84 protein-coding genes (2 of these 84 cut by a window edge) are annotated in these 115343 nt (G+C 64.6%); 37 read left to right on the top strand and 47 right to left on the bottom strand.

Annotation, left to right across the window (positions count from 1 at the left end; genetic code table 11):
- From AD664_RS06560 to AD664_RS06530, 7 genes are all read right to left on the bottom strand, one after another.
- Positions 1-765, bottom strand: partial view of an exonuclease SbcCD subunit D C-terminal domain-containing protein gene (locus AD664_RS06560; protein ID WP_053145301.1) — the 5' portion only. 480 nt of this gene lie to the left of the window's left edge; the window shows 765 of its 1245 coding nt (coding positions 1-765); the start codon lies at positions 763-765; its stop codon lies beyond the left edge, outside the window.
- Between the two features lie 232 nt (positions 766-997).
- Positions 998-2635 carry a BatD family protein gene (locus AD664_RS06555; RefSeq protein ID WP_053145299.1) on the bottom strand — a complete coding sequence of 546 codons (1638 nt, stop codon included), beginning with the start codon at positions 2633-2635 and terminating at the stop codon, positions 998-1000.
- Positions 2632-4365 carry a tetratricopeptide repeat protein gene (locus tag AD664_RS06550; protein ID WP_053145297.1) on the bottom strand — a complete coding sequence of 578 codons (1734 nt, stop codon included), beginning with the start codon at positions 4363-4365 and terminating at the stop codon, positions 2632-2634. The genes AD664_RS06555 and AD664_RS06550 overlap by 4 nt, the downstream gene beginning before the upstream one ends.
- Complete coding sequence (locus AD664_RS06545) at positions 4362-5441, bottom strand: VWA domain-containing protein (RefSeq protein ID WP_047738786.1); 1080 nt, start codon at positions 5439-5441, stop codon at positions 4362-4364. The genes AD664_RS06550 and AD664_RS06545 overlap by 4 nt, the downstream gene beginning before the upstream one ends.
- Positions 5434-5928 carry a DUF4381 domain-containing protein gene (locus tag AD664_RS06540; protein WP_042732322.1) on the bottom strand — a complete coding sequence of 165 codons (495 nt, stop codon included), beginning with the start codon at positions 5926-5928 and terminating at the stop codon, positions 5434-5436. Before AD664_RS06540 ends, AD664_RS06545 begins: the two co-directional genes overlap by 8 nt.
- The gene (locus tag AD664_RS06535; RefSeq protein ID WP_042732321.1) at positions 5925-6869 is read right to left on the bottom strand and encodes a DUF58 domain-containing protein; all 945 of its coding nucleotides are present in this window, start codon (positions 6867-6869) and stop codon (positions 5925-5927) included. Before AD664_RS06535 ends, AD664_RS06540 begins: the two co-directional genes overlap by 4 nt.
- A 9-nt stretch (positions 6870-6878) precedes the next feature.
- Entirely contained in the window at positions 6879-7838 is a 960-nt protein-coding gene (locus AD664_RS06530; protein ID WP_042732320.1) for a MoxR family ATPase, read from the bottom strand.
- A gap of 602 nt (positions 7839-8440) precedes the next feature.
- On the opposite strand from AD664_RS06530, the gene AD664_RS06525 reads away from it, so the two are divergent.
- Positions 8441-8809, top strand: coding sequence for a DUF6124 family protein (locus AD664_RS06525; RefSeq protein WP_053145294.1), 369 nt, complete (start codon positions 8441-8443; stop codon positions 8807-8809).
- 1007 nt (positions 8810-9816) lie between these two features.
- On the opposite strand, the gene AD664_RS06520 is transcribed toward AD664_RS06525, so the two are convergent.
- The 8 genes from AD664_RS06520 to AD664_RS06485 all read right to left on the bottom strand — a co-directional run bounded on the left by AD664_RS06520 (position 9817) and on the right by AD664_RS06485 (position 17002).
- Positions 9817-10392: a hypothetical protein gene (locus AD664_RS06520; protein ID WP_053145292.1), complete on the bottom strand. Its 576-nt coding sequence runs from the start codon at positions 10390-10392 to the stop codon at positions 9817-9819.
- A 93-nt stretch (positions 10393-10485) separates the two neighbouring features.
- Complete coding sequence (locus AD664_RS06515) at positions 10486-10797, bottom strand: hypothetical protein (protein WP_053145291.1); 312 nt, start codon at positions 10795-10797, stop codon at positions 10486-10488.
- Between the two features lie 210 nt (positions 10798-11007).
- The gene (locus AD664_RS06510; protein WP_053145288.1) at positions 11008-11985 is read right to left on the bottom strand and encodes an NAD(P)-dependent oxidoreductase; all 978 of its coding nucleotides are present in this window, start codon (positions 11983-11985) and stop codon (positions 11008-11010) included.
- A 14-nt stretch (positions 11986-11999) separates the two neighbouring features.
- Entirely contained in the window at positions 12000-13298 is a 1299-nt protein-coding gene (locus tag AD664_RS06505) for an MFS transporter (protein ID WP_053145286.1), read from the bottom strand.
- Positions 13299-13390: 92 nt separating this feature from the next.
- The gene (locus tag AD664_RS06500) at positions 13391-14371 is read right to left on the bottom strand and encodes a sugar kinase (RefSeq protein ID WP_042732489.1); all 981 of its coding nucleotides are present in this window, start codon (positions 14369-14371) and stop codon (positions 13391-13393) included.
- Positions 14364-15146 (bottom strand): sugar phosphate isomerase/epimerase, encoded by a 783-nt coding sequence (locus AD664_RS06495; protein WP_053145283.1) that lies wholly within the window; start codon positions 15144-15146, stop codon positions 14364-14366. The genes AD664_RS06500 and AD664_RS06495 overlap by 8 nt, the downstream gene beginning before the upstream one ends.
- Before the next feature lie 147 nt (positions 15147-15293).
- Positions 15294-16319 (bottom strand): LacI family DNA-binding transcriptional regulator, encoded by a 1026-nt coding sequence (locus AD664_RS06490; RefSeq protein WP_157061545.1) that lies wholly within the window; start codon positions 16317-16319, stop codon positions 15294-15296.
- Between the two features lie 329 nt (positions 16320-16648).
- A complete protein-coding gene (locus AD664_RS06485; RefSeq protein WP_053145281.1) occupies positions 16649-17002 on the bottom strand; it encodes a hypothetical protein in 354 nt (117 codons plus the stop codon).
- Positions 17003-17467: 465 nt separating this feature from the next.
- Between AD664_RS06485 and AD664_RS06480 the strand changes: the two genes are divergently transcribed.
- Entirely contained in the window at positions 17468-22336 is a 4869-nt protein-coding gene (locus tag AD664_RS06480; RefSeq protein ID WP_053145279.1) for an NAD-glutamate dehydrogenase, read from the top strand.
- A 191-nt stretch (positions 22337-22527) separates the two neighbouring features.
- Here AD664_RS06480 and AD664_RS06475 read toward each other — a convergent pair whose 3' ends face one another.
- From AD664_RS06475 to AD664_RS06465, 3 genes are all read right to left on the bottom strand, one after another.
- The gene (locus AD664_RS06475; protein ID WP_053145277.1) at positions 22528-22932 is read right to left on the bottom strand and encodes a cupin domain-containing protein; all 405 of its coding nucleotides are present in this window, start codon (positions 22930-22932) and stop codon (positions 22528-22530) included.
- A 250-nt stretch (positions 22933-23182) separates the two neighbouring features.
- Positions 23183-23476 carry an antibiotic biosynthesis monooxygenase family protein gene (locus AD664_RS06470; RefSeq protein ID WP_047737828.1) on the bottom strand — a complete coding sequence of 98 codons (294 nt, stop codon included), beginning with the start codon at positions 23474-23476 and terminating at the stop codon, positions 23183-23185.
- 123 nt (positions 23477-23599) lie between these two features.
- Positions 23600-25033, bottom strand: a complete 1434-nt coding sequence (locus AD664_RS06465; RefSeq protein ID WP_053145275.1) for a PLP-dependent aminotransferase family protein — start codon at positions 25031-25033, stop codon at positions 23600-23602.
- A 203-nt stretch (positions 25034-25236) separates the two neighbouring features.
- On the opposite strand from AD664_RS06465, the gene AD664_RS06460 reads away from it, so the two are divergent.
- Positions 25237-25677 carry a carboxymuconolactone decarboxylase family protein gene (locus AD664_RS06460; RefSeq protein WP_053145273.1) on the top strand — a complete coding sequence of 147 codons (441 nt, stop codon included), beginning with the start codon at positions 25237-25239 and terminating at the stop codon, positions 25675-25677.
- Between the two features lie 50 nt (positions 25678-25727).
- On the opposite strand, the gene AD664_RS06455 is transcribed toward AD664_RS06460, so the two are convergent.
- Entirely contained in the window at positions 25728-26069 is a 342-nt protein-coding gene (locus AD664_RS06455; RefSeq protein WP_042732044.1) for a hypothetical protein, read from the bottom strand.
- A 206-nt stretch (positions 26070-26275) separates the two neighbouring features.
- On the opposite strand from AD664_RS06455, the gene AD664_RS06450 reads away from it, so the two are divergent.
- Genes AD664_RS06450 through AD664_RS06440 form a run of 3 tightly spaced genes read left to right on the top strand, consistent with a single transcriptional unit; the run spans position 26276 to position 28429 of the window.
- Positions 26276-26908 carry a secretin and TonB N-terminal domain-containing protein gene (locus AD664_RS06450; protein WP_053145553.1) on the top strand — a complete coding sequence of 211 codons (633 nt, stop codon included), beginning with the start codon at positions 26276-26278 and terminating at the stop codon, positions 26906-26908.
- Positions 26905-27450, top strand: coding sequence for a sigma-70 family RNA polymerase sigma factor (locus AD664_RS06445; protein WP_042732043.1), 546 nt, complete (start codon positions 26905-26907; stop codon positions 27448-27450). The genes AD664_RS06450 and AD664_RS06445 overlap by 4 nt, the downstream gene beginning before the upstream one ends.
- A gap of 37 nt (positions 27451-27487) precedes the next feature.
- Positions 27488-28429: a FecR domain-containing protein gene (locus AD664_RS06440; RefSeq protein ID WP_053145551.1), complete on the top strand. Its 942-nt coding sequence runs from the start codon at positions 27488-27490 to the stop codon at positions 28427-28429.
- 237 nt (positions 28430-28666) lie between these two features.
- Here AD664_RS06440 and AD664_RS06435 read toward each other — a convergent pair whose 3' ends face one another.
- Both AD664_RS06435 and gspH read right to left on the bottom strand, forming a co-directional pair.
- Positions 28667-29278 carry a type II secretion system protein J gene (locus AD664_RS06435; protein ID WP_053145271.1) on the bottom strand — a complete coding sequence of 204 codons (612 nt, stop codon included), beginning with the start codon at positions 29276-29278 and terminating at the stop codon, positions 28667-28669.
- Positions 29275-29727, bottom strand: a complete 453-nt coding sequence (gspH, locus tag AD664_RS06430; RefSeq protein ID WP_053145269.1) for a type II secretion system minor pseudopilin GspH — start codon at positions 29725-29727, stop codon at positions 29275-29277. The genes AD664_RS06435 and gspH overlap by 4 nt, the downstream gene beginning before the upstream one ends.
- Before the next feature lie 116 nt (positions 29728-29843).
- Between gspH and AD664_RS06425 the strand changes: the two genes are divergently transcribed.
- Positions 29844-30278, top strand: coding sequence for a type II secretion system protein N (locus tag AD664_RS06425; RefSeq protein WP_053145267.1), 435 nt, complete (start codon positions 29844-29846; stop codon positions 30276-30278).
- Positions 30279-30387: 109 nt separating this feature from the next.
- Here the strand turns inward: AD664_RS06425 and gspI are convergent, their stop codons facing one another.
- Positions 30388-30762, bottom strand: a complete 375-nt coding sequence (gene gspI / locus AD664_RS06420; protein WP_053145264.1) for a type II secretion system minor pseudopilin GspI — start codon at positions 30760-30762, stop codon at positions 30388-30390.
- 147 nt (positions 30763-30909) lie between these two features.
- Here gspI and gspG point away from each other — a divergent pair, with 147 nt between their 5' ends.
- The 9 genes from gspG to AD664_RS06375 all read left to right on the top strand — a co-directional run bounded on the left by gspG (position 30910) and on the right by AD664_RS06375 (position 53735).
- Positions 30910-31359 carry a type II secretion system major pseudopilin GspG gene (gspG, locus tag AD664_RS06415; protein WP_042732916.1) on the top strand — a complete coding sequence of 150 codons (450 nt, stop codon included), beginning with the start codon at positions 30910-30912 and terminating at the stop codon, positions 31357-31359.
- Between the two features lie 8 nt (positions 31360-31367).
- Positions 31368-32354: a type II secretion system minor pseudopilin GspK gene (gspK, locus tag AD664_RS06410; protein ID WP_053145262.1), complete on the top strand. Its 987-nt coding sequence runs from the start codon at positions 31368-31370 to the stop codon at positions 32352-32354.
- Entirely contained in the window at positions 32351-33523 is a 1173-nt protein-coding gene (gspL, locus tag AD664_RS06405; protein WP_053145259.1) for a type II secretion system protein GspL, read from the top strand. The genes gspK and gspL overlap by 4 nt, the downstream gene beginning before the upstream one ends.
- Positions 33516-34082, top strand: coding sequence for a type II secretion system protein GspM (gene gspM, locus AD664_RS06400; protein WP_053145257.1), 567 nt, complete (start codon positions 33516-33518; stop codon positions 34080-34082). The genes gspL and gspM overlap by 8 nt, the downstream gene beginning before the upstream one ends.
- Positions 34079-36445 carry a type II secretion system secretin GspD gene (gene gspD, locus AD664_RS06395; RefSeq protein ID WP_053145255.1) on the top strand — a complete coding sequence of 789 codons (2367 nt, stop codon included), beginning with the start codon at positions 34079-34081 and terminating at the stop codon, positions 36443-36445. Before gspM ends, gspD begins: the two co-directional genes overlap by 4 nt.
- Before the next feature lie 169 nt (positions 36446-36614).
- The gene (gene gspE, locus AD664_RS06390) at positions 36615-38033 is read left to right on the top strand and encodes a type II secretion system ATPase GspE (protein ID WP_053145253.1); all 1419 of its coding nucleotides are present in this window, start codon (positions 36615-36617) and stop codon (positions 38031-38033) included.
- Positions 38033-39244 (top strand): type II secretion system inner membrane protein GspF, encoded by a 1212-nt coding sequence (gene gspF / locus AD664_RS06385; protein WP_053145251.1) that lies wholly within the window; start codon positions 38033-38035, stop codon positions 39242-39244. Before gspE ends, gspF begins: the two co-directional genes overlap by 1 nt.
- Positions 39245-39763: 519 nt before the next feature.
- On the top strand, positions 39764-40936 hold the full coding sequence (locus AD664_RS06380; RefSeq protein ID WP_053145249.1) for a substrate-binding domain-containing protein: 1173 nt from the start codon (positions 39764-39766) through the stop codon (positions 40934-40936).
- A gap of 211 nt (positions 40937-41147) precedes the next feature.
- The gene (locus AD664_RS06375) at positions 41148-53735 is read left to right on the top strand and encodes a filamentous hemagglutinin family protein (RefSeq protein WP_053145247.1); all 12588 of its coding nucleotides are present in this window, start codon (positions 41148-41150) and stop codon (positions 53733-53735) included.
- 268 nt (positions 53736-54003) lie between these two features.
- Here the strand turns inward: AD664_RS06375 and AD664_RS06370 are convergent, their stop codons facing one another.
- From AD664_RS06370 to AD664_RS06355, 4 genes are all read right to left on the bottom strand, one after another.
- Positions 54004-56574, bottom strand: coding sequence for an EAL domain-containing protein (locus tag AD664_RS06370; RefSeq protein ID WP_053145245.1), 2571 nt, complete (start codon positions 56572-56574; stop codon positions 54004-54006).
- A 141-nt stretch (positions 56575-56715) separates the two neighbouring features.
- Complete coding sequence (locus AD664_RS06365; protein ID WP_053145243.1) at positions 56716-58509, bottom strand: thiamine pyrophosphate-requiring protein; 1794 nt, start codon at positions 58507-58509, stop codon at positions 56716-56718.
- 220 nt (positions 58510-58729) lie between these two features.
- Positions 58730-60052: a HAMP domain-containing sensor histidine kinase gene (locus tag AD664_RS06360; RefSeq protein WP_053145241.1), complete on the bottom strand. Its 1323-nt coding sequence runs from the start codon at positions 60050-60052 to the stop codon at positions 58730-58732.
- On the bottom strand, positions 60049-60789 hold the full coding sequence (locus AD664_RS06355) for a response regulator (protein ID WP_047737859.1): 741 nt from the start codon (positions 60787-60789) through the stop codon (positions 60049-60051). The genes AD664_RS06360 and AD664_RS06355 overlap by 4 nt, the downstream gene beginning before the upstream one ends.
- A 228-nt stretch (positions 60790-61017) precedes the next feature.
- Here AD664_RS06355 and AD664_RS06350 point away from each other — a divergent pair, with 228 nt between their 5' ends.
- The 3 genes from AD664_RS06350 (at position 61018) to AD664_RS06340 (ending at position 63120) form a co-directional block, all read left to right on the top strand.
- Positions 61018-61281, top strand: coding sequence for a DUF2790 domain-containing protein (locus AD664_RS06350; RefSeq protein WP_053145239.1), 264 nt, complete (start codon positions 61018-61020; stop codon positions 61279-61281).
- A 154-nt stretch (positions 61282-61435) separates the two neighbouring features.
- The gene (locus AD664_RS06345; RefSeq protein WP_053145237.1) at positions 61436-62674 is read left to right on the top strand and encodes a cytochrome c biogenesis protein DipZ; all 1239 of its coding nucleotides are present in this window, start codon (positions 61436-61438) and stop codon (positions 62672-62674) included.
- 113 nt (positions 62675-62787) lie between these two features.
- Positions 62788-63120, top strand: coding sequence for a hypothetical protein (locus tag AD664_RS06340; RefSeq protein WP_371260950.1), 333 nt, complete (start codon positions 62788-62790; stop codon positions 63118-63120).
- A 16-nt stretch (positions 63121-63136) separates the two neighbouring features.
- Here AD664_RS06340 and AD664_RS06335 read toward each other — a convergent pair whose 3' ends face one another.
- The gene (locus AD664_RS06335; RefSeq protein ID WP_053145236.1) at positions 63137-65017 is read right to left on the bottom strand and encodes a sigma-54-dependent Fis family transcriptional regulator; all 1881 of its coding nucleotides are present in this window, start codon (positions 65015-65017) and stop codon (positions 63137-63139) included.
- 342 nt (positions 65018-65359) lie between these two features.
- On the opposite strand from AD664_RS06335, the gene AD664_RS06330 reads away from it, so the two are divergent.
- From AD664_RS06330 to AD664_RS06310, 5 genes are all read left to right on the top strand, one after another.
- Complete coding sequence (locus AD664_RS06330) at positions 65360-66433, top strand: ATP-NAD kinase family protein (RefSeq protein ID WP_053145233.1); 1074 nt, start codon at positions 65360-65362, stop codon at positions 66431-66433.
- Positions 66434-66435: 2 nt separating this feature from the next.
- Positions 66436-67413, top strand: coding sequence for a thiamine pyrophosphate-dependent dehydrogenase E1 component subunit alpha (locus AD664_RS06325; RefSeq protein ID WP_053145231.1), 978 nt, complete (start codon positions 66436-66438; stop codon positions 67411-67413).
- Between the two features lie 35 nt (positions 67414-67448).
- Positions 67449-68465: an alpha-ketoacid dehydrogenase subunit beta gene (locus AD664_RS06320; protein WP_042732553.1), complete on the top strand. Its 1017-nt coding sequence runs from the start codon at positions 67449-67451 to the stop codon at positions 68463-68465.
- On the top strand, positions 68465-69577 hold the full coding sequence (locus AD664_RS06315) for an acetoin dehydrogenase dihydrolipoyllysine-residue acetyltransferase subunit (RefSeq protein ID WP_053145229.1): 1113 nt from the start codon (positions 68465-68467) through the stop codon (positions 69575-69577). The genes AD664_RS06320 and AD664_RS06315 overlap by 1 nt, the downstream gene beginning before the upstream one ends.
- Before the next feature lie 83 nt (positions 69578-69660).
- The gene (locus AD664_RS06310; RefSeq protein ID WP_256207081.1) at positions 69661-70725 is read left to right on the top strand and encodes a 2,3-butanediol dehydrogenase; all 1065 of its coding nucleotides are present in this window, start codon (positions 69661-69663) and stop codon (positions 70723-70725) included.
- A gap of 207 nt (positions 70726-70932) precedes the next feature.
- On the opposite strand, the gene AD664_RS06305 is transcribed toward AD664_RS06310, so the two are convergent.
- The 13 genes from AD664_RS06305 to AD664_RS06245 form a co-directional block, all read right to left on the bottom strand.
- Positions 70933-71850: a dihydrodipicolinate synthase family protein gene (locus AD664_RS06305; protein ID WP_047737879.1), complete on the bottom strand. Its 918-nt coding sequence runs from the start codon at positions 71848-71850 to the stop codon at positions 70933-70935.
- Positions 71851-72041: 191 nt separating this feature from the next.
- Positions 72042-73070: a proline racemase family protein gene (locus tag AD664_RS06300; RefSeq protein ID WP_053145226.1), complete on the bottom strand. Its 1029-nt coding sequence runs from the start codon at positions 73068-73070 to the stop codon at positions 72042-72044.
- Between the two features lie 116 nt (positions 73071-73186).
- Positions 73187-73909 carry an amino acid ABC transporter ATP-binding protein gene (locus tag AD664_RS06295; RefSeq protein WP_047737885.1) on the bottom strand — a complete coding sequence of 241 codons (723 nt, stop codon included), beginning with the start codon at positions 73907-73909 and terminating at the stop codon, positions 73187-73189.
- Positions 73902-74552: an amino acid ABC transporter permease gene (locus AD664_RS06290; RefSeq protein ID WP_053145225.1), complete on the bottom strand. Its 651-nt coding sequence runs from the start codon at positions 74550-74552 to the stop codon at positions 73902-73904. The genes AD664_RS06295 and AD664_RS06290 overlap by 8 nt, the downstream gene beginning before the upstream one ends.
- 9 nt (positions 74553-74561) lie before the next feature.
- Positions 74562-75227: an amino acid ABC transporter permease gene (locus AD664_RS06285; protein ID WP_053145223.1), complete on the bottom strand. Its 666-nt coding sequence runs from the start codon at positions 75225-75227 to the stop codon at positions 74562-74564.
- On the bottom strand, positions 75220-76998 hold the full coding sequence (locus AD664_RS06280) for an aconitase X (RefSeq protein WP_053145221.1): 1779 nt from the start codon (positions 76996-76998) through the stop codon (positions 75220-75222). The genes AD664_RS06285 and AD664_RS06280 overlap by 8 nt, the downstream gene beginning before the upstream one ends.
- Before the next feature lie 10 nt (positions 76999-77008).
- Entirely contained in the window at positions 77009-77827 is an 819-nt protein-coding gene (locus tag AD664_RS06275; RefSeq protein WP_047737892.1) for a transporter substrate-binding domain-containing protein, read from the bottom strand.
- A gap of 234 nt (positions 77828-78061) precedes the next feature.
- On the bottom strand, positions 78062-78811 hold the full coding sequence (locus AD664_RS06270) for an AraC family transcriptional regulator (RefSeq protein ID WP_053145219.1): 750 nt from the start codon (positions 78809-78811) through the stop codon (positions 78062-78064).
- Between the two features lie 214 nt (positions 78812-79025).
- A complete protein-coding gene (locus AD664_RS06265; RefSeq protein WP_053145217.1) occupies positions 79026-80282 on the bottom strand; it encodes an FAD/NAD(P)-binding oxidoreductase in 1257 nt (418 codons plus the stop codon).
- Positions 80279-80515 (bottom strand): 2Fe-2S iron-sulfur cluster-binding protein, encoded by a 237-nt coding sequence (locus AD664_RS06260; RefSeq protein WP_053145216.1) that lies wholly within the window; start codon positions 80513-80515, stop codon positions 80279-80281. The genes AD664_RS06265 and AD664_RS06260 overlap by 4 nt, the downstream gene beginning before the upstream one ends.
- Before the next feature lie 46 nt (positions 80516-80561).
- Entirely contained in the window at positions 80562-81677 is a 1116-nt protein-coding gene (locus AD664_RS06255; RefSeq protein ID WP_053145214.1) for an FAD-binding oxidoreductase, read from the bottom strand.
- Positions 81674-82606, bottom strand: a complete 933-nt coding sequence (locus tag AD664_RS06250; RefSeq protein WP_053145211.1) for a 4-hydroxyproline epimerase — start codon at positions 82604-82606, stop codon at positions 81674-81676. Before AD664_RS06250 ends, AD664_RS06255 begins: the two co-directional genes overlap by 4 nt.
- A gap of 655 nt (positions 82607-83261) precedes the next feature.
- A complete protein-coding gene (locus AD664_RS06245; protein ID WP_053145209.1) occupies positions 83262-88874 on the bottom strand; it encodes a putative Ig domain-containing protein in 5613 nt (1870 codons plus the stop codon).
- 417 nt (positions 88875-89291) lie between these two features.
- Between AD664_RS06245 and AD664_RS06240 the strand changes: the two genes are divergently transcribed.
- From AD664_RS06240 to hemN, 3 genes are all read left to right on the top strand, one after another.
- Complete coding sequence (locus AD664_RS06240) at positions 89292-89735, top strand: CopD family copper resistance protein (protein ID WP_053145207.1); 444 nt, start codon at positions 89292-89294, stop codon at positions 89733-89735.
- A 95-nt stretch (positions 89736-89830) separates the two neighbouring features.
- Positions 89831-91204 (top strand): coproporphyrinogen III oxidase, encoded by a 1374-nt coding sequence (locus AD664_RS06235; RefSeq protein WP_053145205.1) that lies wholly within the window; start codon positions 89831-89833, stop codon positions 91202-91204.
- Entirely contained in the window at positions 91201-92589 is a 1389-nt protein-coding gene (gene hemN / locus AD664_RS06230; protein ID WP_053145203.1) for an oxygen-independent coproporphyrinogen III oxidase, read from the top strand. The genes AD664_RS06235 and hemN overlap by 4 nt, the downstream gene beginning before the upstream one ends.
- A gap of 473 nt (positions 92590-93062) precedes the next feature.
- On the opposite strand, the gene AD664_RS06225 is transcribed toward hemN, so the two are convergent.
- On the bottom strand, positions 93063-95729 hold the full coding sequence (locus AD664_RS06225; RefSeq protein WP_053145201.1) for an excinuclease ABC subunit UvrA: 2667 nt from the start codon (positions 95727-95729) through the stop codon (positions 93063-93065).
- 206 nt (positions 95730-95935) lie between these two features.
- Here AD664_RS06225 and AD664_RS06220 point away from each other — a divergent pair, with 206 nt between their 5' ends.
- The 9 genes from AD664_RS06220 to nahK all read left to right on the top strand — a co-directional run bounded on the left by AD664_RS06220 (position 95936) and on the right by nahK (position 109293).
- Positions 95936-97399, top strand: coding sequence for a hypothetical protein (locus AD664_RS06220; protein WP_053145199.1), 1464 nt, complete (start codon positions 95936-95938; stop codon positions 97397-97399).
- A 177-nt stretch (positions 97400-97576) separates the two neighbouring features.
- Positions 97577-99727, top strand: a complete 2151-nt coding sequence (nosR, locus tag AD664_RS06215; RefSeq protein ID WP_053145550.1) for a transcriptional regulator NosR — start codon at positions 97577-97579, stop codon at positions 99725-99727.
- 54 nt (positions 99728-99781) lie between these two features.
- On the top strand, positions 99782-101710 hold the full coding sequence (gene nosZ / locus AD664_RS06210; RefSeq protein WP_053145197.1) for a TAT-dependent nitrous-oxide reductase: 1929 nt from the start codon (positions 99782-99784) through the stop codon (positions 101708-101710).
- Between the two features lie 26 nt (positions 101711-101736).
- On the top strand, positions 101737-103056 hold the full coding sequence (locus AD664_RS06205; RefSeq protein WP_053145196.1) for a nitrous oxide reductase family maturation protein NosD: 1320 nt from the start codon (positions 101737-101739) through the stop codon (positions 103054-103056).
- The gene (locus AD664_RS06200; protein ID WP_053145194.1) at positions 103053-103970 is read left to right on the top strand and encodes an ABC transporter ATP-binding protein; all 918 of its coding nucleotides are present in this window, start codon (positions 103053-103055) and stop codon (positions 103968-103970) included. Before AD664_RS06205 ends, AD664_RS06200 begins: the two co-directional genes overlap by 4 nt.
- Positions 103967-104797 (top strand): ABC transporter permease, encoded by an 831-nt coding sequence (locus AD664_RS06195; RefSeq protein WP_053145192.1) that lies wholly within the window; start codon positions 103967-103969, stop codon positions 104795-104797. The genes AD664_RS06200 and AD664_RS06195 overlap by 4 nt, the downstream gene beginning before the upstream one ends.
- A 30-nt stretch (positions 104798-104827) precedes the next feature.
- The gene (locus AD664_RS06190; RefSeq protein ID WP_053145190.1) at positions 104828-105355 is read left to right on the top strand and encodes a nitrous oxide reductase accessory protein NosL; all 528 of its coding nucleotides are present in this window, start codon (positions 104828-104830) and stop codon (positions 105353-105355) included.
- A gap of 208 nt (positions 105356-105563) precedes the next feature.
- Positions 105564-106721: a nitric oxide-sensing protein NosP gene (nosP, locus tag AD664_RS06185; RefSeq protein WP_042730214.1), complete on the top strand. Its 1158-nt coding sequence runs from the start codon at positions 105564-105566 to the stop codon at positions 106719-106721.
- Positions 106651-109293 (top strand): hybrid sensor histidine kinase/response regulator NahK/ErcS', encoded by a 2643-nt coding sequence (gene nahK, locus AD664_RS06180; protein WP_083454147.1) that lies wholly within the window; start codon positions 106651-106653, stop codon positions 109291-109293. Before nosP ends, nahK begins: the two co-directional genes overlap by 71 nt.
- Positions 109294-109485: 192 nt before the next feature.
- Here the strand turns inward: nahK and AD664_RS06175 are convergent, their stop codons facing one another.
- The 6 genes from AD664_RS06175 to AD664_RS06150 form a co-directional block, all read right to left on the bottom strand.
- Entirely contained in the window at positions 109486-110151 is a 666-nt protein-coding gene (locus tag AD664_RS06175; RefSeq protein WP_053145460.1) for a response regulator transcription factor, read from the bottom strand.
- 53 nt (positions 110152-110204) lie between these two features.
- Entirely contained in the window at positions 110205-110738 is a 534-nt protein-coding gene (locus AD664_RS06170) for a PQQ-dependent catabolism-associated CXXCW motif protein (protein ID WP_053145187.1), read from the bottom strand.
- Between the two features lie 245 nt (positions 110739-110983).
- Positions 110984-111775, bottom strand: a complete 792-nt coding sequence (locus AD664_RS06165; RefSeq protein ID WP_053145185.1) for an ABC transporter permease — start codon at positions 111773-111775, stop codon at positions 110984-110986.
- On the bottom strand, positions 111772-112503 hold the full coding sequence (locus AD664_RS06160) for an ABC transporter ATP-binding protein (RefSeq protein WP_053145183.1): 732 nt from the start codon (positions 112501-112503) through the stop codon (positions 111772-111774). The genes AD664_RS06165 and AD664_RS06160 overlap by 4 nt, the downstream gene beginning before the upstream one ends.
- Entirely contained in the window at positions 112500-113489 is a 990-nt protein-coding gene (locus AD664_RS06155) for a YVTN family beta-propeller repeat protein (protein WP_042729328.1), read from the bottom strand. The genes AD664_RS06160 and AD664_RS06155 overlap by 4 nt, the downstream gene beginning before the upstream one ends.
- A 27-nt stretch (positions 113490-113516) precedes the next feature.
- Positions 113517-114701, bottom strand: coding sequence for an ABC transporter substrate-binding protein (locus AD664_RS06150; protein WP_053145181.1), 1185 nt, complete (start codon positions 114699-114701; stop codon positions 113517-113519).
- Between the two features lie 410 nt (positions 114702-115111).
- Between AD664_RS06150 and AD664_RS06145 the strand changes: the two genes are divergently transcribed.
- On the top strand, positions 115112-115343 hold the 5' end (the start) of the coding sequence (locus AD664_RS06145; protein ID WP_053145179.1) for a sensor histidine kinase. It continues 1025 nt past the right edge of the window; the window shows 232 of its 1257 coding nt (coding positions 1-232); the start codon lies at positions 115112-115114; the stop codon falls past the right edge of the window.

Genomic DNA, 115343 nt, shown 5'->3' with positions numbered 1-115343 from the left:
GATCTCGGAGAATGACAGCGGGATCGGCGAACCGCTGTAGCGAATGCGTTCTTCACCGTTGACCTTCTGCGGCTTGTGCAGGTGGCCAAGGGCGACGTAGCTGATGCTCGGGCCGAACAGGCTGGCGGGCAGTGCTTCGGCATTGCCGATGATCAGGCTGCGCTCGGAGTCCTCGGACACCGAGCCGCCGGCCATGTGCGCATGGCTGACGGCGATCAGCGCCTGGCCTTTCTTGCGTTTGTCGTTGGCGGCGGCGATCAGCCACTCATGAACCTGGCCGATGCCTCGCAGATAATCGTCGCCCAAGTGCGCGCCGGTGACTTCGGCGGGGCGCAGGAAGGGCAGTGCCAGGCACCACGCCTTGACCTTGCCCTTGGCGTCGGGCAGCGGCAGGAGCAGGCGTTCGACGTCCAACTGGCCGTCGTCCAGCCACAGCACCCGGCCCAGGGCATGGGTGCGCAGGCGCCGCATCAAGGGCGCGGGCAGTTCGATCCGCGAGCCGGAATCGTGGTTGCCGGCGATCATCACGATGGTCAGGTTGGGGTTTTGTTCGTGGGCGCTGACGATGAAGTCGTACAGGCGCTCCTGGGCTTTGACCGGCGGGTTGACGGTGTCGAAGATGTCGCCGGCGACCAGCAGGGCATCGGGCTTCTCAGCGGCCAGTTGGCGCAGCAGCCATTCAAGAAAGCACGCGTGCTCGAAATCGCGCTCCTGGCCGTGCAGGTTTTGCCCCAGGTGCCAGTCGGAGGTGTGAAACAGACGCAAGGCAAACTCCAGAAAAACAGGTGATGGCCGCGGGTGAAGAGGGCGGCTGGAAAAGTGCAGAGTTTACTGGGAAAAGGCACAGAGGACCCGCCGAACTTCTGTGGCGAGGGAGCTTGCTCCCGCCGGGCTGCGCAGCGGCCCTGGCTTTATTGGCGATTGCTGCGCAATCGAGCGGGAGCAAGCTCCCTCGCCACGGGATGCGTACTGGCGTGAGTGATGGGTGCCAGCCAGATCATTTCGGATAGAGCGGTGGCAAGCCGCTGTCGCCCAGCAGGTCCTGGGCGCGTTCCGCGGTGGGGATGGTGCGGATGGCGCGCCACAGGTCTTCGCCTTGCCAGTGTTGGCCGGTTTCGCTGTAGAGGGCGCCGTTGAGGCCGTCGAGGGCGTCGGACAGCGGTACGAAGCGCGCGGCCATGTCCGCCAGGGTTTCCGGCTGCTGGCGGGCCCAGGCATCCAGGGCCTGGCGGGTGGCATGGGGGTCGTTGGCCAGGCAGGTGCGCTTGAGGTCGTCCAGCAGCGTGCGCGGGCTGGGTCCGGCCTGGGCCGAGCGCAGCACCGCCGGCTGCGAGCGTGCCCGCCACCACAGGCCGAAGCCTAGCAGGGTCGTGCAAGCCAGGATGAAAGTCCCCAGTTGCCAGTACCACAGCGTTTCGCTGTCGACGGTGGTCACCACTTGTGGGGTTCCCGGCGGGGTATCGACCATCAGGCTCGGGTTGTTCGCCACTTGCAGGGTGCGCGCCGGGAGGCTGGTGCGATCCAGGTGGTCTTCAAGGGTGTTCCACCAGACCACTTCCACCGGCGGCAACTCGATGGTACCGCTGCGGTTGGGCACCAGGGCCTCGCGATCCTCGCGGCTGCCCACCAGGCCACGCTCGCTGCTGCGGCTGCTGAGCACCGGTTGGTCGGGGTAGCGTCGCAGGCCGTTGATCTCGGTGGCCGGCAGCGGTGGCAGTTGGGCACTGGCCAGGCCTTCGGCTTCGAGGGTCAGGCTGCGGGTGAGGGAGTCGCCGACCTGGCTGTGGGTCGGCTCCGGGCTCCAGCTCTCGCTCAACGACAGGCTGCGAGCCGGCAACCAGGGCACATCGGCCGGGTAGCTGGCCGGCTTGGGGTTGACGGTCAGCACCAGTTGCTCGGAGCTGACGCGCATCAACTGGCCGGGTTTCGGGCCCGCCGGCGCGGCGCCCTGGGCCACCGGTTCCACCAGGGTGGCGCTGAAGGTCTGGGCCGGAATCGTCAGTTCGCCACTGCGTTGCGGGTAGATGCCGTAGCGCAGCTCAATGACACCGTGGCGCACGTCGTTGATGACTTTTTCATAGGTGCGCGACTCGCCCAGTTGTTCGGTGCGGGCGTCGGGAATGTGCAGCGGCGTCAGGCTGCTGTCGTCGTACAGCGACACCGAATGGTAGATGCGCAAGGTCAGGATCGCCTGGGCCTGCACATACACCTTGTTCTGGTCGAGGCTGGCCTCGATGAACACCGGGGCAAGGGTGCCGGACGCGTTGCGGGTCTCGCTTTCGATCACTTGCAGGGTGATGGGCTGGCTGGTCACTTCGCCCAGTTGCAACGGGGGAATGATCACGGTGCCGCTTTCACGCGGCAGCAGGGTCACGATCCAGCGGGTGGTGGCGCGGTTCTCTCCGTCGAGGGTGGTCAACTGGTTGACCTGCCGGGTGCCGCGCACCTCGAACAGTGCCTGGAGCGGGGCCAGGTCGGGCTTGCCGAACAACGTGGCGTCGTTGGATTCCAGGGTCAGTTCCACCGTTTCGCCGGAGTTCAGCCGACTGCGGTCCACGCTGGCCGTCAGCTGTGCGGCCTGGGTTGGGCACACCCAGAACAGCAGGACGAGAAGGTAGGCGGTGAAGCGGGTCATGGGGTTTTTCCCTGGGCCTGATGGCTTTGTTGTTCGTACCAGAATTTACGCCTGAGCAGTTCGCCTGGATTGTCCGGGATCTGGCGCAGCCATTGCTCCAGCGCCTGGCGCTGTTCTTCTTCATTGCGCTGTCCGGCGGCGGGGCGCAACGGCGGTGTGGTGGTCTGCTCGTCGGGCAGTTCGCTGCCGGGTACGTCCTGGGCGCCGGAGGGCGGTGCTTGGTGCGCCTGGGGTTGCTCCTGCGGCGTCGCCGTTTCAGCCGAGGGCTGGCCCGGTTCCGAGGACTGGGCGGGAGACGTCGCATCCGGCGCTTGTTCGGCAGGCCCCGGTTCTTCGCTCGGCGTCGGTTTCGGGGTTGGCTCCGGCGCCGCCTGCTCGTTCAACAGGCTCTGTACCAGCGCCTTGTTGGTCTGCGCGGGGCGCAGGTCCGGTTGCAATTCCAGCGCCTGCTCGTAGGCATCCAACGCGGCTTCCAGCTCGCCGCTTTTGGCCAGGGCATTACCCCGATTGTAGTGGGCGCGGGCGTCGGTGCCTTCAGCGAAGCGCCGGGCGGCTTCACTGTAGTTGCCCGCTTCGTAGAGGGCGACGCCTTGCCATTGGCTGTCCTCGAAATGCGCGGCGGCCTCGGCCGGGCGTTTCTGCTTGAGCAAATGCTGGCCCTGTTGGTCGGGACGCAGCCACAAGTCCTCGAATTCGAAGGCCTGGCCGGTCTGCGGCAACACCAGCAGCAACGGCAGGCAGAACAGCCAGCCGCGCCGGCCTGCGCAGGCCGCCAGCAGCAACAGCGGCAAGAGTAGCCAGTAGCCCTGGTCGGCCCAGGCGTCCAGGCGCAGCATCTGGCCGTCCTCGCGCAAATGACGCGGGCCGTCCAGCAGGCCTAGGCCGCGCAGGTCGCTGTCGTCCAGGCGCGCCGGACGATAACGCCCGTCCAGTTCATTGGCGAAGGACTTGAGCCCCGGGCTGTCCAGGCGTGGCACCAGGATCGCGCCCTGGGCATCCTTGAGGTAGCTGCCATCCTCCTGGGCCACCGGCGCGCCTTCCCGGGTGCCGACGCCCAGCATCAGCCATTGCGTGGGCGAACCGTCCAGGACCTGGTGGATACCCTGGCGCTCCTGCTCGTTCAGCGACGAGGCGATCAGCAGGATCCGGCCGTGGCCGAGTTCGGCCTGGTTCAGCAGGGCCATCGCCTTGATCACTGCCAGGTCGGCGCGATGGCCGCCCTGGGGCATGATCGAGGGTTTGAGGGCCTCGAGCAGGTTGGCGCTGGTGGACAGGTCATCGGACAGCGGCACCAGCGTGTGGGCGCTGCCGGCGTACACGATGATCGCGGTCTGGGCGTCGCTGCGGTTGTGCAGCAGGTCCAGCACCTTGCGCCGGGCCTGCTCCAGGCGCGTGGGCGGCACGTCGGTGGCGAGCATTTCCGGCGTCAGTTCCAGCACTACCACCAGCGGGTCGGCAGGCTTCTGACTGGTCTGTTCGACCCGTGCCCAGCTTGGACCCAGCAACGCCAGTACCGTCAACAGCCAACCCAGGCCGAGGGCAATCCACGGCAGTCGGCTTTCGCGACCCTTGCCACCGCTGAGCAGCACCGAATGAAACGCGGCCGGCAGGATCATCTGCCAGCGGCCCACCCGACGCTGGCGGTGCCACAGTTGCCAGAGCAACCAGCCCAATAGCGGCAGCAGCAGGATGAAGACGGGGCGCAACCAGTGCGGCCAGAGCGCAGTCATCGACGCCTCCGCAAGCGCAGGCGCTTGAGCCGCTGGCGCCACTCGGCATGAGGGGTCGATTGGAACAGCGGCTGGTTGAACAGGCGTTGCAAGGGGTTGTCCGGCCAGCGCTCGCGGGCCACCAGCAGCATGCTCAACAGCAGTGCCACGGCCAGGGGCCAGTGATAGAGCGCCTGGGCCGGGCGGGCCTGGGTCGGTTGCTGGGTCACCGGTTCGAGCTGGTCGAGGGTGGTCTTGATCGCCAGCAACTGTTCACCATCCTGGGCGCGGAAATAACGCCCGCCGGTGGCCTGGGCAATTTCCCGCAGCGTCGCCTCATCGAGGTCCAGGCTCGGGTTGACGCCGAGAAACCCCGCCGTGCCGCTTTGCTCCGGGTCGGCGCCGATACCGATCGGGTAGATCTTCACTCCTTCGTCGGCCGCCAGCCGGGCGGCCGTCAGCGGGTCGATTTCCCCACCGTTGTTGGCGCCGTCGGTGACCAGGATCAGCACGCGGCTGTGGGCCGGACGCTGGCGCAGGCGCTTGAGGGCCAGGCCGATGGCATCGCCAATGGCGGTGTTCTTGCCGGCGATGCCGATGCGCGCTTCGTCGAGCCAGCGGCGCACGGTGCGCCGGTCGAAGGTCAGGGGCGCTTGCAGATAGGCCTGGCTGCCGAACAGGATCAGGCCGACGCGGTCACCTTCGCGGCTTTCGAGAAAATCCCCGAGCATGTGCTGGACCAGCGCGAGACGGCTGACCTCTTCGTCTTTCCACTGCATGTCAGGGAAGTCCATGGAGCCGGAAACGTCCACGGCCACCAGCAGGTCGCGGCCGCTGGCCGCGATGGGCAGCGGCTCGCCGAGCCATTGCGGGCGGGCAGCGGCGATCAGCAACAGCAGCCAGAGCAGGATGAAAGGCGCTTGCTGGCGCCAGCTCGGCAGTTGCGTGCGGGCGCGACGCCCGACAAGGCCTTCGAGTTCCCCCAGGAAACTGACCTTGAGCGCCGGCTCGCCGCTGTCGGCCGCGGGCAGCAGCAGGCGCATCAGCCACGGCAGCGGCAACAGCGCGAAGATCCACGGCCAGGCGAACTCAAACATGTTTGCGAATCCAGATGTCGACTGCCTGGGTCAGGCCGGCAATGGCTTTGTCGTCCAGCTTGCATTCGGGTTTGTAGGCCCCTTCGACCAGGACCATCCAACGGGTCAGCCCGGCGGCCGGGCAGCGGTTATCCAGGAAGGCCAGCCATTGGCGGCCGTTCAGGGTGTGGCTCTGGCTGTAGGGGTAGTGGTTGCGACACAGGCGCTTGAGCAAGCCGTTGAGCTGCTGCAACCAGGCACCGGCCGGTGCGCCATCGTAGGGCTTGGGCAATAGCGCCAGTTCGGCCAGCGCGGCCAGGCGCACCGGGTCCAAGGGTTGCTCGGTGCGACTGATGGCGCGCTTGGCGGGTAGGAAACGGCGCAACTGCCACAGCCCAAGGCCCAACAGTGGCAGCAATATCAGCAGCAACCACCAGCCTGGCGCGGGTGGCCAGAAACCAATGGGGGGCGGCGCCATCAGTGGCTGCAACTGGTCCAGGCTGTTCATCGGCTGATCCCGGCCCGCTTGGGGTTCAGGTACTCGCGCAATTGCTCGACCATGTCGCCCTGGGTGCTCAGGGGCATCATCAGGATCCGCAGTTTCTGCGCCAGTAACTCCCAGCGCTCCTGGCGCGCCTCGGCCTGGGCGCGATAGGCCTGGCGCAGTTCGACATTCAGGGTGTCGAGCTCCAGTTGCGCACCGCGCTGGGCGAAGCGCAGCAAACCAGCGGCGGGCAGGGCGTGGTCCAGCGGGTCCGAGAGCGGCAGCAGCAACAGGTCGCAATGACGCGACAGCAGGCTCAGTTGCTGCTCGGCGCTGTCGGACAGCGCGCGTTCGTCGCAGATCACGATCGCCAGGCTGCCCGGGCGCAGCACTTCCCGGGCCCGACGCAGGGCAATGCCGAATGAATCGCGGTCCGGCTCGCCCTCGGGGTGCAACGACTGGTTGACCCGCACCAGGCGGTTGAGCAATTGCAACAGGCTTTGTTTACTGCGCCGAGGTTTGACCTCGTAGTGGGTGTTATTGCCGAACACCAGGCCGCCGACGCGGTCGTTGTGGCCCAGCGCGGCCCAGCCGATCAGGCTGGCGGCCTGGGCCGCGAGCACCGACTTGAACAGCAGGCCCGACCCAAAGAACAGGCGGTGGCTCTGCTCGATCATGATGAAGATCGGCCGCTCGCGCTCTTCGTGGAACAACTTGGTATGAGGCTCCTGGGTGCGGGCGGTGACGCGCCAGTCGATGGTGCGCACATCGTCGCCGGCCTGGTAGACCCGCACTTGGTCGAAATCCACGCCGCGTCCGCGCAGCTTGGAGTGGTGCAGGCCGATCAACGGGCTGCGTTGGCCCGGGGTCGAGAACAACTGCACTTCGCGCACGCGATGACGCATCTCGATCAGCTCCGAAAGGCTGACGCGGATGCCCGGTGCGGGCGCCAATGGGTTAGTCATGACGCCTGCTCAAGCGACAGCGACGACGTCGAGAATCCGCTGCACGACCCGGTCCTGGTCGATACCGGCGGCCTCGGCCTCGAACGACAGGATGATGCGATGGCGCAGCACGTCGAACAGCACGGCCTGGATGTCCTCGGGGCTGACAAAGTCGCGGCCGGCCAGCCAGGCGTGGGCGCGGGCGCAGCGATCCAGGGCGATGGAACCCCGTGGGCTGGCACCGTAGGCGATCCACTCGGCCATCTCCGGGTCGAACTTGGCCGGGTTGCGGGTGGCCATGATCAGTTGCACCAGGTATTCCTCCACGGCGTCGGCCATGTACAGGCCGAGAATTTCCTTGCGCGCCGAGAAAATCGCCTGCTGGCTCACCCGCCGCTCGGGCTTGGCCTCACCATTGAGCGCCTCGCCCCGGGCCTGTTGCAGGATCCGGCGTTCCACCGTCGCATCCGGGAAACCGATCTTGACGTGCATCAGGAACCGGTCGAGTTGGGCCTCGGGCAACGGATAGGTGCCTTCCTGCTCGATGGGGTTCTGCGTGGCCATCACCAGGAACAGGGGTGACAGTTCATACGTACTGCGCCCAACGCTCACCTGGCGCTCGGCCATGGCTTCCAGCAAGGCGGACTGGACCTTGGCCGGGGCACGGTTGATCTCGTCCGCCAGCACCAGGTTGTGGAAGATCGGCCCTTGCTGGAAGACGAAACTGCCGGTTTCCGGGCGATAAATTTCCGTGCCGGTGATGTCGGCGGGCAGCAGGTCGGGGGTGAACTGGATGCGATGGAACTGCGCTTCGATCCCTTCGGCCAGCTCCTTGATCGCCTTGGTCTTCGCCAGCCCTGGCGCGCCTTCCACCAGCATGTGGCCGTCGGCAAGCAGGGCGATGAGCAGGCGCTCGATGAGTTTTTCCTGGCCGAGAATCTGCGTTGAAAGAAAGGTTCGCAGCGCCAAAAGCGCTTCACGATGTTCCATCGGTGACTGTTCCTGGAAAGGGTGGCCCCTGGCGTTCGGATAACGTCGGGGCTGGGGGCGTTACTTTAATGCATGGCGGGGGGTGGCGACTAACAGGATTTTGATCGGGTGTGCACAATTGTGATCGGTTTGGGAACATTGTGGGGTGGGCTCGCTTGCGCTGAATACCGCCCGGACAAGCGCACTGACCCCGTGACGAGGGAGCTTGCTCCCGCTTGACCGGGCTGGCGCTCCGGTGCGAAGCACTCACAAAGTGAATGGGTGTTTATCTGGATGTAGGAGTGTTCTGTATTGGGCTACGTTGTCTTGCGCCGTTGCCTACGACTGCGCCAGAATCCGCCGGCTTGTGCGTCTGGGAGGCCGGTTCTATCGTTTTCGGGTCGCTGATGAATCAGCGATCGGGTTTGGTAGCCCGGCTCTCTACATGACGCAAGCGTCACTTTTTACAGGTGCATCTCGGCATTTGTATTGATGGTGGCCATGCGTAGGGCGCTCTTGAGCGCGCCGGAGTTCATGTGGGCCGGTCTACCAACCTTCGTATGGCCGCCACCCTCGTTTGGTAGCGAGGTGGTGGTTCCTCCAGCCCCACATGAGGTTCCATTATGTTCAAAGCTACCCCCAATCCACCGGACACCGATCCGACCTTCCCGCGCTCGAAAACCAAGTCCCAGAAACACGACAAAGTCACCGACCGCGTGCTAGACCATTACTTGAACCCGAAACCGGACAAACCCGAAGCGGGTCCTGCTCCCGACCAACTCTTCACCGTCAACCAGGACATCGACACCGAAAGCCTGCTCGCCAACCTCAGCGAAACCCTGGCCTCGGCCAACGTCATGGTCAATGACCTGGCCTTCGACCTGGAGGGTTCACGCCGGCATTTCCTCCTGGGCATCCAACAACTGATCGAACTGGGCAGCCTGTTGGCCAATCGCGCACTGGACAACATCGAAACCCGTCAGCCGACGTAAGTTGTAACAGCCCCAGGGCCCGGGACACCGCGGAACCTGTGGGAGCGGGCTTGCCCGCGAAGGCAATGAATCAGTTGATATTGATGTTGGCTGACACACCGCTTTCGCGAGCAAGCCCGCTCCCACATGGGACCTGCGGCATCTTCGGAATCCGAGGCTCACCCTGAAACCTGTGGGAGCGGGCTTGCTCGCGAAGGCGATGGATCAGTTGATATTGATGTTGACTGACACACCGCTTTCGCGAGCAAGCTCGCTCCCACATGGGACCTGCGGCATCTTCGGAATCCGAGGCTCACCCTGAAACCTGTGGGAGCGGGCTTGCCCGCGAAGGCGATGGATCAGTTGATATTGCTGTTGGCTGACACACCGCTTTCGCGAGCAAGCTCGCTCCCACATGGGACCTGTGGCACCTTCGGAATCCGAGGTTCACCCTGGAACCTGTGGGAGCGGGCTTGCCCGCGAAGGCGATGGATCAGTTGATATTGATGTTGACTGACACACCGCTTTCGCGAGCAAGCTCGCTCCCACATGGGACCTGCGGCATCTTCGGAATCCGAGGCTCACCCTGAAACCTGTGGGAGCGGGCTTGCCCGCGAAGGCAATGGATCAGTTGATATTGATGTTGACTGACACACCGCTTTCGCGAGCAAGCTCGCTCCCACATGGGGCCTGTGGCATCTTCGGAATCCCGAGGTTCACCCTGAAACCTGTGGTGGTAAGCCTGCTCACGATGACGGCAGCAGCTCCAGCACCCTATAGCGCTAGTTCTGCATCCGAATCGCCTCCACCAACAACCTGACCGCCGGCCTGTCGACCAACTCCCGCCACGGACCATCGTCCACGATTGCTCCTTCATGCATCACGATCACCTGGTCAAAGCGATGCAGATGGTCGACATAATGGGTCACGACCTCCCCAAGTTGCAGCCGTTGTAGGCTGTGTACGAAATAGTTTGAAATGCAGTATTGTCCACTTGGATGATCCCGTTTCTTAAAACGTTATAGGCATTATTTTGGAGGACGACTCTGCGATCTCTTATCTCTCCAGTTTTCAAGTAATAGGGCAGGCAAATAGATAAAGCAACGATGCGCTATTAGAGGTGTTATGTAAAAAATAATGAGCATGGAGGATGAGAACAGTGAAAAGCTGAGGGCGTATGACCCATAGAAGCTGTATTTTTGGCTGTTGTTGGCTAGGTTGGTGGAGGTCAGATAGAACATGAATAAAATAAGCAATATATAAAGCACTGCAAGGGGAGGGATGAGCGCGTATTTTAATAGTGAATAATTTTCGTACTGTTTAGGGTCGATCCTCATTGTTTGATAAGTCTTGTAGAAGGCCAGTATGGCAAATACGGGGCCAATGCATGCAAGGTAGTTTGCGGTTACTTTTGAGCTGAAAGGGAATCGAGATGACCAAAAACCAACTTGCCCAAAGAGGTGGTTATCTATGAAGGCGGCAATGGCCAACTCTGTAGGGGTGATTGGGTAGGAAGGTAGCAGGAAATTAATGAAGAAGATAGGGGTTGCGGCGAGGACAAACAACCAATACGGAGGTTGTATCTCTTGTGGTCGTTTCTTCATGATGCTCCTGATTTGATCGGCAGTTTATGGCATTGATGTAATCAAGATAGTACCGAATTCAATATGGCTAAATTCGGCACCAAGGAACTCCCGTTACTGGGGTTGGTGATCCCGAAATTCATTTAGGATTGCGTTGTTGATAATATCAACCTGGTTGGCATCGAGAATGGACGAGATGGTGGCTGTTAATAGAGCTACCGCTACTATTCCAAGGGCGGATGCTGCAACTGCGGGATAAAATAGTGCTAGTACAGCAGCGAGTAACGCACCTGCTCCTGCCCATCCCAGCAACAGCGGTGAAGCGAGCACGATCAGTTTGAGCGTTATCAGGGTGAAGAGCGTCGACACCAGCAGAGTGGTATGTGTTTTATAGGCACTCCTGATCATGACCCGTATGGCATGCATGCACTCGCTCCCGGCTGCCTTGTCTGTTTCATTGCGAAGCCACCACCTGGCGTGTTTTCGTCGGTGATCAATGAATAGCAGCAGGGAGGTTGGAAGGGCTATGGCGCCGCTTCCGATGTTGGCGTAGGCCGGGTCCGGGTTCTCGGTAGGAACAGCATCACTGCCATCCCAAGCCCGCTCGTACTGACCGTGATGCTGGTGGCAAACCTCTCAGCCTCCCCACGCCTCCGGATTCACCAGATTCACCGGTCGATCACCCGCCAATGCCGCCAGCAGATTCTCCACCGCACAACGCGCCATTGCTTCGCGTGTCTCATTGGTGGCCGAGCCCATGTGCGGGGTGGCGACCACGTTGTCCATCTGCAACAACGGCGAATCCGCACTCAAGGGCTCGCGCTCGAACACATCCAGCCCCGCAGCGCGGATCTGGCCGTTGCGCAGGGCGTCGATCAGTGCCGCTTCGTCCACGACTTTGCCCCGGGAGATGTTGATGAAGATGGATTCGGGGCGCATTTGCGCAAAGGCGTGTTCACCGATCAGCCCTTGGGTCTCTGCGGTCAGCGGGAGGGTCAGGCAGATGAAATCGGCTTGGTGCAGCAGGGTTTCCAACGAGCAGTAGCGGGCGTTGAAACGCTGCTCGACGGCGGGCTTGGGCGAGTGGCTGTGGTAGATCACCGGCATGCCGAAGCCGAAGTGGCCGCGCTGGGCCAAGGCTTCGCCGATGCGGCCCATGCCGATGATGCCCAGGGTCTTGCCGTGGACGTCGCTGCCGAAGTGCTCAGGGCCGATGCTTTTTTGCCATTGGCCGGCGCGAATCAGGTTGACCAGTTCCACCACGCGGCGGGCCGTTGCCAGGATCAGCGCAAAGCCGGTGTCGGCGGTGGTCTCGGTCAGCACGTCGGGGGTGTTGCTCAGCAGAATCCGGCGTTCGGTCAGGTAGTCGATGTCGTAGTTGTCGACCCCTACCGAGACGCTGGCGATGGCTTGCAGGTTCGGCGCCAGGTCCAGCAGCGCTGCATCCAGCTTCAGGCTCGCGCCCAACAGGCCATGGGCGCCGGGCAGGGCATCGCGCAGTTGCGCCAGGCCCTGGGCGTCGAGGCGGTCGATGAGGGTGACGTCGGCCTGCGCTTGCAAACGGGCCATCAATTGCGCCGACAGCGCCTTGTACAACACCACGTGCTTTTTCATGAGCGGATCTCGATTCAGGAATGGGCGGGCGCCGGGTGTGGCGCCACGGAGTTGGGGGTGGCGCGGTCGCTGGCACCGGGCTTGAGGGCCAGGGTCAGCACCACCGACAGCAGCAATGCGCCGCTCATCAGCAGGAAGGACATGCCCGGCGAGCCGGTGGAGCCGTTGAGGTAGCCCACCAGGTACGAGCCGCCGAAGGAGCCCAGCGCGCCCATGCTGTTGATCAGCGCCATGGCGCCGCCGGCGACGTTGGCCGGTAGGATTTCCGGAACGATGGCAAAGAACGGCCCGTAGGGTGCGTACATGCAGGCGCCGGCGATCACCAGCAGGCTGTAGGACCACCAGAAATGTTCAGGTCCCAATAGGTACGAGGCGTAGAACGCGATGGACGCCACCAGCAGCGGCGGCCAGACGAAACGCTTGCGCTTCTGGGCCTTGTCCGAGCCCCAGGACACTACGAGCATGGCGACGACGGCCGCCAGGTACGGCAGCGACGACAGCCAGCCGGCCTCGACCATGCTCATTTGCAGGCCGGCCTTGAGGATCGACGGCAACCACAGCACGAACCCGTAGACCCCGATGCTCCAGCAGAAAAACTGCAACGCCAGGATGATCACCTTGGGTGAGCGGAAGGCCTCGGCGTAGTTCTTCACTGCCTTGATCCCGACCTGTTCGGCCGCCAGTGCGCTTTCCAGGTCCTGCTTTTGCTGGGGGCTGAGCCACTTGGCCTGGGACGGACGATCATCCGCCAGGCGCCACCAGACGAAGGCCCAGAGCACCGCCGGCAGGCCTTCGATGATGAACATCCAGCGCCAGTCGAATTGCTGCACCAGGTAGCCCGACACCACCGACATCCACAGCATGGTCACCGGGTTGCCGAGGATCAGGAAGGTATTGGCGCGCGAGCGCTCGGCGCGGGTGAACCAGTGGCACAGGTACACCAGCATGGCCGGCATCACGGCGGCTTCGACCACGCCCAGCATGAAGCGGATCACGATCAGCCAGTAGGCGTTGGAGACCACGCCGGTCAACGTCGCCAGCGACCCCCAGAGGATCAGGCTGACGAAGATCAGCTTCTTCACGCTGTGTTTCTGGGCGTAGATCGCTCCGGGCACCTGGAAGAAAAAGTAGCCGAGGAAAAACAGCGCGCCGAGCAGGGATGACAGCCCCGGAGTCATCATCAGGTCCTTGGCCATGCCCGAGGCCGCCGCGAAGCCATAATTGGCTCGATCCAGGTAGGCCAGGCTGTAGGTGATGAACACGATGGGCATGATGTACCACCAGCGGCGGGTGGCGAGGTTGAGCGTTTGCATGTCGTGACTCCTGAGCTTGTTGTTTTTGTTGCAGCAGGTGTGTTTGGGGTGTACTTGCGGCCTCTATCGCGAGCAAGCTCGCTCCTACAGGTCTAGCGGCAACCCCTGTGGGAGCGAGCTTGCTCGCGATGGGCGTCGTCAAATTCAGTCAGTAACTCATCGCGGGTCGGCAAGCCTTCCATGTCCCCCCGACTCTGTACCGCGCGGCTGCCAATCCAGTTGGCGCGCTGTACCGCCTCGGTGATCCCCCGGCTTTCCAGCAGGGCACTGATCAGGCCGACGGCGAACCCGTCCCCGGCGCCGACCGTGTCCACCACCCGGGCCACCGGCACGCCGGCGACGAAGCCCTGGTCCAGCCGCGTGCGGTAGTAGGCACCTTGGGCACCGAGCTTGATCACCACGGCTTCGGCGCCCAGGTCCAGGTAGAAGGCGGCGATGTCGGCCGGGTCGTCGAAGCCGGTCAGCAAGCGGCCTTCGCCGAGGCCCGGCAAGACCCAGTGGGCGAGGGCGGCGAGGCGGTTGACCTCGCGGATCATCAACGACTCGCTGGCCCACAGGCTGGGCCGCAGATTGGGGTCGAAGGACAGGCTGCGACCGGCCTCGCGCATGCGGTTCATCAATTCAAGGGACATCTCGCGGGCCGTGGCCGACAGCGCCGGCACAATCCCGGTGGCATGCAAGTGCCGGGCACCCAGCAGGGTGGGGGCGATGGCCTCGGGCGACAGGTGGCTGGCCGCCGAGCCACGACGGAAATACTCCACCTGCGGGTCGCTGCCATCGTCGGTGCGGGATTTGAACTGGAACCCGGTCGGGTGCGCAGGATCGACCGTCACATGGCGACAATCCAGGCCTTCACGCTCCAGCGTCTGCACGACGAAACGTCCCAGGGAATCGGCGCCGACCCGGCTCAGCCACGCCACGTTGAAGCCCAGCCGCGCCAGGCCGATGGCAACGTTGCTGTCGGCCCCGGCGATGCGCTTGCTGAAATGGTTGACGCAGGCCAGGTCGCCGCAGTGGTCGGCCACCAGCATTGCCATGGTTTCGCCGAACGACAAGACATCGAACTCAGGCATGGGCAGGCTCCCGACGAGGTTGTCCGAGACCGGCCAGGGCGGCCACGTGTTCAGTGGTCAATTGCAGCAGGTCATCGCCTTGCAGCGGGTATTCGGCGGCGCGCATCACGCCGGCCGGCATCTGCTTGAACAGTTGTTCCCATAGGTGCAGATCCGCCAGCACCGGTGGCACCGCAATCAGTTTGCCGTCGTCGCGCCGGGCCACCGCCTTGCAATGCACATACCGCACGTGGCGTCCGAGCTCGCGGGCCGCCAGCGTCGCGGACTGGTCCTGCCATTGCCAGTTGCCGATGTCGAAGGTCATGCCGACTGGCAATCCCAGTTGTTCGAGGGCGGCGAAAAACCGTTGGAAGGGCTCGATCCGCCCGCCTTGCAACGTCTGGTCGTTTTCTACCAACAATTGCACCGCACTGGTGGCGAGCACCTGCGCCAGGGCGGTCAGATCATGGGTGTCAGTGAAATGCCCAAGCGAGACCTTCAACCACGTCGAACCGAACGCCTCGGCCCGCAGCAGGGTCGGCGCCAGGTCAGGATTGGGTTGGGTGCGGTCAGCGAGCCACAACTCGAGGGGCGAGGAGAAAATACTCTGCAGGCCTTGGGCCCGGGCGTCGGCAGCCAGCTCGGCGGGTTGTTCGTGGGTCAGCAGTTCCTCGCGCCATTCGATGCGCGAGGCGCCGGCGGCGGCCAGTAGCGTGGTGAAACGACCTTGGCCTTGCTGGCGCACCAGGTCGGCGCCGTAGCTGGACAGGCTGATGGAAACGGGTGGCTTGTTCATTGTTCTACACCTCTGAAACCGGTTTCAGTTTTGATCAAAAAAAAGGTTCTGCGTGAGGGCCTCATCGTGAGCAAGCTCGCTCCCACAAGGAATCGTCGATATGGCACCGGTCCCCTGTGGGAGCGAGCTTGCTCGCGAAAGGCACTTTCACCGAACCACCCCCCGCGTCGACCCGCGCTCGATCAGCTGCGCTGCAAAATCCAGGGTTTGTATCGGCCCGTTGTCGCCGCGCAAGCGCTTGAGCAGGCACTCGAAGGCACGAGCGCCAATTTCGGCGGTTGGCTGGGCCAATGCGGTGATGCCGCTGCCCACCAGCGGGTACCAGTCGAGGTCATCGAGGGCGATCAGGCCCACGTCGTCGAACAGGTGGCAATCCAATTCCCGCAGCACCTGGGTGGCGGCCAGGGCGGCGATGCCGTTGGCGCAGAACAGCGCCTTGGGACCCGGGCCAGGCTGGGCCAGGAAGGCCTGGATCCGGGCCTTCAATTGATCGCAGATTTCCACCACGACGCCGGCCTGGGCAGGGCGTTGCTCGATACCCCACTTGAAACTGTCGACCCGCTCGATGCGCGAGCTGGTGCCGTCGAACGGCTCGGTCACCATCAGCAGGTCGCGATAGCCGCGTTGTTCGAGATGGTCGAGCGCCATCGTCACTGCCGCCGGGTTGTCCAGGCCCACCAGGTCGCTTTCGAGCCGATCGACTTTGCGATCCACCAGCACCAGGGGCATTTCGCGGCGCAGTTCAAGCAACTCGTCACGGTGATGGCCCAGGGTGTTCACGATCAGCCCTTCGATGTTGTAGGCACGCAACAGGGCCAGGTGCTGACGTTCCTGTTCGTCATCGCGGTCGGTGTTGCACACCACCAGGCTGTAGCCGTGGCGACGGCAGGCGGTTTCCACGCCGTGCATCACGGCAATTGAATAGGGATTGCGGATATCGGCCACCAGCATGCCGATCAGGCGCGTGCGGCCACGCTTGAGGCCGCGGGCCATCTGGTTGGGGCGATAGCCCAGCTCGTCGATCGCCTGCTCGATGCGCCGGGCAATGGCCTCGGAGAGCAGGGCGCGGTCCTCGCCGATAAAGCGCGAGACGCTGGCCTTGGAAACCCCGGCGCGTTCGGCGACGTCAAGCATGGTCACGCGGCTGCGCTGGGCGGCGGAAAAGGAAGTCACGGTTGTAAACCTGCCTGTTGGAGTTATTAGCGGCTCTGAAACCGGTTTCAGGAAACCTCAGAACCCGATGGGTCGTCAAGGGCATTGTGCGAGAGGGGCGACCGGCGGTGTGGGCGTGATCCGGATTCGGGCTTGCCGAAAATTGTTGGAGGTGTCGTGTCGATCCCTGTGGGAGCGGGCTTGCTCGCGAAAGCGGTGGGTCAGTGAAGAAGGTGGTGGCTGACCTGGCGTCTTCGCGAGCGAGCTCGCTCCCACAATGGTTGGAGGCGTTGTGTCGATCCCCTGTGGGAGCGAGCTTGCTCGCGAAGGCGGCCTTACAAACGCTGAAATCAAACCAGCCTGATGTACGTCCCCACATCCCTGAGAATGTTCTGCAACGTCAGCTCCACCTCGGCCAGGTCCGCTTCATCGGTGTCATGGGTGATCTCCAGCACATCATCCCCATTCAACGCATCGGCATCCGCCGCGGCAATTTCAATCAGCAAGCGGGTCGGGCTGAGGGTGACCTTGACGCCGTCCAGCGTCGAGGGTTCGCCATCCAGGGCGATCTCCAGGCTGTCTTCGTCGGGGTAGCGGGTCATCAGGAACATGTCGCCTTGAGTGCTGTGGCAGCAGAGCATGGCCATGTTGTCTTCTTCGTCGTCGCACGGGTTGGCGATCAGAAGGGCGGTGGTCATTTGCATGGTGATGGCTCCTGGCTCAATGAGCCCTGCGGGTGCAAAAGGAGGAGTTTGCCAGCCTCGATGATTTTCTGCAGGGTTACTGTCAACCGGCGCACAACCTGCATGGGATTTCATGCCTCGGGGTGCCGTTTGGTCCTCGGGCTGCTAGGGTTGTTCAGGACGTCTGTGCCAGACAGCTAGCCGATGACCGAATATGTCGCAGCGCTGCAAGCAGGCACCTGATCGCACTCGTTAAGCTGCGCAACGGATGTGCACCTGCAAAGGCCGCCCCCAGGGTGTTTTTTGCAGGTGTTCATTACATGGAAATTACATGGAAAAGGAATGTGACCTGCGGGTCCCGTCCAGCTTCACCCACCTGTCATCCTGTTTCCTCTGCCCGAGAATCAGGAACGGGATGGCCGACGGCCCCGAAAGGGGCTGCACGCGACGCTTCCATCAATAACAAGCCCAAGCGGAGTACCACAGATGGCGTTCTTCACCGCAGCCAGCAAAGCCGACTTCCAGCATCAACTGCAAGCGGCACTGGCGCAGCACATCAGTGAACAGGCACTGCCACAAGTGGCGCTGTTCGCTGAACAATTCTTCGGCATCATTTCCCTCGATGAACTCACCCAACGCCGGTTGTCCGACCTCGCCGGCTGCACCCTGTCTGCCTGGCGCCTGCTTGAGCGCTTCGACCACGCGCAACCGCAGGTGCGTGTCTACAACCCCGACTACGAACGCCACGGCTGGCAGTCGACGCACACAGCAGTGGAGGTGCTGCACCACGACCTGCCATTCCTGGTGGATTCGGTGCGCACCGAACTGAACCGTCGCGGCTACAGCATCCATACCCTGCAAACCACCGTCCTGAGCGTGCGTCGCGGCAGCAAGGGCGAGTTGCTGGAAATCCTGCCCAAGGGCACCCAGGGCGACGGCATCCTGCAAGAGTCGTTGATGTACCTGGAAATCGACCGCTGCGCCAACGCCACCGAACTCAGTGTCCTGACCAAGGAACTCGAGCAAGTGCTGGGCGAAGTGCGCGTGGCGGTGGCCGATTTCGAGCCGATGAAGGCCAAGGTCCAGGAAATCCTGGCGGGCCTGGACGACAGCGCCCACGTCATCGATGCCGACGAAAAGAGCGAGATCAAGAGCTTCCTGGAATGGCTGGTGGGCAACCACTTCACGTTCCTCGGCTATGAAGAGTTCGTGGTGCGTGAAGACGCCGATGGCGGCCACATCGAGTACAACCCCGAGTCCTTCCTGGGCCTGACCAAGCTGCTGCGCGCCGGCCTCACCGCCGATGACCTGCGCATCGAAGACTACGCCGTCAATTACCTGCGCGAACCAACCCTGCTGTCGTTCGCCAAGGCCGCGCACCCGAGCCGCGTGCACCGTCCGGCGTACCCGGACTACGTGTCGATCCGTGAAATCGACGCCAACGGCAAGGTCATCAAGGAATGCCGCTTCATGGGCCTGTACACCTCCTCGGTGTACGGCGAAAGTGTCCGGGTTATCCCGTACATCCGGCGCAAGGTCGAGGAAATCGAGCGTCGCTCGGGCTTCCAGGCCAAGGCGCACCTGGGCAAGGAACTGGCCCAGGTGGTCGAAGTGCTGCCCCGTGACGACCTGTTCCAGACCCCGGTCGACGAATTGTTCAGCACCGTGATGTCCATCGTGCAGATCCAGGAACGCAACAAGATCCGCGTGTTCCTGCGCAAAGACCCGTATGGGCGTTTCTGCTACTGCCTGGCCTACGTGCCTCGCGACATCTATTCCACCGAAGTGCGGCAGAAGATCCAGCAGGTGCTGATGGACCGCCTGAAGGCCACGGACTGCGAGTTCTGGACGTTCTTCTCCGAGTCCGTGCTGGCGCGCGTGCAACTGATCCTGCGGGTGGACCCGAAGAACCGGATCGACATCGACCCGCTGCTGCTGGAAAAAGAAGTGGTCCAGGCCTGCCGCAGCTGGAAGGACGACTACGCCAGCCTGGTGATCGAGAGCTTCGGCGAAGCCCAGGGCACCAATGTACTGGCCGACTTCCCCAAAGGCTTCCCGGCCGGCTACCGCGAGCGCTTCGCCGCGCACTCGGCCGTGGTCGACATGCAACACCTGCTGAGCCTGAATGAAAAGAACCCGCTGGTGATGAGCTTCTACCAGCCGCTGGGCCAGGTTTCCGGCCAGCGTGAGCTGCACTGCAAGCTGTATCACGCCGACACGCCGCTGGCGTTGTCCGACGTCCTGCCGATCTTGGAAAACCTCGGCCTGCGGGTGCTGGGTGAGTTCCCGTACCGCCTGCGCCACACCAATGGCCGCGAGTTCTGGATCCATGATTTCGCGTTCACCGCCGCCGAAGGCCTGGACCTGGACATCCAGCAGCTCAACGACACACTGCAGGATGCGTTCGTGCACATCGTGCGCGGTGATGCCGAGAACGACGCGTTCAACCGCCTGGTGCTGACCGCCGGCCTGCCATGGCGCGACGTGGCGCTGCTGCGTGCCTATGCCCGCTACCTGAAGCAGATCCGCCTGGGCTTCGATTTGGGCTACATCGCCAGCACCCTGAACAACCACACCGACATCGCCCGCGAGTTGACCCGGTTGTTCAAGACCCGCTTCTACCTGGCGCGCAAACTCAGCGCCGAGGACCTGGAAGACAAGCAGCTGCGCCTGGAACAGGCGATCCTCACGGCGCTGGACGACGTCCAGGTGCTCAACGAAGACCGCATCCTGCGTCGCTACCTGGACCTGATCAAGGCCACCCTGCGGACCAACTTCTACCAGACCGACGCCAACGGCCAGAACAAGTCCTACTTCAGCTTCAAGTTCAACCCGCACCTGATCCCCGAGCTGCCCAAGCCGGTGCCTAAGTTCGAGATCTTCGTCTACTCGCCGCGGGTCGAAGGCGTGCACCTGCGCTTCGGCAACGTTGCCCGTGGCGGTCTGCGCTGGTCCGACCGTGAAGAAGACTACCGCACCGAAGTGCTCGGCCTGGTGAAGGCCCAGCAAGTGAAGAACTCGGTGATCGTGCCGGTCGGCGCCAAGGGCGGGTTCCTGCCGCGTCGCCTGCCGCTGGGTGGCAGCCGCGACGAGATCGCGGCCGAGGGCATCGCCTGCTATCGCATTTTCATCTCGGGCCTGCTGGACATCACCGACAACCTCAAGGACGGCGCCCTGGTGCCGCCGGCCAACGTCGTGCGCCATGACGACGATGACCCGTACCTGGTGGTGGCGGCCGACAAGGGCACCGCGACCTTCTCCGACATCGCCAACGGCATCGCCATCGACTACGGCTTCTGGCTGGGCGACGCCTTTGCTTCCGGTGGTTCGGCCGGTTACGACCACAAGAAGATGGGCATCACCGCCAAGGGCGCGTGGGTTGGCGTGCAGCGCCACTTCCGCGAGCGCGGCATCAATGTCCAGCAAGACAGCATCACCGTGGTGGGCGTCGGCGACATGGCCGGCGACGTGTTCGGCAACGGCTTGCTGATGTCCGACAAGCTGCAACTGGTGGCCGCGTTCAACCACCTGCACATCTTCATCGACCCGAATCCGGAGCCGGCCAGCAGCTTCGCCGAGCGCAAGCGCCTGTTCGACCTGCCGCGCTCGGCCTGGACCGACTACGACACCAGCATCATGTCCGAAGGCGGCGGTATCTTCTCGCGCAGCGCGAAGAGCATCGCCATCTCGCCACAGATGAAAGAGCGCTTCGACATCAGCGCCGACAAGCTGACCCCGACCGAACTGCTGAACGCCTTGCTCAAGGCACCGGTGGACCTGTTGTGGAACGGCGGTATCGGCACCTACGTCAAGGCCAGCACCGAAAGCCACGCCGATGTCGGCGACAAGGCCAACGATGCGTTGCGCGTGAACGGCAACGAGCTGCGCTGCAAGGTCGTGGGCGAGGGCGGTAACCTGGGCATGACCCAACTGGGTCGCGTCGAGTTCGGCCTGCATGGCGGCGCCACCAACACCGACTTCATCGACAACGCCGGTGGAGTGGACTGCTCCGACCACGAAGTGAACATCAAGATCCTGCTCAACGAAGTGGTGCAGGCTGGCGACATGACCGACAAGCAACGCAACCAGTTGCTGGCGAGCATGACCGACGAAGTCGGCGGCCTGGTGTTGGGCAACAACTACAAGCAGACCCAGGCGCTGTCCCTGGCGGCCCGCCGTGCATTCGTGCGGATCGCCGAATACAAGCGCCTGATGAACGACCTGGAAGCGCGGGGCAAGCTGGACCGTGCCATCGAGTTCCTGCCCACCGAAGAGCAACTGGCCGAGCGCGTTGCGGCAGGCCATGGCCTGACCCGTGCCGAACTGTCGGTGCTGATCTCCTACAGCAAGATCGACCTCAAGGAAGCGCTGCTCAACTCCCTGGTCCCGGATGACGACTACCTGACCCGTGACATGGAAACCGCATTCCCGCCGACGCTGGTGAGCAAGTTCTCCGAGGCCATGCGCCGCCATCGCCTGAAGCGCGAGATCGTCAGCACCCAGATCGCCAACGACCTGGTCAACCACATGGGCATCACCTTCGTTCAACGGCTCAAGGAGTCCACGGGCATGAGCCCGGCGAACGTGGCGGGCGCCTACGTGATCGTGCGCGACATCTTCCACCTCCCGCACTGGTTCCGTCAGATCGAGGCCCTGGATCACCAGGTTTCCGCCGACGTGCAACTGGAGCTGATGGATGAGCTGATGCGCCTGGGCCGCCGCGCCACTCGCTGGTTCCTGCGCAGCCGCCGCAACGAGCAGAACGCCGCCCGCGACGTCGCTCACTTCGGTCCGCACCTGGCGGCGCTGGGCCTCAAGCTCGACGAACTGCTGGAAGGTCCGACCCGCGAAGGTTGGCAGACCCGCTACCAGGCCTACGTGGCCGCCGGTGTGCCGGAGTTGCTGGCGCGCATGGTTGCAGGCACCACCCACCTGTACACCTTGCTGCCGATCATCGAGGCGTCGGACGTCACCGGCCAGAACGCCGCGGACGTGGCCAAGGCCTACTTCGCCGTGGGCAGTGCCCTGGACGTCACCTGGTACCTGCAACAGATCAGCGCATTGCCGGTGGAAAACAACTGGCAGGCCCTGGCCCGCGAAGCGTTCCGCGATGATGTCGACTGGCAGCAACGGGCGATCACCATCTCGGTCCTGCAAGAGGGCGACGGTAGCCAGGACGTGGAAACCCGTCTGGCCTCGTGGCTGGAGCAGCATCAGGACATGGTCGAGCGCTGGCGCGCCATGCTGGTGGACATCCGTGCCGCCAGCGGCACCGACTACGCCATGTACGCAGTCGCCAACCGCGAACTGCTGGACCTGGCGCTGGCAGGTCAGACGGTCGTGACGGCCAACTGATCCGGCGTTGAAATGAAAAAGCCCGCATCGAGAGATGCGGGTTTTTTTTCGCCCCCGTTCAGACCGGAATCCACCAAACAGCACTGTGGGAGCGGGCTTGCCCGCGAAGACGGTGGGTCAGTCAACCTCTTCATCCACTGACCCACCGCCTTCGCGAGCAAGCCCGCTCCCACGGATTTGTGGTGTGCCTGTCAGTTCTTCAGGGGAATCAACACCGCTTCTTTCTCGCCCAACACCATGAACACCAGCAGTTTCGCCGGTTCGGTGGTGCTGGCATTCTTCGACACCAGGTGCTCGGAGCCTGCGGCTTCATACCAGAACTCGCCCGCCTTGTAAGTGATCGCCGGCTCACCCTTGACCTGGGAGGTGATGGCGCCTTCGAGTACATAGGCCATCGCGGTGCCCTCATGTTTGTGGGCGATGGAGGATTGGCCCGGGGCGTAGTCCACGGTCAGCATCATGGCTTTTTTGCCGGGCAGGTTTTTCAGCGCTTTTTCCTGCAACACATCGACCTTTTCCGAAGGGGCCGCGTCATGGGCGAACACTGAGGTAATGGGCAGCAAGCTGAGGGCGGCGATCAGGTAGAGGGCTTTCATGGCGGTAGGACCTTTTGGTTGAGTGGTTTTCGATGAACCCACCCTAAGCCCCATGTCCTGGCAAACAAACGTCCAATCTTTCGGAAGGTGGGTAGACCAATCGAGATCTACCCATACGCAATTGGCGAGCCCCGAACCTGTGGCGAGGGAGCTTGCTCCCGCTTGAGTGCGAAGCGCTCATAAAAGGGGCTGCTGCGCAACCCAGCGGGAGCAAGCTCCCTCGCCACGGGTTTGTGTGCACGACGCGGCATCAGACGATCGGAAAGCTGTTGAAGTCCACGCTGCGGGCCAGGCGGTTGTCGATCAGGCTGATGAAGCCCTGTACCTCGGGACAGTTGAAGTGGGCCTGCATGGCCGCTTCCGACTGCCAGCGGCCGCTGACGCTCCAACGGTCGCCGTCTTCCGGGCAACGGTCGACCAGGTAGGCATCGCAGCCCGGCAGTGCCCGCAGGGTTTCGACGATCTGCTGCAACTGCCGGCCCAGTTCCTCCGAACGCCCGGCGGCGGCCTGCACTTCTACGGTATTGATCACGTGGCGAGACATTGTTCGGGCTCCTGAATCAAGTCGGACGGATGTTACTCAACCCTTGATGACACCCGTGCAGGATAAGCCCGTCGGGTCCATGCTCAAACAGCCAATGGGCCGATAAATCCCCAGTCCAATGGCTCAGGCGACTTGCTGCAAGATGTCGCGCAGACGGTCCAGGGCGATGTCGATGTCCAGGGTCTCGATGGCGCCAAAGCCAAAGAACAGGCCCGGTCGTACCGGCGTTTCATTGAAGAAGCCTTCGAGGCTGTACAGCCCGATCTCGGCTTTTTTCGCCAGTTCGATCACCAGCGCCAGGTCGATCGGCACCTTGCACAACACCGCCATGTGGAAGCCGGCCGTGGTGGGCACGGCGTCGAACCACGGCGACAGATCCCCGGCCATGCGCGCCAGCAGGCGCTCGCGTCGACCGGCGTACAGCGTGTGGCAGCGGCGGATGTGCTTGAGCAGGCAACCCTCGGCGATGAACTTGGCCAGTGCCCATTGCGGCAGGGTGGAGGTGTGCTGGTCGGTGAGGCGCTTGGCCAGGATCACCGCGTCGAGGATCGCCGGCGGCAGGATGGCGTAGCCAAGGCGAAGTTCGGGCAGCAACGTCTTGGAGAACGTGCCGACGTACGCCACGATCCCGCGTTCGTCCATGCTCTGCAGTGAATCGGCGGGCCGGCCTTCGTAGCGGAACTCGCTGTCGTAATCGTCTTCGATGATGATTGCCCCCAGTTCGTAGGCCCGGGCCAGCAAGGCTTCGCGGCGGGCCTGGCTCATGGGCATCCCCAGGGGAAACTGATGGGACGGCGTGACATAGATCAGCCGTGTGCCGTCAGGAATCAGGTCCACGCGCATGCCTTGCTCGTCGACCGGCACCCCGGTCACCGTCGCGCCCTGGGAACCGAACAGCAAGCGTGCCGGCGGATAGCCCGGATCTTCCATGGCCACCAGGCTGCCGGGGCGGGTCAACACCCGCGAGATCAGGTCCAGGGCCTGCTGCGCGCCGTTGCACACCACCACGTCATCGTCCTGGCAATTGACCCCACGGGAAAACGCGATGTGCCGGGCAATGGCGTTGCGCAGCGCCGGCAGGCCTTCGGGCTGGCTATAGAAACCCTTGGCGCTGGCGATCTGGCGCAGCGCGTGGGCGGTGCAGCGGCGCCAGTCGTCCAGGGGGAACTGGCCCTTGCCGGTGGCGCCGCCGATGAAGTCGTAGCGCAGAGCGCCTTCCAGGGTCGGATGGCGCATCAGGTCCGGCATGGTGCGCCAGGCCTCGACCACCTCGGCGCCGGCCAGCTCGCGGTGGCTTTGCTTGCGCACGATCCGGGCCGGTCGCGCATTGACGTAGGTGCCCTTGCCGATGATGCCGGTGAGGAAGTTTTCGTAGGTCAGCTGCGCGTAGGTGTCGGAAACGGTCTTGCGGGAAATGCCCAGCTGCTCGGCCAGCAGGCGGCTGGGCGGCAACTGCGTGCCGGCGGCCAGGCGACCGCCCTCGATGGCGCTGCGCAGTTGTTGATACAGCTGGCCCGCCAGGTCCTTGCGGCCGTTGATGACAACATGAAGTTCCATACCCGCAGGCTCCTGGGCGATTGCTGGCGGCCAGCGTCAAAGGCGCAAGATTACCCGCATTGTGCCGCTGCTTTGAAGTTGCGTGGAGAAAATCCCGCCGATTGGCCTGCTGCGTGCTGGTCCCGGATTTTTCGACGAATTGGACCTGTCGCCGAACGCCCCCAGGGCCTACCGTGAAGGCTTCAATCGCCACGGAGCCCGCCATGAGCCCGCGTCTGGATTACTACAGTGCCTCCCCGGGGGCAATGAAAGCCATGATCGGCCTGGAAGCCATGACCAGTCGCCTGAGTATCGAGCCGGCGCTGCTGCATCTGGTCAAGATCCGCGCCTCGCAACTCAACGGCTGCGCCTTCTGCACCGACATGCATTCGGTGGAGGCGCGCCGCCTGGGCGAAACCGAGCGGCGTCTGTATGCCGTAGCGGTGTGGCGTGACAGCGGTTTCTTCACTCCCCGCGAACATGCCGCCCTGGCTTGGACCGAAGCGGTCACGCTGCTGGTCCGAAGCCAGGTGCCGGACGACGTCTACGCCCTGGCCCGCGACTGCTTCAGCGAGGAAGAGTTGGTAGACCTGACCCTGGCGATCAGCACCATCAGCAGCTGGAACCGCCTGGCGGTGAGTTTTCGCCAGCGTCCGGGCGGTTGATGACCTGCCAACTCATGTCCGGATGCCATCCTGTAGCGAGGGCAGCATCGTCACTTGGGCAGCGGTGAGTTGTTCGGCGCAGCGGGGGGGCGCTGCGGTTTCACCGAGTTGCCAAACGCATTGCCCATACGCACCCCGGTGGCGGCCGGGGTGACCAGGCCGAGGCTGTTCGGCGCGCGTTCGTTGACGGGTACGTCCAGCGCTTCCCGGGCCCGTTGCGCGGTAGCCGCCGCTTGCGGGTCATTGCCCATCTGCCGGCTCAGGCAGTTGTAGTCCGGGGTCTTGTAGCCGCCGACCGTCACCTCGATACACGCCGGCGCCTCTTCCGCCTGGGCCCAGGGCAGGGCCAGCAGCAGACCGAGGCCCGCTGTCATGCGCATCCACTGTTTCATCACCGACCTCCTGGCCCGTCCCAGGGGGACGGTGCGTTGTCAGGGCATCAGTCTAGTGCGCTGCGGGGGATTTGTATCAGATGTCATACGACATTCATAAACACCCCTCAGGATGACGGTTTTCAACGGATACGTCAGTCGTGCAGCAGGGCAGAGCCGGGGGCGGGGGCAGACGTGGTTTGACCTGGGCGCCCTTGGGCTGGCTGGTGGTGTCGTGGTGCCTGTTGATCGGGCCTGTCCAGGCGGCGAGCCTGGTGGACCTGGACATCGCGCCCCAGGCGTTGACCACGGCGCTGGAGCAATTCAGCCGCGCGACGGGCATGGCGGTGCTGGTGGACCATCAGTTGTCGAGCCAACGCCAGACGCTGGGCGTCCAGGGGCGGTTCACACCCGCCGACGGGCTGAGGGTGCTGCTCAGCGGGACCGGGCTGACCGCGCATTACGCCCGGGCGGACGCGTTCACGTTGCAGTCGGTGCAGGTCCGCGACGTGGCGCTGCCTGCCGGTGTCACGCCGGGCCTGAGCGACAGTAACTACGCCGCCGCGATCCAGACGGTGATCCAACGCAACCTGTGTCGCTCGCCGTTGACCCAACCGGGCAGCTTTCGGGCGGTGTTGCAGATCTGGATCGGCCGTGACGGGGTGGTCCAGCACAGTCGCCTGGTCAGCTCCACGGGTGATCTGCTGCGGGACAAGGCGTTGGTCAACAGCTTGCAAAACCTCAGGATCGACCGTCCGGCGCCCAGTTCGCTGCGCCAGCCGGTGACCCTGCTCTTGTTACCCGACTCATCAGGAAGAAGCATGGAATGCACAGCAGGGGAAGGGGTGTCCGGGCGATGAAAGAGATCGGTCGCAGCCCATTGGTGAAGCTGTTCCTCACCTCGTATGAGGATTTCAAGGTACGCCTGCGTCGGCGCCTGGGCTCCGAGGAACTGGCCAATGATGTGCTGCATGAAACCTACCTGCGGGTCGATCGCATGGTCGACACCCAGGAGATCGCCCAGCCCAACGCCTATTTGTACCGCATGGCCCTGAACATCGCGGCCGACCGCCGCCAGGCCGATGCCCGGCTGCTCACCGGCGATGAAGTCGAGGAGTTGCTGCAGGTCTCGGATGAAGCACAGGACCCGGCCCGGGTGGTGGGTGGGCAGAAGGAGCTGCAAATCCTGCTAAAGGCCTTGTACGAACTGCCGGCGCGGCGGCGCAGGATCTTCATCGCGGCGCGTCTGGAAGAAGCGCCGCACCTGGAAATCTCCCAGCGCTTCGGCATTTCCACGCGCATGGTGGAAAAGGAAGTCAAGGCTGCGCTGGGGCATTGCGCCCTGCGTCTGGAAAGAAAAGTCATTCAGCGGTTCGGTCCCGGCGCGGGAAAACCGTCTTGAGAGTAGAGACCTGACCCATTCGCGAGTGTGTTTGCGCTTGAATATCTTCAGCATCACTTCCCCTGACGCCACGCCCAGGGCCCGGTTGGCCGGCGAGGCCCGAGACTGGTTGATCCTGCTCACCTCGGGGCGCGCCACCGTGGCCGATGCCCGGGCCCTGCGCCAATGGTGCGGGCAGAGCCCCGAACACGCGCAAGCGTTCGAAGACGCCAAGGCGCTGTGGCACGGTTTGCAACCGGCGGTCGCGGCGTTGCAGGCGCCGCGGCATTTCGGCCGACGGGCCTTGCTCGGGGGCGCGATTGCGGCGTCGGTCGGTTTCCTGTTGATTCGGGCGACGGTGCCGGGTGGTGTGTCCGGCCTGGGCGCCGACTATGTGACCGATGTCGGTGAGCAGCGCCGGGTGGAACTGGCCGATGGCGTCAGCCTGGAACTGAACACCCAGACGCGCCTCAGCCGTCGTGCCCTGAACGACGGCGGGGCCGGCCTGGAGTTGCTCGGCGGCGAGGTTGAAGTGCTGGGACGCAGCACCCAGGCCGTCAGCGTCCAGGCCGGCGCCGGCTGGATCAGCGCCGCCAAGGCGCGCTTCAACGTTCGCTACACCGATCAGCGGGTCTGTGCGACCTGCCTGGAAGGCATCGTCCAGGTCGAGGTGCGGGGCCAGCGTTTTCGCCTGGAACCGGGCATGCAGTTGACCTACGACACCGCCCGGGTCGGTACGCCCCAGCAGGCCGACGTTTCGGCGGCCATTGCCTGGCGCGACCAGGTGCTGGTGTTCAACGACGCGACCCTGGCCAGCGTCATCGATGAAATCAACCGCTACCGCCCTGGCATGTTGCTGCTGCTCAATCGCGAACTGGGCTTGCGCAAGGTCCAGGCGCGGTTCCGCCTCGACCAATTGGCGGGCGTGGCGCTGCTGATCCGCGATGCCTACGGGGCGAAATGCACTGAGCTGCCGGGCGGGGTGGTGGTCCTGAGTTGAGCCTGGCGGCGTCTGGACGGGCCTCTTCGCGGGCAAGCCCGCTCCCACAGCGTTCGCGGTGGAGCATTGACTGTGGGAGCCTGCTCGCGAAGACGGCATGACTCTCGCGGCCAAACCTCAATCCCCTGTGGGAGCGGGCTTGCCCGCGAAGGCGGCCTGACAGCCGACCTAACGTCTGCAGTTGCACTGGATGCAGCTGTGGGGCATTGATCCTGCTGCCGTTGAATCAGCTTCGCCTTACTCCAACGGCCCCAACACCTGCCGATACCGTTCAGTGCCTTGGGGCGTCTCGCGGGTCAGGCTGATTTCGATGCCGGATGGGTTCTCCTGGCGGTTGCCGCTGAGCTTGCGCCAGCCTTTGTCCTTGTCCCAGTAGCGCAGTCCCGCCGAACTGACTTCATTGAGCACGGCGACTCCGTCACCCGGCGCGGGCAGCGGATAGCGGTCGCGTGCCGGGCCTTGGGCGCGGTAGAGCGTGTTGCCCTTGAGCCACCAGCGCACCCGTTGCAGCGCGCCGTCCCGGGCGGCGGCCACGCGGATCACGTCCAGGCGAAAGCCCTGGCCGTCGGTGCTGCGCACGGTGAGGGCGGGTGGGGCGGTCGAGGGTTCGTCGTCGATGCCGGGCTTGAGTGGCTCGCTCAACTCGATGCTGGCGCGCAGGGCCACGTCGCGCTCCAACTGATTCAACGCCCGCAGCAAGGCCTCGGTCTGCTCGGTACTGGCCTGCAAATGGCTGTCGGCCCGGGTCACGCTGTCCAGCCCGCGCCAGGCGATCAGGCTGACCACCGCCATCAGCAGAATCGCCACCATGACTTCCAGCAGGGTGAAACCTGCCTGCCGACCGTTCATTGGATCTGCACCCGCCCGGCGGCATTGCGTTGCACGCTCAGGCTGTTCTGGCCATCCGACAGGCGGATCTGCAGCGGCTCGCCGAGCCACTCGGCACTCAGCACCACCCGCTGCCGAGGCTCCACGCGAACGTCCATCGACGGGCTCTGCCAGCGACGCGGATGCAACTGGGGATCGTCCTTGAAGCGATCCAGCGCGGTGCCCTGGTCGCCGCGCCGACTGAAGCTGAAACCCTTGGCGTCCCAGCGCCAGGTGATCGGCCGCCCATCCGTGCGCGCTTCGGTCTGGGCCAGTTGCAGCAACTGCACCAGCCGCTCGGCGTCCTGGCGCAGCACCTTCAGCGGGTCCGGCTTGATGCTCAGGCTCACGGCCGCGCTGGCGATGCCGATGATCACCAGCACCACCATCAATTCGATCAGGGTGAAACCGCGTTGCGTGTCCCGGGCCATCGCGCGCTCCTTTGCGTCGGCACCATCCTGCACGGGCAAGATGATAAGGGTGTGAAATAAAACGGAGAGATTTGCCGGGTACGCTGGGGGTCGGAATTAAAAAGGAGATTCAGGCCATGGCGTTCATCGAACGGGTATCCCCGGCGCATATCATCCAGGTGCTGGCGTTGCTGGCGGCGTTGGCCGGGGTGGCGACCTGGTCGTCGCTGTTGCTGACCTCTGCCGAGTCGCGCACGCCGGATGTCGCCCCGCAACGCATGGCCGAGCGTTCGGATAGCCCGGCGCTGCAATGGTTCTCCAACCAGCCGGCGCCGGTGCAGATCAAGGTCAGCGGGGTGATGGCCGGAGCCCATGGCGCCGTGGCGATCCTGAGCCTCAACGAGGGCCCGCCGCGCAGCTTCCTGGTGGGCGAGCGGGTGGCCCAGGGCGTGCGGCTGGTGGCGATCGAGGCGCAAGCGGTGGTGATCGAGCGAGGCAGCGAGCAGACCCGGCTGGCGTTGGCGCAGTTGCCGGATTCGGTGAGTTTGCCAGTCCTGTCCCGGCCACGCTGAACACTGTGGCGAGGGAGCTTGCTCCCGCTGGGCTGCGTAGCGGCCCCAACGCTTTGCGGTCGCTGCGCAACCGAGCGGGAGCAAGCTCCCTCGCCACGACATCCGTGGTTCAGTTTTCCCGAACAACCAACGTCTCCAGCCGCGCCAGCGGCGGGGCCTCGCGGCTGCGGTCCGACACGCTCAGTTCCACCCGCAACAACCGATCGTCCTGCGCCGTGCGCAAGGTCTGTTCGCAGCGCAGCAACAGGCGCCCCTGATTGCAGTCGAACACTTTCAGGCCCGGCGCCAGCCGACCTTCCAATTGCAATTGCGCCAGTTGGCTGCGGGCGGCCAGCAGGGCGATGGATTTGTCGCGCAGCAAGCCATTGCCCTGGGTCATCACCGCCGCCACACGCACCGCGGCCGACATGGCCACGGCGATGATCGCCAGGGCCACCAGCACTTCGATCAGGGTGAAGCCGGCGTGCGAGGCGGGGCGGGGCATGGGGTGGGCTCAAGACAAATGCAGCCCTTGAGGTTAGCCCGCGTTCGTGACCGATTGACGACGCAAGCTCCTGAGCAATTTCAATATCACTGACATATTTTCTTGCAACACTGCGCCTCGTATCGAATCCAGCGAAGGACCGTCGAGATGCAGATCGCCCGTTACAACGCCCGTCCCCAAGGCCCACGCGGGCAGCGGGGCTTCACCCTGATCGAAATCATGGTCGTGGTGGTCATCCTTGGCATCCTGGCGGCCATGGTGGTGCCCAAGGTGCTCGACCGTCCCGACCAGGCCCGGGCGACGGCCGCGAAGCAGGACATTGGCGGGTTGATGCAAGCCTTGAAGCTTTATCGCCTGGACCACGGCAGCTACCCGAGCATGAACCAGGGGCTCAAGGTGCTGGTGGAGAAACCCGCCGACGCCAAGAACGGCACCTGGCGCTCATACCTGGAGCGCCTGCCGAACGACCCCTGGGGCCGTCCCTACAACTACCTCAACCCCGGCGCCAATGGCGAAGTCGACGTGTTCTCCCTGGGCGCCGATGGCCAGCCCGACGGCGATGGCGTGAATGCCGACATTGGCTCCTGGCAGCTCTAAGGACCGTGATGGGAACGAATTCGCCCCTCGCGGCGAAGCAGCGCGGCATGGCGGTCATCAGCGCCTTGCTGATCGCTGCCGTGGTCGCGGTGATCGCCGGTGGCATGCTCACTCGCCAGGCCCTGTTCACCCGCAGCCTGGAAGCCGAGCAGTTGCGCATCCAGGGCAGCGCGCGGATGCAAGGCGGCCTGGCGCTGAGTCGCCAATTACTGTGGGAGGCCCGCCAGCGTGATCCATTGACACGCTTCGGCCAGCCTTGGGCAAAACCCATTGTCCTGCCCGGTTCGAGCCAGGTCGATGCGCCGTTCGAAGGGCAGCTCGAAGATGAGCAGGGTAAGTTCAACCTGCGCAACCTTGTCGCCAATGAACGCGTCGACGAGGAACAATTGAATGCCTTCGAACGGCTCTGCGGGCAACTGGGGATCGCCGCCAGCGTGCGTGAGCGCATCGTCGAGCGCGTCATTGAAGGGTACCCGCGCACGCTGAACCCGGAACGGGCGGACACAGCGCCCACGGGGCGTACCTTCGACAGTGGCCGGGACACCTCGCCTGACGCGGATGCCGCATTGCTCAAACCGACGCGACCGATGCTGCGTACCGTGCGCGACCTGGGCGACGTCAAGGGCGTCACGCCTGCCGTGCTGGCAGCGCTGGCGCCCTACGTGACGATCCTGCCGGCCAATACCTGGGTCAACGGCAACACCGCCAGTGCCCCGGTACTGGCCGCCGCTGTGCCGGGGTTGTCGTTGCAGCGGGCCGAGGCGCTGGTGCGGGAGCGCGAAGGCGGCCATTGGTTCGTCAATCGCGGGGATTTCGTCAACCGCCTGCGCATGCCGGAGCTGGAAACGGCCACGGTCAAGGTGGGCATCACCAGCGACTGGTTTCGCCTGCGCGGCCAGGCCCGCAGCGGTCAACGGCGGGTTGAAGTCGATGCGTTGCTGCAACGCATACAGGACCGGTTGCCCCGGGTGATCTGGTCGAGGGTGGGCGTATGACACGGTTGCGCGTGGCGTTGGCGCCGTTGGCCGAACTGGACCTCGACAGCCCGGTGGCGTTCGCCGCGCTGGACCGCCAGGGCCAGGTGCGCGAGTACGGGCGCAGCAGCCTCAGGGCGTTGGGGCAGGGCGCCCGGAATCTCTCGGTGGAGTGCTTTCTTCATCCCCGCGACAGCCTGCTGACTCGCCTGGAGCTGCCGCTGTTGCCGGCGGCGAAGATCACCGCCGCGGTGACGTGCGCGGCTCAGGCGCTGATGCTCGGCGCCAGCGAACACATGCAGGTGGCTCACAGCCCGCGGGGTGCCGACGGCCACGTCCAGATCGCCTGGCTGGACCGGCAGTCGCTCGCCCGACTGGGCCAGTTGTTGCACCAGGCCGGGCTCAAGTTGCGTGGCCTGTATCCGGCGGCCTATGCCTTGCCCGTGATGGCCGGCCCGGTGGCTTGCATCGAAGACGGTCACTTGTTGCTGCGCCATGGTCCGCAGCAGGCCGAGGTGCAGCCGTTGCAAGAACAGGCGCTCGACGAGTGGTTGATGACCATGGGGCCCGGCTTGCACTGGATCGGCGCGGCGCCGCCCGAGGCGTCGATCACGCCCCTGGCCGACATCCAACGCTGGACCGGCAGCGCGCCGGGCTGGGGCTTGCACGTCGGTCTGTCGCGCAACACGGCCGGGCGCGGCGGTTGGGGCCGGGCGGCGGCCCTGTGTGCCATGGCCGTGGCGGTGTGGGTGGTAGGCCTGAACCTTTACGCCGCCCGTGAGGCGGCCCAAGGCCAACGGCTCAAGGCGCAAATGAGCCAACGGGTGAAGCAGGCGTTCCCGGACTTGCCGGTGGTTCTCAATCCGCTGCAACAGGCCCGGCAACAGATTGCCGCGCGCCAGGACGGTACGGCGACGGACCCCAGCCAACGCTTCGTCAGCCTGATGCAGCAGGCCGGCAGTGCCATGCCGTTCATGAGCGGCAACGCTCAGGCCCTGGTGTTCGAGAACGGCGAGTTGCGCCTGGAGCTCGTGCCCGACGCGCCGAAGGCCGCCGCCGAAGACGATTGGAAAGGCCCCCTGGTCCAGGCCGGCATCGATGTCGTCGCCGTTGACCAGGGCTGGACCTTGCGCATGGCCCAGGCCGGCCAGGCCACCCCCGAAGATACCGCGGAAGACGATGATGAATAAGCCGTCCCTGGCCGTGCTGAGCGTCCGCTGGCAAACCCTGCGCAGCCGCTGCCGGACCTTCTGGCAAGGCCTTGCCGTGCGCGAACGACGGGCCGTGGCCCTGAGCGCGCTGGTGCTCGGCGGTAGCCTGGTCTGGCTGGGATTGATCGAGCCGCCGTTGAAGACCATCGCCTATTGGCAGGCCGAAACGCCGAAGCTGCGCTCACAGACCGAAGCCCTCGAAGTGCTGCTGCGGGACGTCGCCGGGCCGGCGCCAGGCCAGCCGTTGGAAGCAGCCCTGCGCCAGACCCTGGACGCCAGCGGGCTGGGCGATCACTACCAATTGCAGGCGCCCGGCGCCGAAACGGCCAACGCCTGGCAACTGACCTTCACCGACGCGCCGGCCGACGGGGTGATCGGCTGGCTGCTGAGCAACCCCGGGCCATTGTCCCTGGAAGTGTCCGAGGCGCGCCTGCAACGCACCGCTGCGACCGCTTCCACTGGTCTTGAAAATACCGCCGGCACTCTGTCCGGAACCGTTCGCATGCATCAGGCGCAAGGCGCTAAGGAAGCTTCATGAAGGGGGCCCGTTACCCACGTCATTGGCGCAAGGCCGCGCCGCTGTTGTTGCTGGCATTGAGCGCGTGCAACAGCACGCCGCCGGCCTCGCAGCCACCGTTGCTGGTGGACAGCGAACTGGGCGTTCCGTTGGGCAGCACGCAGCGCAGCGGCGACGCGTTGCTCGACCGTCAGCGAGCCCAGGCGGCGCGTGAGCAGAAACCGGTGGTGCGTCACCAGGTCGACCTGACGTCCCGTGCCCGCGAATCGCGTAACCCGCCGCCGGCGCGCAACCCGTTGGGGGATCAGCCGGTCACGTTGAATTTCGTCGAGGCGGACATCCAGGCCGTGGTGCGCGCCTTGTCCCGTTCCACCGGCCAGCAGTTTCTGGTGGACCCTCGGGTCAAGGGCAACCTGACGCTGGTGTCCGAAGGGCAGGTGCCGGCAAGCCAGGCCTACGCCATGCTGCTGGCGGCGTTGCGCATGCAGGGCTTCAGCGTGGTGGACGTCGGCGGCGTGGCCCAGGTGGTGCCCGAGGCCGACGCCAAGCTGCTGGGCGGGCCGATCTACAGCGCCGATAAACCGGCCGGCAATGGCATGCTGACCCGCACCTTCCGGCTGCAATACGAGAACGCGGTCAACCTGATCCCGGTGCTGCGCCCGATCGTCTCACCGAACAACCCGATCAACGCCTACCCCGGCAACAACACCATTGTCGTCACCGACTACGCCGAGAACCTGTCGCGGGTGGCGCAACTCATCGAAGGCATCGACACCCCCAGCGCCATCGACACTGATGTGGTGCCGGTGCAGAACGGCATCGCCGTGGACATCGCGCAGATGGTCTCCGATTTGCTGGAAACCCAGGGCGGCGACCAGACCCAGAAAATCAACGTGATCGGCGACCCGCGCTCCAATTCCATCATCATCCGGGCCGGCAGTCCCGAGCGCACCGAGCTGGCGCGCAACCTGATCTACAAACTCGACAACGCCCAGAACAATCCCAGCAACCTGCACGTGGTGTACCTGCGCAACGCCCAGGCCGGCAAGCTGGCCCAGGCCCTGCGCGGTTTGCTCACTGGCGAAAGCGAAGGCGAGGGCAACGACAATTCCCGTTCGGTGCTCAGCGGCATGGGCGCCAGCACCAACGGCCAAAGCGGACAGAGCGGCACCGATGGCACCAACACCGCCACCGCTAGCGGCTCTTCAAGTCATGGCAACGGGAATGGCTACGGCCAGGGCAGCAGCGGGCAGGGCACGAGCTCGACGAAGAACGAGCAGAACACCGCCTTCAGCGCGGGCGGCGTGACCATCCAGGCGGATGCCACCACCAACACCTTGCTGATCTCCGCGCCCGACCCGCTGTACCGCAACCTACGGGAAGTCATCGACCTGCTCGACCAGCGGCGCGCCCAAGTGGTGATCGAAAGCCTGATCGTCGAGGTCGGCGAAGACGACGCCAGTGAGTTCGGCGTGCAATGGCAGACCGGCAACCTCGGCGGCAGCGGGGTGATCGGCGGGGTCAACCTCGGCGGCAGTGGACTCAACCTCAACGGCAAGACCAGCATTGACGTATTGCCCCAGGGCCTGAACCTCGGGTTGGTCAACGGCACCGTGGACATTCCCGGCATCGGCAAGATCCTCGACCTCAAGGTCCTGGCCCGGGCCTTGAAGAGCAAGGGCGGCACCAACGTGCTGTCGACGCCGAACCTGCTGACCCTGGACAACGAAGCCGCGAGCATCTTCGTCGGCCAGACCATTCCGTTTGTCAGCGGCAGCTACGTCACCGGGGGCGGCGGCACCAGCAACAACCCGTTCCAGACCGTGACCCGCGAAGAGGTGGGCCTGAAGCTCAACGTCCGACCGCAGATTTCCGAGGGCGGTACGGTCAAGCTGGATATCTACCAGGAGGTCAGCAGCGTCGACAACCGCGCTTCGAGCACCACGGGGATTGTTACCAACAAGCGTGCCATCGACACCAGCATCCTGCTGGACGACGGCCAGATCATGGTCCTGGGCGGGTTGTTGCAGGATGGCTACAGCCAGAGCAACGACGCGGTGCCGTGGCTCTCGACCTTGCCCGGCATCGGCGCGCTGTTTCGCAACGAAAGCCGGCAGACCACCAAGACCAACCTGATGGTGTTCCTGCGGCCCTACATCATTCGCGACACGGCCGCGGGGCGCAGCATTACCCTCAACCGCTACGACTTCATGCGCCGTGCCCAGGGCCTGTTGCAACCGGAACGCAGTTGGGCCATGCCCGACATCCAGGCCCCGCAACTGCCGGCGGCATCCCGGGCGATCCCCGGCAGCGCTCCCGCCGCGCTGCAAACGCCCAGGGCGGCGATCAAGGCAGTGCCTGTAACGGAGTCGATCAAACAATGACGACGGTGGCGAGGGAGCTTGCTCCCGCTGGGTTGCGAAGCGACCCCAATCAGGTCGAACCCGAGCGACCGGACACACCTAGGCGCCAGGCATCGGGTCTGCTGCGCAGCCCAGCGGGAGCAAGCTCTCTCGCCACGGTAGGCATGCAGGCCATGGCGCGGGTGCGCTCATGACCACCCTCCCATACGCCTGGGCCAAGGCCCAGCGCCTGGTGTTGCGCCAGGGCGAGGCGGGCGCGGTGTTGGTGGTGTGTCCGTCGACGCCGGGCTGGTCCATCAGCGAAGTGCGCCGGCAATTCGGCGAGGTGCCCCTGGAGCGGGTGCGTGACGAAGAGCTCGATGGCTTGCTCAACACGGCCTACGCCGACACCGGCAGCGCCGCGGCCGTGGTGGGCGCGGCGGAGAACGAGGTGGACCTCGACCGGCTGATGCAAGACATCCCCGAGATCACCGACCTGCTGGACACCCAGGACGGCGCGCCGGTGATCCGCATGATCAACGCCTTGCTCACCCAGGCGGCCCGGGACGAGGCCAGCGACATCCACATCGAGCCCTTCGAGAGCCATTCGGTGGTGCGCTATCGGGTCGACGGCACCCTGCGTGACGTGGTCTCGCCGCGCAAGGCGCTGCATGGCGCGCTGGTGTCGCGGATCAAGATCATGGCCCAACTCGACATCGCTGAAAAACGCCTGCCCCAGGACGGTCGCATTGCCCTGCGCGTGGCCGGGCGTCCCATCGACATCCGGGTTTCCACCGTCCCCACCGGTCACGGCGAGCGGGTGGTGATGCGGCTGCTGGACAAACAGGCCGGGCGCCTGCAACTGGAAACGCTGGGCATGGACGCCGCCGTGCTGGGCAAGCTCGACCACTTGATCCGCCAGCCCCACGGCATCGTGCTGGTCACCGGCCCGACCGGCAGCGGCAAGACCACCAGCCTCTACGCGGCCCTGGCGCGGCTGGATGCCAGCGTCCACAACATCCTCACCGTCGAGGACCCGGTGGAGTACGACCTGCCGGGCATCAGCCAGATCCAGGTCAATGCCAAGATCGACATGACCTTCGCCCTGGCGTTGCGGGCGATCCTGCGCCAGGACCCGGACATCATCATGATCGGCGAGATCCGCGACCTGGAGACCGCGCAGATTGCCGTGCAGGCCTCCCTCACCGGGCACCTGGTGCTGGCGACGCTGCACACCAACGACGCGGTGTCGGCCGTCAACCGCCTGATCGACATGGGCGTGGAGCCGTTCCTGCTGGCCTCGTCGATGCTCGGCGTGCTGGCCCAGCGTCTGGTGCGCCGACTCTGCTCGCACTGCAAGCAACCTGATCCGGCCACGCCGGGCACCTGGCGCCCGGTGGGCTGCCCGAGTTGCAACCAGACCGGCTACAGCGGCCGTACCGGCATCCATGAGCTGTTCTGCATTGACGACGACATCCGCACGCTTATCCATCAGGGCGCGGGCGAGCAGGCCTTGCGCACCGCCGCCCGCGAGGCCGGCATGTTCAGCATGCGCGAGGACGGTGAGCGGTGGGTGCGTAGCGGCGCCACGGCGCTAGAAGAAATCCTGCGCGTGACACGGGACGCCTGATGAATCGCTACCGTTTCGAGGCGGCCGACGCCCAAGGCAAGATCGAATCAGGGCATCTGGAGGCCGACAGCCAGAGCGCCGCGTTCAGCCTGTTGCGCAGCCGCGGGTTGACGGCGTTGCAGGTCGAAGCCGAACGCAGCACGGCCCAGGCCAGCGGGGGCGGGCTGTTCAGTGCCCGGCTCTCGGACAACGACCTGGCCTGGGCCACCCGACAACTGGCGAGCCTGCTCGGCGCGAGCCTGCCCCTGGAGGCAGCATTGAGCGCCACGGTGGAGCAGGCCGAACGCAAGCACATCGCCCAGACCCTGAGCGCGGTACGCGCCGATGTACGCAGCGGCATGCGCCTGGCCGAAGCCCTGGCGGCACGGCCTCGGGACTTCCCGGAGATCTATCGGGCGCTGATCGCGGCGGGGGAAGAGTCCGGCGACCTGGCCCAGGTCATGGAGCGCCTGGCCGATTACATCGAGGAGCGCAACAACCTGCGGGGCAAGATCCTCACGGCGTTCATCTACCCGGGTGTGGTGGGACTGGTGTCGATCGCCATCGTGATTTTCCTGCTCAGCTACGTCGTGCCCCAGGTGGTCAGCGCCTTCTCCCAGGCCCGCCAGGATCTGCCGGGCCTGACCCTGGCCATGCTCACCGCCAGTGACTTCATCCGCGCCTGGGGGTGGTTGTGTTTTTGCCTGCTGGCCGGTGGTTTCTGGAGCTGGCGGCTGTACTTGCGCAACCCGGCGGCGCGGCTCAGCTGGCATGCGCGGGTGCTGCGCCTGCCCCTGATCGGACGGTTCGTGCTGGGGCTCAATACCGCGCGTTTCGCCTCCACCCTGGCGATCCTTGGCGGCGCCGGGGTGCCGTTGTTGCGGGCGCTGGAGGCGGCGCGCCAGACACTCTCCAACGAACGCTTGAGCCTGAGTGTCAGTGACGCCACCGCCAAGGTCCGCGAAGGGGTCAACCTGGCGGCCGCCCTGCGGGTGGAAAAAGTCTTCCCGCCGATCCTGATCCACCTGATCGCCAGCGGCGAAAAAACCGGCTGCCTGCCACCGATGCTCGAACGCGCCGCGCAAACCCTGTCCCGCGACATCGAACGCCGGGCCATGGGCATGACCGCCCTGTTGGAACCGCTGATGATCGTGATCATGGGCGGCGTGGTGCTGGTGATCGTCATGGCGGTGCTGCTGCCGATCATCGAGATCAATCAGTTGGTGCAATGAGCCGAAGCGGCGGGGAGGAAGGCTCACCCTGTGGCGAGGGAGCTTGCTCCCGCTGGGTTGCGAAGCAACCCTGAAGCGAGGTCAGGTCAGCCTGATTCTTCGCAGTGATGGAGCCATGGGGTCGCTTCGCAACCCGACGGGAGCAAGCTCCCTCGCCACAGGAAATCGAAAAAAATTCAGTGCCCATTGCCAACTCCCGAGCCCGCCCCCCATCAAACTCGGGTTCCTCGTTCTGTCATTTTTCCCTTGTCCTGACCACCCGCCGCACGCTGCGCCGCAGCCCCGCCAAACGCCCTCGTTGAACCGGCTGGAAATGCCGGTCCAGAGCCCTCGAACACCCGAGGAAAAAACCCGGAAATCGGCCTTCAGCTCCCGAGGTTTTTTCCTTTATCTGTCACCGGAACCTGCGAATTTCTACGCCATGGCCTCACCCCAACGCCTGCGGCACCGGACCGAGCGCCATGACGGCAAGCCTGCGTCACCCAACCTACGTACGAACACGATGAAAGGAGATTCTTCATGTTTAAGCGCAACGTTCTCGCAGTATCCCTGACCCTCGCCGGCCTCTGCGCCGCCCAGGCTGCCATGGCCGATGTCAATGGCGGTGGTGCTACCTTGCCTCAGCCGCTGTACCAGACTTCCGGCGTACTGACCGCCGGATTCGCCCCCTACATCGGCGTAGGCAGCGGCAACGGCAAACTGGCGTTCCTGAACAACGACTACACCAAGTTCGTGGCCGGCAACACCAGCAAGAACGTGCACTGGGCGGGCAGCGATTCCAAGCTCAGCGCCACTGAACTGAGCGGCTACGTCAGCGCCCACGGTGCGGCCTGGGGTCCATTGATCCAGGTGCCTTCGGTGGCCACCTCGGTCGCCATTCCGTTCAACAAGACCGGCACTGCCAACGTCGACCTGAGCGTCAACCAACTGTGCGGCGTGTTCTCCGGCCGCCTGACCGACTGGAGCCAGATCACCGGTTCCGGCCGCACTGGCGCGATCACCGTGGTCTATCGCGCTGAAAGCAGCGGCACCACCGAGCTGTTCACCCGCTTCCTGAACGCCAAGTGCGCCGAGACCGGCACCTTCGCCGTCACCACCAACTTCGCCTCCAGCTACAGCGGTGGCCTGCCAGCCGGTGCTGTCTCGGCCACGGGCAGCCAGGCGGTGATGACTGCCGTGAACGCCGCCCAGGGTCGCATCACCTACATGAGCCCTGACTACGCCGCGACCACCCTGGCCGGCCTGGACGACGCCACCAAGGTTGCCCGCGTTGCCGGTGTTTCCCCGGCACCTGCCAACGTGTCGGCCGCCATTGGCGCCGTAGCCGTTCCAGCTGCTGCCAACCGCGCCAACCCGAACGCCTGGGTACCAGTGTTCGCTGCAGCTGCCAACCCTAACGATCCAAGCGTCGTGCCTTACCCTACTACCGGCTACCCGATCCTGGGCTTCACCAACCTGATCTTCAGCCAGTGCTATGCCGACGCTGCACAAACCACGCAGGTTCGTGACTTCTTCACCCGTCATTACAACGGTACCGCAGCCAGCAGCAACGACGCCGCCATCACTGCGAACCGCTTCGTACCGCTGCCGGCCGCCTGGAAACAAGCCGTTCGTAGCAGCTTCCTCACCAGCACCAACGCTCTCAGCATTGGTAACACCAACGTTTGCAACGGCATTGGTCGTCCGCTGTAAGCACTCGCTCCAGTTCCACGCAACACCGATCAGCAACGGCGCAAGCCGTTGCTGATTTTTTGCGTAAGGCCCGAACCAACACAGCCACATGAAATATTCATGACATCCGTTCGGTCCCGAGCGGCTGTAACCGCCTATCCCCTATAAGCGACGCTGGCCGCTTGATGGCACTGCGTTGCGCCCCCTGAGAGCAAACCGAAGGATGAGTAGGATGCTGCGCTGCAAACCGATGAAACCGAACGCTCCACGTCGCGATGGCGAATTGTCGATGGGGCGGCTCAAGCCGCTGGCCCAGGCCATTGCCCTGCTGATGGTCGCCGGCAATGCCCAGGCGGCGACGGCGTTCAGTTCGGCCTGGTTTGCCGCCAAGGGCGCGTCCCCGGCCGGTGGCGCGGCGCGGCCGACGACGGCTCAGCCGGGCATGCCGCCGCCCTTGGCCCAACAGCAACGGGCCAATGTGCAGTTGCAGCGTTCGTTGACCAACCTCAACAACACCGTGGCCGCGATCGCGGCCCAGCAAGCGGCGCAGGCGGCCGGGCGGCAAGCGGCGTTCGGGCAGGTGCAGGTCGTGCCCGACGGGCTGGGCGAGGGCGGCCTCAAGGTCGACAACAGCCTGACCCAGGGCTGGCTCAACGCCAAGGGGCCGCAGCAGACCCAGGCCGGCGGCAAGACCACGGTGAAGATCGAGCAGACCGCCGACAAGGCGATTCTCAACTGGGAAACCTTCAACGTCGGGCGTAACACCACGGTGGATTTCCAGCAGCAAGCGGACTGGGCAGTGCTCAACCGGGTCAACGATCCTCAAGCCCGGCCGAGCCAGATCCAGGGCCAGATCAAGGGCAACGGCACGGTGATGCTGGTCAACCGCAACGGCATCATTTTCAGCGGCAGCAGCCAGGTCAACGTGCGCAACCTGGCGGCGGTGGCGGCTAACATCACTGACGAGCAGTTCAGCCAGCGCGGCTTGTACGTCGATGCCACCGGCACCCAGCCAACCTTCACCGATGCAGCCGGCAAGGTCGAAGTGCAACGCGGTGCGCAAATTGAAACCCACCGCGCCGCCACTTCCACCGCAGGCGGTGGCTATGCCTTGCTGCTGGGTAGCGAGGTGGAGAACGCCGGCTCCATCATCACCGCCAAGGGCCAGACCACCCTGGCGGCTGGCGACAGTTTTTATATCCGTCGCGGCCAGGGCACCAGCGGCAACTCGCGCTCCACCACTCGTGGTAATGAGGTGGCGACGTCGCTCAAACCGGGCAGCAGCGCCGGCACGGTGATCAACAGCGGTCTGATCCAGGCCAGCACCGGCGACATCACCCTCACCGGGCATGATGTGCAGCAGAACGGCGTGGTGGTGGCCAGCAGTTCAGTGGACACCCGCGGCACCGTGCATTTGCTCAACGCTTTCAGCGACAGCACCGGCAGCGTGACCCTGGGGCAGGGCAGTGCCACCGCCGTGCTGCTCGACGCCGCGGGCGGCAGTGCACTGGATAGCCAACGCAATGCCGGGCCCGCGGGCCTGGATGGCACGCCGAACAACCTGATCACCGGTCAGTTCAACAACCTCAGCAGCGTGGTCGACCGTAGCGACCAGTCGCGGGTCGAGATCGTCAGCGGTGGCAGCGTCGACTTCCAGAACGGCTCCATCACCCTGGCCACCGGCGGGCAGGTTGCGGTCAGCGCCGCGGGGCGCAGCCTGGTGCGCGATGGCGCGATGATCGACGTGTCCGGCGCCATCGGCGTCAAGGTGGCGATGGAGTCCAATTCCATCAAGGTCAACGTCCAAGGCAACGAACAACGGGATGCGCCGATCAACCGCGAAGGCGGCAAGCTGACCAACAGCGATGTGTGGGTGGACGTGCGTGACCTGGTCTACGTCCCTGCAGGCACCAACGGTTACGCCACCGACCGCTGGTACACAGCCGGTGGTCTGTTGGAAGTCGGCGGCTACCTGGGCACCCGGGGCCACAGTGTCGGCGAATGGGCGGCCCAGGGCGGTACCCTGACGTTTACCGGCAACGACGTGGTGACCCAGCAGGCGGCGCAACTGAACCTGTCCGGTGGCACCCTGGATGTGCAGAGCGGGTACCTGCGCCAATCCTGGCTCAAGGGTGCCAATGGTCGTCTGTATGAGCTGTCCAAGGCCCCGGGTGACATCCTTTACACCGGCATCTACAAGGGTTACGAAGACCACAGCCAGCGCTGGGGCCAGACTGATTACTACTACAACCCGCTCATTGCCCCGCGCGAACGTTTTGAAGCCGGCTACACCGTCGGTCGCGATGCCGGCAAGCTGGTGGTGTCGACCCGCAACGCCGTGCTGGAAGGCCATATCGTCGGCGAGGTGTACCAGGGCGAACGCCAGACCCAGGCGCCGAACCTCAACCTCGACGGCTACCGGCAATCGCAAAACGCCGTGGCCCGTCGGGCCCAGTTGTGGGTGGGCAGCTACACGCCGATCTATGACAAGACCAGTGGCGTGATCAACAGTGGCTTGAACCCCACCTTCGATCAGGTCACCGTCGGCAAGGTGACCGACAAGATTGCCGCAGGCTTGGACCTGACCTCGGCGGTCGGCAGCGACCGGCAAGGCAAGTTGGTGCTGGATAACGCGCTGCTCAATGGCTTCCAGCTCGGCGCAGTCAAGGTAGCGGGGGCTGAAGGCATCAAGGTTGACGGCGCACTCAAGGTAGCCGACGGCGGGGATATCACGCTTTATGCGCCGCAGGTGGAAGTGAACGCCGACCTGACGGCCCGCAGTGGTCGCATTGTATTGGGTAACATCCTCAAGCAGGTCAGGACCGACAATTTCCAGATGGGAGACGTCACGCTTTCACCCGTTACGGGACAGCGGGCGACGGTCACATTGGGCGAAGGCGTCAAGCTGAACACCGCCGGACGCTGGAGCAATCTGCTGCTCGACGGCAACGACCGCCAAGGCCTGCCGTTCATTAACGGCGGCAGCGTGTCCGTGCGTAGCAGTGGCGATATTGATGTGCGGCAGGGCAGCCTGATCGACGTCAGCTCCGGCGCTGCCGTGATAGCCGATGGCAAGACTCGCGGCGGCAAGGGTGGAGACTTGACCTTGACCGCGAGTACCGGTGCATCGTCCGGTAACGGCGACTTGAACCTCGAAGGTGAACTGCGCGGTACTGGCGTCAGTGGTGGCGGGACCTTGAAGCTGGCGGCCAGCAAAGTGCTGATCGGCAACAGCGGCACCGCCCTCGAAGCTGGCACTCTGCAACTGGACGGTGATTTCTTCGACAAGGGTTTCTCGGCCTATGACATCACCGGCAACGAAGGCCTGACTGTGGCCGACGGGACTCGGGTCGATGTGACGATGCCGGTGTACCGTGTTGGTGAACAGGCGTTGGTCACCGGCAGCGACGCGGAGCCGGCCGCTGCCTTGCAGCGCTGGACGCCGGAGCTGTATCAGGAAGACGCGGTCAAAGGTGTCCTGACCCAGCGTCGCGGCGCGAGCCTGAGTCTCACCGCAGGCACGCCAAACTCCGGCGCGGCCGACATGGCCAGTACGGTATTGAGCTTGGGCAAGGGCAGTGTGATTACCGTTGATCCAGGCCAGGGCATCGATGTCCGGAGCAGCGGGCAATTGACCGCCAACGGCACGCTTAACGCCTGGGGCGGGCGGGTCAGCCTTACCGAGTTGAGCGTCGATGATGCGGTTCGCGATCAGGTCAATGCCCAGGGCCACGGTCGTTCCATCTGGCTGGGCGAGCAGGCGCTGATCGATGTATCGAGCCGGGCGATGACAGCTCAGGATATGCGCGGCCAGACCTATGGCCTGGTGCGCGACGGCGGGCAGATTGTCATTGGCGGCCAGATCGATGCCGCGAAAGGATCGACGTCTGCCTCCGAGCTGTTTGTGGTGGTGCGCGACGGTGCCCGTCTGCAAGCTGATGGCAGCCAGGCCGTGCTGGATGTTCCGGGTCAGGGCCGTACGTTGGTAGCGAGCAATGGCGGCAGTATTTCCCTGGCGTCGGCCAATGGCCTGTACCTGGACGGCGCGTTCAGCGCCCGCTCGGGGGGCGGCGGGGCGGCAGGTGGCAGTCTGTCGGTGGCGCTGGAAACCCCCTATTACCTGAAAAGCGCGGTCAATGCCCGAGTGTTGAGTGTTCGTGAACTGGTTCTGAAGCAAGTCGCGCAGGCAAGCCCGCTGGGCGATACAGCTGAAACCTCTGCGGACTCGTTGCTTTATGGTCACGGCCAGCTAGGTATCGATCAGGTCCAGGCGGGTGGTTTCGACAATTTGTCCTTGTTGAGCAACGGACTGATGAGCGTCGATGGCAACCTGTCGATGTCCCTCGGACAAAGCCTGAGCCTGTACGCCCGCAGCTTTGGATTGAGTGCAACCGCGCCAGCCAATACCTGGGTCGAGTTCAATGCACCCCATGTGTTGCTGTCTACTGCGACAGGGCTGGCGACCACTCGACCGAGTTTTGAGCCTTACACCCGGCCAGTGGTCGATGGTGGCGGGGTGTCTCTATTGGCGAACAAGGCGCTGTTTTCCGTCAATGCTGATCTGCTGGATGTGCAAGGCAATGTGATGTTCAGCAGCAAAGGCACAGTGAGGCAGGCCGATGACAGCACTGTGGGACTTGAGCGCGCAGGTTTCGATCAGGTCCAGCTGAGCAGCCGGGGTGATCTGCGATTTCTGGCTGGGTTCTCGAGCGCCGATATGCCTACGGGTTTTACCACGCAATTGCTGACCCCTTCGGACATGCTGTTGCAAGCGGCCCAGCTGTATCCGGCAACCGGAGTCGGGGCTCGGGTGTTGGCGGGGTCTGGTTGGGGCACATCGGATAATGGTACCCCTCTCTACGACCCGGCACGCAGCCTGGTAATCGGGCGCACAACTCAGACGACGCCCCAGGTACCCTATTCGGTATTCGGGCGCTTGCAACTGGGTAGCGCGAACATCGAACAGGGTGGCTTGGTTCGGGCGCCGTTGGGATTGATTGAGGTCGGCACCAACGGCGGTGTAGGGGGGTATGCCATCAGCGATCGGGTAAGTCTGTTGCCGGGCAGCCTGACGTCGGTCAGCGGCTTGGGCCTGAGATTGCCCTATGGCGGCACGGTCGACGGTCAAAGTTATGAGTACGCTGGCAAGAAGGTGGTGTTGCTAGGACAGGGTGCAGTACCCAGTCTAAACGCTGACATTAACATCGGCGTTATTCTGGGCGGGCGATCGGTCACGGCACAGGAGGGTTCGGTGCTTGACCTGTCTGGTGGCGGTGATTTGCTCGGCGCTGGCTTTATCTCAGGCCGTGGTGGTTCTACTGACGCCCGTTTCAATCCGCTGGTACAAATGGGTGCCAATGGCGGTTTCACCTTGCCTGGTCTTTCCAGCAACCCGGTCTACGCCATTGTGCCGGGCAACCAGAGTCAGTATGCGCCGGTCGCTGCCGAAGGTGGCGCGGTGGATCCGAGGGTCGGTCAGCAGATCACCATCGGTGCCGGTGTGCCCGGGTTGGCTGCCGGTACTTACACCCTGATGCCGTCCACTTATGCGTTGCTGCCGGGCGCGTTCCGGGTCGAGGTCAATGGCTTGGCGGGGCAAGGCATCACAACGGGCGCGCAACAGATGCGCAACGGTTCCTGGACCACCGCCGGGGTGTTGTCAGTGGCCAATACCGGTCAGCGTAACAGTTTGTCCAGTCAGGTCATTCTGACGTCGGGGGATGTGCTGCGCCGCTACTCGCAATACAACGAAACGAGCTACGCGCAGTTCGCCGTGGCCGATGCCGCTCGCCTGGGCGTACCCCGGGCAATGGTGCCGGTAGACGCCAAGACCTTGAAACTGAACCTGGCCCCTGGAGCAGGGGATCAAGCATTCTCCTTCAAGGGTATCGGCAAGTTCGCGCCTCAGGCGGGAGGCTTCGGCGGTTCCGTCTCAGTGGTTGGTTACGCCCGGAGCGCGCTGGAGGTGGTTGCGGATGGGCGTGGGGCCACGGCTGGTTTCGAGGGCGTGACCCTCACTGCCGAAAGCCTGAATGCATTGAACGCTTCGCGTCAGGTCATAGGCGGCCTGTTTTCGGTTAGTTACGGTCAAAGCGGAAATTACGTGACTCCGGTGTCTGAGATGTCGCGTAGCGTGACATTGCGTGAAGGTGCGGCTTTAGCAGCACCTGAGGTTTTCCTGTTGGCCAATGGCGGCGAGTTATCGATGGAACAGGGCGCTGTCATCAACACCATCGGTCGTGGCGCGGCTGCTTACGACGCCCGAGCTGGCTTTGTTTACAGTCTCAATAACGACGCCAATATGCTGGCCGCCTCCAATGGTTTGCTCAGCGTACTGGCCCCTCCATCGGGCGGCGCAGGCTCCATCAATATCGGTGGCTGCCGCCTGACGCCTTGCAGTGGCGTCACACGCATTCACTCCGAAGGCAGTATCGTTGCAGGCACCGCTGGCAGCCTGGAACTGGACGACCAGGTGCGTTACGGCACCCGTCACCTGACCCTGGCCCTGAGCAACATCAACGTCGGCACCGCCCAGGCATTGAGCGATGCGTCGGGGCGCAATGTATTGCCTGCCGGTCTGACCCTGAGCCAGACCGTTCTGGATCGCCTGTTGCGCGGGGACACCCAATATGGTGCTCCGGCCCTGGAAACCCTCGAACTGTCGGCCAGTCAGGCGCTGAATTTCTATGGCACCGTCAGCCTCGACACCTATGATTCGACTACCGGTAAGTCGCGCCTGAACAACCTGATGCTCAGCACCCCGGCAATTTATGGCGCGGGCGGCGCCGGCGATGTAGCGACCATCCGCACCGCCAACCTGATCTGGAACGGTGCCGTCGGCGCGCCGGGTTCGGTCATCGTCGGCGGGGCCGGCACCGGCGCCGGTCGCCTGGACATCCAGGCCCAGCGCATCGAGTTCGGCTACGGTGAGTTCGCGCAGCCGAGCTCGGTCACCACGCTGGACCGTCTGGCCCTGGGCTTTGCCAACGTCAACCTCAGCGCCAGCGAGCGTCTGACCGCCAATCACAAAGGCAGCCTGGCGGTCTATCAGACCCAGGGTGCATACGACCCGAAAACAGGTTTCGCCTACAGCGGCGGCAACCTGAGTATCCTCACTCCGTTGTTGACCGGTGAAGCCGGTTCGATCAACCGCATCAGCGCGGGTGGGGCGATCAACGTGGCGGGCGCGGGCGCCAAGCCGGGCGCTGTCTCCGGGCTCGGCGGCGAGCTATCCCTCAAGGGCGCGAGCGTCAACCTGGCCAGTGCGGTGGTGTTGCCGAGCGGCAAGCTGACCTTGAGCGCGACCCGCGACCTGACCCTGGCCGATGAGGCGCTGATCGACGTGGCGGGTCGCACGGTGACTTTCAACGATGTGACGCGCTACAGCGCCGGTGGCGAGGTGATTCTGCAAAGCCAGAGCGGCGACATCCGCCAGGCCGATGGCTCGACCATCGACTTCTCGGCCCGCAACAACCAGGCCGGCCGGCTCAGCGCCGTGGCTGTGGACGGGGCGGCGGGGGTGGTGGACCTGCAAGGGCGGATTCTCGGCAGCAGCACGGGCGAATACGACGCCGGCGGCACCGCCATGCCGCACCTGGCCGGCAGCGTGGAAATCCAGGCCCAGCGTCTGGGCGGCAGCGGCAGTCTCAGTGAGCAGTTCGCGGCGTTGAATCAGCGCTTGAACGATGGGCAGGTCTACGGATCCCGTGGCTTCCAGCTCAAACAGGGCGACCTGGTGATCGGCGACGGGCTTAAGGCCTCGTCGATCAATGTGTCGGTGGACAACGGCAGCTTGCTGGTCAACGGCAAGGTCGACGCCAGCGGCGAGCGCGTTGGCAGTATTTATCTGGCCGCCGGCAATGCCCTGACCCTGGGCAGCGCAGCGGTGCTCGATGCCCATGGCCGACGCCTGCGGGTGGACAGCTACGGCAAGATCATCGACTCACCGAACCGCGCCATCGTGGACCTGACCGCACGCCAAGGGCTGCTGACCCTGGGCAATGGTGCCCGTATCGACCTGCGCCATGGCACCGAGGTGGCGCTGGGCAGTAAACCGGGCATGCATGACGGTCGCGCCCGCGGAACATTGCAACTCAACGCACCACGACTGGGCGGTGTTTCAGGCGGCGACGTGGCAATCGATGCCAGCGGCGCCGTGGATGTCCAAGGCGCCCGTTCGATCGCGCTGGTGGCCATGTGGCAATACGACGATGCACCGTTGGTCAACGTACCGGCAGCCAGCGGCAAGCCTTATCAGGTCATCAATCAAGCGTGGTTGGACGATGTGCATGACGACAACACCGCGTTCATCACTCAGGCCCACGACAACGACGATCTGTTGCAACGCAAACTCGCCGGACTGAACAACAGCCGCTATCGCGATGTATTCCATCTGCGCCCTGGTGTGGAGGTGGTGAGCGCGACGGCCGATGGCGACCTGGTGGTCCAAGGCGACCTGGACCTGTCGCGCTATCGCTATGAGAGCCTCAATCCGCATAACCAACTGGACAATGTCTATGGCTCCGGCGAATCCGCCAGCCTGACGTTGCGCGCCGGGGGCGATCTGAATATCTATGGCAGCATCACCGACGGTTTCGCCCAGCCGCCGGCCAGCAACGATGACAAGGGCTGGGTGCTATTGCCGGGTATTGATTTTGCGGCAGGCGATATCGTCGTGCCCGGTACCGGCGTGATCCTGGCGGAGGACACGGCGTTTCCGGCCGGCTCGGTGCTCAACTTCGACGTGCCGCTCAAGGGCGCCACATTGGCGGCGGGAACGCGCCTGCCGGTAGCCGCGACGCTTGATCAACCTTTGGTACTGCCGGCGGGCACGGTGCTTGCCGCGGCGGTGCATGACGCCTTGGGTAATCTGTTGTTCGCCGCCGGCACTTTGTTGGCTTCGACTCAGACCCTTGATGCGGGCACAGTGCTGGGGGCTGGGAGCCTGCTGGGCAGCAGCGCAACCATTGGCAGCCTGATCTGGCCTAAAGGCGTTGCACTGCCAGGCATTGCGGACGCGCCCCATGGCTTGACCAACGTCGTGCGTCTCAGCGGTCCCCTGGCATTGAATGTGGGTTCGAAAATTCCTTCAGGTACCGACATCAAGCTGCCGGCGGGTGTCGAGTCGGTGCAGTTGCGTGCGGAAGTGGCGGGCAGCAATTGGGCCATTGCGCCAATGCTGGCCGAGGGCTCGCAGTCCTGGTCCCTACGGCTGGTGGCCGGCGCCGATACGCAGGCGGCAGACAGTCGGGTCGTGAAGCCTGTGACGGCTGGCGGGGATCTTCATTTGGCGGATAGTCATTACGGTATGTTTGGTGTGCCTAAGGCTGGCGAGATGTTGTGGACCGAAGCAGGGTCATTGGATTTTTTTGGCGACACCAGCATGGCAGGCCAACCGATTGACTTCGAGGCGATTGGTTACCCAGGGCTATGTACTGATTTACCGGATTTTTGTAAGGCCAGCAGTGGATACATCTGGACTGAAGTAGGGGCTATCGAATGGGGGGATCCGAGTCTCGCCGGTCAACCGATTGATTTTGATGCCATCGGGTACCCGGAATTGTGTACCGAAAATCCCTCTTATTGCCAAGCAGTCGGACAAGCCGATTACAAAGCTGGCAGCCAACGGTGGAGCGTGGTTCGTACCGGCGCGGCTGACCTTGAGCTGTTCTCGGCAGGTGATGTGAAAATGGATTCGCTGTACGGCGTCTATACCGCAGGCAGCTCGGCGAGCGCGACTCATGCCAACGATCCTTACAACCAACCTAAGGCGCTGGGTGCGGAAGGAAAGGTGCTTAACGATGCATTCGGTGACAACGAGCAGTTTGTGAATGGCGGTACTACTAGTCTTTACCGCGCCTGGTACCCGGATTTTGGCGGCAACCTGACTCTGAACGTTGGCGGGAGTCTGATCGGCAATACAATGGACGCGGTGACTAGCAGCGGTAATGCGCGACCCAATCCCGGCGATTTGGGTTATGACACTGCGAATGTCGGGAACTGGCTGTGGCGCCAAGGCAACGGTTCGGTTTCTACCGATACCCAGGCACAACCCGCTGCCTGGTGGATCAATTTCGGGAGCTATACCGCAGCACAGAATGGCAAGGCTGATTTGATGGTTGGATTTACCGGGTTTGGTACCTTGGGCGGCGGTAACCTGAATGTTCAGGTCGCGGGCGATGCCGGGGTGATCGATCAAATGGCGGGTAGCCTTCTTGAGTCGCGCAGCAACAGCCGCAGTCAAGGATTGGTGCTTGCCGTAGGCAGTACCGGGCGTGTGGGCGCCGATGGCAGTCTGCAATTGACCGGCGGCGGCGATCTCAATCTGCGGGTGGGCGGTGCCTTGAATCCCGGGAGCTTGTTCACGAGCGGGCATCTCAACGGTGCGGTCATCAACCTGCGGGGGCACGCGCAGATCGATAGCGGTGCCATTGGCCGAATCGATCTTCGCTATGGCAACGCCGCCACTGTGCAGTCCCCTCGAGAGACTCGGGCATACGACTCCTTCAAATCCACACGTGGCGACGCCACCGGTGGGCTGACTCTGATGCCGGGCGACGCCACTTTCAATCTATCTACCCTGGGCGATCTCGTCGTTCAGGACGTTGCAGACCCAGGTCGGGCATTGATGATGAGCGTGTCTCCATTCAAAAGTGGCGCGATTAACGGATCGGGTGTGAGCTGGTTTACGCTGTGGACTGCCAACACGGCGATTGATCTATGGACGTCGGGAGGTAACCTGACGCCTCTGACGTTGGGGCTGGATACGGACCTTGCAATGGTCTACCCCTCAATCCTGCGGGCTGTGGCGGCCAGTGGTAGCCTGTATTACGGCAGGGCTAAGGAGATAGGTACCAGCGCAGTCTACGACGCTAACAATCTTCCAGCGCTGCTGCTCGCACCTGGCCCTAACAGTGAATTGCAATTCCTAGCCGGCGATTCCATCTACGGCGGCGACATGTCGGTCAGTCGTTCCGGTGCCGCATCGGCCGCTTTGGCTACGCCATTCCGGCCAGCCTATGTCGGTTCTGTCGATAACGGCATCAGTATCAAAGTCAGCAATCTTTCGGCCGACGGTAATCCCGTGCGCCTTAGTTCGAACATGCTGCCGCTGTTTGCCTTCGACACCAGCAGCGCTTCCAGCGAATGGGCCCTCAATGCCGATCCTGCTCGCTTCTATGCACTCGAAGGCGATTTGCTGGCAGTCACCACCGGGCGGTCGATGACGTCGGTTTCCACGGCCAGATGGCCGGGGCGAATTGCATATGAAGGCGCTGGAGCTGTCCGGATGATGGCTGGGCGAGACATCGTCAGCAGCGGGGTTCCGCTGGCCGGATCGCACAGTGATAACGCTGAAGCGGGGAACTACACCGTCTCCGGCAACCTCTTCATCCACAACAACCCCACCGACATTTCCATCGTGTCAGCCGGGCGCGACATCCTCTACAGCACCTTCAACGTCGCCGGTCCCGGCCTGCTGGAGATCACCGCCGGGCGCAATATCCAGATGGATGACAAAGTCAGCATCACCAGCCTCGGCGCCGTGGTAGCGGGGGACTCACGTCCGGGTGCGAGCCTGGTGCTGCAAGCCGGTGCCGGCCTCGACGGGCCGGACTACGAGCGCTTCGTCAAGGCCTACCTGGACCCGGCGAACCAGGCCTTGGCCAGTGCTTCCCTGGCGAGCCAGGACGGCAAGGTGGCCAAGACCTATGAGCGCGAGCTGGTGGCCTGGCTGGAGAAACGCTTTGGCTTCAGCGGCGATACCGACCAGGCCCGTGCCTATTTCGCGGCACTGCCGGCCGAGCAGCAGCGGGTGTTTGCCCGTGACGTGTACTTTGCCGAGCTCAAGGCCGGCGGCCGCGAGTACAACGAAATCGGCGGTGTGCGCCAGGGCAGCTACCTGCGGGGCCGCGAGGCGATCGACTTGTTGTTCCCGACCAAGGACGTGGCGGGCAATCCGATCACCTACAAGGGCGACATCACGATGTTCGGCGGGGCGGGGGTGCACACCGATTTCGGCGGCAGTATCCAAATGCTCACCCCGGGCGGCGGACAGACCTTCGGCATCGAGGGCAACGCGCCGCCGTCCACCGCCGGGGTCATCACCCAGGGTGAGGGTGATATCCAGTTGTATGCGCAGAACAGCATCCTGCTTGGGCAGAGCCGGATCATGACCACCTTTGGCGGTTCGATCCTTGGCTGGTCGGCCCAGGGCGACATCAACGCCGGTCGCGGTTCGAAAACCACCGTGGTCTATACGCCGCCCAAGCGGTTGTACGACACCTGGGGCAACTTGACGCTGTCGCCTTCGGTACCGAGTACCGGCGCCGGCATCGCCACCCTCAACCCGATTGCTGAGGTGGCGCCGGGGGACATCGACCTGATCGCGCCGTTGGGCACCATCGATGCCGGCGAGGCGGGGATCCGGGTCTCGGGTAACGTCAACATCGCGGCATTGACCGTGGTGAACGCGGCCAACATCCAGACCCAGGGCAAGGCCTCCGGCGTGCCGTTGGCGGCTTCGGTAAACACCGGGGCCATCACCTCCGCCAGCGCGGCAGCGACCTCGGCCACCCAGGCGGCCGAGGACGTGACCCGCCAGCAGCAGAACGCGGCGCGGCAGAACCAGGCGTCGGTGTTCACCGTGCAGGTGGTGAGTTTCGGCTCCGAGCAGTTGGCCCCGTCCCGCGACGGCGCCAGCCGCGAGGCCCCTCGCGCCTACGACCCGGCCAGCCCGGTGCAAGTGCTCGGCGCCGGGCCACTGGACGAACAGACCCGGCAGCGCTTGACCGAAGAGGAGCGGGGGCGGTTGAGTCTGTGACCGTGGCAGACCGGGCCTGCCCCTTCGCGGGCAAGCCCGCTCCCACAGTATTGTGTGGTGGGCTTGAGGTGCGTGTCCGCCACAGCTCCCCTGTGGAAGCTGACCTTGCTCGCGAAGGCGGCCTTAACGCCGACCTGGCTCATGCGGCTGTACCCGATCCCTGTGGGAGCGGGCTTGCCCGCGAAGGCGGCCTGACAGTCGGCCTGGCTCTTGCGGTGGGCTCCAATCCAACTGCTCGCGAAGGCGGTCGGTCAGTGCCCGCCAGGGCTCACAGCCACCGCGGGGTGGTGAAGAACGAGGCCATTTCCGAGCGGGCCAGAGGCGAGCCGAAATAGGGGCCTTGGACATGGTCGCAGGCCACGCTGCGCAACTGGCGGAACTGCCGGGCGTTCTCGATGCCCTCGGCGGTCACCCTCAACCCCACGCTGCGACTCAGACGGATCATGGCGAGTACGCCTTCCTCATCCTGCTCCAGGCCCAGTTGCGAGAGGATGTTGCGATCGAAGCGAATACCATCGAATGGCTGGTTCAGCACTTCGCGCAAGGAAGCGATGTTGGTGCCGAACTTGTCGATATTGATTCGTACGCCCAGGTTTTTCAGGGCATGAAGGGTCGCGGCGACCGCCTTGTGATCGGCTAGCAGAACCCCTTCAGCCACCTCCAGGGTCAGCCGATGCGACGCCAGGCCGCTGGCATCGAGGGCCGCTTGCACCTGCTTGAGCAGGAAGCTGCTGCTGAACCACCTGGGGGAAACCGCGATGGACACGCTGACCGCGCTCGGCCAGCTCACCGCTTCTTCGCAGACATTGATCAGCATCCAGGTGCCCAGTTCTTCCAACTGGCCGGAAGTCTCGGCAATGGGAATGAAATCGGCGCCCCCCAGTTCACCTTTCTCGGGGTGGTGCCAGAAGGCCTGCGCCTCGAACCCATGCAATTGTTCGGCGTTCATGTCGAAGCGAGGCAGGTAGCGCAGTTCCAATTGGCCTTGCTGCATCGCGTCGCGCAGTTGCTGTTCGTAGCGGCGCCGGTCGCGGGCGACATTGCCCATGGCCTCCACGTACACGCGCCAGGTGTTGCGGCCCGCGGCCTTGGCGGCGTACAGGGCGATGTCGGCTTGGCGCAGCAATTCGTGGGCGCGTTCGTCGCCCGGTTGCGCCCAGGCAACGCCGATGCTCACGCCCAGGTACAAGGTGTTGCCGTCCAGGTGCATCGGCCGCTGCATGCAATCGATCAGGCGCTGGCAGAGCTGGTCGAGGTCACTGGCCTCGCCCGGCTCAGGCATGACGATGACAAACTCGTCACCGCCCAGGCGCGCCACCAGGTCGGTGCTGCGTACGTTCTGCTGAAGAATATGGGCCACTTCCTTCAAGACCTTATCGCCCACGGCGTGGCCCAGGGAATCGTTGACCGGCTTGAAGCGGTCCATGTCCAGGTTCAGCACGGCCAGCGGTGCGCCGTCGGTGCGACCGAGGTGTTCGCTGAGGCAGTCGAACAAGCGATTGCGGTTGGCCAGCCCGGTCAACGGGTCGTGGAGCGACAGGTGCTTGATCTGCGCCAGCGCCCGCAACTCTTCGGTGATGTCGGTGGCGGTGCCGCGAAAGCCCAGGGCGCCGGCCTCGATGGCCCGCACGGCGATCTTGCAGGTGCGTGTGCGCAGGTTGCGCGCGGTGTATTCGCACAGCAACGCGGACGGTTCGGCACTGTTGGCGCCGCCCAGCAGCCAGTGGGCGATGGAAATCGACCCGTCGTGGGGGTGAAGCAACCGGTGCAGCGGCTTGCCCAGCCATTCCGCCGGACTGAAGCCGGTCACTTGTTCAAAGCGTTCCGACAGGTAGGTGAGGGTTCCGGCCGAGTTGACTTCCCACAGCCAGTCGGACGATACCTCGGCAATGTCGCGGAAACGCTCTTCACTGCGCTCCAGCGCCTTGCGATGGGCCAGCAGGCTGGCGTACTGGCGCTCCTGGGCGCGGAGCATGACCAGGGCATGGCGCAACACCGCCAGCGCCAGGATCGCCAGCACCAGCAGCGCCACGGCCAGCACCGGCAGCAAGGCCTTGCGCAGGTCACTGCCCGGCGTCAGCGGGCGCCAGGCCAGTGCCTCCTGGGTCAGGTCGTTCAGTAGAAACTGGGCGGTGTCGGGTGGTCCGGGCGAGCGGGCGACGTGGGCATCGGGCAGGACGAAGTCCCGCGCCAGGTTCTGCAACGACGCGCCATCGAGGACCTTGACGAACAGCATCAGGCTGGGCGGGCCGGGAATGTGTGGCACGCTGTTATCCGTGCCGGTGGTGATGGCGGACGTGGCGACGAACGCTGGGGCGCCGTCGTGGTGCAACATCTCGACGATGACTTCGTCGCGATTGTTCTCGGTGCTGGCTTTTTTCTCCAGGGCCCGCAGGTTGCCGGTCAGCCAGGCATCGGCGGTGACGTCGCTCAGATGCCCGTCGATCACCGAATAGACGGTCTTGCCGGTCGGGGAAATAACGAACACGGCCTGGTAGCCGTAGAGCGAAAAGACGCTGCTGCCGACGTTTTCCTGGTCGAAGGCCCAGGCCTTGTCCACTTCGACATGCAGGTGGCGGTAGGCGTCGCTCCACTTGGAGTAGTCGTTCAAGTCCCGTGCGATGCCGGTGCGGATGCCCTCGATGGCCCGTTGGGCGAAGAACAGGCTCTGTTCACGGGCGCGTTGGTCCTGGGCGGCCGTGATGTTGAGCAACACGGCAATCGCCAGGGCCGACATGAAAAACAGCACCAGCATGATGGCCGGGAAGGTGCGGCGAGTGAAGTTTCGGCTTGGCGAGCCCGAGAGGACAGTTGAGTCGTTGCCAGCATCTTCAGTCATAAACAAGCCATCAGCTAAACGCGAAATATCCCGCACGTCCCTGTATCGGCTGTCTGATCGATTAACTTAATTGACCTGACAGTCGACACGGCCCGTGCGGGGCGGCCGTTGGCGTTGCCTGAAACCAGGCTGGGTTGTGGTTCAGTCTTTTTTGGTGCCCGGCAGCAGGGCGCTCAGCACCTGTTTGGCGGTCTCGACCACGATGCCACGTTCGTTCGGGTCACCCTGCCGGAGCGTGGAGGCGAACTTCTTCGCCTGTTCCAGCTTGATGTGCGGCGGCAGCGGCGGCACGTCGGGGTCGGTGCGAAATTCGATCAGCACCGGCCGTTGCGCCGCCAGCGCTTGCTCCCAGGCCGCCGCCACATCGTCCTCGTGCAGCACCAGAATGCCCTTCAGGCCGATGGATTCGGCGAACAGGTGGTAGGGCACGTCGGGGATGTCCTGGGAGGCCTCGAACTTCGGATCGCCCTCCATCACCCGTTGCTCCCAGGTCACCTGGTTCAGGTCGCGGTTGTTGAACACCGCGCAGATCCAGGTGCCGTTGGCCCAGGTGCGCCAGTACTTGGCAACGGTGATCAGCTCAGCCATGTTGTTCATCTGCATGGCGCCATCGCCCACCAGGGCGACCACTGGCCGATCCGGGTGGCAGAACTTCGCCGCAATGGCATAGGGCACGGCGGCACCCATCGAAGCCAGGCCGCCGGACAGCGAGCACATCATGCCGCGCCGGATCTGGATATCCCGGGCGAACCAGTTGGCGCAGGAGCCGGAATCGCAAGTGATGATGGCGCGGTCCGGCAGCCTCGGCGACAGCTCGAACGTCACGCGCTGCGGATTGATCGGCTTGGCCGAGACCAGGGCGCGCTTTTCCAGGGTCTTGTCCCAGCGTTCGCGCCAGTGCTCGATCTTCTTGCGCCAGGCGCGATCGGTCTTCGTTTCGAGCAGTGGCAGCAGGGCCCGCAGGGTGTCGGCGCTGTCGCCGTGCAAGCTGACCTCCATGGGATAGCGCAGGCTGAGCATGTCCGGTTGAATGTCGATCTGCACGCCGCGGGCCTGGCCTTCAGGAGGCAGGAATTCGGCGTAGGGGAAGCCGGAACCGATCATCAGCAGCGTGTCGCAGCCGGCCATCATGTCGTCGCTCGGTTCAGTGCCGAGCAGGCCGATGGAGCCGGTCACCCAGGGCAGGTCGTCCGGTAGGGCAGCCTTGCCGAGCAACGCCTTGGCCACGCCGGCCCCGAGTTTCTCGGCGACGGCGATCACTTCGTCGGTGGCCCCTAGTGCACCGGCGCCTACCAGGATGGCGACTTTCTTGCCGGCATTGAGGATTTCGGCGGCCTTGCGCAGATCGTCCTCGTACGGCACGACCCTGGGTTTGCGGTAGCCGACGCCGGAATGCACCGTGCCGTGCTTGTGGGGCGGGGCGGTGTATTCCAGGTCCTGGAGGTCGTTCGGCAGGATCAGCGCCGTGACCCGGCGCTCGCCCACGGCCGTGCGCACGGCGCGATCGAGCAGGTGGCGGACCTGGGACGGTGCGCTGGCCTGCTGCACGAACGCTCCGGCGACGTCCTTGAACAGGCTGACCAGGTCCAGTTCCTGCTGGTAGTGCCCGCCCAGGGCTGCGCGAGCCTGTTGGCCGCAGATGGCCAGCACTGGCATGTGGTCCATGCGGGCGTCGTAGAGGCCGGTGATCAGGTGCGAGGCGCCCGGCCCGGAGGTGGCGATGCACACCCCCAGTTCACCGGTGAACTTGGCGTGGGCACAGGCCATGAACGCGGCCATTTCCTCGTGGCGGGCCTGGATGAAGCGGATTTTCCCATTAGCCCGGTTCAGGGCGCCGAAGACCCCGTTGATGCCATCGCCCGGATAACCATAGATACGACGAACCCCCCATTCATAAAGGCGTTCCACCAGAAAATCACCGACGGTCATGCTCATGTCTGTCCCTCATAGGTAGGCCGCGCAGGCGCGCGGCGTTGACGGTCATACAGGACTGGACCGATGTAAGCGGTTCAAGGTTTCGATTTTTTCCGGGGCCGACGTCCAACCGTTGTGGGCGCGAGCCTGCTCGCGAAGGCGGTGTGTCTGTCAGCCTCGGTCGAAGGCAACTGGCGCTTTCGCGAGCAAGCTCGCTCCCACAGTGGCTGCGGGATTGAGGTCAACTGATCAGGGCGGTGTCGCGGCCCAGGCGCAGCTCGGCGCACAGGCCGCCGCCGTCGCGGTTGCTCAGGGTCAGCGAGCCGCCCATGGCGATTGCCAGTTGCTGGGCGATGGCGAGTCCCAGCCCGGTGCCGCCGGTTTCCCGGTTGCGCGAGCTTTCGACCCGGTAGAACGGCTTGAGTACTTCGGCCAGTTCCTGTTCGTCGATACCGGGGCCACGGTCCAGGACCTGGATCGACAGTTGCCCGTTGTCGGCGGGCTGCACATGGAGCTGGGCCGCGCCGCCGAATTTCAGTGCGTTGTCCACCAGGTTGACCAGCACGCGCCGCAAGGCATGGGGGCGGGTGTCGATGACCGCGGCGTTTTTTCCGGACAGGTGCACGTCCTTGCCGGTGTCCTGGTAGTCGAACACCAGGCTGTCGAGAAACGCGTCGAGGTTGATGCGGCAGCTGGCCTCGGTGGCGCCATGGATGCTGCGGGCATAGGCCACGCCTTCGCGCACCAGGTGCTCCATCTCGCTCAGGTCGCTCCAGAGCTTGTCCTTTTCCAGGCCATCGTCCATGAACTCGGCGCGCAGCTTCATGCGCGTGATGGGTGTCTGCAAGTCATGGGAAATCGCCGCCAGCAACTGCATGCGCTCCTTGAGGTAGGCGGCGATGCGGTCCTGCATGGCATTGAAAGCCTTGGCGGCGTGCAGCACCTCGGTGGGGCCTTTTTCGTCCAGGCGCACGCTGTGGGCATTCGGGTCGAGGGTTTCCACCGCCTGGGCCAGCCGGGTAAGCGGGCCGACGGCAATGCGCACGGCCAGCCAGGTGCAACCGATCAACAGCGCCAGTTGCCCCAGCAAGACCATCGGCAACCACGGCGACAGCGGCACCATTGCCGGGCGCACGTCGATGGTCAACGGGCTGCCGTCGCTCAAGCGAAGGTGAGCCTGGTAGTGCTTCTGCGGCCCGGGCAGGTCGGTGAAGGTCAGGGCGTAGGCCTGGCCGATGGCGTCCTGGATCGAACTCACCGAGATCGGCGCATCGCCGGTCGGCATTGGCTGGCCGGCCTGGCCTTCCTCGAGCAGGTAGCCGTAGTTGCGCCGGGCGAGTTTCTGCAGCCAGGCCGGACGCTCGGCGGCGGGCAGGCGGTCGAGGATGGCGACGGAGGTGGCAACGTCGGTTTCCAGGTTGCCGAGCATGGTCGATTTAGCGCTCTGGTAGCGCTCGTAGTACTGGGCACCGAAGGACAGGCCCTGGGCCAGGATCAGGCCGACCAGGAAAATCAGCGACAGCCTCGACGCGAGGGTGCGTGGCCAGCGCAGCGGCATGTTCATACCGACGCCTCGAGGATTTCCACCGGCAGCGAGAACACATAACCTTCGCTGCGCACGGTCTTGATGTAGGCCGGTTCCCGGGCATCGTCCAGCAGGCGCTGGCGCAGGCGGCTGACCAGCAAGTCGATGGAACGGTCGAACAGGTCGGCGTCCCGGCCCTGGGTCAGGTTGAGCAACTGGTCACGGTTGAGCACCCGCTGCGGATGGTCCAGGAACACCCGCAACAAACGGTACTCGGCGCCGCTCAGGGCCACCAGGGTGCCGTCGGTGTCCAGCAGGTGGCGGGCGGTGGTGTCCAGGCGCCAGCGACCGAACCCCAGCAGGCGACCGCTTTCGGTGACCACCAGGTTGGGCGGCAGCATGCGGGTGCGGCGTAGCACGGCGTTGATGCGGGCCAGCAGTTCCCGGGCGGCGAAGGGCTTGACCAGGTAATCGTCGGCGCCCATTTCCAGGCCGATGATGCGGTCGGTTTCGTCATTGCGGGCGGTGAGCATCAGCACCGGCGTGGCCTTATGCTTGCCGGCGCGCAATTCGCGGCACAACACCAGGCCGTCATCGCCGGGCATCATGATGTCCAGCACGATCAGGTCCACCGGGGTGGTCTCCAGGAACGCCCGCATCTGCCGGCCATCGGCAACGACGGTGGTGCGCAGGCCGTTCTTCTTCAGGTAGTTGCCCACCAGCTCTCTGATCTCGCGATCGTCATCCACAATCAATACGTGATCGACATGATCCATGGTGCCCAGTCCCCTTGGCGTTTCGGTGTGGTCAGTCTACAGGCGCCAGCCGGCCTGGCCCGCGGCGGTTTGTATTGCAGTGTATCTGGTGCGCGACGGATACACAGGGATGCAAAAAGCCCCCCGGCCCGATACAGGCGCGATACCTGGGCAGCATTCAATGGCGTCCAACGGGGCAACGCAACCGGCCTCGACAGAAAACCCATTGACTGCACCGAGGACACCGCCATGAACACCAAAGCCATCTACGCCGCCTGCCTCTTCGCCGCCCTGAACATCTGCACGCTGTCCGCCCGGGCCGAAGGTAACGTCCAGGCGCAAACCTACACCTACGGCACCCACCTGGACATTCAGAAAGTGCTCTCGCTGACCGAAGACGCCGGGCCGGACTGCGGCGTGGTCAACGCCCACATGACCTACCTGGATTCGGCAGGTCACCAGCAGGCGCTGAACTACAGCAAGTTTTCCGATCATTGCAGTGACGGGAACTGAGTCTCTCAACCTCGTGGCGAGGGAGCTTGCTCCCGCTGGGCTGCGCAGCAGCCCCCGACGATTTGACACCGAGGCGCCTGGATTGGGGCCGCTGCGCGACCCAGCGGGAGCAAGCTCCCTCGCCACGGTCACGCTTGTTTATTGAGGTGATGCCATGCTTCTGATCGCTTTCCTCGGCGGGATCCTGACGATCCTCAGCCCTTGTATTCTGCCCGTGGTGCCGTTCCTGTTCGCTCGGGCCAATCGTGCGCCAGGTTCCATGTTGTTGACCCTTGGCGGCATGGTGCTGACGTTCGCCCTGGTGTCGAGCCTGGCGGTGGTCAGCAGCGACTGGGTGCTGCGCGCCAGCAACGTCGGCCGGCAAGTCGCCCTGGCGGTGATGGTGCTGTTTGCCTTGTCGCTGATCTTCAGCCGGGTCGGCACCTGGCTGGCACGGCCGCTGGTGCACCTGGGCAACCGGGTGGACGCCGGCGCCGGGCGCCTTGGTGGGCCGCTGGCATCGGTGCTGATCGGCGTCGCCACCGGGCTGCTCTGGGCGCCTTGCGCCGGGCCGATACTCGGCGTGATCCTGACCGGCGCCATGCTGCAGGGCGCCAGCGCCGGGACCAGCCTGTTGCTGCTCGCCTATGGCCTGGGCAGCGCCTTGTCCCTGGGCACCTTGATCTTCGCCGGACGCGGCGTGGTCTCCCGGCTGAAGCTGTCCTTGCCGGTGACGGCCTGGCTGCGCCGGGGCAGCGGAGTGGTCGTGCTGTTGGCCGCGGTGGCGATTGGCATCGGTGCCGATGATCGGCTATTGGCCAACACTTCTTCCCAGGGGGCGGCGAGCCTGGAGCAGAGCCTGCTGGAGAAGGTGCCCAAGGCGATCGACTACGTGGTCAGCAAGGCCAGCGCCAGCCCCATGCCGACCCTTGAGGCCAAGGGAGACATGCCTTCGCTGGACGGCGCGGTGCAATGGTTGAACTCGCCGCCGCTGAGCGCCGAATCGCTGCGCGGCAAGGTGGTGCTGGTGGACTTCTGGACCTACGACTGCATCAACTGTCAGCACACGCTGCCTTACGTGAACGGCTGGGCGAAGCAATACGAGAAGGATGGGCTGGTGGTCATCGGCGTCCATACCCCGGAATACGGCTACGAGAAGATCATCGACAACGTGCGTGAGCAGGTGCGCAAGCTGGGCATCCACTACCCGGTGGCCATCGACAATCAATATGCGATCTGGCGTGCCTTCGACAACCAGTACTGGCCGGCGCATTACTTCATCGACGCCAAGGGGCAGGTGCGCTACAGCCACTTCGGCGAAGGGCGCTACGCCGAGCAGGAACAGGTGATCCAGCAGTTGCTGCAAGAGGCCAAGGCGGACGCAGCCACAATTCATCACACCAAGGGTCAATAGTGCACAAACCCTGTGGCGAGGGGGCGCACGTCAGTGCTGGCCCCTTGCTTGCGAAAACGTCGTCAAAATTCTTTTATTTCAGAATGTTGAGCGACAAACCTATGCAAATTTCTATGTCGAGCCTGGCGCGGTGGGGCGCGGTGACGGTTCTCCTGGCGGCCGTCTCGCTTGAGGTCCAGGCCAGGGCGCTGACGCAAAACCAGCAATCGGTGTGTCGCTGGGGATCGGACATCGCGGCAGGAGCACAGGCCTCGAAACTGTCCGGGATCACCCTGTACGGCGCACGCAAGAAGCTGCAGGTGCGCAAGTTTCCCCGGCCCTGGATGCGCATGACCGCCCTGGGCATCACCGAGCAGACCTACAACAGTGCCTCGCGCCTCAAGCCCGCCGCAGTCAAGCAGACCTACTACGAGCAGTGCGTGCGCCACGAACTGGCGCAGAAATGATCGAGCACCAACCGCGCTAAGCCGGCCTGCGCCCCGGCATTTCGATGCCATGCTGGTGGACCCGTCGATACAGGGTCGCCCGGGAAATGCCCAGGGCCCGGGCAGCAGCCGTGGGCTTCCAGCGATGGCGCACCAAGGCGTCGAGCAGCGCCTGGCGCTCCGGGCTGGCGCTTGGTTCCGACGCCTCCAAGGCAACGTTACCGCCGTGCAGTGAATCGGGCAGGTGGCGGAGTTGGATCACGTCGGCGTCGCACACCGCGCAGGCGTAGCGCAGCACATGGCGCAACTGGCGGATATTGCCCGGCCAGTGATAACCGAGCAGGCATTCCAGGGCCGCGTCGCTGCATTGCACAGGCGTGCCGCACAGCGCCGCCTCCTCGGCGAGAATACGATTGATCAGCGCCAGTCGATCCGTGCGTTCGCGCAGCGGTGGCAGTTGGAAGCGGGCGCCGCCGAGGCGGAAGTACAGGTCTTCGCGAAATTCGCCGCTGGCCACCAGCGTCTCCAGGTCGCGGTGCGTGGCGCAGATCACCTGGATGTCGACGGCCTTGCGCCGTGAAGCACCCAGCGGCGCCACTTCGCCTTCGGCCAACACCCGCAGCAAGCGGGTTTGCAGCGCCAGCGGCATGTCGCCGATTTCATCGAGGAACAAGGTCCCGCCATCGGCTTGTTGCAGCAGGCCTTGCATGCCTTTGGCCGACGCACCGGTGAAGGCCCCGGCGACATAGCCGAACAACTCGCTCTCGATCAGGCTTTCGGGAATCGCCGCGCAATTGAGCGCCACGAACGGGCGATCACGACGTTCGCTGGCCTGGTGCAGTTGACGGGCGAAGACTTCCTTGCCGGACCCGGTTTCGCCCTGGACCAGCACCGGCAGGTTGCGGTCCTTGACCCGCACCGCCAGGCGCAGGCTGTCGGCCAGGCGTGGATCGAGCTCGGCCGGGGCCAGCGCCACCCGGGGCTGCGTGGAGGCGCGCTGGCGCGGTGCGCTGAGGCGGCCGTGCAGGGCGAGCTCGCTGCCGGGGCCCAGCAGCGGATAGAGGTGCTCGTCCCGGGCACGGTGCAGCCACTGTTGATCGAACACCTGGCTGATATGGCTCGGCACCTGGCCGTAGCGTTCCAGCAGGTATTGGCGGGCAGCCGGGTTCAGTGCTTGCAGGCAACCGTCGTCGTCCCAGGCGAAGAGGAAATCCGGTTGGCTGTCGACATAGCCGGCGTTGCGGTGACCGCGCAGTACCCAGTAGCCCTGGGCGCTGCTGAGGAAAAACGCTTGTTCGATCTCTCGGGCGCTCTGCACCACCATTTGCCGGATCAGGTGCTGCGAGCGGCGGTCATCCGGTGAGCGCACCGCCGACACGTCCAGCACGCCGAGCAGTTCCCCCTGGGGGTCGAAGACCGGGGCCGCCGAGCAGGTCAGGCCGATGAACGCGGCGCGGAAATGGTCACGCTTGTGGACCGTCACCGGTGCCTTGGCCGTGAGCACGGCCGCCACCCCACAGGTGCCTTCTTCACCTTCCGACCAACAGGTGCCCAGGTAAAGCCCGGCCTTGCGGCAGTCGTTGCGCAGGGTGGTTTCCACGCGGTAGTCGATGGTCTGGCCCTGGGCGTCGGTCAGCAACACGCAGTAATCGGCGTCGCGCACCCGACCATGGAGGCGGGCGACTTCTTCGCTGGCGATGTTGAGAAACAGTTCGGAGCGCTCGCGACACTGCTTGAGCACGCCTTCGGAGAGGATGCGCGGGCCCTGCAAGGAGCCTGGGTCCAGGTGGTGTTGCTCCATGGACCGACGCCAGGAGTCGAGGATCAGGTCTGGCACGGGCAGCTGGGGCAACCGGTCGGCGTTCTTCACCACGCGGCTGACGCAATCGACATGCGCCCGGGAGTGAGCGGAAAGCATGGGGCCTCCGATTCAGCTTCTTATCGTTGTGCGCCCATTAAGCGCCGTTCGCCGGAAGCAGACAAGCCTGGCCGGCCTCAGGGCCGGGGTGAGACGCCACGTCTCACGGTCTCGGCAAGCACCCGTGCAGGCTGACATGCGGCGTCTCACGGGGCCTAGGCTCTGGCAGCCGTTGATTTCACCAGGAGGGCTCTGGACCGGGCTTTGAGCGGATTTTTGCAGGAACTGGCACCGGCCTTGCTCTGTGCCTAGGGCCCGCTCGACGGGTCTTCGAATAATAAAAACGAGGTGCGCCATGTCTTCCTGCCCGGGTCGTTTTCCCTTCACGCTGACGGTGACGTCATGAGTCGCCGGCCCTTGACGGTGGGCATCATCGCCAACCCGGCATCGGGCCGCGACGTTCGGCGCCTGACCGCCAACGCCGGGCTGTTTTCCAGCACCGACAAAGTGTCGGTGATCCAGCGCTTGCTGGCCGCGTTCGGCGCCACGGGTGTCGAACAGGTGTTGATGCCCACCGACATGATTGGCATGGCCGCCGCCGTGCTGAAGAACAGCCACAGCCGCCAGGCGCGCAGCAGCCACTGGCCGGCCCTGGAGTTCCTTGACCTGACCCTGCGCCAGACCGTCGAGGACACCCGTCGGGCGGCGCGGATGATGGCCGAGCGCGAGGTCGCGCTGATCGCTGTGCTGGGCGGTGACGGCACCCACAAGGCCGTGGCCGCCGAGGTCGGCGACATCCCGCTGCTGACCCTGTCCACCGGCACCAACAATGCTTTTCCCGAACTGCGCGAGGCCACCAGTGCTGGCTTGGCCGGCGGGTTGTACGCCAGTGGCCGGATCCCGGACTCGATCGGCTTGCGCCGCAACAAGCGCTTGTTGGTCTGTGAGGTCGGACGTGGCTTGCGCGAAGTTGCCTTGGTGGACGTCGCCGTGTCGCCGCTGCGCTTCGTCGGCGCCCGGGCCATCAGTCGCGCACAAGACCTGGCCGAAGTCTTCGTGACCTTCGCCGAACCGCAATCCATTGGCCTGTCGGCGCTGTGCGGCTTGTGGTTTCCGGTTTCACGCCAGGCACCGGGGGGCGCCTGGATGCGCCTGGACCCGCAATCCCCCGAAGCGTTGCTGGTGCCGCTCGCGCCAGGGCTGCTGCAAGGCTGTGGCGTGCTCGCTGCCGGGCCCCTGGAACCTGGCATCGCCCACGGCCTGTCGCTTTCCAGCGGCACCCTGGCCCTGGACGGTGAGCGGGAAATCGAATTCAACGCGCAGGACCGGCCCACGGTCACCCTCGATGCCGGCGGCCCGCTGAGCATCGACGTCAACGCGGTGCTGGCCTACGCCGCGCAACACCGTTTGCTGGCAATCGGCCGCGAACACCCGCAACACCCTCTGAATCTTCAAGAAGACACCCCAGGAGAATAAAAATGTCGACACCGCTCACCCACGATCAACTGCTGCACGCCTACCAGGTGATGCGCACCATCCGTGCGTTCGAAGAGCGCCTGCACGTGGAATTCGCCACCGGCGAGATCCCCGGCTTCGTCCACCTTTATGCCGGCGAAGAGGCGTCGGCCGCCGGGGTCATGGCGCATCTGGGCGATGACGACTGCATCGCCTCCAACCACCGTGGCCACGGCCATTGCATCGCCAAGGGCGTGGACGTCTACGGGATGATGGCCGAGATCTACGGCAAGAAAACCGGCGTCTGCCAAGGCAAGGGCGGCTCGATGCACATTGCCGATATCGAGAAGGGCATGCTCGGCGCCAACGGCATCGTCGGGGCCGGCGCGCCGCTGGTGGTCGGCGCCGCGCTGGCGGCTCGGCTCAAGGGCACCGACAGTGTCGCCGTGGTGTTCTTCGGCGATGGCGGCTCCAACGAAGGCGCGGTGTTCGAAGCCATGAACATGGCGTCGGTGTGGAACCTGCCGTGCCTGTTCATCGCCGAGAACAATGGCTACGCCGAAGCGACCGCCTCCAACTGGTCGGTGGCCTGCGATCACATCGCCGACCGCGCCGCCGGCTTCGGCATGCCCGGGGTCACGGTGGACGGTTTTGATTTCTTCGCCGTCCATGAAGCCGCCGGCGCCGCGGTCGAGCGTGCCCGGGCGGGCGAGGGGCCCTCGCTGATCGAGGTCAAGCTGACGCGCTACTACGGCCACTTCGAGGGCGATGCCCAGACCTACCGGGCGCCTGATGAGGTCAAGCATTTCCGCGAGCACCAGGACTGCCTGATGCAGTTCCGTGAACGCACGACCCGGGCCGGGTTGCTGACGGCCGAGCAACTGGACCTGATCGACAAGGAGGTGGACTTGTTGATCGAGAACGCGGTGTACAAGGCCAAGTCCGATCCCAAGCCCACCGCGGCGGACCTGCTGACCGACGTCTACGTCTCCTACCCCTGAACGCCCCTTATAAAACAAGAACAGAGAATTCCATCATGGCGAGAAAAATCAGTTATCAGCAGGCAATCAACGAAGCCCTGGCCCAGGAAATGCGCCGCGACGCCAGCGTCTTCATCATGGGCGAAGACGTCGCCGGCGGTGCCGGTGCGCCCGGTGAAAACGACGCCTGGGGCGGTGTGCTCGGCGTCACCAAGGGCCTCTACGACCAGTTCCCCGGGCGTGTGCTCGACACCCCATTGTCGGAAATCGGTTATGTCGGCGCGGCGGTCGGCGCGGCCACCTGCGGCGTGCGCCCGGTGTGCGAACTGATGTTCGTCGACTTTGCCGGCTGCTGCCTGGACCAGATCCTCAACCAGGCGGCGAAGTTTCGCTACATGTTCGGCGGCAAGGCCGCCACGCCGCTGGTGATCCGCACCATGGTCGGCGCCGGCCTGCGCGCCGCCGCCCAGCATTCGCAGATGCTCACTTCCCTGTGGACCCACATCCCGGGGCTCAAGGTGGTGTGCCCGTCTTCGCCCTATGACGCCAAGGGCTTGCTGATCCAGGCGATCCGCGACAACGACCCGGTGATCTTCTGCGAGCACAAATTGCTCTACAGCCTGCAGGGCGAAGTCCCCGAAGAGCTCTACACCATCCCGTTTGGCGAAGCGAATTTCCTGCGCGACGGCAAGGACGTGACCCTGGTGTCCTACGGGCGGATGGTCAATACCGCCATGGACGCGGCGCGCAGCCTGGCCGGGCGCGGTATCGACTGCGAAGTCCTCGACCTGCGTACCACCAGCCCGATGGACGAGGACAGCATCCTGGAGAGCGTCGAGAAGACCGGCCGCCTGGTGGTCATCGACGAGGCCAACCCGCGCTGTTCCATGGCCACGGACATCTCGGCGCTGGTGGCCCAGAAAGCCTTCGGTGCCCTCAAGGCTCCGATCGAAATGGTCACCGCGCCCCACACGCCGGTGCCGTTCTCCGATGCCCTGGAAGACCTGTACATCCCTGACGCGGCGAAGATCGAGCAAGCCGTGCTCAACGTGATCGAGTGGAGCAAGCGCTGATGAGCCAGATTCATACCCTGACCATGCCCAAGTGGGGCCTGTCGATGACCGAAGGCCGGGTCGATGCCTGGCTCAAGGAGGAAGGCCAGGCCATCACCAAGGGCGATGAGGTGCTGGACGTGGAGACCGACAAGATCTCCAGCAGTGTCGAGGCGCCGTTTTCCGGCATTTTGCGTCGGCAGGTCGCGCGCCAGGACGAGACCCTGGCGGTCGGCGCCTTGCTCGGCATCGTGGTGGAGGGCGAAGCCAGCGAGGCCGAGATCGACGCCGTCATCGAGCAGTTCCAGTCCAGCTTCGTGCCGGGCGATGCCGCGGCCGAGGACACCGGGCCGAAACCGCAGAAAGTCGAGCTGGACGGCCGGGTGATCCGCTACTTCGAACGTGGCGAAGGGGGCACGCCGTTGGTGCTGGTGCACGGCTTTGGCGGCGACCTGAACAACTGGCTGTTCAACCATGAAGCCTTGGCGGCGGGCCGTCGGGTGATTGCCCTGGACCTGCCGGGCCATGGCGAATCCGCCAAGGCCCTGCAACGTGGCGACCTGGATGAACTGAGCGGCGTGGTGCTGGCCTTGCTCGATCACCTGGACATCAGCGTCGCACACCTGGTGGGGCATTCCATGGGTGGAGCGGTGTCGCTGAACGCCGCGCGCCTGACACCCCAGCGAGTGCGCTCCCTGACCTTGATCGGTAGCGCCGGGCTGGGGACGCAGATCAACGGTGGTTACTTGCAGGGCTTCGTCGAGGCCGCCAACCGCAACGCCCTCAAGCCGCAACTGGTGCAGTTGTTTTCCAATGCCGAGCTGGTCAATCGGCAGATGCTCGACGACATGCTCAAGTACAAGCGCCTGGAGGGGGTGGACGCAGCCCTCAAGCAACTGGCGGCGACGCTGTTCACCGACGGCCGGCAACAGACCGACCTGCGGGAGGTGGTGCAGGCCGGCCACGTACCGACGTTGGTGATCTGGGGCAGCGACGACGCGATCATCCCGGCGGCCCATAGCGAGGGGCTGGCGGCACGGGTCGAGGTGCTGTCCGGCCAGGGCCATATGGTCCAGATGGAAGCGGCCGAGCAGGTCAATCGGCTGATCCTCGAGTTCATCCAGCAGCACTGACTCATCCGGGCGGCGAGCGAATCGCGGCCCCCTCAATTTCTGGAGGCAACACGATGAACGTTTCAATCACGCCTACCCGCAGCATGCGCGCCGCCGTCTGGCATGGCCGCAACGATATTCGCGTCGAAGACGTACCACTGCCGGTGGCGCCGCCTGCCGGTTGGGTACAGATCCGCGTGCACTGGTGCGGCATTTGTGGCTCCGACTTGCATGAATACGTGGCCGGACCGGTGTTCATTCCGGTGGAGGCACCGCACCCGCTGACCGGGATCAAGGGGCAGTGCATCCTCGGCCATGAGTTCTGCGGCGAGATCGTCGAGCTGGGCGCCGGGGTGGAAGGTTTCAGCGTCGGCGAGCCGGTGGCGGCGGATGCCTGCCAGCATTGCGGCACTTGCTACTACTGCACCCACGGGCTCTACAACATCTGCGAAAACCTGGCCTTCACCGGGTTGATGAACAACGGCGCCTTTGCGGAGTTGGTCAACGTGCCGGCCAACCTGTTGTACAAATTGCCCGCCCACTTTCCGACCGAGGCCGGTGCCTTGATCGAGCCGTTGGCGGTGGGCATGCACGCGGTGAAGAAGGCCGGCAGCCTGTTGGGCCAGAACGTGGTGGTGGTCGGCGCCGGCACCATCGGCCTGTGCACCATCATGTGCGCCAAGGCGGCTGGCGCGGCCCAGGTGATCGCCCTGGAAATGTCCGGCGCACGCAAGGCCAAGGCCCTGGAAGTCGGCGCCAGCCATGTGATCGACCCGAACGACTGCGATGCCTTGGCCGAAGTGCGTCGTCTGACGGGTGGCCTGGGCGCGGATGTGAGCTTTGAATGCATCGGCAACAAACACACCGCCAAACTGGCCATCGACCTGATCCGCAAGGCCGGCAAATGCGTGCTGGTGGGGATCTTCGAAGAGCCGAGCCAGTTCAACTTCTTCGAGTTGGTTTCCACCGAGAAGCAGGTGCTGGGCGCGCTGGCCTACAACGGCGAGTTCGCCGACGTGATCGCCTTCATCGCCGATGGCCGCCTGGACATTTCGCCGTTGGTGACCGGGCGCATTCAACTGGAGCAGATTGTCGGGCAAGGGTTCGAGGAATTGGTCAACAACAAGGAACACAACGTCAAAATCATCGTGTCGCCCGCACGGATCTGAGAGCGCCTGAGGTAGGCGATTTTTGGCGATGGCCGGCGACAGTCATCGCCCTTTTTTGCCCGGCTGAACCGCCCGGAATCCTGTGGGAGCGGGCTTGCTCGCGAAGACGGCGGTCTGTCCAGCATGGTTTTGTCAGACAGACCGCTTTCGCGAGCAAGCCCGCTCCCACAGGCCGTGGTTTCTCACGGGTGGTGATCTATGGGGGCCTCAGAGGCCGACATCCGGCAGCACCGGCCGGTTGGCCAGGGCCTTGGCCATGATCTGCTCCACATACACCCGGTCTTCCTCGGGCAAGGCCAGGCGGGGCGGGCGGGTGAGGGCGCTGCCGCGGCCGGCGATGGCTTCGCAGAGCTTGATGCATTGCACCAGGTCGGCGCGGGCGTCCAGGTGCAGGATCGGCATCAGCCATTCGTAGATCGGCATCGCCTCGGCAAAGCGCCCGGCGCGGGCCAGGCGGAAAATGGTTTCGCCTTCCTTCGGGAACACGTTGGACATCCCCGAGACCCAGCCTTCGGCGCCCACCGCGAGGCTTTCCAGCACGACGTCGTCCAGCCCGGCGAACAGCACGAAGCGGTCGCCCACTTCATTGCGCACGTCGATGAAGCGTCGGGTGTCGCCGGACGAATCCTTGAAGCACACCACGTTGTCGCAGTCGGCCAGGGAAATCAGGATGTCCGGGGTCACGTCGTTCTTGTAGATCGGCGGGTTGTTGTAGACCATCAACGGCACGTCGGCCTGGCGCGCCACGTAGCGAAAATGCTCGGCGGTTTCGAACGGCTTGGAGCCGTAGACCAGCGCCGGCATCAGCATCACGCCATCGACACCGACCTTGCGCACCGCGTTGGCGACCTTGGCCGCCTGCACGCTGGTGAACTCGGCCACCCCGCAGATCACCGGGACCCGGCCACGGGAGGCGTCCACCGCGACTTCGGTCACGGCGATCTTTTCCTCGGCGCTCAACGAGGTGTTTTCCCCCACCGAACCGCACACCACCAGGCCCGAGACGCCGTCACGGATAACGTTGGAAATCACCTGGTGGGTTTTTTCCAGGTTGATGGAAAAGTCATCGTTGAATTGGGTGGTGACGGCGGGAAATACGCCGCTCCAGTTGATGCGTTTGCTCATGGTTGTCTCCGTTTTGGTATTTCGTATACGTTGGCGAACATGAAAGAAGCGAATGTTTTATGTGGCGAGGGAGCTTGCTCCCGCTGGACTGCGGAGCAGTCCTGAAAACTGACGACTCGGGGTGTCAGCCAGATTGCGGGGCCGCTTCGCGCCCCAGCGGGAGCAAGCTCCCTCGCCACGGTGGGGTGTCATCATGCACCAGGCCAGGTATCTGAAAGCCGATAGCCCTGCGGCCATGGGTCAGCCGGATCCAGCAGCAGTTGATGAGTGCCGGTGATCCACGCCCGCCCGGCGATGCATGGATAGATCGCCGGGCGTCCGGCCACGTCGGTTTGCGAGTCGATGCGGCAGTGGAATTCGGAGCCGATGATCGAGCGTCCGATGAATCGGTCGCCCACGTGCATCAACCCTTTGGCCTGCAGGACGGCCATGCGCGCCGAGCAGCCGGTGCCGGTGGGCGAGCGGTCGATCTTGCCGGGCTGGATCACCACGGCGTTGGCGCCGGTGGCGATGCCGTTCTCCATGACCAGCGGCGCGGCGATCTGGCAGAACGAAATGTGCGACCAGTCGGGGTTCAGCGGATGGACGAAACCCAACTGCTCATTGGCGGCGCGGGTGATCTTCAGGCCCACGGCCACCAGCTCGGCGGCTTCACACGGCTGGATGGCGAAACCCAGGCGCTGGGCGTCGACGATGACGAAACTGTCACCGCCATAGGCCGTGTCCACCTGCAGCGAGCCCAGGCCTTCGACCTCGATCCAGGCGTCGAGGCGGTCGGCGAAGGAGGGCACGTTCTTGATTTCCACCCGTTGCACCTTGCCGTCGCGGCAATCGGCCACGGCTTCGATCAGCCCGCCGGGGGCCTCCAGCACCAGGTGGGTCTGGGGCTCGGTCATCGGCAGGATGCCGCTGTCCAGCAGCACGGTGGCCACGCACAGTGAGTTGGAACCGGACATCGGCGGGGTGTCGGCCGGTTCCATGATGATCCAGGCCATGTGTGCCTTCGGGTGCTTGGCCGGCACCAGCAGGTTGACGTGCCGGAACACGCCGCCCCGGGGTTCGTTGAGCACGAAGTTGCGCAGGACCTCGTCCTGGGCGATCCAGCGCGATTGCTCCCACACCGTCGCCCCGGGCGGTGGCGCGACGCCGCCGACGATCACGTCGCCGACTTCGCCTTCGGCGTGGCAACTGACTATGTGAAGGATCCTGGATGAGCGCATTGGCTACTCCTTGTGTTGTTCATCGCGGGCTCTTCGCGGGCAAGCTCGCTCCCACAGGGGATTTGTGTTCAACCCCGAACCTGTGGGAGCGGGCTTGCCCGCGAAGGCGTCATCAGCTACTTCACCGACCGGAGAAACGCCGCCGTCTCCGGCTGCATCGGGTTACCGATCACCTGGTCCGGCGGGCCGATCTCGTGGACCCGGCCGTTGCAAAAGAACGCCACGCGGTCGGACACGTCCCGGGCGAAGCGGATCTCGTGGGTCACCAGCACCATGGTCATGCCGTCCTCGGCGAGCAGGCGCATGGTGTCCAGCACTTCGCCCACCAGTTGCGGGTCGAGGGCCGAGGTGGCTTCGTCGAAGAGCATGTAGTGCGGTGACATCGCCAGGGCCCGGGCGATGGCCATGCGCTGTTGCTGGCCGCCGGACAGTTTGCTCGGGAACGCCTTGAGCTTGTCCCCCAGGCCCACGTGCTCCAGCTGTTTCACCGCCAGGGCCTCGGCGTCCTGCCTGCTCTTGCCCAGGACCTTGCGCGGGGCCAGCATCACGTTCTCCAACACGGTCAGGTGGGGGAAGGCGTTCCATTGCTGGAAGACGATGCCGATCTTCTGCCGCAAGTGATTGAGGTCGGTGGCGCGGTCATGGACCTCGACTCCGTCCACGCGGATGCTGCCTTTCTGGATCGGCTCCAGGCCGTTGATGCACATCAGCAGCGTCGACTTGCCGGAACCCGAGCCGCCGATGATCGACACCACTTCACCCTTGTCCACGGTGAGGCTCACGCCCTTGACGACTTCCAGGTCGCCAAAGGATTTGTGCACGTTTTCAATCTCAATCATTTTCCTGCCACCTTCTTTCCAGGCGTGCGCCGAGGCGGGCGACCACCAGGCTCATGACGTAGTAAATGAGGCCCGCGATGCACAGCACCAACAGGGGTTCTTGAATGCGTGTGACGATGGTTTGCGAGGCGCGCAGCAGTTCGACGATGCCGATCCACATCACCAGGGCGGTGTCTTTCATCACCCCCAGCACCAGGTTCAGCCAGCCGGGAAACGCCACGCGCGTGGCAATCGGCAGGACGATGAAGCGCAGGTCCTGCAGGTAGCTCAGGCCCAGGGAACGACTGGCCCTCCGCGTGCTCAGGGGCACCGCGAGCACGCCGCCGCGCACGATCTCGGTGAAATAGGCCGCGGCGTAGACCCCCAGCACCATGCAGCCGACCGCAAAGGCGCTGAGGTCCAGGCCGACGATGCTCTTGAGCGAGTTGAACAGCACGAACTGGATCAGCAACGGCACACTGCGAAACACGTCCAGTACCCAGGCCAGCGGCAGGCTGGCACGGGGCAGCAAGGCTCGCAGCAGGCCGAACACCAGACCGGCGAGCGTGCCCAGCAGGATCGACCACGTGGTCAACTGCAGCGTGACCCAGGCGCCTTCGAGCAGGAACAGCAGGTCGTTGACGGTGAGGCTGGTGGCAAGCATGACGAGCCCTCAATAACGGAACAGGCGCCAGGACAGCAGCCGGGCGAGGCCGACGATCAGCTTGGCGATCAGGTAATACAGCACGGCCGCGAGGGCGAAGTATTCGAAGGTGCGGAACGTCTTGACGTTGTATTCCTGGGTGACGCCAGTCAGGTCGTTGTTCAGCCCGACCACCACGCCAAGGGAGGTCATCAGCACGGCCCAGACCATCTGGTTGGTCAGCGGGTAGAACACGATGCGCAGCAATTGCGGAACGATGATCATCCGGTAGGCCTGGAAGGCGCTCATGCCCAGGGAACGGGCCGCGCGCATCTGCGTGCCGGGCACGGCCTTGAGGCCACCGCGAAAGTTCTCCGCCAGGTAGCCGGCATTGTTGAAGGTAATCCCGGCCAGCAAGGCCAGCCACGAACTGACGTGCAGCCCGAGGGAGCCGAGGCCGAAGTAGAGAATGTAGATCTGGAACAGCGAGGGCGTGTTGCGGGCGATGGACACCCAACCGTTGCCCACGCCCCGTAGCAGCGGATTATGTGCCTGGCGCATCACGGTCAGGACCAGGGCGATCAACACCCCGAAGATCATCGACAGCGCCGCGGTCTCGAACGTTACCCAGGCCCCGGCGAGCATGTCGGGCAGGGCCCGCAAGGCCGGTCGCCACTGGAAGCTGTAGTCAAACATCGGTGGGGCTCTCCGTGCGAACGATGGGGTGCAGCCAGGCTGGCGGCTGGCCAGAGGCGCTGGCGGCGCACGCCGCCTCGACGCACTGCGCCAGGCCGGCGAAGTGCACCCCGCGTCCGACCAGGCCGGGGGCGTAATGGGCGTACTTGCCGGAGTTGGTCATCAGGGTAGTGGCGTGGGCGGGGATCAGCGGTTCGCCGACCATGCACCAGCAGGTGTCGGTCACCAGCACCGCGCCGAACGCCTCGATGGCGGCCAGGTGCCCGGCGTTGCGGGCCTGCTCCAGCACCGCCCGGCCACAGGTGATGGCCAGGACCACATCCGGGTGCTTGACCCGGCCGGCGCAGAGGCTCGCCAGCGCCGCGAACTCGCTGAGGGAGAAGTGCGGATTGCCCAGGGACACCACGTCCACCCGCGTGTCCCGGGCGCTATTGAGCTCGCGCCAACTGGCCAGCAGGCCAGCTGTATCGACCGTCTCCACCGGCAACGGCACACCCGGCGCCAGCACATCGTTCGGTTCGAGGGCTTCCGGTGTGACCCCGGCGATGTGGAACAACGGTGCGGCGCTGGTGGTGGCGAATGCCGCGCCGAAGGCTTTCAGGTCGTCCAGGTTGGGCGCGGCTTGTTCCAAGCCGCGGATCAACGGAATGCGCCGGCCCGCCAGGGCACCGATGTGGTAGCCCAGCAGCGGGTAGAAACTGTCATCCATGTGCGCCGGCTGTGGCACGTCGACAAGCAACCCGGCCAGGCGCTGGTCGTCGAGATGGCAACCGCTCGACGGAGCGCGTCCACACAGGGCGATGCAGATGTCGAGAAAATCCGGGTATTTCTGGGTTCGCGCGCCCAGCACACTGTTGGCGTAGACCACCGCGTTGGACTCGGCCCAGACGATCTGCTCGCCAGCCTTGGGGGCCGTGTCCAGCAGGTAGGGCGCGCAGGTAAAGCTCAACTGCGCGCCCATCGCCATGTAGGCATCGCCCAAGGCGCTGGCGGGTTCGCCGAGCGCCGGGTCGACGCCCAGTTCCCGCCAGCGGCGCTGGTCCACGGAAATCGAATTGAGGGTGGTGGGCACGCGCACCCGGGCGCCCCATTGCACCAGTTGTTCGGCAAAGCGCAGGCTGGCCGGGCCGGTGTAGATACAACCGTCGATGTGGGCCTGGGTCACGTCCAGCAAGCGCGTCGCGCCCTGGATCTCGGCCATGCGCAGGACAATCTGCATCGCCACCTGGGCGGCCTTGCCGTGGGCGCCGTCGAGCAGCGCCCGGTCCTGTTCGGTGAGGTCCAGGGACACTGGCGCGGGTGACTGCCACGGCACGTCCGTCGCACGCCAATGATCCTGAGGGCGTCGGCCGGACAAGGTCAGGCGGTTGCCTTCAACGCGCACGAAACCCTGGCCGCGAAGGCGATTGAATGCCTCATGGCCCACGCATACCACCGGCAGAGAACGCTGGAAAATCACCTGCGCCACCAGCACGCCGAGGGTCAGGATCTCATCCGCTTCGGCCAGTACCAGGGCGGCGGGGGCGTGCCCATTGCTGATCAACTCCATCAGCACGCTGCTGCCGGTGCAGGAGCCGCGCCCGCTGGGAATCGCCAGCACGCGCCCGGCCAGGCGCTCGCCGCTCAACGGATGGTGGTGGTCGATGACCTCGCCGCTGGCCGGGTCCACGCCCCCCCAGAAACTCAGGCCGACGTCGGCGAACAGCAGGGCGCCCTGGGCGGCACCCTCCACCAGGCTGCGGCCTTTGACACGCACAGGCGTGCTCGGCATGTCCCGATCCTCAGTAGTAGACCTGGGGAACGGTCAGGTTGGCCGGCGGGATGTCGGTGCCGACCCATTTGACGAACAGTTCCTTGTAGCGACCGGTGCGTACCTGCTGGTTGACGAACAGGTTGAGGTAGTTGAGCAGGCCGTACTCGCTGCGCTTGGCGCCGAGGGACACGTAGTCGATGACATAGGGCGCGTCGCCGGCGATCTTCAGGTTCTTGTATTTACCCGACTTGAGGGTCGCGGCCGCCACGGTGTTGGTCACGACCGTTGCATCGATGTGGCCTTGGGCGACGGCCAGCAACGTGTCGTTCTGCGACTGGTAGGCGCGGAAGCTGCCGCTGCCCCAGTTCTTCTGATCTTTTTCCAGGGCGATGGCTTCGTAGGTGCCGCTGGTGTTGCCGACGGCCTTGCCCTTGAGGTCGGCGAAGGTGTTGATGCCGGTGTTGTCGCGGGTCAGCACCACCATCTGGAAGGCGAAGTAGGGCACCGTCAGGCCGACGGTCTTGGCCCGCTCCAAGGTGTCGGAGGTGGACGCGACGATGACGTCGGCGCGCCCGGAAATGAGCGCCGGGATCCGGTCCGGGAACGGCGTCTCCACCACTTCGGCGTCTACCCCCAGGACTTTCGCCAAATCTTGGCAATAGTCCACGTCGAAGCCTGCCGGTTTGTTGCTCTCGTCGCGAAAACCCATGGGTGGGAAGTCCAGGGTCACTGCGCAACGCAGTTTGCCGGAACCGATGATGTCGTCGAGTTTGTCGGCCTGGGCCGGGGCGATGAACAGGGGAGTGAGGACAACGCTGAGGGCTACGGCCAGTGCAGGGTTCTTCATAAATGCCTCGCTGTCGAATAAATGCGGTGAAATATCGTATTGAGGATTTCGTATACGATATTAAATAAGCAAGCGGCGTGCCCATTTCCCGGTAGGGGGCGGGCACGCGTTGAGAGGAGCGGTCTAGAGGCGTTTGACTGGAAGGGTGGCTGACAAGGAGACGATCAGCGGATGCCCGATGGTGTTACAGATGGGAGCAAACGCGCCGCGCTGTGCCCCGTAAAGGAACAGGACTCAGCGCTGATTTTCCCGGAACTGGCTCGGCGACAGGCTGGTCAGGGCGCGAAACTGACGGCTGAAGGCGCTGTGATCGGTGTAACCGCAACGCAGGGCGATCTCAGTGATCGGCACGTCCTGCTCACGTAACAGCCGCGACGCTTCTTCCAGGCGCGCCTTGTGGATCATCTGCCGGGGAGTGAGTTGGAAGATGCGCTTGCAGTGACGCTCCAACTGGGCCACCGACAACCCGGCGATGGCCGTCAGTTCGGCCAGGCTGATGGGGTGGGCGAAATGACGCTTGATGTGGGCATCCACTGCCACCAGTTTCTGGAAGGCCGGATGGCTGGATTGCGGCAGTTGCAGGTCGCGGGAAATGCCGGCGAGGCCGACGATCCTGCCGTTCGGGTCACGCAAGGCCAGTTTGTGGGTCAGGCACCACACCGGCTGGTTGCCGTAGTACAGGTGCAACTCCAACTGGTCGGCCAGTTCGCGCCCGCTGGCCAGGACCTTGCGATCCTGCTCGGTGTACAGCGGGCCGAAACGCTCGGGGAACACCTGTTCGGCGGTGAGCCCGAGCAGGTCGGCGCTGCGCTTGAAGCCGCAGCGCCGGGCCAGTGTCTGGTTGACGAAGGCGTAGCGGGCCTCGCGGTCCTTGATGAAGAACACCACGTCGGCGAGGGTGTCCAGCAGCGGCGCGATGGCGTGCAGGCTACCCAGCAGGGTTTCCAGCTCGCAGGGGGTGAAGCTGTTGAGCGAGGGGTACATGGTTCAGCGACGCCTTTTTCAGAGCGGGCTTGTGTGTGCCGGGAGTGTCGGATGGAAATGGGGTGCTTGTCACGTAGCCTTCGCGAGCAGGCTGGTCCGGCTGCACTCCAAGCCCTGGAGGAGCGAACTTGCTCGCGAAGACGCTACTCCTGCCTCCCTGGACGCGCTGACCCACCCCATTGGCGATCAAGCTCGCCCGACACGCCGTCGGGTGTCAGGTGGGGGCGTTTTCTCCCAGTGCCAGCAGCGTTTCGATCCGCGCCGGGCTGAACGGTGGGCGAGGCGTGGGCGGTGTCCAGCCAAACAGATGCTCCAGCGCGGCGCCGCATACCCGGCCTTGGCAGGCGCCCATGCCGCAGCGGCTGGCCAGTTTCGCTTCGCGCCAGTTTTCGTGGCCGAGCAGGTCAGCGTAGGGGACATCTTCGCAGCGACAGACCAGGGTGTCGGGGCGAGCCAGGGTCTTGAGTCGGGCATCGAGGGCGAAAGCGCGGTTCAATGCTCGGGCGAACGCCTGCCAGCGTGCCCGACTCGGCCAGAGTCGCTGGGCCGCGGCGCTGTTGCCAACCGCCGCAAAACCGGCGATGGCGCCTTCCACCTGCGCCAGCTCGCTGCCGCCGAACCCGGTGCATTCACCGGCGGCGTAATGCCCGGGCCGGGTGGTGGCTTGCCAGGCGTCGACCGCCAGGGCCTGGTCTTGCACACCGCAGCCCAAGGCCTGGCCGAGCTGGACATTGGGAACAAGGCCGAAGCCACAGGCCAACCGATCGCAGGCCAGTTCCACGGTCTTGCCCTGCTGGAACAGGCGCACGCCTTCGAGGCGGTCCCGACCCAGGGCTTGCAGCACATGACTGCCGGTGCGGTAGTGGGCATCGAGCAGGCTGAACGACTGCAGCCACTTGTTCGGCCAGCGCGGCAATTGCGCGGCGAAACCCAGCACGCGGGCGCGGCTGGCCTGTTCGGCAATGCGCAGCACCTGCGCGCCCTGATGTTTCGCCGTGGCGGCACTGGCCAGCAGCAACGGACCGCTGCCGGCGATCACCAGGCGTTCGCCACGCACCGGCAGGCCGCCCTTGATCAATGCCTGCAATCCTCCGGCACCCGTCACGCCGGGGAGTGTCCAGCCGGGGAAGGGCAGCAGCAGTTCACGAGCGCCGGTGCAGAGGATCAGGCGGTCATAGCTGATGGACCAGCCGCGTTCGGCATCTTCCACCAGCAGGGTCTTGTCGGCGGCGCAGGCGATCACCCGAGTGCCGGGGTAGCACTGCACGTTGTCACAGGCTTGCAGTTGCTCGCGCAGGCGCCGCGCCTCGGTGGGCAGGTTGGCCTGGGGGCCGTCGCGCCAGATCTGCCCGCCGGGCAGCGGGTTGTCGTCCAGTACCACGATGCGCATGCCGCTGCTGGCCGCCGCCAGCGCCGCGCTCATGCCGGCGGGGCCGGCACCGATGATCAGCAGGTCGGTGAGCTCGTTCATGGGCGGGTCCGCACGTGCATGCCATCGCGGCACACGGTCTGGCACGCCAGGCGCTGCCGGCCGTCGATCATCACCCGGCATTCCTGGCAGATGCCCATGCCGCACAGCGGCGCGCGTCGCTGGCCACTGACCGAGGTGCGGCTGCAACCGTCGGAGCCCAACGCGAGCGCCGCCGCGACGCTGGTGCCGTTGGCGACCGAGAGTGGGTGGCCGTCGAGGAGGAGTTCAGGCATGGGGCTGAGACCTTCAGTTGAATGGATTCTGAGGTACCCGTGTGCTTCAGACATGGGTAGGCTCGCCGAGGAATCGCTGTGGCAAGTAGGCCTGCGGGGCCAGGGGCGAGGTTTCGTTGAACAGCTGTGCCACCAGCAGGTCGGCGGTGGCAGGCGCCGTCGTTACGCCCAACCCTTCGTGCCCGACCGCCAGCCACAGGCCCTTGCGTTGCGGATGTTGGCCCACCAGTGGCAGGCCATCGGGGCTGGCAGCGCGAAAGCCGGTCCAGGCGCGGATGCCGTTGAGCTGGGCCAGCCCTGGCAGGTAGTCGGTGGCGCGCTTGAGCATCTTCGCCAGCATCCAGCCTTCGACCTGTGGGTCGACGGTGCCGAACTGCCGGGAGGCGCCGATGAACAGTTGGCCGGTGGGCCGGGGCTGGATGTTGCACGCCACCGAGGGGCCGCTGGCCGTGTGGGCGCTGGTGACGTAGCCCAGTTCCACCAGCGTGTGGGACACGCGGCTGGGGCAGCGGTCGGTGATCAGCAGGTGGCCTTTCTTCGGCTCGATGGGCAGTTCCGGGCACAGTTGCGTGGCCTGGATGCCGTTGGCGAGGACCACCGCTTCGGCGCTCAACCAGCGTCCGTCGGCGAGGCGCACGCGGTGGCCATCGACTTCGCTGACCTGGGCGCGCTGCTGGCGAATGTGGGCGGTTTCGAGCATCCAGCGCGCGGCCGCCGGCGCATACAGGATCCCGTCACCCTTGATCAGCAACCCGCCTTCCAGGCCTTCGCGCAATTCAGGTTCGCGCTGGCGCAGTGCAGTGCGGCCGATCAACTCGCACGCCTCGCCGTGGGCCAGCAGGTTGAGGTACTTGCCGTCGGCCACCGCCATTTCCTCGGCATTGGCCGCCAGCCACAGGGTGCCGTTGTTGCGCCAGGCGCAGGCAGCGGGCAGGGCGGGGGCCAGTTCGCGCCAACGTCGCAGGGAGTATTGACTGAGGGCCAGTTCCGCCGGGTTGTCATCGAGCACCAGCAGGTGGCCCATGCCTGCCGCCGTGGCGCCATGCCAGCCGGCGTCCAGCACCAGCACCTGCAAGCCACGCTGGGCCAATGAGCGCGCGCAGGCGGCGCCGATGATGCCGGCGCCGATGACGATCACGTCGGCGACCGGGTGTTCGCTCACGGACGGATGCCCCAGGCGAACGGGTCGTCCGGCTCGATGATCAGCGTGCTTTCGGCGCTGATATGCGCCCGGCCGCGAATGGTCGGCACGATGCGCTCGCCGGCGGGCTCATAAGACCCTTCGAACTCGCTGCCGATCACGCTGGCCTGGCGCCAGAGCTGGCCCGGTTGCAGTTTTCCGTCCGCCGCCAGGCACGCCAGCTTGGCGCTGGTACCGGTGCCGCACGGGGAGCGGTCATAGGCCTTGCCGGGGCAGAGCACGAAGTTGCGGCTGTCGGCGCGAGGGTCGTCGGCGAACAGTTCGATGTGATCGATCAGGCCGCCGTCTTCGCCTCGAAAACCTTGCTGGTCCAGGGCCTGCTGGACGGCATAGGTGTAGGCGGTCAACCCGTCGAGGTTGTCGCTGGCCACTCGCTGGCCGTGGTCGGCCATCAGGAAGAACCAGTTGCCGCCCCACGCCACGTCACCCACCACCGGGCCGATGCCGGGCACTTCCAGGCGCAGCGCTTTGCGGTAGCGGTAGGCCGGTACGTTGCGCACGCTGACCGAGCGATCTTCATGCAACGTGGCCTGGACGGTGCCCACTGGGGTCTCGATGCTGTGCACGCCGGGGCCGATCCTGCCCAGGTGCGCCAGCGACGCCACCAGGCCGATGGTGCCGTGGCCGCACATGCCCAGGTAGCCGCTGTTGTTGAAGAAGATCACCCCGGCACAGGCGTCCGGGTCCACCGGTTCACACAACAACGCCCCCACCAGCACATCGCTGCCGCGCGGCTCCAGCACACAGGCGCTGCGCCAGGCATCGTGCTGCTCGGCCAGGCGCTGCCTGCGCTCGGCCATGCTGCCCCGGCCCAGGTCGGGAAAACCGCCGGTGACCAGGCGCGTTGGCTCGCCGCCGGTGTGGGAGTCGATCACAGTTATGCGTTTCATGAGGGCCGCGTCCGTTCAAGGGGTTGAACACAAGCGTGGCCTGCGGGAGTGGGTGTCGGCTTGATGGATTTATTCATGGGCGATGACGAAATCGGCACAGCACGTACAGCATCGGAGGGAGCGGGCTTGCCCGCGAAAGCGGTGTGTCTGTCATGAAGGTGTTGAATGTGCCGCCGTCTTCGCGGGCAAGCCCGCTCCCACAGGTCTTGCGGGTGCATGCAAAGGCTGCGTACGCCCCAAATCCCATGTGGGAGTGAGCTTGCCCGCGAAAGCGGTGTGTCTGTCATGCTGGTGTTGAATGTGCCGCCGTCTTCGCGGGCAAGCCCGCTCCCACAGGTCTTGCGGGTGCAAAGGCTGCGTACGCCCCAAATCCCTTGTGGGAGCGGGCTTGCTCGCGAAAGCGGTGTGTCTGTCATGAAGGTGTTGGATGTGCCGCCGTCTTCGCGGGCAAGCCCGCTCCCACAGGATTAGGCGGTGTATGCAAAGGCTGCGAATACCCCAAATCCCGTGTGGGAGCGGGCTTGCTCGCTAAAGCGGGGTGTCGGTGATGGGGAGGTTGGATGGGTTGGCGTTTTCGCGAGCAAGAGGGTAGTGGGTTGTCAGGGGGCATTGCCTGGCCGCTGTGGGAGCTGGGCTCCCACAGGGTTGGGTTCACTCAGGCGGTGAAGTCGCTGGCGTGCAGTTCCTTGACGCCGACCAGTTCAAACTCGAACTCGGGAGTGGCGTCGGCGTTGGTGCTGCCGGAGAGGATGCCGTCGGCAAAGCGCAGTTGGCCGGTGGCGTTGGTGGGGTCGAAGGCGTTGCTGCCGATGAAGGTGAAGGCGTCGATCGTCGCCGTCAGCGGGTTGGCGTCCAGGCCGGTGAGGTCCAGGTGATCGCCCTCGGCCGTCTTGAAGCCGTTGATCACATCGCGCAGTGCCCCGACGCCCATGTCCGACAGCGCGGCGAAGACGTACGTGTCTGCGCCGGTGCCGCCGGTGAGGGTGTCGGTGCCGGCGCCGCCGATCAGCCGATCGTCGCCTGAACCGCCCACCAGGGTATCGTTGCCGGCACCGCCGTTGAGGATGTTCCCGGCGCTGTTGCCCGACAGCGTATCGGCGTAGGCACTGCCCGTCAGGTTCTCGATGAACTTCAGGGTGTCGAGCCCGGAGCCCTGTGTGTCCTGTTGCGCGGAGGTCGAGAGGTTGACCGTCACGCCGGCCTGGGCGCGCTCGTACGACACCGTGTCATTGCCGTCGCGCCCGTCCAGCACGTTGTTGCCGGCACCGGCGAACAGCGTGTTGTCCAAAGCGTTGCCGGTAGCGTTGGCGGCTGCCGCGCTGTCGATGTAGAGGTTCTCGACGTTGTTGCCCAGGGTGTAGCTCGCCAGGCTGCTGTGCACGCTGTCGACCCCGCCGGACGCGGCACTGTTGGTTTCGATCACGGTGTCGCTGGCGTTGTCGACGTAGTAGGTGTCGTTGCCGTCGCCACCGCTCATGCTGTCGGCCCCGGCCGCGCCGTCGAGCACGTTATGGGCGGCGTTGCCGGTGATGAAGTTGCGCCGCTCGTTGCCCGTGCCGTCGATGTCCGAGACGCCGGTGAGCACCAGGTTTTCGAGGTTGGCGCCCAGGGTCCAGCTGACCGAGGCCTTCACCGTGTCGATCTGCGAGGCCGAGGTGTTGGTTTCGATCACGCTGTCGAACGCGTTGTCGACCACGTAGATGTCGTTGCCATCCCCGCCGGTGAGGGTGTCGGCGCCCAGGTCTCCGTCCAGGGTGTCGTTGCCCGAGCTGCCCACCAGGGTATCGGCCTGGTCGGTCCCGGAGATCATCCCGCCTTCGTTCTGCGCGCCGTCGAAGATGGCCTGCACGCTGTTGTTGTCGTTGGGGTTGCCGTGGAAACCCAGGTCATCGGCGATGTAGTCGGCCAGGCGCTGGCCGACGATTTCCGCCGACTCCTCGTGCAAGTGCCAGACGTCATCGGGGTACACCAGCGGATCGACTTCATAACGCAAGGGCAGGTCGGTGTAGTCCACCGCCAGCTTGACGTCGGCGCGTTCGGTGGCGATGGCTTCCTGGACGGCGCGCACGTAGCCGACCCCGTCGACGATGGACGCGATCTTGTCTTCCGAATAGCCACGGGCCCGGGCCGCGTCCTGCTCGTAGTGACCGGTCTCCATCAGGTACACGTTGAAGTTGCCCAATTGCGCGTGCAGGTAGTCGAACACCTTCAAGGTCGCGGCCTTGTACGCTGCTGCCGCCGCTGTCTTGTCCGTGGCACGGGCGATTTCCTGGGCGGCTTCCTCGCCTTGGCCCCAGATAATGCCCATGGTGACGTTGTCGATCGATTGCAGTTCGCTGAGCTGGTCGCGTAGCAAGGTGACCGCACGCAACAGCGCAGGACCGGGCTGGTTGGTGTCGGTCAGCCACCAGCACAGCTTCAGTTCCTCGGCGCCGAGGGTCGAGAGGCCGTTGACCGTGCTGCCGCCGACCGCAATGTCGATCCCGTTGCCATCGGCATCGGTGAACTGGCTGCGCACGTCGTAGGAGGTGTAGTGGTCCAGGTCCTTGACCAGCATCGAAGTGCCGGACTGGTCGTCGTCCTCGGTCATGCGCAGCAGGCGCGCGTTGGACTGGCCGAGGGTCGGCAGGTACAGGATGTCTTGCTGGGCGCGTTCGCCGAAGACGAAATCACTGGCGGTCAGGGTGTTGAGGTAGTTGCCGTTGAGGGCGATTTCGAAGCGATTGCCATCGGCGTCGGCCTCGGCGGACTTGACGTAGGTCTTGTCGCCGGCCTCGTTCAGGGTCATGTACAGCGTGCCGTTGCTGCCATCGCCCAGGCCGAGGAAACCCAGGCTCGACACGTCGATCTTGTCGACCCCGACGGTGAAGTCATAGATCGTGTCGGTGGCCGTGACACCGCCGCTGTCGTAGTCGCGGTAGCTGTCGAGCACATTGGTGTAGCGGAACGTATCGGCCCCGTCGCCGCCGTACAGCGAGTCGCGTCCGGCACCGCCATCGACGATGTCGGCGCCGGTGCCGGCCTTGATCGTGTCGTTGCCGCCCAGGCCGAGGATCAGGTCGGCCGCCGCCGTGCCGTTGAGGGTTTCGGCGTTGTTGGTGCCGGTGATGGTGCTGGCCGGTGCATCGGCCACGGCGAGGGCAAAGCTGTCGCTGACCGAAGCCCCGGACGGATCGGTGGCCTTGACCAGGACGTTGTAGGTGCCGGACGCGGTGTTGGTCGGCGTGCCGGTGAAGCTCAGGCTGCTGGCATTGAAATGCAGCCAGGTGGGCAGGGCGCTGCCGTCGGCCAGGGTCGCGGTGTAGGTCAGCAGGTCCTGGTTGGCGTCGGTGAAGCTGTCGTGGGCCACGGTGTAGCTGAACGGCGAGTTCTCTGTGGCGTTCTGGTCGAGCAGCGCGATGGTGACCACCGGCGCCACGTTGCTGGGGGTGTTCTGGTCGGCGAAGACAAAGTGACTGGCCGTCAGGCTGCTCACCAGGTTGCCCGCCAACGACACCTCGAAGCGGTTTCCGTTGGCGTCGACGGTGAGGTCCTTGAGGTAGGTGCGGTTGGTCGAGGCGCTGTAGGTCACTTGCAGCGTGCCGTTCAGACCGTTGCCCAAGCCGGTGTAGCCAAGCGCCGAGACGTCGATCTTGTCGGCCGCCACATCGAAGTCGAGGATCTGGTCGCTGGCGCTGGTAGAGCCGGTGCGGTAGCTGTCGAGCTTGGAGGTGTAGCGGAACACATCGGCCCCGGCGCCGCCGGTGAGTTTGTCGACGCCGGTGCCGCCCACCAGGATGTCGTTGCCGGCACCGCCGTTGAGGGTGTCGTTACCGGCGCCGCCGAACAGTTGCTCGTTGGCCGCGGTACCCGTCAGGGTGTCGTTGTTGGGTGTGCCGTTGATCACCGTGGGGGCGGCGGGTACGTCCTGGACGGCGAGGGTGAACGTGTCGCTGATCGCCGCGTTGCTGCCATCGGTCGCGGTGACCTGGATGGCGTAGGTACCGGACGCCGTGTCGCTGGGAGTGCCGCTGAATGTCCGGGTGACGGCGTCGAAGGTCAGCCAATTGGGCAGGGCGCTGCCATCGGCCAGCTTGGCGGTGTAGCTCAGGCTGTCGTTGTCCGGGTCGGTGAAGCTGGTGGCCGGCACCACGTAGCTGAACGCGGTGTTTTCGGTGGCGCTCTGATCCAGCAGCGGCGTGGCCAGCACTGGAGCCTGGTTGGTCGGCGACGTGCTGGCAAAGACAAAGTTGGCGCTGGTCAGCGTGTTGAGGTAATTGCCGTCCAGTGCCACTTCGAAACGGTTGCCGTCGGCATCGGCCGTCAAAGACTTGATGTAGGTCTTGGTGCCGGCACTGTTGAGCACCAGGTACACGGTGTTGTTCTTGCCATCGCCCAGGCCGGTGAACCCCAGGGCGGACAGGTCGATCTTGTCGGCCGCCACGTTGAAGTCGGTGATCAGGTCGCCCAGGTTGGCCCCGCCGGTGTTGTAGTTGCGGTAGCTGTCCAGGCGATTGGAGAACACGAAGGTGTCGGCCCCGGCCCCGCCGGTGAGGGTGTCCATGCCGGCGCCGCCGTCGAGCTTGTCATCACCCGCGCCGCCGCTGAGGCTGTCGTTGCCGGCCAGGCCGAGCAGCGTGTCGGCTGACTCGCTGCCCAACAACGAGTCGCTGCCGCTGGTGCCGGTGACGACTCGGTTGAAGATGAAATTGCTGGCGGTCAGGGTGCTGGCAAGGTTGCCCGACAAGATCAGCTCGAAGCGGTTGCCACTGGCGTCGGCGTCGAAGTCCTTGATGTAGGTGCGGTCGTTGCTGGCGCTGTAGCTGATCTGCAGGGTGCCGCCACGGCCGTTGCCCAGTCCGGTGAAACCAAGGCCGGCGAGGTCGATCTTGTCCTGGGTGACGTCGAAGTCGGTGATGGTGTCGTCGAAACTGGTGGTCGCGTTGCGGTAGCTGTCGGATTGGGCGACGAAGCGGAAGGTGTCGGCGCCGGTGCCGCCGGTGAGCTTGTCGACGCCGGCACCGCCCACCAGGATGTCGCTGCCGGCCGCACCGTTGATGATGTCATTGCCCGCGCCGCCGTAGAAAATCTCGCTGGCGGAGGTGCCCTGCAAGGTGTCGTTGCCCGCCGTGCCTTGTACGGTGGTCATCGGGACCGTGGCGCTGACGTAGCTGCCATCGCCATAGACCAGCGTGGCCCCCTTGCTGGTGTGGCTGATGGTGTTGGCGATGATGGCGTTGCGATCGGTGCCGTCTTCGTTGCGCTCGGCAACGCCGTAGGTCGACTGATTGCTACCGCTGATGAGGTTGCCCTGGATGGTGTTGTCGCTGCCGTTGAAATATTTGCCGGACACGCCCTGGGTGTCGTCGTAGGACTGGATGATGATTTCCGGTACCGGGCTGCCCAGGGAGTTGTTGTTGAGCGTGTTGTCGGTGATCTCGACGTGGTTGCTGCCGTAGATGCGCACCCCGGCGCTGGCATTGTCGTGGATGTCGACGCCGCTGACGCTGACATCGCTCGACAGTTTGACCAGCACGCCTTCGGCGCCATTGCCGTAGACCTCGCCCCCGGTGATGGTGATGTTGCTCGGGGAGGGGATGTTCTCGCTGCCGCGCTGCACCACGATGCCGTTGCCGCCGTTGTTGTAGGCGACGTTGTTGGTCAGGGTGAAGTCATGGGTGCTGGTGACGACGTTGAAGCCGTGGCGGTCGTTGTCGTAGGCGACGTTGTTCTCGAAGGTGCTGTCGCTGAGGAAGTCCGCGACGAAGCCGTCCAGGCCGTTGCCGTGGGACACGCTGTTCTTGATGACCATGTTGACGGTCTGCTCGTGGGGGTCGAAACCATACCCGGAGCAATCCTTGATCTCGACGCTGTCGAGGGTGACGTTGGAGTCGTAGCCTTCCTGGCCTGGAATGTAGCCGTTGAACCAGCCGTCGATCTTGCCGGTGGTGTGGTCGCGGTTACCGTCGATGGTGAGGTTGCTGACGCCGAAGTCGTGGGTTTCCTCGCCATAGGCGGAGCGGATGACCCCGGTGATCTTGGTGTCGGAGCCGTCGGCCACCTTGACGGTGGTCTCGCCCATGCCGTCGCCGTACAGGTAGACATTGCTCTTGAGCATCACGCAGCCGTCGGAAGGTTCCTCGCCGCCGGAGACAATGTAGGTGCCGGTGGGCATGTACACCTGCCCACCCCCGGCGGCGGCCGCCGCATCAATCGCACTTTGTATCGCCGCCGTGTCGTCAGTGATGCCATCTCCTTTGGCGCCAAAATTTTGTACGTTGAAAATCATGAGCTTATCTCCGTATCAGGCTAAAAACCTCGTTAGGAGCCAATATTCCATCGGCGACCACCGAGTTAAGACCCAACGGAGCGCGAAAGTTGTGACCGCGCATCGGGCAAGTGTCAAAAATATGGACTAACTGATCAACGGTCGGAACTCGAAAAACGACGTGTAACGTTTTGTTGACGCTTGGGCGTGATTTTGGGGCGTGGCTGCTGGCCCATTCGCGGGCAAGCCCGCTCCCACAGGGTGATCGGTTGGGAGCACAGATTGAGTGTCTGACCCCAATGCATGTTGGCTGGAAGCGAGCCTGCTCCACTCCCAAAGGGCACCGCAGCGATTGCGGTTTACTTGATTGGCATCAACCACCCCCCACGTCCCACGCGGTAGCCTGCAATAAACCATCGAGCGCATCCGAGGGGCCGCATGAGTTATCCGCTGTTTCTGACCTTGCACCTGTTCGCCGCGCTGGTGTTCATCGGCACGGTGTTTTTCGAAGTGCTGTTTCTCGAAAGCATTCGCAAGCAACTGCCCGTCAAGGTCATGGTGCTGCTGGAGCAGGGCATCAGCCGACGCGCACGGCAGTTGATGCCCTGGGTGTTGCTGGTGCTGTTCGGCGCGGGGGCCGCGATGGTCTGGTTGCGCTACTGGTCGGCGCTGATGTCGCCCTTGCAGTCGTCCTTCGGCTTGCTGCTGGGTTTGAAGATCCTGCTGGCCGGCAGCGTGCTGGGGCATTTTCTCTGGGCGATGTGGCTGTTCCGGCGCGGGCGGATGAATGCCCGCTACGTGCACATCATCCACACCAGCGTGTTCCTGCACATGGTGGCGATCGTGCTGCTGGCCAAGGGCATGTTCTACATCGGCTGGTAGGCGCGGCGCCTTGGTTTCCAGGCGCTTGATACAAGTCAAGGTGGCTGGCCGGGTTACAGCGGACACTGTGCTCGCGCCGCCATTCGGAGATTGCCATGTTCGATTTGTTCAATACCCTCGGTGAGCGACCCTCGGGACGTGCCCCAGTGGTGGCAGATTTCGACTGTCCGGTCGCTACACGAAAATTCCACACCGGCATCGGCTCGCTCGACCTGCTCAGGGGGCTGCGCAACAGCCGCCAGAAACGTCGGCCGCTGTCCCTGGCCGTGCACCTGCCGTCGCGCTTGCGCCTGGCCTCGTGTTCGCCCCTGGCCCACGACTGTCGCTGCGGCGAAATCGACGGCTACCTGCAACGCCTGACGTACGAGATGGGGCTGGTGGGCTGCCATCTGGGCGCAGGGCGACGGGTCGAGGCGTTCTGCCTGACCGGCGGAACTCCGGTCATCGCCCATCTGCAACGGCTGATGGGCGACCTGCGCAAGCGCTTTGACTTTTGCGAGTACGACAGCGGCGACCACAGCATCGAGGTGGACCTGCACCACACGGACTGGTCGACCATGGGCCTGATCCGTGACCAGGGTTTCACCCATGTCAGCATCGGTGTGCCCGACATTGGCGTCGACAGCGAGCTGTCCGTCGACTGCTACCAGAACCCGGCACCGATCCATTCGCTGATCGATGCGGCGCGCACCTTCGGTTTTCGGTCCATCAACATCGACCTCGGTTACGGCCATGCCTGGCAGACGCCGCAAAGCTTTGCGTTGAAGCTGACGACGCTGATCGAGCTGGAGCCGGATCGGCTGCACGTCTTTGACTATGGCCGCGCGCCGTATCGTTATCGCTCGAAAAGCACCGGTGTGGCCGGCGCCTATTGCAGCCCGGCCGACAAGGACGCCATGCGCCGCATCTGTTGCGAGCAACTGATCGGCGCCGGTTATCACTACATCGGCCTGGGTCAGTTCGTGCGGGCCGACGATGACCTGGCGGTGGCCCAGGAGCATGGACGCCTGCATCGCAATTGCCTGGGGTTCACCCGCCATGGCTGTTGCGATCACGTGGGGTTCGGGTTGTCGGCGGTCACGCAGATCGAGCATCTGTACGTGCAGAACACCGACAACCTGTTGCATTACTGCCAGCAGCTGGACGCCGGGCAACTGCCGGTGTATCGCGGTTGGCGCTGTGAGGCGCAGGATCAGGTCAAGGCGACCGTGACCGAGCAACTGGCCTGCGACCTGGAGCTGGATATCCCGGCCATCGAAACACGTTTCGGCCTGGTGTTTCGCGAGTACTTCGCGTCCATCTGGCCGTTGCTGGAGGCGTTGCACGACAAGGGATTGATCGAACTGACCAGCCGTTTTATCGGCATCCTGCCTGCCGGGCGCCTGAATGTGGACGCGATCTGCAATCTGTTCGACCCGGATCCGAATGACGCGGGCCTACACGCCCTGGAAAAGTTGAATCCTTCATGAACGCCGTATCCGGTTTCAATCGTGCCCTGGTGGAAAAATACGACCGCCCGGGGCCGCGCTACACCTCCTATCCGACCGCCCCGCAGTTTCACCAGGCGTTCGCCATGGACGAATACCGCCAGGCCGCCCAGCGCAGCAACCAGGCGCCGCAGCCCAAGGCGTTGTCGGTGTATATCCATATCCCGTTCTGCCAAAGCCTTTGCTATTACTGCGCCTGCCACAAGATCATCACCCGCAAAACCCCTCGCGCGGCCGAGTACCTGACCTACCTCAAGCGTGAAATTGCCCTCCAGGCCGCGCTGTTCGATCGCTCGCGCAAGTTGACCCAATTGCATCTGGGCGGGGGTACGCCGACGTACCTGACCCACGAGCAACTGGCGGACCTGATGGACTGCCTGCACCAATCGTTCGACATGGACGACAGCGATGCCCACGAGTTTTCCATCGAAGTCGACCCTCGCACGATCGATGCCGGGCAGGTCCTGGGCCTGCGGCAGTTGGGCTTCAATCGGCTGAGCTTTGGTGTGCAGGACTTCGACGCCCAGGTGCAGGTCGCGGTCAACCGGGTGCAAAGCGAGGCACAAGTGGCCGAGCTGGTGGAGGCGGCGCGAGCCGCACGCTTCAAGTCGGTCAGCGTCGACCTGATCTATGGCCTGCCGTTGCAGACCACCGCCAGTTTCGACGTGACCTTGAGCAAGATCATCGCCCTGCGTCCCGACCGTATCGCCGCCTATAGCTACGCTCATCTGCCCAGCCGGGTGCGTGCCCAGCGGATGATCCGCCCTGAAGACATGCCTCCGCCCGAGCGCAAGCTGCAATTGCTGGAGTTGACCATCAACCGCTTGACCGAGGCCGGGTATGTCTACATCGGCATGGACCATTTCGCCCTGCCGGACGACGAACTGGTACTCGCCCGCGCCAGGGGTTCGCTGCAGCGCAACTTCCAGGGTTACTCCACCCATGCCGATTGCGACTTGATTGGCCTGGGGGTGTCGTCGATCGGCAAGGTGGGGGATAGCTACAACCAGAACGTCAAGGAACTCTCCCAGTATTACGCGCGCCTGGACCAGGGCATGCTGGCGGTGCAGAGGGGCTACCGACTGAGCGCTGACGACCTTCTGCGGCGCGAGATCATCAGTGAACTGATGTGCCACGGACGCATCGCCTTCGCCCGGATCGAGGCGGCACACGGCATTTGTTTCAACACCTACTTCGCCGAGGCCCTGGCCGCGCTCCAGGAACTGGTCGGCGACGGCTTGCTGGAAATTCACCACGACGCCCTGATACTGCTGCCCCAGGGGCAATTGATGATGCGCAACGTGGCCATGGCGTTCGATGCCTACCTGGGCGCGGATCGAACGGTCCAGTACTCGCGCACGGTGTAATCGCGCGGCACAGACCTGTGGTCAAGCATGAGCGGAGCAGACCAACCCGGTCCACCCCTCAAAGCCTGCCGCTTCCGCTTTTCTGTGGCGAGGGAGCTTGCTCCCGCTGGGTCGCGAAGCGGCCCCCTTGGGTTTTTGGTGCAGTCAATCGGAGAGAGCGTGGCCAGCACTTTTGGGGCCGCTGCGCAGCCCAGCGGGAGCAAGCTCCCTCGCCACGGGTGACGCAGGGTACGGACCTGTGGCTAGGGGATTTCGCGGAGCAGAGCAACCCGGTTCACCCCCAAAGCCTGCCGCTTCCGCTTTTCCGTGGCGAGGGAGCTTGCTCCCGCTGGGTCGCGAAGCGGCCCCCTTGGGTTTTGATGCAGTCAATCAGATAGCGCGCGGGGCGAGCACTTTTGGGGCTGCTGCGCAGCCCAGCGGGAGCAAGCTCCCTCGCCACGGGCGCCCCCAGTTTTTTTGTGGCGAGGAACTGGTCATCGGGTTGATGTGCCGGGTTGCAAGGCTCGGCCCAGGAATGGGGCGGTGCGGCTTTCCTGGCATTGGGCGACTTTGGCCGGTGTGCCGCACACCACGACGTTCCCGCCCTGGGTCCCGGCGCCCGGGCCGATGTCGATGACCCAGTCGCTTTGCGCCACGACCCGCATGTCATGTTCCACCACGACCACCGTGTGGCCCTCATCCACCAGGCGATTGAGTTGCACCAGCAAGCGGTCCACGTCCTGGGGGTGCAAGCCGTTGGTGGGTTCGTCCAGCACGTACAAGGTGGCGCCCCGGGCCTTGCGTTGCAGTTCCGTCGCCAGTTTGATGCGCTGCGCCTCGCCGCCGGACAGTTCCGTGGCCGGCTGGCCCAGGCGCAGGTAGCCCAGGCCGATGTCCTGCAACACTTGCAAAGTGCGCCGCGCCGCTGCTTGTTCGGCGAACACGTCAAGGGCCTGGTTCACGGTCAGTTGCAGCACCTGGGAAATGTCCAGGCCTTGCCAGCTGACTTCCAGGGTCTGCGGGTTGTAGCGCGCCCCGTGGCAAGTGGGGCAGGGCGCGTACACGCTGGGCATGAACAGCAATTCGACGCTGACGAAACCTTCGCCCTCGCAGGTCTCGCAGCGGCCCTTGGCGACGTTGAAGGAAAACCGCCCGGCATCGAACCCCAGCGCCTGGGCCTGTTGCGTGGCCGCGAACAGTTTGCGCACGTGATCGAACAGCCCGGTGTAGGTGGCGAGGTTGGAGCGCGGCGTACGGCCGATGGGTTTCTGGTCTACCTGGACCAGCCGCTTGATCCCCTCGAGCCCGGCGGTCACATGCCCGCCGCTGGTTTGCACGGGTTCGTCCTCCAGGCTCTGTTCCTCGGGTTCGGCGTTGGCGCTGGCCTGGCCCAGGTGGGTGCCCACCAGGTCCAGCAGGGCCTGGCTCACCAGGCTGGATTTGCCGGAGCCGGAGATGCCGGTCACCGCCGTGAAGCAGCCCAAGGGAAAGGCGGCGCTCAGGTTGTCGAGATTGTTGCGGGTGATGCCCTCCAGGCGCAGCCAGTCCTTGGGTGGCCGAGGGGCACGGGGGCTCGCGGTGTCTTCGGCAAAGAGGTAGGCGCGGGTCCGCGAGGCCTGCACTTGCCCAAGCCCCTGGGGCGGGCCGCTGTAGAGGATGTTGCCGCCTTGTTCGCCGGCGTCGGGGCCGACGTCGATGAGCCAGTCGGCGCGGCGCATGGTGTCCAGGTCGTGCTCGACCACAAACACCGAGTTGCCGGCGGCCTTGAGCCGTTGCAGGGCATCGAACAGCGCCTCGCTGTCGGCCGGGTGCAGGCCGGCGGAGGGTTCGTCGAGCACGTAGATCACCCCGAACAACTGGGAATTGAGCTGGGTTGCCAGGCGCAGGCGTTGCAGCTCGCCGGAGGACAGCGTCGGCGTGCTGCGTTCCAGGGCCAGGTAGCCGAGGCCCAGGTCGATGAGCGTGACGATCCGCTCCAGCAACTCGGCGGCGATGCGCTGGGCCGCCAGGCGTTTTTCCAGGGACAGGTTGTGGGTGTGTCGTGCGTCCGGTCCTCCGGCGTGCGGGTTGTCGCCCCGGGCGGCGCGCTGCTCGCGGGCGGCCCGGGTTTGCTGATGGGTGAGCACCGCGCCCGGTTCTTCGGCTTGTTCGAGGTAGTCGGGGGCCAGGACGCCCTTGAGCACCTCGGCCAGTTCCAGCAATGGCAGGTGCGACAGTTCGGCGATGTCTCGGCCGGCAAAGGACACCGTCAGCGCCTGGCGCTTGAGGCGCTTGCCTTCGCACACGGGGCAGGGGCTGGCGCGCATGTATTGGGCCACGCGTTTGCGCATCTGCGCGCTTTGCGAATGCATGAAGGTGTGCAGCAGGTAGCGCCGGGCGCCGCTGAAGGTGCCCTGGTAGCTGGGTTCGAGCTTGCGTTTGAGGGCGGCGCGGGTCTGGGCCGGGGTGAGCCCGGCGTACACCGGGACCGTGGGGGTTTCTTCGGTGAAGAGAATCCAGTCGCGTTGCTTTTTCGGCAGGTCCCGCCAGGGCACATCGACGTCATAGCCCAGCGTGACGAGGATGTCGCGCAGGTTCTGCCCCTGCCAGGCCATGGGCCAGGCGGCCACGGCCCGCTCGCGGATGGTCAGCGAAGGGTCCGGCACCATGGACGCTTCGGTCACCTCATACACCCGACCCAGGCCATGACACTCCGGGCAGGCACCCTGGGGCGTGTTGGGGGAGAAGTCCTCGGCGTAGAGCATCGGTTGATCGGCCGGGTAGCTGCCGGCACGGGAATAGAGCATGCGGATCAGGCTCGACAGGGTGGTGACGCTGCCTACCGAAGAACGGGCGCTGGGCGTGCCGCGCTGTTGTTGCAGGGCCACGGCCGGTGGCAGGCCTTCGATGCTGTCCACGTCCGGCACGCCCACCTGGTCGATCAGGCGCCGCGCATACGGCGCGACGGATTCGAAGTAGCGGCGCTGGGCCTCGGCGTAGAGCGTGGAGAAGGCCAGCGACGATTTACCGGAGCCCGACACACCGGTGAACACCACCAGAGCATCGCGTGGAATGTCGACATCGACGTTCTTGAGGTTGTGTTCGCGGGCGCCGCGCACCCGGACACAACCGGCGCTTTCGGGCAAGGACGAGGGGGAGGCGGGGCCGGAGCGGGAGGGCATGGAGTTTCCTTGTGTGCGTCTGCTTGAGGCGTCGTGGCTTTCGGGGCTTTTGTGACGTGGCGTGATGGATCGGCTGAAGAATGCAACCTGAGTCACAGCCCTGACAATAATGCGACCGGGTTCAACCGTTCTCGTGCGATAAAAATTTACTCGGGCCCCGGGAGATGAGAAAAGCATTTTCAGTTTTCCCAGGATACGGACCTCCCATGCCTCGATCGAAGCTTCTGACTCAACTGTTTGTTGCCCTGCTGGCCGCCGCGGCGCTGTGGTACATGTGGACGATCACCAGCGCCAAGCTGGATTGGGGCGGCGACAGCCCAGGCCGGCAAGACGTGGGCGCCGTGAAAGACACCCGCCAGCGGGCGATGAGCCAATATTGCACAGGCGTGGTCGCGACCCCGAAAGGCACCTGGCTGGTCGGGCGCCTGGAAGGCGATGCGCAAATGTTGCAGCCTGCGGCCGAGGTCGTGAACCTGGACACCGTGGTCTACGGCAAACCGAAGGAGACCGAGGCCGCGCAGGACGCTAGCGCCTTCAGCGTTTTCTCGGCGCGGGAGACAGAAACCTCATTCATCTCACGGCTCGACGCCCAGGGGCAGTTCCAACTGGTAGCCCATGTCAGCGGCGCCGCGTGCTTGGTCGCCAGTCCCGATGGCGCCAGCCTGTTCCTGCTCACCGGCCTGGACCGGCCCGACGCGTGGACCACTGACGGTCCGCGGCAGACGGTTGTCCTGCGCAGCGATGACCAGGGCAAGCAGTGGACAGGGTTGGAGCAAGGCTTCTTCGCCGAGGCCGATCAGGTGGCCTGGAGCCTCGATCCTTATTTTCACGGATCGGATGAAGTGTGGGCCTGGGGCTCGTTGAGCGCGATGGACGCAGAGGTGCCCGGTGGCATCGCTACCGGCGTGTTCTATTCGGCCGATCGCGGCGCAACCAGCACCCCGATCGTCACCGCCGAATCGCTGCTGGTGACCGCCCAGTACGCCCATGACCAGCGACCTGACATCGTGCAGTGGCACACCGACTCGCAGGATCGGGGCGAAATCCGTGGTCACGTCATTCAGGTCGATGGGCAGCGCGCGTTCATCTGGTTGTCCCAACGTTTTTGGGGCAGTCATCCGGATGGCAAAAGCGACAACGTCGCGGTCAATGTCACGACGCGGGCCGAGTTGCAACGCCAGGCCGGGAAGTGGCAGATGGTGGCCAGGCAGCGTGACGACAACCTGTTTATCGATGCACTGGCGCAGAACGAGGCCGGGCGGGTGTTTGGCCTGATCGACCAGGGGCATCAGGGCCAGGACGTCGTAGCCGAGTTGGACACCGGCACACTGAACTGGCGCCCCACGGGCGAGTTGCCCAGCGTGTTTGCGCCCCTGGCCTCGGACAGCCGCTTGCGCGGCGATGGCTTCTGGGTCGGGCAAAACACCTTGCTGATCAACACCAGCAGCGAGCATCACCCACCGCGTTGGCTCTACTGGTGGTCGGACGCCAGCATTTCCGCGGACGGGGTGTTTTACTCCACGGACTGGGGCGGTTCCTGGCACAAGCTGAATGTGGACGGCTACCTGGGGGTGCTGGGTTTCCAGCCGGGCCAGGATCGGGTGTTCTGGGCCAAGGGCAATTGGTACGACAACAATGACCTGGGGATTTACGCCTATGGGTTGCATTGAGGGGACTTGCTCGCTGTAGGGAATGGGCCTGGTGCACTGGGGGTGCTTCGCACGCAGGCTTGCGACAGCGGTTTTTTAGCAAGTTGATTTCAATCAAGGGCCAAAAAAAGGCAGGCCCCTAGGATGTTCGCCAAGATCCTGTCCTAAGCCCTGGCGTCCATGACCCCTTCCTTTGCGATGCTGCACCTGTTCCGCCACTGGCTGGGTGGCCTGTTGGTTTTCCTGCTGCTGTTCGCGGGCTTCGTCCAGGCCAAGGACTACGGGGACATCCAGCAGCAGCGCATCCACCATGTGCTGGGCCAGAGCGACGCGATCTCCGAGCCTGAAGGCCCCTACAAGGTGCGCACGTTGTCGGCGGCGGGCAAGGTCGTGGGCTACGTGTTCCAAAGCCTCGACGTGGTGGACATCCCGGCCTATTCGGGCAAGCCAATCAACGTGCAGGTCATCCTCGATCCGGCCGGTGTGATCCTCGACGCCTACGTGCTCGAACACCATGAGCCGATCCTGTTGATCGGCATCGCCGAAGAAAAACTTCACGCCTTCAGCGCGCGCTACAGCGGCATCAAGGTCAGCCAGCGAGTGGTGGTGGGGCACTCCAGTGACCCGAATGCGGTGACGGTGGATGCCATTGCCGGTGCCACCGTGACGGCGATGGTGGTCAACGAGGTGATCATGCGCGCCGCCCACGATGTCGCGGTTGCCCTGGGGTTGGTCAAGGGCAACGCCGGGTTGACGGTGGCACCGGCCCGCGTGCGTGAGGACAACTTCGAACCCGCCGACTGGGCGACGCTGACCGGCAGCGGCGCGGTGCGTCGTCTGCACCTGACGCGAGGCCAGGTCGACGCGTCGTTCAAGGGCACCGAGGCCGAGCAGGTGGAAGTCGCCAGCGCCGAGCAGGCCGACGACACCTTCATCGACTTGTACGTGACCCACCTCAACCCGCCCACCATCGGCCGCAACCTCTTGGGCGAGGGCCCATACCGCACGCTGATGAGCGAACTCAAGCCGGGCGAGCAGGCCATCGCGGTCATGGGCAGCGGGCGCTACTCGTTCAAAGGGTCGGGTTATGTGCGCGGCGGGATTTTCGATCGGGTGGTGCTGCGCCAGTTCGGCGACACCATCAGCTTCCGCGACCTGGACTTCCAGCGCCTGGACGATGTCGCCGCCGACGACATGCCGGCTTTCGATGAAATGGCGATTTTCATCATCCGCGCCACCCATCGCTTCGACCCCGGCGCGCCCTGGAGCCTGGAGTTGCTGGTGCGCCGCCAGACCGGGCCGGTCAGCGGTACGTTCAGCAGCTTCGAGCTGGCCTATCAACTGCCCGAAGCCTACCTGGAACGGCCGTTGCCCAGCGCCGAACAACTGGCTGCGGCGCAGGAGGCCAGCCGGCCGATGTGGTTGACGCTGTGGTACCAGAAAAGTCTGGAGATCAGCCTGCTGGGGGCGGCGTTGCTGGTGCTGACCGTCATCCTGTTCTTCCAGGACGCCCTGGCCCGGCGGCCGACCCTGCTGCATTGGGTGCGCCGCGGCTACCTGGTGTTCACCGTGGTGTTTCTCGGCGGCTTCGCCCTGGCCCAATTGTCGGTGGTCAACGTGCTGACCTTCGTCCATGCCCTGTTCGAAGGCTTCCGCTGGGAGCTGTTCCTCACCGACCCGTTGATCTTCATCCTCTGGGTGTTCACCGCCGCCAGCATCCTGCTCTGGGGGCGTGGGGTGTTCTGCGGCTGGCTGTGCCCGTTCGGTGCGTTGCAGGAGTTGATCAACGAGCTGGCGCGCAAATTCAAGGTGCCCCAGTACGAACTGCCATTCGCGGTCCACGAACGGTTGTGGGCGCTCAAGTACATCATTTTGCTGGTGCTTTTCGGCGTTTCGCTGGAGTCGATGGCCACCGCTGAACGCCTGGCCGAAGTCGAGCCGTTCAAGACCGCCGTCACCCTGCGGTTCGACCGCCAGTGGTGGTTCGTGGCGTATGCCCTGGGCCTGCTGGTGGTCAACCTGTTCACGCGCAAAGTCTATTGCCGCTATATCTGCCCGCTGGGCGCGGCCCTGGCGATGCCGACACGCCTGCGCCTGTTCGACTGGCTCAAGCGCCGCAAGGAGTGCGGCAACCCCTGCCAGTTGTGCGCCAAGGAATGCGAGATCCAGGCGATTCATCCCGACGGCCACATCAACGCCAACGAATGCCACTACTGCCTCGACTGCCAGATGACCTGGCACAACGAAAACAAATGCCCGCCGCTGATCAACAAGCGCAAGAAACGCGGCAAGGCCGCGGTGGCTGATCCCCAATTGATTCCCGTGGTGCAGGTGACCCCGGCGCCTTGAGGCACCTGGAAAAACCCGCCCCCTGACCCTTTCATTCTTGATGGAGCACACAGCATGAGCGACAAGAAAAACGCCACGCCGGACGTGGTGGAAGAACCGCGTGGCGTGAGCCGGCGCAGTTTTTTGGGCACCGGTGCGGTCACCGGCGCCGTGCTGGCCGGTGCCACGGCGCTGGGCGCCGGCACCTTCACCCGCGAGTCATGGGCGGCGGCCGCCAAGGAAGCCAAGGAGGCCAAGTCCAAGGTCCATGTCGGCCCCGGTGAACTGGACGAATACTATGGCTTCTGGAGCGGCGGTCACCAGGGCGAAGTGCGGGTGCTGGGCGTGCCGTCGATGCGCGAGCTAATGCGCATCCCGGTGTTCAACGTCGACTCGGCCACCGGTTGGGGCCTGACCAACGAAAGCAAGCGCATCCTGGGGGAGAGCGCCAAGTACAAGAACGGTGACTGCCACCACCCGCACATCTCCATGACCGACGGCAAGTACGATGGCAAGTACCTGTTCATCAACGACAAGGCCAACTCCCGGATCGCGCGCATTCGCCTGGACATAATGAAGTGCGACAAGATCCTCACCGTGCCCAACGTGCAGGCGATCCACGGTCTGCGCCTGCAGAAGGTGCCCTACACCAAGTACGTGTTCGCCAACGCCGAGTTCGTGATCCCGCATCCCAACGATGGCCATACCTTCGACCTGCAGGACAAGAACAGCTTCACGATGTTCAACGCCATCGATGCCGAGAAAATGGAAATGGCGTTCCAGGTGATCGTCGACGGCAACCTGGATAACTCCGATGCCGACTACACCGGCAAATACGCCGCCAGCACCTGCTACAACTCCGAGAAGGCCTACGACCTGGGCGGCATGATGCGCAACGAGCGCGACTGGGTGGTGGTGTTCAACATCCCGCGGATCGAAGCGGCGATCAAGGCCGGCAAGTTCATCACCCTGGACGGTTCCAAGGTGCCGGTGGTCGATGGTCGCAAGACCGACGGCAAGGACTCTGAATTCACTCGCTACATCCCGGTGCCAAAGAACCCCCACGGCTGCAACACCTCGTCCGACGGCAAGTACTTCATCGCCAACGGCAAGCTGTCGCCGACTGTCTCGATGATTGCCATCGACCGCCTGGATGACCTGTTCGAAGGCCGCTACAAAGACCCTCGGGAAGTGATCGTCGCCGAGCCGGAACTGGGCCTGGGGCCGTTGCACACCACCTTCGACGGGCGCGGCAATGCCTACACCACGTTGTTCATCGACAGCCAGGTGGTGAAGTGGAACATGGACGAAGCCATCCGCGCCTACAAGGGCGAGAAGGTCAACTACATCAAGCAGAAACTCGACGTGCAGTACCAACCCGGGCACAACCATGCGTCCCTGACCGAGACCAGCGAGGCGGACGGCAAGTGGCTGGTGGTGCTGTGCAAGTTCTCCAAGGACCGCTTCCTGCCCACCGGGCCGCTGCACCCGGAGAACGACCAGTTGATCGACATCTCCGGCGAAGAAATGAAGCTGGTGCACGACGGCCCGGCCTTCGCCGAACCCCACGATTGCATCCTCGCCCGGCGCGACCAGATCAAAACCCAGAAAATCTGGAACCGCAACGACCCGTTCTTCGCCGAGACGGTGGCATTGGCGAAAAAGGACGGCATCAACTTGGAGACCGACAACAAGGTCATCCGCGATGGCAACAAGGTGCGGGTGTACATGACGTCGATGGCGCCGGCCTACGGCTTGACCGAATTCACCGTCAAGCAGGGCAACGAAGTGACGGTCACCATCACCAACATCGACCAGATCGAGGACGTGTCCCACGGCTTTGTCATGACCAACCACGGCGTGAGCATGGAAATCAGCCCGCAGCAGACGTCCTCCATCACCTTCACCGCCGACAAGGCCGGCCTGCACTGGTACTACTGCAGCTGGTTCTGTCACGCCCTGCACATGGAGATGGTCGGTCGCATGCTGGTTGAAAAAGCCTGAGTCGGCCGAACGAGGAGACAGGCCCAATGGCCGGGAAACCGCAGCAACCCACGGGCCGCGCGTGCCAACCGGTCATAGCGCTGATGCTGGGCCTGTTATCGGGCGGCGCGTTCGGCGCGCCGCAGCCGATCACCGATCTGCCCTTGCAGGCCGAGGGCGACCAGCAATGGCGCCTGCCGGCGGGGCAGTACCGGGGCTCGTTCAGCGTCGATCAGCCGATGACCCTCACCTGTGCGCCGGATGCGGTACTGCTGGGGCAGGGCGAGGGCAACGGCTTGATCATCCAGGCGCCGAACGTGCGCATCCAGGGTTGTACGTTCCTGGACTGGGGCCATGACCTGACGGCGATGAACGCCGCGGTGTTCATCAAGCCTGTCGCCCAAGGAGCGGTGGTACGTGGCAACCGGATGCAGGGCCAGGGCTTCGGCATTTGGGTCGATGGCACACGGGACGTCAGCCTGATCGACAACCGCATCCAGGGCGACGCCAGCCTGCGTTCCCAGGACCGGGGCAACGGCATCCACCTGTATGCGGTCCACGGGGCCCAGGTCATCGGCAACCAGGTGCGCGACACCCGCGACGGCATCTACATCGACACCTCCAACGGCAACCTGCTCCAGGGCAATGTCCTGGAGGACCTGCGCTACGGCGTGCATTACATGTTCGCCAACGATAACCGCCTGCTGGACAACGTCACCCGGCGGACCCGCACCGGTTATGCGCTGATGCAGAGCCGCCAGTTGACGGTCATCGGCAATCGCTCCGAACAGGACCAGAACTACGGGATCCTGATGAACTACATCACCTATTCAACCCTGCGCGACAACGTCGTCACCGACGTGCGCGACGGGTCCACCGGCGACACCATGATCGTCGGTGCCGAGGGCAAGGCCCTGTTCATCTACAACTCATTGTTCAATCGCATCGAAGGCAATCATTTCGAGCGCAGCGCGGTGGGCATCCACTTGACCGCCGGCTCGGAGGACAACCGCATCGCCGGCAATGCCTTCGTCCATAACCAGCGCCAGGTCAAGTACGTCGCCACCCGCCTGCAGGAGTGGTCGGCAGACGGGCGCGGCAACTACTGGAGTGACTACCTGGGGTGGGATCGCAATGGCGACGGCCTGGGAGATGTGGTCTACGAGCCCAACGACAACGTCGACCGCCTGCTGTGGCTGTACCCGCAGGTGCGGCTGTTGATGAACAGTCCGGGCATCGAATTGCTGCGCTGGGTACAGCGAGCCTTCCCGGTGATGAAATCCCCCGGGGTGCTGGACAGCCATCCGCTGATGGCGGCGCCGGTCCAACCCCCACCACGCAACAGGGCTCAGGAGGACGCGTCTTGAACGTCGTCGAGATCGAAGGCGTCAGCCAGCATTATGGCGACGTTGCCGTGCTGCACGGGCTGAACCTGAACCTGGCCCAGGGCGAAGTGCTCGGCCTGTTCGGGCACAACGGTGCGGGCAAGACCACCACCATGAAGCTGATCCTCGGCTTGCTGCGGGCCAGCGAGGGCCAGGTGCGGGTCTTCGGGCGCGAGCCCTGCGACCCGAGTGTGCGACGCCTGCTCGGCTACCTGCCGGAGAACGTCATGTTCTATCCGCAGTTGAGCGGGCTGGAGACGTTGCGTCATTTTGCCCGGCTCAAGGGCGCGGCGCCGGAGCAGGTCGAACGGTTGCTGGAGGAGGTGGGCCTGGCGGACGCGGCCCGGCGCCGGGTGCGGACTTATTCCAAGGGCATGCGCCAGCGCCTCGGGCTGGCCCAGGCGTTACTCGGCCAGCCGCGGTTGTTGCTGCTGGACGAGCCCACCGTGGGCCTGGACCCCATCGCCACCCAAGACCTCTATCAGCTGCTCGATCGTCTGCGTTGGCAGGGCACCAGCATCATTCTCTGCTCCCATGTCCTGCCGGGGGTCGAGGCCCACATCAATCGCGCCGCGATCCTCACCCGCGGGCGCCTGCTGGCCCTGGGCAGCCTGGCCCGGCTGCGCAAGGACGCCGGCCTGCCGACCCTGATCCGGGCCTCGGGCCTGGCCCGCGCCGAGCAGTTGCAGCAGCACTGGCGCAGCGAAGGGCATTTCACCCAGGGCTGGGGCGCCGAAGGCTTGCAAGTGTCGGCGCCGGACGGCAGCAAGCTCGCACTGTTGCGCCAGCTGCTGGCGCAGCACAACCCGACCGACGTCGAGATCAAGCCGCCGTCCCTGGAGGACTTGTACCGCCATTACATGGTCCGTGCAGCCAGCGAGGAGGTCCATCAATGAACCCGATCCAGACCATGGCCCGCAAGGAGTTCTGCGACGGCCTGCGCAATCGCTGGTTATTGGCGATCAGTCTGCTGTTCGCCGTGCTGGCCATCGGTATCGCCTGGCTGGGCGCCGCGGCGTCGGGGCAGTTGGGCTTCACCTCGGTGCCGGCGACGGTGGCGAGCCTGTCGAGCCTGGCGACCTTCCTGATGCCCCTGATCGCCTTGCTGCTGGCCTATGACGCCGTCGTCGGCGAGGACGAAAGCGGCACCTTGCTGCTGTTGCTGACCTACCCGTTGGGGCGCGGTCAGTTGCTGCTGGGCAAGTTCGTCGGACACGGCCTGATCCTGGCCCTGGCGACGTTCATCGGTTTCGGCTGCGCGATGCTTGCCATTGCTCTGTTGGTGGATGACGTCGAACTGAGCCTGCTGCTCTGGGCTTTTGGGCGCTTCATGGTGTCCAGCACGCTGCTGGGGTGGGTGTTCCTCGGCCTGGCCTATGTACTGAGCTGCCTGTCGGCGGAGAAATCCACCGCCGCCGGGTTGGCCCTGGGGGTGTGGTTCTTCTTCGTGCTGGTGTTCGACCTGGCGTTGTTGGCGCTGCTGGTGCTGAGCGAAGGGCGCTTCAACCCGCAACTGTTGCCATGGCTGCTGCTGTTCAACCCCACCGATGTTTATCGGCTGATCAACCTGTCCGGTTTCGATTCGGCCAACCACGGCGCCGCCGTGCTGACACTGGGCAGCGATCTGCCGGTATCGGCGCCCGGGCTGTGGATGTGCCTGGTGGTGTGGATGGCCGTGCCGTTGTGGCTGGCCTATCGGCTGTTCCAGCGCCGGTGCCCGTGAAAGTCTGATCTTGATAAGGAGCCTGCAACGATGAACAGGGTGTATTCCAAGGCGAGCCGCCTGCTGGCCGGGATGCTGGTGTGCCTGGCACTGGTGGCGTGTGACCAGGCCGTGCCGCCAGCGGCCGGCGAGGCGCCGCTGGCGTTCCATCGCAGTGACGAGTGCCATGTATGCGGCATGGTCATCACCGATTTTCCCGGGCCCAAGGGCGCGGCGGTCGCGGCCGATGGGGTGAAAAAGTTCTGCTCCCCGGCGGAGATGCTCGGCTGGTGGCTGCAACCGGAAAATCACCGGGCCGACGTCAAGCTGTTCGTCCATGACATGGGCCGTAGCCACTGGGACAGCCCGGACGACGCGCACCTGATCGACGCCCGCAGCGCCTATTTCGTGGTCGGCTCCGGGCTCAAGGGCGCCATGGGCGTCGTCCTGGCCTCGTTCGCCGAAGCCCAGGCCGCGCAGAAGCTGGCAACCGAGACCGGCGGCCAGGTCCTGCGCCTGGAGGACATCGACCAGAAGGTGCTGGGGCAGGCGGGAGGCATGTCGCCGATGAGTCACTGAAGTTGCGGTAGCACCTGAATCGGGTGGCACGACAATGAGCTGCACGGCAGTCGTGGCGAGCGAGCAAGCGCCCTCGCCACGCTCTCGAAGGGCTTGCCGCCGTTTTCTCATCCCATCGAAGCGTCCACCCACTACCCAAGTAGCATTCGTCGCCCCGGCCTATCTTCGTACACTCAAGGTCCCTATCACGCACTCGCCGGAGGCGTAAATGCAGCAGGCAGAAGGCGTGGTCAGCGCCATGTCCGCGGCGACGGATGTCCAGGAAGTGGCCCAGGCGCTGGCGCGGCAGTTGTTGCACCCGCACCTGGGTTTCGTGCTGTTTTTCTGTTCCGCCGCCTACGACCTGCCGGCCCTCGGCCAGGCACTGTCCCAGAGCTTCGGCGGGATTCGCCTGGTGGGTTGCACCAGCGCGGGTGAAATCACCCCCCAGGGCTACGGGCGCAATTGTGTGACGGCGGTGGGGTTCGACCACCGGCATTTTTCCATCGCCGCCGAGCTGATCGGTGAAATGGAACACTTCAGCCTGATCGACGCCCAGCAGATGGTCGAGCGTCTGGCCGGCGGGTGTCGCAGCAACGCCCTGGCGCCGATCAAGGGCCACAGTTTTGCGCTGACCCTGCTCGACGGTTTGTCCAGTCGCGAGGAAATGGTCCTGGCGGCCTTGAGCGCAGCGCTGGGCGACATCCCGCATTTCGGCGGTTCGGCCGGCGACGACAACCACCTGACCCACACCCACGTGTACTTCGAAGGCCAGTTCCACAGCGGCGCGGCGGTGGTGGTGCTGATCAATACCTGGCTGGAATTCGAGGTCTTCACCACCCACCACATCCTGCCCCGGGAAGAAAAACTGGTGGTGACCGGCGCCGATAGCGCCTCGCGACGGGTCTACGAGCTCAACGCCGAGCCCGCCGCCGAGGAGTACGCCCGGCATATCGGCGTGCCGGTGAGTGCCCTCGACTACCGGGTGTTCGCCGCACATCCATTGGCGGTGCGCATCAACGACCAGTACTACGTGCGGGCGATCCAACAGGTGCATCCGGACCTGAGCCTGAGTTTCTATTGCGCGGTGGAGAACGGCATCGTCCTCACGGCGATGACGCCAGGGCCGTTGCTGGACAACCTGCAGGCCCTGTTCGACGGCTTGCAGGCGCGGCTCGGCGACGTGCTGCTGACCATTGGCTGCGATTGTTTCCTGAGGCGCCTGGAGCTCGAAGACCGCGGCGGCCTGGAGCAGATCGGCCAATTCCTGCGCGAGCAGCGGGTGCTGGGGTTCAACACCTATGGAGAACAGTTCAATGGCATGCACATCAACCAGACGTTCACCGGAGTTGCCATTGCCCGTCATCGCGCCCCCGGCCATCGCTGAGCTGCAGGCCCAACTGGCCAAGCTCGAACACGAGAACCGCAAGCTGCGGCGGATCAACGCGGCACTGATCGAACGCGTGGAGTCCGGGGTGACCCGTGGCAACGACCCGTACGCGGCGTTCCAGCATTCGGTGGTGCTGGCCGAACAAGTGCGCGAACGCACCGACGCGCTGAACCAGGCCATGGCCGAGCTCAAGGCCGGCAATCACTTGCTGGGCGAGGCGCGGTTGCGGGCGGAAACCGCCCATCGGCACCTGATCGACGCCATCGAGAGCATCTCCGATGCGTTCGTGCTGTTCGACGCGCAGCAGCGCATCGTCCTGTTCAACAGCCGCTTCAAGGCCTTCTGGGCCCACAGCCGGGCGCGCATCATCGCCGGGATGCGTCTGTGCGAGGTCAAGCGCCTGATGACCGCCAACGGCCTGTTCAGCGAGGAGCCGCGGGGGCAGGCCGACGAGCACGTGCTGTACCGCATGCAGAACGGTCGCTGGCTGCAGGTCAGCGAGCGGCCGACCCAGGAAGGCGGGCGGGTGATGCTGTTCACCGACATCACCGACGTCAAGCTCAGTGAAACCGTGCGTCGCGAGCAAGCCATCGCGCAGAAGTCCCACCTGCTGCAACGGGCCGTGGACAACCTGTCCCAGGGCGTGGCGATGGTCAATGCCCAGGGTGTGCTGGAGTTGTGGAACCGGCGTTTCCTCGAACTCAGCGGCCTGGCTCCCGTGGCGGCCCATCGTTCGTTCAGCGAAGTGATTGGCGACTCCGAGCTGCAATTGCTGACCCCGGCCAGCCGCGACAGCAACGGCCGCTCGATCCACGAATGCGAACAGCGCCTGTCGGACGGCCGGGTCCTGGAGATCCGCACCCATCCGCTGCCCACTGGTGGCTACGTCAATACCTTCACCGACATCACCGAGCGCTACCAGCATGCCGAGGCACTGAGCGAAAGCGAGCGCTGGATCCGCTTGATCACCGACCACGTGCCCGCGCTGATCGCCTACCTCAACGCCGACCTGGTCTATGAATTCACCAACAAAGTCTACGAGCAGTGGTACTGCTGGCCCCGTGGCGTGATGCTCGGCCAGAGCCTGCGCGAAGCCCACAGCGAGCAGCATTACCAGCGCCTGGAAGCCTACGTGGCCCGTGCGCTGGCGGGCGAAAGCGTGACGTTCGAGTTCGCCGAAACCAACATCAACAACCAGGAGCGCTACATGCTGCGCTCCTACGTGCCCAACCGCCTGGCCAATGGTGAAGTGGTGGGGATCTTCGTGCTCATCCGCGACATCACCGAACGCCGACGCACGGCCGAGGCACTGCACCAGGCCTATCAGAACCTGGAGCAGCGGGTCCAGGAACGCACCGCCGAACTGACGTGTCTCAACGACCAGTTGCTGCGAGAAATCGATGAGCGCAGCCGGGTGGAAGTGCGCCTGCGCGAGGCCAAGCGAGAGGCCGAGCAGGCCAACTTGTCGAAAACCAAGTTCCTCGCCGCGGTCAGCCATGACCTGCTGCAACCGCTCAACGCCGCGCGGCTGTTCACCAGCGCGTTGCTGGAGCGTCGCGAGCCGGTCGCCAACGCGCACCTGGTGCGCAATGTGAGCAATTCACTGGAAGACGTGGAGAACTTGCTCGGCACCCTGGTGGACATCTCCAAGCTGGACGCCGGCGTGATCAAGGCCGATGTCGCGCCGTTCGGCCTGAGCGAACTGCTCGACAACCTGGCGGCCGAGTATGCCCAGGTGGCCCGCAGCGAGGGGCTGGCGCTGCACTTTGTCGGCTGTTCGGTGCTGGTGCGCAGTGACATGCAGTTGCTGGCGCGGATCCTGCGCAACCTGTTGAGCAACGCCATTCGCTACACCCCCAGCGGGCGCATCGTGCTGGGCTGCCGACGGCATCGTGGGCAGGTGTCGATCCAGGTCTGGGACAGCGGCATTGGCATCGCCGAAGACCGGCTCGAGGAAATTTTCCAGGAGTTCAAGCGCGGCGATGTGCAGCGGCCCAACCAGGACCGAGGGTTGGGCCTGGGGCTGGCGATCGTCGAGAAAATTGCCGGGATCCTCGGGCATCGGATTCAGGTGCGCTCGTGGCCGGGCAAGGGCTCGATGTTCGCCATCGACGTGCCCCTGAGCGCCACGGCGCCCAAGCCGTTGCCGTGTCCGGACATGAGCGAACCGATGCTGGGGCGCCTGCGCGGTGCCCGGGTCTGGGTGCTGGACAACGATGCGGCGATCTGTGCCGGCATGCGCACCTTGCTGGAAGGCTGGGGCTGCCAGGTGACGACGGCGTTGTCGGAGCAGGACCTGGCGCGCCAGATGGACGACGACCCCGCCGGCGCCGATCTGCTGATCGCCGACTATCACCTGGACCACGACCAGAACGGCGTCGACGCGGTGGCCCGGATCAACGCCCGGCGCACGGCGCCGATCCCGGCCATGATGATTACCGCCAATTACAGCAACGAACTCAAGCAGCAGATCCGCGAGCGCGGCCACACTCTAATGCACAAGCCGGTGCGCCCGATGAAGCTGAAAATCGCGATGAGTCATCTGTTAGGCGGGGGCCAGAGCCACTAGGCCGAAGCTATCTGTGGCGAGGGAGCTTGCTCCCGCTGGGGCGCGCAGCGGCCCCCCAGGGCTGTGGCGTGGCCTATCGAATTGAGCTCATCCGGCCTTTTTCTGGGGCTGCTGCGCAGCCCAGCGGGAGCAAGCTCCCTCGCCACAGTGAGCAAATGCCATCGGAGCAACAGTCAGTCGATGGATTGCCCTTCAACGCCGCAGATAAGCCCCAAAATCAATATCCCCTGCGCTGAGGATCGCCTGCACTCGGTTGTGCACGTTGAGTTTGCGCAGGATCGCCGAGACGTGGGCCTTGACCGTGGTTTCGGCGATGTCCAGGGTGTAGGCGATCTGTTTGTTCGACTCGCCCTTGGTCATGCGTTCGAGCACCAGCAGTTGCTTGCGGGTCAGGGCCTGGAGCAGTTCGGCGGGGAAGGCCGGGGTTTCGTTCAGGCGGCGGCCCGCCGGGCTTTTCTGCGTGCGGATGATGTCTGGCGGCAGGTAGACGTTGCCGTTGAGGATCTGCTCGATGGCGTCGGTCATTTGCGAGCGCGGCGAGGATTTGGTGATGAACCCCACCGCGCCATAAGTGATGGCTTGCAGCACCACCTGCTTGTCCTGTTCGGCCGAGACGATCACCACGGGAATGGTGGGGGCCTCGTTGCGCAGGTTGATCAGGCCATTGAGCCCGTGCATGCCGGGCATGTTCAAATCCAGCAGGATCAGGTCCAGGTCGTCGTGTTCGGTGGTCAATGCCAGGGCACTGTCCAGGTCGGCGGTTTCCATGACCTCGCTGCCGGGAAAACCGTCGCTGATGACGTTGTGGATGGCTTCGCGAAACAGAGGGTGATCGTCGGCTATCAGAATTTTATACATGGCCATTCACCTCGTTATTGTGTTGTGGCTGGAGCAGGTGCACGCATTCAGGATCAGGGAAAAGGTAGAGGGCGGGCCGCTTGCAGGGGCAGGTTGGCTGCCTCCCAGGCATCGAGGCCATCGCGATACCAGTACAGATGCTTATAGCCCATGGCGGCGGCGCGTTTTACCGCGTTCCAGCTCAACCAGCAATCGGAGCGGCAATAAAAGACCAGTGGTTGCTCCAGGCGTCCGGCGGTGGCGTCGCGCAGGTGGCGGCTGAAGTAGTCCTGCCAGGCCGGCTCCAGTTCACCGTCGCCGGTATTGGCCAGCCACAGGCTGCCGGGCAGGTTGGCGTGAGGTTCGTTGTCGATGAAGCGCCCCTGGAGCCAGGGCCGTCGGTAGACGTCCACCAGCACCGGCGGCGGATCCTGTTCGAGCAGGTGCTGCAGGGCGGGGGTGTCGAGGGTTTGAGCGCCGTCGACGGTGCTCGGCGTCGGGCTGCGGTACTGGGCAATGCGGTAGCCCTGCGGGGAAAACAGCAACGTGTCGGCCTGCGCGGCATTCAGCGCCAGGCCCAGCAAGACCATGGCCAGCAAACGGGGCATAGGATTTATCCTTTTTGTTATGCGCCCATTACATGCCAGGGTCGAGGTCTTGTGAATGCGACCATAGACAGGAAAACCAGTACTAAAGTCGTAATTCGGGATTTGTAACTTCCATTCAACCCTGTGGGAGCGAGCTTGCTCGCGATGGCGGTTTGTCAGTCATCTCTAATGTTGACTGAACTACCGCTATCGCGAGCAAGCTCGCTCCCACAGGAGTCCACCCACAAGGGATTGGCGTGAGCCGATCAACCCGCCTTGCGCAGCGCCGCATGCTGGGGGTTGAACGTCCACACCGCCAGCAGGGCGAACACCAGCGTCAGGCCGGCGCACACCCCCAGTGCCAGCGGATTGAATTGCTCGTACAACGCGAAGCGCACCAGCTCCACCCCATGGGTGAACGGGTTCAGCGCACAGAGCCAGTACAACCAGGGGCTGGCCTCGAGCATTTTCCACAGCGGGTACAACGCCGAGGACAGGAAGAACATCGGGAAGATCACGAAATTCATCACCCCGGCAAAGTTCTCCAGTTGCCGGATCGCATTGGACAGCAGCAGGCCCAGGGCACTGAGCATCAGCGCCACCAGCAACAGCGCCGGCAATGCCAGCAGCAGGCCCATGACCGGCGGCTGGATGCCGTACAACCAGGCAATGGCGAGAAAGGCGTAGACCTGCAGCAGCGAGATCAACGACGTCGCCACAAGCTTGCTCGCCAGCAGGAAGGCACGGGGCAGGGGACTGGTCAGCAGCACGCGCATGCTGCCCATTTCCCGGTCGTAGACCATCGACAAGGAGCCTTGCATGCCGTTGAACAACAGGATCATGCAGGCCAGCCCGGGCACGATGTACACCTCGTAGGGGATGTAGGTGTCGTAGGGGGCGATGATCGCGATGCCCAGGGCCGCGCGAAAGCCGGCGGCGAACACCAGCAGCCACAGCAGCGGGCGCACCAGGGCGCTGAGCAGGCGGGTGCGTTGCAGCACGAAGCGCAACCCTTCGCGCATGACGATGCCGCTGAAACATTGCCAATAGGCGTTCATGACGCAGCTCCCGCAGCGGTCAATCGGCTGAAGGCCGAGCCCAGGGTGCCGCCATGGGCCTGGCTGACGCTGTCGGCGCGGCCACGGGCGACCAGTCGGCCCTGGTGCAGGATCAACAGGTCATCGCTGGGTTGCACTTCGTCCAGCAGGTGGGTGGTCCACAGCACGCTGATACCCTGCACCCGGCACAACTGGCGGATGTGTTCACCCAGGGCCAGGCGACTGGCCGGGTCGAGGCCGACACTCGGCTCGTCGAGCAACAGCAGGCGCGGCTCGTGCAACAGCGCCCGGGCGATTTCCACGCGGCGCCGATGACCGCCATTGAGGTCGCGCACCCGCTCGTGGCGCCGCTCGGTCAGTTGCTGGCGCGCCAGTTCGGCGTCGATCCGGGCGGCGCCCTGGCGTCGCGACCAACCCTGCAGGGCGATGTGATAACGCAGGTTCTGTTCGACGCTGAGGTCCAGGTCCAGGGTGCTTTGCTGGAACACCACGCCCAGTTGCCGCAGCGCCGGACGGGGCGCCGCTTGCAGCGAATGACCGCCGACGCGGATGTCACCGCGCTGCACATCGTAAAGGCGCGTGAGCAAGGCAATCAGCGTCGATTTGCCGGCGCCGTTGGGCCCCAGCAGTGCCGTGAAATGCCCGGCCGGCAGGCTGAAATTCATCTGCCGGAGGGCCTCGCGCGCACCGTAGGCGAAGCTCAGGTCGCTGACCTCCAGCGCGTTCATGGCGTCACCACCACGCCCCAGGGGTAGCGCCCGACCTTCACCGACTTGAGCACCTTGCGGCTCTCGACGTCGATCACCGAGACATCGCCGCTCACGCCATTGGTTGCCAGCAACTGGCGCTGGTCCGGGGTGAACGCCAGTTGCCAGACCCGCCGGCCCACCAGCAGGTAATCGAGCACTTCGAAGGTCTTCGCGTCGATCACCGCCACATGATTGGCCGGGCCGAGGGCGACGAACGCGTACTTGCCGTCGGCGCTGAGCTTGATGCCCACCGGCTGGACCTTGTCCGGGTGCACGCCCTTGATCTGGAACGTCAGGGTCTTGAGCACCTGGCGCGTGGCGACGTCGAGTATCGTCAGGGTGCCGCCGATTTCCGCCGAGGCCCACAGCTGGGTGCCGTCGCGACTGAATTCGACGAAGCGTGGCCGCTGGTCCACCAGGGTGCTGTCGGCCAGGGTCTGGGTGCTGGTGTCGATCCAGTGCAGCATGTTGGTGGTTTCACTGGTGTTGACCGCCCACTTGCCGTCGGGGCTGACGGCCATGCCTTCGGGCTCGACCCCGACGCCAACCTGGCCCAGCACCTGGGAGGTCTGGGTGTCGATCACCGTTACCAGCGCGTCGTCCTCGTTGGAGACGTAGAGCCAGCGGTCGTTGGGGTGCAGGGCGAATTGCTCGGGGTCCTTGCCGGAGGGCAGTTCCTTGATGATCTTGCGGGTGGCCACGTCCATCACCTGGACCCGGTCCGAATCGCTGGCGCAGATGTACAGCAGCCGATTGTCGTGGGACAGCAACAGGCCGCGGGGGCGCTGGCCCACCGGCAGGGTCTCGATGACCTCCAGGCTCTGCATGTCGATCAGGCTCAGGCTGTTGTCTTTTTCGTTGGAGACCCAGGCGATGCTGGCGGCGGCCGGGCCGGCGGCGAGCAACACAGCGCCGAGGGCGAGAACCTGGCAGAGCAGGGTCGGTTGGAACAGCGGGCGGCGCATGGCGGTTTTCCTTATTGTTGTGTGCGATCAGGGGTAGCGACAGCTCACTTCGGGCTGGTCGTAGCCCAGGCTGTCCATTTCATTGGTGGGATGCAGGAAGCCCTCTTGGGGCGAAGTGCTGACCAGCGCGCGCGGCTGGACCAGGGGAATCGGTTGGCGCAGTTGGCCGTTCCAGGGGCGGTAGCTGAGTTTGCGGCCCTTGAAGCCGTCCAGGGGCAATTGGTCGCCCAGGGCCAGTTGGCGGATGGCGAAGGGGTCGTCCTGGCGCAGTTTGCTCACCGCGCTGGCGATGCTGCGCACGGCGATCCAGGCCGCGAAGTCGCGGTCGTTCATCCAGCGGCCGGCCAGGTTCTCGAAGCGTTTCTGCAACTGGGCGGCGCCGTAGGTTTCCACGGTCTTGTGCCAGCCGGTGGGGGTCAGCCCCTGCGTGCCGGCGACCGGGCGCGGGTACCAGGTCTGGTAGGGCAGGTATTCGCCAAAATCGCCGCGCTCATCGGCCACCAGCACCACGTCGTACTCGGCGGCTTGGGTGAACAGCGGCATGTCGGCCTGGGCGCTGCGGCGTTGGTCGTTGTCGAACTGCCAGGCCTTTTCGGCGACGATTTTCATTCCGAAGCGCTTCATCGCCCGGCGCAGGGCGGCGGCGTAGGCCTGGTCGTCGGCAGTCTGGCCGACGATCAACAGCGCCCGCTGCCATTTGCGCACCACGCTGAACTGCACCAGCGCATCGGCGAGCATGGCCCGGTCGGGCAGGCTGTGCAGCACGTTGCCCAGGCAGTCGGTGGTGCGCAGGCTGTCGTCGGGGCTGCCGGCGTTGAAGATCAGGCTGTCGGGCAGGGCGGCGCTGAGTTGGCGCAGGCTCGCCGCCGGGGCATTCACCACGAACAGCCGCAAGCCCTGTTCATGCTGGGCGCGGGCCGCCTGCAGCAGGGCTTCGGGGGTGTCGACCTGGGCGCTTTCCAGGCGGTAGTCCTGCTTCAGGAAACGCCCGGTGCTGTTGCTGTCGATCACCGCCAGTTCGGCGCCGCGCAGCCCCGCGTCGGAGGGTTCGGCGATCACGTTGGACAGCAATGGCCCTGGGTCGGGGCGATAGCCCAGGTAACCGATGCGCACTTGCAAGGGCGTGTTCTCAGCAGCCTGGACGACGCCCGGCAGCCAGCCACTGGCCGCTGCCAGCAAGGGAATCAAGGCGTAACTGACGAGCCGGCGCATACCACCTCCATTGCAGGTAGCGCCAGCATAGGAAGCCGTTGGGCCCGGGGAAATATGCAGAAAGTACCGCCGGGCCAGTACCAAGGTAGTAACCCGCCGCGGGTGCCGGGGTTTTAGCATGCAGGCATGGGGCATTCATCAGGGAGCGCACAGATTGTGCGAATGTTCAAAGCGCTGCTCTTGCCGCTGTTGCTGATCCTGAGCCTGGTTGGAGTGGATCGGTTTTCTGCCAGGCACAAAACATTCAAACACCCGCAATCCCCTGTGGGAGCGGGCTTGCTCGCGAAGGCGGCAGTCCTGTCGATGCCGATGCAAGCTGACCCATCGCTTTCGCGAGCAAGCCCGCTCCCACAAAGGAACTGTGGCGTGCATGAAGGTTGTGCGTCAGTTCCGACAACAGGCCGCTAACCATGTCAGCCCTCTGGCGAATCAATCTCTGGGTCACGGTGTTCTTCGCCCTGGTGACCCTGGCCTGCGCCACGCTGCTGTTGCACCAGGCCGTCGCCGATGTGCAGCGCGAACTGCAATCGGCCGGGTCGGTGGTGCATTACCTGCGCGAAACCGCCGAACGCGACCCGGCCAGCCTGCAACCGCGACTCACCGGCAGCCTGCGCCACGTCCGCGTCCGTTGGTTGGCGCCGG

The organism is Pseudomonas sp. P97.38, from assembly GCF_001269745.1.
Lineage (GTDB): Bacteria > Pseudomonadota > Gammaproteobacteria > Pseudomonadales > Pseudomonadaceae > Aquipseudomonas > Aquipseudomonas chlororaphis_E.
This window is presented reverse-complemented; position numbering and strand designations above follow the sequence as displayed.

Excerpts from the sequence above, each read along its gene's own strand:
- AD664_RS06555 (WP_053145299.1), bottom strand. The coding sequence starts at position 2,635 with ATGACCCGCTTCACCGCCTACCTTCTCGTCCTGCTGTTCTGGGTGTGC.
- AD664_RS06550 (WP_053145297.1), bottom strand. The coding sequence starts at position 4,365 with ATGACTGCGCTCTGGCCGCACTGGTTGCGCCCCGTCTTCATCCTGCTG.
- AD664_RS06545 (WP_047738786.1), bottom strand. The coding sequence starts at position 5,441 with ATGTTTGAGTTCGCCTGGCCGTGGATCTTCGCGCTGTTGCCGCTGCCG.
- AD664_RS06540 (WP_042732322.1), bottom strand. The coding sequence starts at position 5,928 with ATGAACAGCCTGGACCAGTTGCAGCCACTGATGGCGCCGCCCCCCATT.
- AD664_RS06535 (WP_042732321.1), bottom strand. The coding sequence starts at position 6,869 with ATGACTAACCCATTGGCGCCCGCACCGGGCATCCGCGTCAGCCTTTCG.
- AD664_RS06530 (WP_042732320.1), bottom strand. The coding sequence starts at position 7,838 with ATGGAACATCGTGAAGCGCTTTTGGCGCTGCGAACCTTTCTTTCAACG.
- AD664_RS06525 (WP_053145294.1), top strand. The coding sequence starts at position 8,441 with ATGTTCAAAGCTACCCCCAATCCACCGGACACCGATCCGACCTTCCCG.
- AD664_RS06520 (WP_053145292.1), bottom strand. The coding sequence starts at position 10,392 with ATGAAGAAACGACCACAAGAGATACAACCTCCGTATTGGTTGTTTGTC.
- AD664_RS06515 (WP_053145291.1), bottom strand. The coding sequence starts at position 10,797 with ATGCATGCCATACGGGTCATGATCAGGAGTGCCTATAAAACACATACC.
- AD664_RS06510 (WP_053145288.1), bottom strand. The coding sequence starts at position 11,985 with ATGAAAAAGCACGTGGTGTTGTACAAGGCGCTGTCGGCGCAATTGATG.
- AD664_RS06505 (WP_053145286.1), bottom strand. The coding sequence starts at position 13,298 with ATGCAAACGCTCAACCTCGCCACCCGCCGCTGGTGGTACATCATGCCC.
- AD664_RS06500 (WP_042732489.1), bottom strand. The coding sequence starts at position 14,371 with ATGCCTGAGTTCGATGTCTTGTCGTTCGGCGAAACCATGGCAATGCTG.
- AD664_RS06495 (WP_053145283.1), bottom strand. The coding sequence starts at position 15,146 with ATGAACAAGCCACCCGTTTCCATCAGCCTGTCCAGCTACGGCGCCGAC.
- AD664_RS06485 (WP_053145281.1), bottom strand. The coding sequence starts at position 17,002 with ATGCAAATGACCACCGCCCTTCTGATCGCCAACCCGTGCGACGACGAA.
- AD664_RS06480 (WP_053145279.1), top strand. The coding sequence starts at position 17,468 with ATGGCGTTCTTCACCGCAGCCAGCAAAGCCGACTTCCAGCATCAACTG.
- AD664_RS06475 (WP_053145277.1), bottom strand. The coding sequence starts at position 22,932 with ATGAAAGCCCTCTACCTGATCGCCGCCCTCAGCTTGCTGCCCATTACC.
- AD664_RS06470 (WP_047737828.1), bottom strand. The coding sequence starts at position 23,476 with ATGTCTCGCCACGTGATCAATACCGTAGAAGTGCAGGCCGCCGCCGGG.
- AD664_RS06465 (WP_053145275.1), bottom strand. The coding sequence starts at position 25,033 with ATGGAACTTCATGTTGTCATCAACGGCCGCAAGGACCTGGCGGGCCAG.
- AD664_RS06460 (WP_053145273.1), top strand. The coding sequence starts at position 25,237 with ATGAGCCCGCGTCTGGATTACTACAGTGCCTCCCCGGGGGCAATGAAA.
- AD664_RS06455 (WP_042732044.1), bottom strand. The coding sequence starts at position 26,069 with ATGAAACAGTGGATGCGCATGACAGCGGGCCTCGGTCTGCTGCTGGCC.
- AD664_RS06445 (WP_042732043.1), top strand. The coding sequence starts at position 26,905 with ATGAAAGAGATCGGTCGCAGCCCATTGGTGAAGCTGTTCCTCACCTCG.
- AD664_RS06435 (WP_053145271.1), bottom strand. The coding sequence starts at position 29,278 with ATGAACGGTCGGCAGGCAGGTTTCACCCTGCTGGAAGTCATGGTGGCG.
- gspH (WP_053145269.1), bottom strand. The coding sequence starts at position 29,727 with ATGGCCCGGGACACGCAACGCGGTTTCACCCTGATCGAATTGATGGTG.
- AD664_RS06425 (WP_053145267.1), top strand. The coding sequence starts at position 29,844 with ATGGCGTTCATCGAACGGGTATCCCCGGCGCATATCATCCAGGTGCTG.
- gspI (WP_053145264.1), bottom strand. The coding sequence starts at position 30,762 with ATGCCCCGCCCCGCCTCGCACGCCGGCTTCACCCTGATCGAAGTGCTG.
- gspG (WP_042732916.1), top strand. The coding sequence starts at position 30,910 with ATGCAGATCGCCCGTTACAACGCCCGTCCCCAAGGCCCACGCGGGCAG.
- gspK (WP_053145262.1), top strand. The coding sequence starts at position 31,368 with ATGGGAACGAATTCGCCCCTCGCGGCGAAGCAGCGCGGCATGGCGGTC.
- gspL (WP_053145259.1), top strand. The coding sequence starts at position 32,351 with ATGACACGGTTGCGCGTGGCGTTGGCGCCGTTGGCCGAACTGGACCTC.
- gspM (WP_053145257.1), top strand. The coding sequence starts at position 33,516 with ATGAATAAGCCGTCCCTGGCCGTGCTGAGCGTCCGCTGGCAAACCCTG.
- gspD (WP_053145255.1), top strand. The coding sequence starts at position 34,079 with ATGAAGGGGGCCCGTTACCCACGTCATTGGCGCAAGGCCGCGCCGCTG.
- gspE (WP_053145253.1), top strand. The coding sequence starts at position 36,615 with ATGACCACCCTCCCATACGCCTGGGCCAAGGCCCAGCGCCTGGTGTTG.
- gspF (WP_053145251.1), top strand. The coding sequence starts at position 38,033 with ATGAATCGCTACCGTTTCGAGGCGGCCGACGCCCAAGGCAAGATCGAA.
- AD664_RS06380 (WP_053145249.1), top strand. The coding sequence starts at position 39,764 with ATGTTTAAGCGCAACGTTCTCGCAGTATCCCTGACCCTCGCCGGCCTC.
- AD664_RS06375 (WP_053145247.1), top strand. The coding sequence starts at position 41,148 with ATGCTGCGCTGCAAACCGATGAAACCGAACGCTCCACGTCGCGATGGC.
- AD664_RS06370 (WP_053145245.1), bottom strand. The coding sequence starts at position 56,574 with ATGACTGAAGATGCTGGCAACGACTCAACTGTCCTCTCGGGCTCGCCA.
- AD664_RS06365 (WP_053145243.1), bottom strand. The coding sequence starts at position 58,509 with ATGAGCATGACCGTCGGTGATTTTCTGGTGGAACGCCTTTATGAATGG.
- AD664_RS06360 (WP_053145241.1), bottom strand. The coding sequence starts at position 60,052 with ATGAACATGCCGCTGCGCTGGCCACGCACCCTCGCGTCGAGGCTGTCG.
- AD664_RS06355 (WP_047737859.1), bottom strand. The coding sequence starts at position 60,789 with ATGGATCATGTCGATCACGTATTGATTGTGGATGACGATCGCGAGATC.
- AD664_RS06350 (WP_053145239.1), top strand. The coding sequence starts at position 61,018 with ATGAACACCAAAGCCATCTACGCCGCCTGCCTCTTCGCCGCCCTGAAC.
- AD664_RS06345 (WP_053145237.1), top strand. The coding sequence starts at position 61,436 with ATGCTTCTGATCGCTTTCCTCGGCGGGATCCTGACGATCCTCAGCCCT.
- AD664_RS06340 (WP_371260950.1), top strand. The coding sequence starts at position 62,788 with ATGTCGAGCCTGGCGCGGTGGGGCGCGGTGACGGTTCTCCTGGCGGCC.
- AD664_RS06335 (WP_053145236.1), bottom strand. The coding sequence starts at position 65,017 with ATGCTTTCCGCTCACTCCCGGGCGCATGTCGATTGCGTCAGCCGCGTG.
- AD664_RS06330 (WP_053145233.1), top strand. The coding sequence starts at position 65,360 with ATGAGTCGCCGGCCCTTGACGGTGGGCATCATCGCCAACCCGGCATCG.
- AD664_RS06325 (WP_053145231.1), top strand. The coding sequence starts at position 66,436 with ATGTCGACACCGCTCACCCACGATCAACTGCTGCACGCCTACCAGGTG.
- AD664_RS06320 (WP_042732553.1), top strand. The coding sequence starts at position 67,449 with ATGGCGAGAAAAATCAGTTATCAGCAGGCAATCAACGAAGCCCTGGCC.
- AD664_RS06315 (WP_053145229.1), top strand. The coding sequence starts at position 68,465 with ATGAGCCAGATTCATACCCTGACCATGCCCAAGTGGGGCCTGTCGATG.
- AD664_RS06310 (WP_256207081.1), top strand. The coding sequence starts at position 69,661 with ATGCGCGCCGCCGTCTGGCATGGCCGCAACGATATTCGCGTCGAAGAC.
- AD664_RS06305 (WP_047737879.1), bottom strand. The coding sequence starts at position 71,850 with ATGAGCAAACGCATCAACTGGAGCGGCGTATTTCCCGCCGTCACCACC.
- AD664_RS06300 (WP_053145226.1), bottom strand. The coding sequence starts at position 73,070 with ATGCGCTCATCCAGGATCCTTCACATAGTCAGTTGCCACGCCGAAGGC.
- AD664_RS06295 (WP_047737885.1), bottom strand. The coding sequence starts at position 73,909 with ATGATTGAGATTGAAAACGTGCACAAATCCTTTGGCGACCTGGAAGTC.
- AD664_RS06290 (WP_053145225.1), bottom strand. The coding sequence starts at position 74,552 with ATGCTTGCCACCAGCCTCACCGTCAACGACCTGCTGTTCCTGCTCGAA.
- AD664_RS06285 (WP_053145223.1), bottom strand. The coding sequence starts at position 75,227 with ATGTTTGACTACAGCTTCCAGTGGCGACCGGCCTTGCGGGCCCTGCCC.
- AD664_RS06280 (WP_053145221.1), bottom strand. The coding sequence starts at position 76,998 with ATGCCGAGCACGCCTGTGCGTGTCAAAGGCCGCAGCCTGGTGGAGGGT.
- AD664_RS06275 (WP_047737892.1), bottom strand. The coding sequence starts at position 77,827 with ATGAAGAACCCTGCACTGGCCGTAGCCCTCAGCGTTGTCCTCACTCCC.
- AD664_RS06270 (WP_053145219.1), bottom strand. The coding sequence starts at position 78,811 with ATGTACCCCTCGCTCAACAGCTTCACCCCCTGCGAGCTGGAAACCCTG.
- AD664_RS06265 (WP_053145217.1), bottom strand. The coding sequence starts at position 80,282 with ATGAACGAGCTCACCGACCTGCTGATCATCGGTGCCGGCCCCGCCGGC.
- AD664_RS06260 (WP_053145216.1), bottom strand. The coding sequence starts at position 80,515 with ATGCCTGAACTCCTCCTCGACGGCCACCCACTCTCGGTCGCCAACGGC.
- AD664_RS06250 (WP_053145211.1), bottom strand. The coding sequence starts at position 82,606 with ATGAAACGCATAACTGTGATCGACTCCCACACCGGCGGCGAGCCAACG.
- AD664_RS06245 (WP_053145209.1), bottom strand. The coding sequence starts at position 88,874 with ATGATTTTCAACGTACAAAATTTTGGCGCCAAAGGAGATGGCATCACT.
- AD664_RS06240 (WP_053145207.1), top strand. The coding sequence starts at position 89,292 with ATGAGTTATCCGCTGTTTCTGACCTTGCACCTGTTCGCCGCGCTGGTG.
- AD664_RS06235 (WP_053145205.1), top strand. The coding sequence starts at position 89,831 with ATGTTCGATTTGTTCAATACCCTCGGTGAGCGACCCTCGGGACGTGCC.
- hemN (WP_053145203.1), top strand. The coding sequence starts at position 91,201 with ATGAACGCCGTATCCGGTTTCAATCGTGCCCTGGTGGAAAAATACGAC.
- AD664_RS06225 (WP_053145201.1), bottom strand. The coding sequence starts at position 95,729 with ATGCCCTCCCGCTCCGGCCCCGCCTCCCCCTCGTCCTTGCCCGAAAGC.
- AD664_RS06220 (WP_053145199.1), top strand. The coding sequence starts at position 95,936 with ATGCCTCGATCGAAGCTTCTGACTCAACTGTTTGTTGCCCTGCTGGCC.
- nosR (WP_053145550.1), top strand. The coding sequence starts at position 97,577 with ATGCTGCACCTGTTCCGCCACTGGCTGGGTGGCCTGTTGGTTTTCCTG.
- nosZ (WP_053145197.1), top strand. The coding sequence starts at position 99,782 with ATGAGCGACAAGAAAAACGCCACGCCGGACGTGGTGGAAGAACCGCGT.
- AD664_RS06205 (WP_053145196.1), top strand. The coding sequence starts at position 101,737 with ATGGCCGGGAAACCGCAGCAACCCACGGGCCGCGCGTGCCAACCGGTC.
- AD664_RS06195 (WP_053145192.1), top strand. The coding sequence starts at position 103,967 with ATGAACCCGATCCAGACCATGGCCCGCAAGGAGTTCTGCGACGGCCTG.
- AD664_RS06190 (WP_053145190.1), top strand. The coding sequence starts at position 104,828 with ATGAACAGGGTGTATTCCAAGGCGAGCCGCCTGCTGGCCGGGATGCTG.
- nosP (WP_042730214.1), top strand. The coding sequence starts at position 105,564 with ATGCAGCAGGCAGAAGGCGTGGTCAGCGCCATGTCCGCGGCGACGGAT.
- nahK (WP_083454147.1), top strand. The coding sequence starts at position 106,651 with ATGGCATGCACATCAACCAGACGTTCACCGGAGTTGCCATTGCCCGTC.
- AD664_RS06175 (WP_053145460.1), bottom strand. The coding sequence starts at position 110,151 with ATGTATAAAATTCTGATAGCCGACGATCACCCTCTGTTTCGCGAAGCC.
- AD664_RS06170 (WP_053145187.1), bottom strand. The coding sequence starts at position 110,738 with ATGCCCCGTTTGCTGGCCATGGTCTTGCTGGGCCTGGCGCTGAATGCC.
- AD664_RS06165 (WP_053145185.1), bottom strand. The coding sequence starts at position 111,775 with ATGAACGCCTATTGGCAATGTTTCAGCGGCATCGTCATGCGCGAAGGG.
- AD664_RS06160 (WP_053145183.1), bottom strand. The coding sequence starts at position 112,503 with ATGAACGCGCTGGAGGTCAGCGACCTGAGCTTCGCCTACGGTGCGCGC.
- AD664_RS06155 (WP_042729328.1), bottom strand. The coding sequence starts at position 113,489 with ATGCGCCGCCCGCTGTTCCAACCGACCCTGCTCTGCCAGGTTCTCGCC.
- AD664_RS06150 (WP_053145181.1), bottom strand. The coding sequence starts at position 114,701 with ATGCGCCGGCTCGTCAGTTACGCCTTGATTCCCTTGCTGGCAGCGGCC.